The sequence below is a fragment of the Mitsuokella sp. oral taxon 131 str. W9106 genome, from assembly GCF_000469545.1.
In the GTDB taxonomy this organism is placed as follows: Bacteria; Bacillota; Negativicutes; order Selenomonadales; family Selenomonadaceae; genus AWVT01.
In genome coordinates, this window is the sequence record NZ_KI273060.1 from 1 (window position 1) to 115,034 (window position 115,034).

At 58.8% G+C, this 115,034-nt stretch carries 107 protein-coding genes and 1 riboswitch (1 of these 108 running past the window's edge); of the genes, 33 read left to right on the forward strand and 74 right to left on the reverse strand.

The features are described 5' to 3' along the window. Positions 1–37: 37 nt before the first annotated feature. Genes ychF through rpiB form a run of 4 tightly spaced genes read right to left on the reverse strand, consistent with a single transcriptional unit; the run spans position 38 to position 3,575 of the window. Positions 38–1,144 carry a redox-regulated ATPase YchF gene (ychF, locus tag HMPREF1985_RS06445; protein ID WP_040637321.1) on the reverse strand — a complete coding sequence of 369 codons (1,107 nt, stop codon included), beginning with the start codon at positions 1,142–1,144 and terminating at the stop codon, positions 38–40. A 40-nt stretch (positions 1,145–1,184) separates the two neighbouring features. Beyond that, positions 1,185–1,823: a uracil phosphoribosyltransferase gene (upp, locus tag HMPREF1985_RS06450; RefSeq protein ID WP_021771727.1), complete on the reverse strand. Its 639-nt coding sequence runs from the start codon at positions 1,821–1,823 to the stop codon at positions 1,185–1,187. 13 nt (positions 1,824–1,836) lie between these two features. Further along, positions 1,837–3,084: a serine hydroxymethyltransferase gene (gene glyA, locus HMPREF1985_RS06455; RefSeq protein ID WP_021771728.1), complete on the reverse strand. Its 1,248-nt coding sequence runs from the start codon at positions 3,082–3,084 to the stop codon at positions 1,837–1,839. Between the two features lie 14 nt (positions 3,085–3,098). Next, a complete protein-coding gene (gene rpiB / locus HMPREF1985_RS06460) occupies positions 3,099–3,575 on the reverse strand; it encodes a ribose 5-phosphate isomerase B (RefSeq protein WP_021771729.1) in 477 nt (158 codons plus the stop codon). Positions 3,576–3,774: 199 nt separating this feature from the next. Here rpiB and HMPREF1985_RS06465 point away from each other — a divergent pair, with 199 nt between their 5' ends. From HMPREF1985_RS06465 to HMPREF1985_RS06475, 3 genes are read left to right on the forward strand one after another with little or no spacing between them, the layout of a single operon-like run. Then, entirely contained in the window at positions 3,775–4,782 is a 1,008-nt protein-coding gene (locus tag HMPREF1985_RS06465) for an ABC transporter substrate-binding protein (protein ID WP_040637322.1), read from the forward strand. Positions 4,783–4,786: 4 nt separating this feature from the next. After that, positions 4,787–5,665 carry an ABC transporter permease gene (locus tag HMPREF1985_RS06470; protein WP_021771731.1) on the forward strand — a complete coding sequence of 293 codons (879 nt, stop codon included), beginning with the start codon at positions 4,787–4,789 and terminating at the stop codon, positions 5,663–5,665. Then, complete coding sequence (locus tag HMPREF1985_RS06475; protein WP_021771732.1) at positions 5,665–6,459, forward strand: ABC transporter ATP-binding protein; 795 nt, start codon at positions 5,665–5,667, stop codon at positions 6,457–6,459. The genes HMPREF1985_RS06470 and HMPREF1985_RS06475 overlap by 1 nt, the downstream gene beginning before the upstream one ends. A gap of 77 nt (positions 6,460–6,536) precedes the next feature. On the opposite strand, the gene HMPREF1985_RS06480 is transcribed toward HMPREF1985_RS06475, so the two are convergent. Together HMPREF1985_RS06480 and HMPREF1985_RS06485 are read right to left on the reverse strand one after the other, a co-directional pair. Beyond that, entirely contained in the window at positions 6,537–7,901 is a 1,365-nt protein-coding gene (locus HMPREF1985_RS06480; protein WP_021771733.1) for a sensor domain-containing diguanylate cyclase, read from the reverse strand. Beyond that, complete coding sequence (locus HMPREF1985_RS06485; protein ID WP_040637323.1) at positions 7,901–9,250, reverse strand: sensor domain-containing diguanylate cyclase; 1,350 nt, start codon at positions 9,248–9,250, stop codon at positions 7,901–7,903. Before HMPREF1985_RS06485 ends, HMPREF1985_RS06480 begins: the two co-directional genes overlap by 1 nt. 226 nt (positions 9,251–9,476) lie before the next feature. Between HMPREF1985_RS06485 and HMPREF1985_RS06490 the strand changes: the two genes are divergently transcribed. Further along, a complete protein-coding gene (locus tag HMPREF1985_RS06490; protein ID WP_040637351.1) occupies positions 9,477–10,187 on the forward strand; it encodes a phosphatase in 711 nt (236 codons plus the stop codon). A gap of 33 nt (positions 10,188–10,220) precedes the next feature. On the opposite strand, the gene HMPREF1985_RS06495 is transcribed toward HMPREF1985_RS06490, so the two are convergent. Next, positions 10,221–11,618, reverse strand: a complete 1,398-nt coding sequence (locus tag HMPREF1985_RS06495; protein WP_196805349.1) for a GGDEF domain-containing phosphodiesterase — start codon at positions 11,616–11,618, stop codon at positions 10,221–10,223. 157 nt (positions 11,619–11,775) lie between these two features. Between HMPREF1985_RS06495 and HMPREF1985_RS06500 the strand changes: the two genes are divergently transcribed. Together HMPREF1985_RS06500 and HMPREF1985_RS06505 are read left to right on the forward strand one after the other, a co-directional pair. After that, entirely contained in the window at positions 11,776–13,188 is a 1,413-nt protein-coding gene (locus tag HMPREF1985_RS06500) for an amino acid permease (protein WP_040637353.1), read from the forward strand. Positions 13,189–13,190: 2 nt separating this feature from the next. Then, positions 13,191–14,690: a class I adenylate-forming enzyme family protein gene (locus tag HMPREF1985_RS06505; protein WP_021771738.1), complete on the forward strand. Its 1,500-nt coding sequence runs from the start codon at positions 13,191–13,193 to the stop codon at positions 14,688–14,690. A gap of 53 nt (positions 14,691–14,743) precedes the next feature. Here the strand turns inward: HMPREF1985_RS06505 and dcuC are convergent, their stop codons facing one another. After that, positions 14,744–16,099 (reverse strand): C4-dicarboxylate transporter DcuC, encoded by a 1,356-nt coding sequence (dcuC, locus tag HMPREF1985_RS06510; RefSeq protein WP_021771739.1) that lies wholly within the window; start codon positions 16,097–16,099, stop codon positions 14,744–14,746. A gap of 28 nt (positions 16,100–16,127) precedes the next feature. Then, positions 16,128–17,261, reverse strand: a complete 1,134-nt coding sequence (locus HMPREF1985_RS06515) for a M20 family metallopeptidase (RefSeq protein ID WP_040637355.1) — start codon at positions 17,259–17,261, stop codon at positions 16,128–16,130. A 218-nt stretch (positions 17,262–17,479) separates the two neighbouring features. Between HMPREF1985_RS06515 and HMPREF1985_RS06520 the strand changes: the two genes are divergently transcribed. Continuing rightward, complete coding sequence (locus tag HMPREF1985_RS06520) at positions 17,480–18,388, forward strand: LysR family transcriptional regulator (RefSeq protein ID WP_021771741.1); 909 nt, start codon at positions 17,480–17,482, stop codon at positions 18,386–18,388. Between the two features lie 67 nt (positions 18,389–18,455). Here the strand turns inward: HMPREF1985_RS06520 and HMPREF1985_RS06525 are convergent, their stop codons facing one another. From HMPREF1985_RS06525 to HMPREF1985_RS06580, 12 genes are all read right to left on the reverse strand, one after another. Continuing rightward, a complete protein-coding gene (locus HMPREF1985_RS06525; RefSeq protein ID WP_021771742.1) occupies positions 18,456–19,181 on the reverse strand; it encodes a Bax inhibitor-1/YccA family protein in 726 nt (241 codons plus the stop codon). A 98-nt stretch (positions 19,182–19,279) separates the two neighbouring features. Next, the gene (locus HMPREF1985_RS06530) at positions 19,280–20,521 is read right to left on the reverse strand and encodes an ATP-binding protein (RefSeq protein WP_021771743.1); all 1,242 of its coding nucleotides are present in this window, start codon (positions 20,519–20,521) and stop codon (positions 19,280–19,282) included. A gap of 4 nt (positions 20,522–20,525) precedes the next feature. Beyond that, positions 20,526–21,827, reverse strand: coding sequence for a tRNA(Met) cytidine acetate ligase (locus tag HMPREF1985_RS06535; RefSeq protein ID WP_051349072.1), 1,302 nt, complete (start codon positions 21,825–21,827; stop codon positions 20,526–20,528). A gap of 213 nt (positions 21,828–22,040) precedes the next feature. Continuing rightward, complete coding sequence (locus HMPREF1985_RS06540; protein WP_040637325.1) at positions 22,041–24,197, reverse strand: PTS transporter subunit IIABC; 2,157 nt, start codon at positions 24,195–24,197, stop codon at positions 22,041–22,043. 234 nt (positions 24,198–24,431) lie between these two features. Continuing rightward, positions 24,432–24,791: a cupin domain-containing protein gene (locus HMPREF1985_RS06545; RefSeq protein ID WP_021771746.1), complete on the reverse strand. Its 360-nt coding sequence runs from the start codon at positions 24,789–24,791 to the stop codon at positions 24,432–24,434. A 140-nt stretch (positions 24,792–24,931) separates the two neighbouring features. Beyond that, positions 24,932–27,274, reverse strand: coding sequence for an FAD-dependent oxidoreductase (locus tag HMPREF1985_RS06550; RefSeq protein ID WP_021771748.1), 2,343 nt, complete (start codon positions 27,272–27,274; stop codon positions 24,932–24,934). A gap of 14 nt (positions 27,275–27,288) precedes the next feature. Beyond that, positions 27,289–28,920, reverse strand: coding sequence for a glutamate synthase-related protein (locus HMPREF1985_RS06555; protein ID WP_021771749.1), 1,632 nt, complete (start codon positions 28,918–28,920; stop codon positions 27,289–27,291). Next, positions 28,908–30,014 carry a hypothetical protein gene (locus HMPREF1985_RS06560; protein WP_021771750.1) on the reverse strand — a complete coding sequence of 369 codons (1,107 nt, stop codon included), beginning with the start codon at positions 30,012–30,014 and terminating at the stop codon, positions 28,908–28,910. The genes HMPREF1985_RS06555 and HMPREF1985_RS06560 overlap by 13 nt, the downstream gene beginning before the upstream one ends. Before the next feature lie 218 nt (positions 30,015–30,232). Continuing rightward, entirely contained in the window at positions 30,233–31,159 is a 927-nt protein-coding gene (locus HMPREF1985_RS06565) for a M23 family metallopeptidase (protein ID WP_051349075.1), read from the reverse strand. A gap of 141 nt (positions 31,160–31,300) precedes the next feature. After that, entirely contained in the window at positions 31,301–31,816 is a 516-nt protein-coding gene (locus HMPREF1985_RS06570; protein WP_021771752.1) for a DUF4446 family protein, read from the reverse strand. 72 nt (positions 31,817–31,888) lie between these two features. After that, a complete protein-coding gene (locus HMPREF1985_RS06575; RefSeq protein ID WP_021771753.1) occupies positions 31,889–32,836 on the reverse strand; it encodes a ParB/RepB/Spo0J family partition protein in 948 nt (315 codons plus the stop codon). Beyond that, the gene (locus HMPREF1985_RS06580; protein WP_155943532.1) at positions 32,826–33,587 is read right to left on the reverse strand and encodes a ParA family protein; all 762 of its coding nucleotides are present in this window, start codon (positions 33,585–33,587) and stop codon (positions 32,826–32,828) included. Before HMPREF1985_RS06580 ends, HMPREF1985_RS06575 begins: the two co-directional genes overlap by 11 nt. Positions 33,588–33,753: 166 nt before the next feature. On the opposite strand from HMPREF1985_RS06580, the gene HMPREF1985_RS06585 reads away from it, so the two are divergent. Next, the gene (locus HMPREF1985_RS06585) at positions 33,754–34,428 is read left to right on the forward strand and encodes a Vitamin B12 dependent methionine synthase activation domain protein (RefSeq protein ID WP_021771755.1); all 675 of its coding nucleotides are present in this window, start codon (positions 33,754–33,756) and stop codon (positions 34,426–34,428) included. A gap of 5 nt (positions 34,429–34,433) precedes the next feature. On the opposite strand, the gene HMPREF1985_RS06590 is transcribed toward HMPREF1985_RS06585, so the two are convergent. Further along, the gene (locus tag HMPREF1985_RS06590) at positions 34,434–35,363 is read right to left on the reverse strand and encodes a LysR family transcriptional regulator (protein WP_040637327.1); all 930 of its coding nucleotides are present in this window, start codon (positions 35,361–35,363) and stop codon (positions 34,434–34,436) included. 155 nt (positions 35,364–35,518) lie between these two features. On the opposite strand from HMPREF1985_RS06590, the gene HMPREF1985_RS06595 reads away from it, so the two are divergent. Together HMPREF1985_RS06595 and HMPREF1985_RS06600 are read left to right on the forward strand one after the other, a co-directional pair. After that, positions 35,519–36,634, forward strand: a complete 1,116-nt coding sequence (locus HMPREF1985_RS06595; RefSeq protein ID WP_021771757.1) for a 5-methyltetrahydropteroyltriglutamate--homocysteine S-methyltransferase — start codon at positions 35,519–35,521, stop codon at positions 36,632–36,634. A 101-nt stretch (positions 36,635–36,735) separates the two neighbouring features. Then, positions 36,736–39,126, forward strand: coding sequence for a homocysteine S-methyltransferase family protein (locus tag HMPREF1985_RS06600; protein ID WP_040637329.1), 2,391 nt, complete (start codon positions 36,736–36,738; stop codon positions 39,124–39,126). A gap of 295 nt (positions 39,127–39,421) precedes the next feature. Here HMPREF1985_RS06600 and pfkA read toward each other — a convergent pair whose 3' ends face one another. Continuing rightward, positions 39,422–40,384: a 6-phosphofructokinase gene (gene pfkA, locus HMPREF1985_RS06605; protein ID WP_040637330.1), complete on the reverse strand. Its 963-nt coding sequence runs from the start codon at positions 40,382–40,384 to the stop codon at positions 39,422–39,424. Positions 40,385–40,531: 147 nt separating this feature from the next. Next, positions 40,532–40,607, forward strand: a riboswitch (ZMP/ZTP riboswitch). Positions 40,608–40,656: 49 nt separating this feature from the next. On the opposite strand from pfkA, the gene HMPREF1985_RS06610 reads away from it, so the two are divergent. After that, a complete protein-coding gene (locus HMPREF1985_RS06610) occupies positions 40,657–41,832 on the forward strand; it encodes a phosphoribosylaminoimidazolecarboxamide formyltransferase (protein WP_196805358.1) in 1,176 nt (391 codons plus the stop codon). Positions 41,833–41,924: 92 nt separating this feature from the next. On the opposite strand, the gene HMPREF1985_RS06615 is transcribed toward HMPREF1985_RS06610, so the two are convergent. The 22 genes from HMPREF1985_RS06615 to HMPREF1985_RS06720 form a co-directional block, all read right to left on the reverse strand. Beyond that, positions 41,925–42,986, reverse strand: a complete 1,062-nt coding sequence (locus tag HMPREF1985_RS06615) for an L-threonylcarbamoyladenylate synthase (RefSeq protein WP_040637332.1) — start codon at positions 42,984–42,986, stop codon at positions 41,925–41,927. A 106-nt stretch (positions 42,987–43,092) separates the two neighbouring features. After that, the gene (locus HMPREF1985_RS06620; protein ID WP_021771763.1) at positions 43,093–43,734 is read right to left on the reverse strand and encodes a DUF421 domain-containing protein; all 642 of its coding nucleotides are present in this window, start codon (positions 43,732–43,734) and stop codon (positions 43,093–43,095) included. Then, complete coding sequence (locus HMPREF1985_RS06625) at positions 43,734–44,192, reverse strand: DUF3290 domain-containing protein (RefSeq protein ID WP_021771764.1); 459 nt, start codon at positions 44,190–44,192, stop codon at positions 43,734–43,736. The genes HMPREF1985_RS06620 and HMPREF1985_RS06625 overlap by 1 nt, the downstream gene beginning before the upstream one ends. A 134-nt stretch (positions 44,193–44,326) precedes the next feature. Beyond that, positions 44,327–44,983: a D-sedoheptulose-7-phosphate isomerase gene (locus HMPREF1985_RS06630; RefSeq protein WP_040637334.1), complete on the reverse strand. Its 657-nt coding sequence runs from the start codon at positions 44,981–44,983 to the stop codon at positions 44,327–44,329. Between the two features lie 99 nt (positions 44,984–45,082). Further along, a complete protein-coding gene (locus tag HMPREF1985_RS06635; RefSeq protein WP_021771766.1) occupies positions 45,083–45,760 on the reverse strand; it encodes a hypothetical protein in 678 nt (225 codons plus the stop codon). Positions 45,761–45,810: 50 nt separating this feature from the next. Beyond that, a complete protein-coding gene (locus HMPREF1985_RS06640) occupies positions 45,811–46,089 on the reverse strand; it encodes a hypothetical protein (protein ID WP_040637335.1) in 279 nt (92 codons plus the stop codon). A 94-nt stretch (positions 46,090–46,183) separates the two neighbouring features. After that, on the reverse strand, positions 46,184–46,366 hold the full coding sequence (locus tag HMPREF1985_RS06645) for a hypothetical protein (RefSeq protein ID WP_021771768.1): 183 nt from the start codon (positions 46,364–46,366) through the stop codon (positions 46,184–46,186). 176 nt (positions 46,367–46,542) lie between these two features. Continuing rightward, positions 46,543–47,151: a cytidylate kinase-like family protein gene (locus tag HMPREF1985_RS06650; protein WP_021771769.1), complete on the reverse strand. Its 609-nt coding sequence runs from the start codon at positions 47,149–47,151 to the stop codon at positions 46,543–46,545. 14 nt (positions 47,152–47,165) lie between these two features. After that, complete coding sequence (locus HMPREF1985_RS06655) at positions 47,166–48,164, reverse strand: tripartite tricarboxylate transporter substrate binding protein (RefSeq protein WP_051349076.1); 999 nt, start codon at positions 48,162–48,164, stop codon at positions 47,166–47,168. Between the two features lie 40 nt (positions 48,165–48,204). After that, positions 48,205–49,734: a tripartite tricarboxylate transporter permease gene (locus tag HMPREF1985_RS06660; protein WP_021771771.1), complete on the reverse strand. Its 1,530-nt coding sequence runs from the start codon at positions 49,732–49,734 to the stop codon at positions 48,205–48,207. Between the two features lie 25 nt (positions 49,735–49,759). Beyond that, the gene (locus HMPREF1985_RS06665) at positions 49,760–50,251 is read right to left on the reverse strand and encodes a tripartite tricarboxylate transporter TctB family protein (protein WP_021771772.1); all 492 of its coding nucleotides are present in this window, start codon (positions 50,249–50,251) and stop codon (positions 49,760–49,762) included. A gap of 53 nt (positions 50,252–50,304) precedes the next feature. Next, complete coding sequence (locus HMPREF1985_RS06670) at positions 50,305–51,453, reverse strand: iron-containing alcohol dehydrogenase (protein ID WP_040637336.1); 1,149 nt, start codon at positions 51,451–51,453, stop codon at positions 50,305–50,307. Between the two features lie 59 nt (positions 51,454–51,512). After that, entirely contained in the window at positions 51,513–52,661 is a 1,149-nt protein-coding gene (locus tag HMPREF1985_RS06675; RefSeq protein WP_021771774.1) for an amidohydrolase family protein, read from the reverse strand. Positions 52,662–52,887: 226 nt separating this feature from the next. Further along, positions 52,888–53,415 carry an MFS transporter gene (locus tag HMPREF1985_RS06680; protein WP_231385174.1) on the reverse strand — a complete coding sequence of 176 codons (528 nt, stop codon included), beginning with the start codon at positions 53,413–53,415 and terminating at the stop codon, positions 52,888–52,890. Positions 53,416–53,473: 58 nt separating this feature from the next. After that, on the reverse strand, positions 53,474–54,457 hold the full coding sequence (locus HMPREF1985_RS06685; RefSeq protein ID WP_021771777.1) for a hydroxyacid dehydrogenase: 984 nt from the start codon (positions 54,455–54,457) through the stop codon (positions 53,474–53,476). A 10-nt stretch (positions 54,458–54,467) separates the two neighbouring features. Further along, positions 54,468–55,343 (reverse strand): 4-hydroxy-tetrahydrodipicolinate synthase, encoded by an 876-nt coding sequence (dapA, locus tag HMPREF1985_RS06690; protein WP_021771778.1) that lies wholly within the window; start codon positions 55,341–55,343, stop codon positions 54,468–54,470. A 69-nt stretch (positions 55,344–55,412) separates the two neighbouring features. After that, on the reverse strand, positions 55,413–56,426 hold the full coding sequence (gene pdxA, locus HMPREF1985_RS06695) for a 4-hydroxythreonine-4-phosphate dehydrogenase PdxA (protein WP_021771779.1): 1,014 nt from the start codon (positions 56,424–56,426) through the stop codon (positions 55,413–55,415). Then, complete coding sequence (locus tag HMPREF1985_RS06700; RefSeq protein ID WP_021771780.1) at positions 56,423–57,736, reverse strand: four-carbon acid sugar kinase family protein; 1,314 nt, start codon at positions 57,734–57,736, stop codon at positions 56,423–56,425. The genes pdxA and HMPREF1985_RS06700 overlap by 4 nt, the downstream gene beginning before the upstream one ends. Positions 57,737–57,906: 170 nt before the next feature. Next, entirely contained in the window at positions 57,907–59,808 is a 1,902-nt protein-coding gene (locus tag HMPREF1985_RS06705) for a sigma-54-dependent Fis family transcriptional regulator (protein ID WP_021771781.1), read from the reverse strand. Positions 59,809–59,889: 81 nt separating this feature from the next. Beyond that, positions 59,890–60,765 carry a peptide chain release factor N(5)-glutamine methyltransferase gene (gene prmC / locus HMPREF1985_RS06710; RefSeq protein ID WP_021771782.1) on the reverse strand — a complete coding sequence of 292 codons (876 nt, stop codon included), beginning with the start codon at positions 60,763–60,765 and terminating at the stop codon, positions 59,890–59,892. A gap of 5 nt (positions 60,766–60,770) precedes the next feature. Next, a complete protein-coding gene (locus HMPREF1985_RS10800) occupies positions 60,771–61,388 on the reverse strand; it encodes a hypothetical protein (RefSeq protein WP_021771783.1) in 618 nt (205 codons plus the stop codon). Positions 61,389–61,462: 74 nt separating this feature from the next. After that, positions 61,463–62,389 carry a YitT family protein gene (locus tag HMPREF1985_RS06720; RefSeq protein ID WP_021771784.1) on the reverse strand — a complete coding sequence of 309 codons (927 nt, stop codon included), beginning with the start codon at positions 62,387–62,389 and terminating at the stop codon, positions 61,463–61,465. Positions 62,390–62,564: 175 nt separating this feature from the next. On the opposite strand from HMPREF1985_RS06720, the gene pfkB reads away from it, so the two are divergent. Together pfkB and HMPREF1985_RS06730 are read left to right on the forward strand one after the other, a co-directional pair. After that, on the forward strand, positions 62,565–63,473 hold the full coding sequence (pfkB, locus tag HMPREF1985_RS06725; RefSeq protein WP_040637338.1) for a 1-phosphofructokinase: 909 nt from the start codon (positions 62,565–62,567) through the stop codon (positions 63,471–63,473). Positions 63,474–63,516: 43 nt separating this feature from the next. Beyond that, positions 63,517–65,418 (forward strand): PTS fructose transporter subunit IIABC, encoded by a 1,902-nt coding sequence (locus HMPREF1985_RS06730; protein ID WP_021771787.1) that lies wholly within the window; start codon positions 63,517–63,519, stop codon positions 65,416–65,418. A 145-nt stretch (positions 65,419–65,563) separates the two neighbouring features. On the opposite strand, the gene HMPREF1985_RS06735 is transcribed toward HMPREF1985_RS06730, so the two are convergent. The 3 genes from HMPREF1985_RS06735 to budA are packed head-to-tail and all read right to left on the reverse strand — an operon-like array spanning position 65,564 to position 67,687. Further along, positions 65,564–66,205: an MT-A70 family methyltransferase gene (locus tag HMPREF1985_RS06735; protein ID WP_021771789.1), complete on the reverse strand. Its 642-nt coding sequence runs from the start codon at positions 66,203–66,205 to the stop codon at positions 65,564–65,566. Beyond that, on the reverse strand, positions 66,198–66,872 hold the full coding sequence (locus HMPREF1985_RS06740) for a BglII/BstYI family type II restriction endonuclease (RefSeq protein WP_021771790.1): 675 nt from the start codon (positions 66,870–66,872) through the stop codon (positions 66,198–66,200). Before HMPREF1985_RS06740 ends, HMPREF1985_RS06735 begins: the two co-directional genes overlap by 8 nt. A gap of 35 nt (positions 66,873–66,907) precedes the next feature. Then, positions 66,908–67,687: an acetolactate decarboxylase gene (gene budA / locus HMPREF1985_RS06745; RefSeq protein ID WP_231385175.1), complete on the reverse strand. Its 780-nt coding sequence runs from the start codon at positions 67,685–67,687 to the stop codon at positions 66,908–66,910. Between the two features lie 146 nt (positions 67,688–67,833). Between budA and HMPREF1985_RS11805 the strand changes: the two genes are divergently transcribed. Next, a complete protein-coding gene (locus HMPREF1985_RS11805) occupies positions 67,834–68,232 on the forward strand; it encodes an AzlC family ABC transporter permease (protein WP_021771792.1) in 399 nt (132 codons plus the stop codon). 32 nt (positions 68,233–68,264) lie between these two features. Here the strand turns inward: HMPREF1985_RS11805 and HMPREF1985_RS11810 are convergent, their stop codons facing one another. Next, on the reverse strand, positions 68,265–68,480 hold the full coding sequence (locus HMPREF1985_RS11810; RefSeq protein WP_369758559.1) for a hypothetical protein: 216 nt from the start codon (positions 68,478–68,480) through the stop codon (positions 68,265–68,267). Between the two features lie 98 nt (positions 68,481–68,578). On the opposite strand from HMPREF1985_RS11810, the gene HMPREF1985_RS11815 reads away from it, so the two are divergent. Continuing rightward, positions 68,579–68,779 carry a branched-chain amino acid transporter permease gene (locus HMPREF1985_RS11815; protein WP_021771794.1) on the forward strand — a complete coding sequence of 67 codons (201 nt, stop codon included), beginning with the start codon at positions 68,579–68,581 and terminating at the stop codon, positions 68,777–68,779. A gap of 231 nt (positions 68,780–69,010) precedes the next feature. Here the strand turns inward: HMPREF1985_RS11815 and HMPREF1985_RS06760 are convergent, their stop codons facing one another. After that, positions 69,011–69,544 carry a CYTH domain-containing protein gene (locus tag HMPREF1985_RS06760; RefSeq protein ID WP_051349078.1) on the reverse strand — a complete coding sequence of 178 codons (534 nt, stop codon included), beginning with the start codon at positions 69,542–69,544 and terminating at the stop codon, positions 69,011–69,013. A 176-nt stretch (positions 69,545–69,720) separates the two neighbouring features. Between HMPREF1985_RS06760 and HMPREF1985_RS06765 the strand changes: the two genes are divergently transcribed. Beyond that, complete coding sequence (locus HMPREF1985_RS06765; protein ID WP_021771797.1) at positions 69,721–71,010, forward strand: LCP family protein; 1,290 nt, start codon at positions 69,721–69,723, stop codon at positions 71,008–71,010. 95 nt (positions 71,011–71,105) lie between these two features. On the opposite strand, the gene HMPREF1985_RS06770 is transcribed toward HMPREF1985_RS06765, so the two are convergent. From HMPREF1985_RS06770 to HMPREF1985_RS10805, 3 genes are read right to left on the reverse strand one after another with little or no spacing between them, the layout of a single operon-like run. After that, on the reverse strand, positions 71,106–71,669 hold the full coding sequence (locus HMPREF1985_RS06770; RefSeq protein WP_021771798.1) for an N-acetylmuramoyl-L-alanine amidase family protein: 564 nt from the start codon (positions 71,667–71,669) through the stop codon (positions 71,106–71,108). Next, positions 71,666–71,836 (reverse strand): hypothetical protein, encoded by a 171-nt coding sequence (locus HMPREF1985_RS11440; protein WP_196805351.1) that lies wholly within the window; start codon positions 71,834–71,836, stop codon positions 71,666–71,668. Before HMPREF1985_RS11440 ends, HMPREF1985_RS06770 begins: the two co-directional genes overlap by 4 nt. Continuing rightward, a complete protein-coding gene (locus HMPREF1985_RS10805) occupies positions 71,821–72,225 on the reverse strand; it encodes a hypothetical protein (protein WP_051349073.1) in 405 nt (134 codons plus the stop codon). The genes HMPREF1985_RS11440 and HMPREF1985_RS10805 overlap by 16 nt, the downstream gene beginning before the upstream one ends. A gap of 347 nt (positions 72,226–72,572) precedes the next feature. On the opposite strand from HMPREF1985_RS10805, the gene HMPREF1985_RS06780 reads away from it, so the two are divergent. Then, positions 72,573–73,817, forward strand: a complete 1,245-nt coding sequence (locus tag HMPREF1985_RS06780) for an NAD(P)-dependent malic enzyme (RefSeq protein ID WP_021771802.1) — start codon at positions 72,573–72,575, stop codon at positions 73,815–73,817. 150 nt (positions 73,818–73,967) lie between these two features. Here the strand turns inward: HMPREF1985_RS06780 and HMPREF1985_RS06785 are convergent, their stop codons facing one another. From HMPREF1985_RS06785 to gyrA, 10 genes are all read right to left on the reverse strand, one after another. Beyond that, the gene (locus HMPREF1985_RS06785; RefSeq protein WP_021771803.1) at positions 73,968–74,615 is read right to left on the reverse strand and encodes a helix-turn-helix transcriptional regulator; all 648 of its coding nucleotides are present in this window, start codon (positions 74,613–74,615) and stop codon (positions 73,968–73,970) included. A 99-nt stretch (positions 74,616–74,714) separates the two neighbouring features. Continuing rightward, positions 74,715–76,118 carry a dihydropyrimidinase gene (gene hydA, locus HMPREF1985_RS06790; protein ID WP_021771804.1) on the reverse strand — a complete coding sequence of 468 codons (1,404 nt, stop codon included), beginning with the start codon at positions 76,116–76,118 and terminating at the stop codon, positions 74,715–74,717. Beyond that, the gene (locus tag HMPREF1985_RS06795) at positions 76,115–77,584 is read right to left on the reverse strand and encodes an NCS1 family nucleobase:cation symporter-1 (protein WP_021771805.1); all 1,470 of its coding nucleotides are present in this window, start codon (positions 77,582–77,584) and stop codon (positions 76,115–76,117) included. Before HMPREF1985_RS06795 ends, hydA begins: the two co-directional genes overlap by 4 nt. A 120-nt stretch (positions 77,585–77,704) precedes the next feature. Next, complete coding sequence (locus HMPREF1985_RS06800) at positions 77,705–79,165, reverse strand: sodium:solute symporter family protein (protein ID WP_021771806.1); 1,461 nt, start codon at positions 79,163–79,165, stop codon at positions 77,705–77,707. Between the two features lie 42 nt (positions 79,166–79,207). Continuing rightward, positions 79,208–80,173 (reverse strand): carbamate kinase, encoded by a 966-nt coding sequence (arcC, locus tag HMPREF1985_RS06805; protein WP_021771807.1) that lies wholly within the window; start codon positions 80,171–80,173, stop codon positions 79,208–79,210. Positions 80,174–80,183: 10 nt separating this feature from the next. After that, positions 80,184–81,380: a knotted carbamoyltransferase YgeW gene (gene ygeW / locus HMPREF1985_RS06810; protein ID WP_021771808.1), complete on the reverse strand. Its 1,197-nt coding sequence runs from the start codon at positions 81,378–81,380 to the stop codon at positions 80,184–80,186. A gap of 33 nt (positions 81,381–81,413) precedes the next feature. After that, positions 81,414–82,730, reverse strand: a complete 1,317-nt coding sequence (locus HMPREF1985_RS06815; RefSeq protein WP_021771809.1) for a YgeY family selenium metabolism-linked hydrolase — start codon at positions 82,728–82,730, stop codon at positions 81,414–81,416. 48 nt (positions 82,731–82,778) lie between these two features. Further along, entirely contained in the window at positions 82,779–83,984 is a 1,206-nt protein-coding gene (gene dpaL, locus HMPREF1985_RS06820) for a diaminopropionate ammonia-lyase (RefSeq protein WP_040637340.1), read from the reverse strand. 295 nt (positions 83,985–84,279) lie between these two features. Next, the gene (gene gluQRS / locus HMPREF1985_RS06825; RefSeq protein WP_021771812.1) at positions 84,280–85,224 is read right to left on the reverse strand and encodes a tRNA glutamyl-Q(34) synthetase GluQRS; all 945 of its coding nucleotides are present in this window, start codon (positions 85,222–85,224) and stop codon (positions 84,280–84,282) included. A 246-nt stretch (positions 85,225–85,470) separates the two neighbouring features. Then, positions 85,471–87,900, reverse strand: a complete 2,430-nt coding sequence (gyrA, locus tag HMPREF1985_RS06830) for a DNA gyrase subunit A (RefSeq protein WP_021771814.1) — start codon at positions 87,898–87,900, stop codon at positions 85,471–85,473. Positions 87,901–88,130: 230 nt separating this feature from the next. Here gyrA and HMPREF1985_RS06835 point away from each other — a divergent pair, with 230 nt between their 5' ends. The 3 genes from HMPREF1985_RS06835 (at position 88,131) to HMPREF1985_RS06845 (ending at position 91,741) form a co-directional block, all read left to right on the forward strand. Further along, complete coding sequence (locus HMPREF1985_RS06835) at positions 88,131–89,462, forward strand: PepSY-associated TM helix domain-containing protein (protein WP_021771816.1); 1,332 nt, start codon at positions 88,131–88,133, stop codon at positions 89,460–89,462. 42 nt (positions 89,463–89,504) lie between these two features. Then, positions 89,505–90,461 (forward strand): AEC family transporter, encoded by a 957-nt coding sequence (locus HMPREF1985_RS06840; RefSeq protein WP_155943533.1) that lies wholly within the window; start codon positions 89,505–89,507, stop codon positions 90,459–90,461. 107 nt (positions 90,462–90,568) lie between these two features. After that, a complete protein-coding gene (locus HMPREF1985_RS06845; protein ID WP_021771819.1) occupies positions 90,569–91,741 on the forward strand; it encodes an MFS transporter in 1,173 nt (390 codons plus the stop codon). Positions 91,742–91,781: 40 nt separating this feature from the next. Here HMPREF1985_RS06845 and HMPREF1985_RS06850 read toward each other — a convergent pair whose 3' ends face one another. The 11 genes from HMPREF1985_RS06850 to dnaA form a co-directional block, all read right to left on the reverse strand. After that, positions 91,782–92,687 carry a Ppx/GppA phosphatase family protein gene (locus HMPREF1985_RS06850; protein WP_021771820.1) on the reverse strand — a complete coding sequence of 302 codons (906 nt, stop codon included), beginning with the start codon at positions 92,685–92,687 and terminating at the stop codon, positions 91,782–91,784. Positions 92,688–92,696: 9 nt separating this feature from the next. Next, positions 92,697–93,692: a pyridoxal-phosphate dependent enzyme gene (locus HMPREF1985_RS06855; protein ID WP_040637343.1), complete on the reverse strand. Its 996-nt coding sequence runs from the start codon at positions 93,690–93,692 to the stop codon at positions 92,697–92,699. 398 nt (positions 93,693–94,090) lie between these two features. After that, positions 94,091–94,951 carry a zinc metalloprotease HtpX gene (gene htpX / locus HMPREF1985_RS06860; RefSeq protein WP_021771823.1) on the reverse strand — a complete coding sequence of 287 codons (861 nt, stop codon included), beginning with the start codon at positions 94,949–94,951 and terminating at the stop codon, positions 94,091–94,093. A gap of 12 nt (positions 94,952–94,963) precedes the next feature. Continuing rightward, entirely contained in the window at positions 94,964–95,659 is a 696-nt protein-coding gene (locus HMPREF1985_RS06865) for a TerC family protein (RefSeq protein WP_021771824.1), read from the reverse strand. A 234-nt stretch (positions 95,660–95,893) separates the two neighbouring features. After that, complete coding sequence (gyrB, locus tag HMPREF1985_RS06870) at positions 95,894–97,933, reverse strand: DNA topoisomerase (ATP-hydrolyzing) subunit B (RefSeq protein WP_021771826.1); 2,040 nt, start codon at positions 97,931–97,933, stop codon at positions 95,894–95,896. Between the two features lie 65 nt (positions 97,934–97,998). Then, complete coding sequence (gene remB / locus HMPREF1985_RS06875) at positions 97,999–98,295, reverse strand: extracellular matrix regulator RemB (protein WP_231385176.1); 297 nt, start codon at positions 98,293–98,295, stop codon at positions 97,999–98,001. Next, entirely contained in the window at positions 98,258–99,196 is a 939-nt protein-coding gene (locus HMPREF1985_RS06880; RefSeq protein WP_021771828.1) for a DUF721 domain-containing protein, read from the reverse strand. The genes remB and HMPREF1985_RS06880 overlap by 38 nt, the downstream gene beginning before the upstream one ends. 10 nt (positions 99,197–99,206) lie before the next feature. Further along, positions 99,207–100,313 (reverse strand): DNA replication/repair protein RecF, encoded by a 1,107-nt coding sequence (gene recF, locus HMPREF1985_RS06885; RefSeq protein WP_021771829.1) that lies wholly within the window; start codon positions 100,311–100,313, stop codon positions 99,207–99,209. Positions 100,314–100,317: 4 nt separating this feature from the next. Next, positions 100,318–100,545 (reverse strand): RNA-binding S4 domain-containing protein, encoded by a 228-nt coding sequence (locus tag HMPREF1985_RS06890; RefSeq protein WP_021771830.1) that lies wholly within the window; start codon positions 100,543–100,545, stop codon positions 100,318–100,320. Positions 100,546–100,568: 23 nt separating this feature from the next. Next, the gene (dnaN, locus tag HMPREF1985_RS06895) at positions 100,569–101,681 is read right to left on the reverse strand and encodes a DNA polymerase III subunit beta (protein ID WP_021771831.1); all 1,113 of its coding nucleotides are present in this window, start codon (positions 101,679–101,681) and stop codon (positions 100,569–100,571) included. Positions 101,682–101,981: 300 nt separating this feature from the next. Then, entirely contained in the window at positions 101,982–103,415 is a 1,434-nt protein-coding gene (dnaA, locus tag HMPREF1985_RS06900; RefSeq protein ID WP_021771832.1) for a chromosomal replication initiator protein DnaA, read from the reverse strand. Between the two features lie 353 nt (positions 103,416–103,768). Between dnaA and rpmH the strand changes: the two genes are divergently transcribed. From rpmH to HMPREF1985_RS06965, 13 genes are all read left to right on the forward strand, one after another. Next, positions 103,769–103,903, forward strand: coding sequence for a 50S ribosomal protein L34 (gene rpmH, locus HMPREF1985_RS06905; RefSeq protein ID WP_021771834.1), 135 nt, complete (start codon positions 103,769–103,771; stop codon positions 103,901–103,903). Between the two features lie 86 nt (positions 103,904–103,989). Beyond that, positions 103,990–104,334 carry a ribonuclease P protein component gene (gene rnpA, locus HMPREF1985_RS06910; protein ID WP_040637345.1) on the forward strand — a complete coding sequence of 115 codons (345 nt, stop codon included), beginning with the start codon at positions 103,990–103,992 and terminating at the stop codon, positions 104,332–104,334. Next, the gene (gene yidD, locus HMPREF1985_RS06915) at positions 104,331–104,540 is read left to right on the forward strand and encodes a membrane protein insertion efficiency factor YidD (protein ID WP_021771836.1); all 210 of its coding nucleotides are present in this window, start codon (positions 104,331–104,333) and stop codon (positions 104,538–104,540) included. Before rnpA ends, yidD begins: the two co-directional genes overlap by 4 nt. Positions 104,541–104,630: 90 nt before the next feature. Continuing rightward, entirely contained in the window at positions 104,631–105,314 is a 684-nt protein-coding gene (locus HMPREF1985_RS06920; protein WP_021771837.1) for a YidC/Oxa1 family membrane protein insertase, read from the forward strand. Further along, positions 105,314–106,225 carry an RNA-binding cell elongation regulator Jag/EloR gene (gene jag, locus HMPREF1985_RS06925; protein WP_021771838.1) on the forward strand — a complete coding sequence of 304 codons (912 nt, stop codon included), beginning with the start codon at positions 105,314–105,316 and terminating at the stop codon, positions 106,223–106,225. The genes HMPREF1985_RS06920 and jag overlap by 1 nt, the downstream gene beginning before the upstream one ends. Before the next feature lie 105 nt (positions 106,226–106,330). Next, positions 106,331–107,755: a tRNA uridine-5-carboxymethylaminomethyl(34) synthesis GTPase MnmE gene (mnmE, locus tag HMPREF1985_RS06930; RefSeq protein WP_021771839.1), complete on the forward strand. Its 1,425-nt coding sequence runs from the start codon at positions 106,331–106,333 to the stop codon at positions 107,753–107,755. A gap of 12 nt (positions 107,756–107,767) precedes the next feature. Further along, positions 107,768–109,687 carry a tRNA uridine-5-carboxymethylaminomethyl(34) synthesis enzyme MnmG gene (mnmG, locus tag HMPREF1985_RS06935; RefSeq protein WP_040637347.1) on the forward strand — a complete coding sequence of 640 codons (1,920 nt, stop codon included), beginning with the start codon at positions 107,768–107,770 and terminating at the stop codon, positions 109,685–109,687. Then, complete coding sequence (rsmG, locus tag HMPREF1985_RS06940; RefSeq protein ID WP_021771841.1) at positions 109,680–110,396, forward strand: 16S rRNA (guanine(527)-N(7))-methyltransferase RsmG; 717 nt, start codon at positions 109,680–109,682, stop codon at positions 110,394–110,396. Before mnmG ends, rsmG begins: the two co-directional genes overlap by 8 nt. A gap of 177 nt (positions 110,397–110,573) precedes the next feature. Continuing rightward, a complete protein-coding gene (locus HMPREF1985_RS06945; protein ID WP_040637349.1) occupies positions 110,574–111,386 on the forward strand; it encodes a Cof-type HAD-IIB family hydrolase in 813 nt (270 codons plus the stop codon). Beyond that, on the forward strand, positions 111,383–112,309 hold the full coding sequence (rapZ, locus tag HMPREF1985_RS06950; RefSeq protein ID WP_021771843.1) for an RNase adapter RapZ: 927 nt from the start codon (positions 111,383–111,385) through the stop codon (positions 112,307–112,309). The genes HMPREF1985_RS06945 and rapZ overlap by 4 nt, the downstream gene beginning before the upstream one ends. Continuing rightward, positions 112,310–113,641 carry a gluconeogenesis factor YvcK family protein gene (yvcK, locus tag HMPREF1985_RS06955; RefSeq protein ID WP_021771844.1) on the forward strand — a complete coding sequence of 444 codons (1,332 nt, stop codon included), beginning with the start codon at positions 112,310–112,312 and terminating at the stop codon, positions 113,639–113,641. It abuts the gene before it with no gap. Between the two features lie 15 nt (positions 113,642–113,656). Beyond that, positions 113,657–114,628: a DNA-binding protein WhiA gene (gene whiA / locus HMPREF1985_RS06960; protein ID WP_021771845.1), complete on the forward strand. Its 972-nt coding sequence runs from the start codon at positions 113,657–113,659 to the stop codon at positions 114,626–114,628. Further along, positions 114,628–115,034: the 5' portion of a polysaccharide deacetylase family protein gene (locus HMPREF1985_RS06965; protein WP_155943535.1), read on the forward strand. 391 nt of this gene lie beyond the right edge of the window; only the first 407 of its 798 coding nucleotides appear in the window; it begins with the start codon at positions 114,628–114,630; its stop codon lies beyond the right edge, outside the window. Before whiA ends, HMPREF1985_RS06965 begins: the two co-directional genes overlap by 1 nt.

The window sequence follows — 115,034 nt, forward strand, 5'->3', positions numbered from 1 at the left end:
CGCAGTGACGCAAGGCGTCGCTGCGCCCGCTCCCACATCAAACGTTAAAGCGGAAATGGACGACATCCCCGTCCTGCATGACATAGTCCTTGCCCTCGACGCGCACCTGCCCCTTTTCGCGCGCCGCCGCGACGCTGCCCGCCGCGATGAGATCCTCGTAACCGACGATCTCCGCACGGATAAAGCCGCGCTCGAAGTCGGTATGGATCTTGCCCGCCGCCTTCGGCGCCGTCGTTCCCTTTACGATCGTCCACGCGCGGCACTCGTCGGGTCCCGCCGTGAGGAACGTCTGAAGTCCGAGAAGATCGAACGCCGCATGGATGAGGCGGTCGAGCCCGCTCTGCTCCTCGCCGAGATCTTCGAGGAAGGCCTTCGCCTCCTCGGGATCGAGCTCGGCGATCTCCGACTCGACCTTCGCCGCGATCGCGACGACCTGCGCGCCCTCTTTCGCCGCGTACTCCCTGACCTTCTGCACGAAGGGATTTTCGTCGAACGCCGTCGCGACTTCGTCCTCGGCGACGTTGGCGACGTAGAGCGTCGGCTTCAGCGTCAGAAGATTCATCTCGCGGATCATCGCGCGCTCGTCATCCGTCAGAGCGACTTGCCGCGCAGGGCATCCCGCATCGAGCGATGCCTTGATGCGGCGCAGGATCCCGTCCTCGACCTTCGCTTCCTTATTGCCCGACTTTGCGATCTTCGCGAGGCGCATGATGCGCTTTTCGATGACTTCGAGATCGGCAAGGCACAGCTCCGTCTGGATGATGCCGATGTCGCGCAGGGGATCGATGCCGCCCTCGACGTGCGTGATGTCCGCGTCTTCAAAGCAGCGGACGACGTGCGCGACGGCATCGACCTGCCGGATGTGCTCCAAGAACTTGTTGCCGAGTCCCTCGCCCTTCGACGCGCCCTTGACGAGGCCCGCGATGTCGACGAAGCGGACGGACGCGGGCGTCGTCTTCTTCGATTGGTACAGCTCGTGCAGGACGCCGAGGCGCGGGTCTGGCACGGCGACGACGCCGACGTTCGGCTCAATCGTGCAGAACGGGAAATTCGCCGCCTCCGCGCCTGCCTTTGTGATCGCATTGAAAAGCGTGCTCTTGCCGACATTCGGCAGGCCGACGATGCCGACTTCTAAATTACTCAACTTGCTTACCCTCTCCCAGTGAATCCCAGTGAACCGATACTTACAGCGTCCCAAAAATGCGGTCGCCCGCATCGCCGAGGCCGGGCACGATATAGCCCCTGTCATTGAGCCTTTCGTCAATCGCGGCGACGTAGACGGGCACGTCGGGATGCTTCTGATTGATGCAGCGAATGCCCTCAGGCGCCGACACGAGGCACATGAGGATCATGCCCTTCGCCCCTTTTTCCTTGAGCATCGTGAGCGCCGCCGAGGCGCTGCCGCCCGTCGCGAGCATCGGATCGACGACGATGAGCGTACGCTCCGCGACATCGCCCGGCAGCTTGCAGTAATACTCGACGGGCTTCAGCGTCGCCGGGTCCCGGTAGAGGCCGATGTGCCCGACGCGCGCTGCCGGAATGAGGTTCAGGACGCCTTCGACCATGCCGAGCCCCGCGCGCAGGATCGGCACGAGCCCGACCTTCTTGCCCGCGAGCACCTTCGCCTTGCACTTCGCGACAGGCGTCTCGATCGCAATCTCGCGCAGCGGGAAATCACGCGTGATTTCGTACGCCATGAGCATGGCGATCTCTTCGAGCAGATCGCGGAAATCCTTCGTGCCCGTCTCCTTTTGGCGCATGAGCGTGAGCTTATGCTGGACGAGCGGATGATCGACGACGTGAACGTGCAGTTCCTCTGACATGGATGAGCCTCCTTTATTCGTAAAGCGGATACTTCCGGCAGAGCGCGGCAACGCGCTCCCTCGCCTCTTCCCTCTTCCCTGCATCATGCGGTGCATGCAGCACGAGCGCGATGATGTCGGCGACTTCCCTCATATCGGCTTCCTTGAAGCCGCGCGTCGTAAGCGCGGGCGAGCCGAGTCGGATGCCGCTCGTCACAAATGGAGAGAGCGGTTCAAACGGGATCGTGTTGCGGTTCGCCGTGATGTTGGCCGCATCGAGTGCCGTCTGCGCTTCCTTGCCCGTGATGCCCTTGCTCGTGAGGTCGACGAGCATGAGGTGCGTGTCCGTGCCGCCCGAGACGATGCGGAAGCCATCCGCCTGCAGCTCTGCTGCGAGCGCCGCCGCATTCTTTTTGATCGCGCTGGCGTATGCCTTGAACGACGGGTCGAGCGCCTCGCCGAGCGCCACGGCCTTTGCCGCGATGACGTGCATCAAGGGACCGCCCTGGACGCCAGGAAATACCGCCTTGTCGAACTGCTTGCCGAATGCCGCATCGCGGCAGAGGATCATGCCGCCGCGCGGCCCGCGCAGCGTCTTGTGTGTCGTCGTCGTCACGACGTCGGCATACGGCATGGGACTCGGATGCTCGCCTGCCGCGACGAGCCCGGCAATGTGCGCGATGTCGGCCATGAGATACGCGCCCGCTTTCTTCGCGATCTCCGAGAGGCGCGGGAAATCGAGCGTGCGCGCGTAGGCCGACGCGCCCGCCACGATGAGCTTCGGCTTCACTTCGAGCGCCTTCGCTTCAAGCGCATCGTAATCGATCTGCTCCGTCTCGCGCGCGACGCCGTAAGGCACGATCCGAAAATACTTGCCGCTCATGTTGACGGGGCTGCCGTGCGTGAGGTGGCCGCCGTCCGTGAGCTTCATGCCCATGACGGTGTCGCCGGGCTGAAGGAGCGCGAAGAACACCGCCATGTTCGCCTGCGCCCCCGAATGCGGCTGCACGTTCGCGTACGCCGCGCCGAAGAGCTTCTTCGCGCGCTCGATTGCGAGCGACTCGACGACGTCCACGCACTCGCAGCCGCCGTAGTAACGCTTGCCGGGGTACCCCTCTGCGTACTTGTTCGTCAGCACGCTGCCCTGCGCCTCCATGACCGCCTTGGAGACGATATTCTCCGACGCGATGAGCTCGAGCTTCGTGCGCTGACGCCGAAGCTCGCCGTCGACTGCTGCCGCGACCTTCGGATCGGCCTGCTTCAGCGTATCCATCCCATTCATAAAAGGCCCCTTTCTCACTCGCCCAGGATCTCCTCCTGCACGTTCGCGCGTTTTTTTTCGATGTCCATGATCTTGCCAACGCGGCGCGCGTGGCGGCCGCCCGCGAACTTCGTCTCGAGGAAGGCACGGACGATTTCCCCCGCAGGACCGAACCCGATCACGCGCCCGCCCATCGCGAGGACATTTGCATCATTGTGCGCGCGCGCTTTCTTCGCCGAGTAGACGTCATGGCAGAGCGCGCAGCGGATGCCCGCGACCTTGTTTGCCGCGATCGAGATGCCGATGCCCGTGCCGCACAGCACGATGCCGAAGTCCGACTTGCCGCGCGCGACATCCGCGCAGACCGCCTCCGCAATGTCTGGGTAGTCCACGGAATCCGCACCGAACGTGCCGACGTCCTTGACGGTCATGTTGTCGTACTCTTTCAGCACCATCTTAACCTCGTCCTTGAGCGCCACCGCGCCGTGATCGCTGCCAATCGTGATTTTCATTCTGTCCCCGCCTTTCTCAAACCTCCCTTCTATTCTAGCATAGAACCCGAAAAAAAAATACCGCTCGCATCAGATTCGCGGATGGCTGCGCCCTCCCAATTCCTGCGCCTTGCGAATCGAGGCGTAGATTTTTACGCGTCCGCATTGTATAATGGTAGCGTATTTCATCGCAAGAAATAAGGAAAAGGTGGGATTTGCTATGAACTTATCCAGACTGAAACAGGGTCTCGCCCTTGCCGTCTGCGCGCTTTCGATGACGGCGCTTGCGGCAGGGTGCGGCTCAGAGGGAGCAGGCTCGTCCTCCGAAAACGGCAAGCAGTACAAGGTCGGCATCGTCCAGCTCGTCGAGCACAACGCGCTCGATTCGGCGAACAAGGGATTCGTCGACGGGCTCAAGGAGCGCGGCTTCGAAGAGGGCAAGAACCTCACGATTGACCGCCAGAATGCACAGGCAGACCAATCGAACCTCCAAAACATCGCACAGCGCTTCGTCTCGGGAAAGATGGATCTCGTCTGCGCGATCGCGACGCCTGCGGCGCAGACGATCGCCAATGCGACGAAGGATATCCCCATCGTCGGCACGGCGATCACGGACTACGTCGGCGCGAAGCTCGCCGCCAGCAACGACAAGCCGGGCGCAAATGTGACGGGCACGAGCGACATGAACCCGATCCAAGAGCAGATCGACCTCCTCTTGAAACTAAAGCCGGACGCAAAGGTCATCGGCACGATCTACACATCGAGCGAAGTCAACTCCGAAGTGCAGGTCAAGGCGATGAAGGCGTACGCCGAGAGCAAGGGGCTGACCGTAAAGGTCGCGACGATCTCGACGGTCAATGACATCCAGCAGGCGGCGCAGAGCCTCGTCGGCTCGGTCGACGCATTCTACGAGCCGACGGACAACGTCATCGCGTCCGCCATACCGACGCTCGTCGCCATCACGGATGCGGCGAAGGTCCCCGTCATCGGCGGCGAGCCGTATCAGGTCAAATCCGGCGCGCTCGCGACCTACGGCATCGACTACTACCAGCTCGGCGTGCAGACGGGGCATATGGCAGCCGATATCCTGGCGGGCAAGAAGAAGCCTGCCGACATGCCGATCGAGACGGCGAAAACGCTCAGGATCTGCATCAACAAGAAGGATGCGGAAGCGCTCGGCATCACCATTCCCGCCGACGTCCTGAAGGACGCGGATATCGTGGAGTAAGCGCATGGATCTCGTAATCTCTACCATCTCACAAGGCTTCCTCTGGGCGCTGCTCGCGATCGGCGTCTACCTGACGTTCCGCGTGCTCGATATCGCCGACCTCACCGTCGAGGGAAGCTTTCCCCTCGGCGCGGCGACGGCGGCGACGCTGCTCACGGCGGGCTTCCATCCCATCGCCGCGATCCTCGCCGCCTGCATCGCGGGCATGATCGCGGGTGTCGTGACGGGCTTTCTCTGCACAAAGCTCAAGATCCCCGCGCTGCTCGCGGGCATCCTCACGATGATCGCCCTCTACTCCGTCAACCTGCGCATCATGGGCAAGGCGAACCTGCCGCTTTTGCAGCAGGACACGATTTTCACGATCTGGCACTTTGGCATGGACAAGATGACGGCGACGCTCGTCATCGGCGCCGTCATCGTCCTCATCGTCGCTGCGGCGAACTACTGGTTCTTCGGTACGGAAATCGGCGCTGCCGTCCGCGCGACGGGCGACAACCCGCACATGATCCGCGCGAACGGCATCAACACCGACGCAATGGTCGTGCTCGGCCTTTTGATGTCGAACGGGCTCGTCGCCATCTCGGGCGCGCTCGTCGCCGAGAGCAACGGATTCGCGGACGTCGGCATGGGCGTCGGCACGATCGTCATCGGTCTCGCCTCCGTCATCATCGGCGAGGTGCTGTTCGGCACGCGCAGTTTCTTCAACTGCCTCATTTCCGTCATTTTAGGCTCGATCGTATACCGCGCCGTCATCGCGATCGTCCTGCAAATGGGCATGCCGCCGAATGACCTCAAGCTCTTCACGGCGATCCTCGTCGCGATCGCGCTCTCGATGCCGCTCATCAAGGCGCGCTTCGCCTCCATGCGAAAGGCGGTGAGGTGATGCTCCGGATCGAGAACATCTCCAAGACATTCAACCCCGGCACGATGACCGAAAAGCGCGCGCTCGAAGGCGTGAGCCTTCACCTCGCGCCCGGCGACTTCGTCACCGTCATCGGCGGCAACGGCGCGGGCAAGAGCACGCTCATGAACTCCATCGCAGGCTCGTTTCCCGTCGATGCGGGCAGCATCTTGATCGCGGGCACGGACATCACGAAATGGCCGGAGCACAAGCGCGCGAAATTCATCGGACGCGTCTTCCAGGACCCGATGATGGGCACGGCGGCGAACATGATGATCGAGGAGAACCTCGCGATCGCCGCGCGGCGCGGCCGTACGCCGACGCTCCGCTGGAGCAGCTCCCAAAAAGAGCAGGCGCACTACCGCGAGCTGCTCGCCGGGCTCGGCCTCGGCCTTGAAGACCGCCTCGAATCGAAAGTCGGCCTGCTCTCCGGCGGTCAGCGGCAGGCGCTCACGCTCCTCATGGCGACCCTGGAGAGCCCAAAGCTCCTGCTGCTCGACGAGCACACGGCGGCGCTCGATCCGAAGACGGCGGGAAAAGTCCTCGCGCTCACGGAGAAAATCGTCACCGAAAGCCGGCTCACCACACTCATGATCACGCACAACATGCGCGATGCCCTGCGCCTCGGCAACCGCCTCATCATGATGTTCGGCGGCCGCATCCTCTTCGACGTCGGCGGCGAGGAAAAAAAGCACCTGACCGTAAAAGACCTGCTCGCCATGTTCGAAAAAGCCGCCGGAAGCGAGCTCGCAAACGACAGCCTGCTGCTTAGCTGACCAGGATACGGAAAAGGAAAGACAGAAACGAACCGCATCTCCACAGCGAGACGCGGTTCTTCCATATCTGGCATAACCTATTTGTTCGGTCTTCCTTCGCGCGCCGCCTTTTCGCGGTGGTAGCGTTCCTTCTCCGCATACATCGCCTGATCGGCGCGGTCAATGACGTCCTGCACGCGTTTTGGGTGCGCTTCCCATGCGACGCCGATGGAGATGGAGAGCGAATCGTCCTTTGCGAGGCATTTCCGCATCGCGCCGATTTTCCCAAGGAGCGCCTCCTCGCGCTCCCCGACGCTGAGCACGACGAACTCGTCGCCGCCGACACGGTAGATTTCCTTTGCCGGGAAAATGCGATGGAACAGTTCGCCCGCTTGAGCGATCATCCTGTCCCCGTACTCATGTCCGAGCGTGTCGTTCGTTTCCTTGAGATTGTTGAGGTCGAAATACGCGACACCGAGCGAGCAGTCGATGCGGCTGTTTTCGAGCCGCGTCTTTTCGCGCATGAAGGCATTGCGGTTGCCGCAGCCCGTCATCGCGTCGTAAAAGCTCATCTTTTCCAGCAGCGACGTATACGCCTGCATGAGGATGCGCGTCGAGACGTAGTACGCAATGGAGAGCAGCAGCGGCTCGATGTTCTGCATCTTTTCGAGCGGCGGATTGTCGAGCCCGATATAGCCGACAAGCTTGCTGCGCACGCGGATCGGCGCGACGATATAGCTGTGTATGCCGCGCGCGACAATCATTTCGTATTCCTCCCGCCACGAATCCCGGATGTCTTCGACATCGGGGATCAGGATGCAGCGATTTTCCTCCATGATCGGCAGCCAATGCTTGAAGCGGGACACATCAATCCCCTGCCGCTCCGGCATATAGGAAGGGACGCCCTGCATGCACCACTCGTGCGTGTTGTAGAGCAGTCCATGCCGCAGTTCAAAGACAAACGCGCGCTTCGCCCGAAGCGTCTCCCCAAGATTCTGCAGGATGAGATTGTACGCCTTTTCCAGGCTATCGCACTCCGCGAGGATATGGAGGGTATGCCCGAGCATGTCCTGTGCCTCGAGCGCGTTCTGCAGCGCGCGCTTTTCCTGCTCGATCTCGGACACGTCGATGGAGAGAACGAGATGGGCGAGCCGCCCTTCCAAACGAATGCCGCGCATCTTGATGTAAACATGGCGCTTCGTCGCGGGATTGTATCCCTGCGACTCCCTCACCTCGCCGATCGCGAGCGGCATGGTGCAGCAATTCACGCAAGGCACGTGAATGCCCGCGAGCATCTTATGGCACGTGAGGGACTCCGCAGCAAGGGATGAAACGCCCGTGCGTTCCCGCTCCGCCCGGTTCACAAACAGGATGCGCTGTGTCTTCGCATCCGTAATATGTACCATTTCGTCGAGGAGGTCGAACGCTGCGACATCCGCCAAGGAAAGTGCATTCAGATCCATCAGCGGCTCCCCTCCTGCTTCCTATGATATCGCACCTTTTCTTCGTACATCGCTTCATCGGCACGATCCACGAGCGCCTGCATATCGTGCGGAGCATCCTCCCATGCCATGCCGACGGAGACGGAAAGCGTCGCATCGTTCCGAACGGCCGCCTTGATGGCGTCGACGAGAGCGGAAACTTCCTGCTCTCCCTTATCGACGAGGAGCGCGACGAACTCGTCGCCGCCCGTGCGGTAGACCAACTCCTGCGGCATCACGCTGCACATGATCCGCGCCGCTTTTTGGATCAGCTTGTCCCCATACTCATGTCCGAGCGTGTCATTCGTCTCCTTGAGCTTGTTGAGATCAAAAAAAATGACACCGACAGTGTGGCGGCTCGCGCTTCGTTCGAGTTGGTCCTTGCGCCGCATGTAGGCGTTACGGTTGCCGCAGCCCGTCATCGCATCGTGGAAGCTCATCGTTTCGAGCAGTGCCGTATGCTCATTCATGCGGATGCGCACGGCAATGTAATACGCGACGGATGCAAGAAGCGGCTCGATGTCCTGCGCAAGATCCTGCGGCGCATTCTCGATGCCCAAAAGCCCAATGACATGACCGTGCATGCGGATCGGCGCCACGATGTAGCTGCGCGCCCCCCTGCTCGCCATGATGCGATATTCGATGCGGTCGACGCCGCGCACTTCCTCCACGTCCTCGACGCACACGCAGTGATTCCCGCGGAAACGATCCATCCACCGCGCGAAAAGCTGCGGGCTCATTCCCTGCTCCTCCTCCTTTTGCGATGCCGCGCCTTCCGCACACCACTCGGCCGTCGTGTAAAACAGCCCGCGGCGGAGAATGCAGAGATACGCCCGACTCGCGCGCAGCGTCTCGCCAAAGTTCTGCAGGATGAGTGCATAGGCCTTGCTGGGATCAGGCATCTCATTCAGGATATGCAGCGATTCGCTGATCATCTCCTGCACCATCAGGGCATTCGAAAGGCGCCCTTTTTCCCGCTCCACGCGCGAAACGTCGAACCCAATGACGAGGCGGGCAAGGCGTCCGTTCAGATCGATGACCCGGCTCTTGATGTAGACGTCACATTTCGCCATGCTGTTATAGGCACGCGCCGCCGTGAGCATGCCGGCAGAAAGCGCCTTGAACTTGCAATGCTCGCAGCGTTGGGTGCGCCCATGCATGAGCTCGTAGCAGTAGCGCTTCCCTTCCGTCTGGCCTGCCGATGCGATCCGCTGGCGCAGTGCGTCATTGAGGAAAATCACCTCGCACGTATCCACGTACGCGATGTATACCATTTCGCTTAGGAGATTGAAGATCTCCGCATCCTCCAGTGACCGCAGCGCATATTCCAACGGCATCACATCCTTTCATCCAAGCCAAAACCAACAGGGATCCATGGACTCTCAAATATACGCTCTCATTCTACTACATACAAAAAACCATTTCAATAGATCCTGTCCCAAATGCCTTTCGCAAATTGCCCGGTTAATTGCCCTTTGCCCCAACCTGCTATATAATTGCTATATAATAATTAAAAACATAGAAACACGAACCGGACAGGAGGAAGATTCCATGCAGATACCCGATTTGCTCGACGTCCACATGCACACGGTCGCGAGCGTTCACGCCTACAGCACGATCCGTGAAATGGTCATGGCGGCAAAGGGAAAAGGACTCCAGATCGTCGGCATATCCGACCATGCGCCCGCGATGCCTGGCTGCTTCTCCCCCATGTACTTCTGCAATTTCAAGGTCATCCCGCGAGACTGGGGCGGCATCGCGGTCTTTATGGGCGCCGAGCTCAACGTGATGGACTTCTGCGGCAGCACCGACCTTCCTGGGCACCTCACGCGCCGTCTTGACTACGCGATCGCGAGCCTGCACGACAACTGCATCCGTCCCGGCACGCGCGAAGAGAACACCGCCGCTCTCATCGGCGCGATGCAAAATCCACAGGTCAAGATCATCGGGCATCCCGACAACCCCGTCTTTCCCGTCGACTACGAGGCGCTCGCATGCGCGGCAAAAGAGCGCCACGTCCTCCTGGAGGTCAACAACAGCTCCTACGCGCCGAACGGCAGCCGCAAGGGATCGCGCGAAATCGTCGGCGAGATGCTCGCCGCCTGCAAGCGCCACGCGGCCAAGGTCATCCTAGACAGCGATGCGCACATCGAATTCGACGTCGGCAACCACGTCTATGCGCAGGAAATGATAAAAAAATACGAATTCCCGCAGGAACTCGTAATCAATTCGTCTCCGGACGCCTTCAAGGCGTGGATCGGCGCATGACGCGAAAGCAACCGGCGCGGGCAGCCCTTAGCCTTAGATATGCGCTGCGAGGAACGCCTCAAATTCCTCTTCCGGCATCGGCTTTCCGTAGAGGAATCCCTGCCCGAACAGGCAGCCGCTCGCGAGCAGGAGATGCTCCTGCGCCACCGTCTCGATGCCCTCGCATATCACTTTCATGCCGAGCCCATGTCCGAGCTCGATGGCCTTCTTGAGAAGCACGTGCATGCGGTCCGAGCTCTCCGCCGCGAGCAGCAGCGAGCGGTCGATCTTCATGACGTCGAGCGGCAGGAGGCTGAGCAGCGCGAAATCCGAGTAGCCCGTGCCGAAGTCATCCATGGAAATCGAATAGCCCATTTCCTTCAGCGCCTTCACGACTTCGATGGCGCATTTTTTCTGCTCTTTTCCCGAAAAATCGAACGCCGTTTCCGTGAGCTCAATCTCGATGCCGTCCGACGTGCCGAAGTACTCGATCATCTTCTGCATGTGCTCGATGTAAGCGCGCTCGCCGACGTGCATGCGGCTCTGATTGACCGAGATCGGCACGAGGGGCAGCTTTGCGAGACGGCGATTCTGCTGGAACCGATAGACCTGGCCGATGATGTAGTAATCGAGCTGGAGCTGGAAGCCCGTGCGCTCGAACGTATCGATAAACGCGCCCGGCATCAGAAAGCCGAGATCCCGGCTGTCCCAGCGCACGAGGGACTCCGCACCGATACATTTCCTCGTGCGGATATCGTACTTCGGCTGGTAGTATATCTTGAACTCCTGCCGGCGCAGACCGTCTCTCATGCAGCTCTCGATGCGATTCTCGAACGCCGCCGTATCGCGGATGCCCGTGCTGTAGAACTGCACGGGCGCACCGTGCTGCGCCGCGAGTCCCGCGTGCGTGAGCGCCTTTTCAGGCGTCGCGCTCGACAGGCCGAGCCCGTAGATGCCCGCCTGTATCGTGACGTGCACCGTCGTGCCGCCAAACTCCAAAAACTCGCAGTGGCGCAACAGATTCGTGACATTTTGTTTCAGCGTGTCCCGGTCTTCCATACGGACGAGCGCAGCGACCTGCGCCGCGCCGCTGCGCACGCAGGCCGAAATCGACCAGTCCGCACGTTCATCGAGCTCGTGCCATAGGTGCTCGAGTATCTTCTGCACCGTCTTGCGCCCGTACGTGCTCACGAGCGCGTCGTACGTCGGCAGGAAAAAGACGGCCACCGCAAACGGCTCAGACCCTTTTGCCCCTTTTTCGCTCATGAGATCGGCGATGCGCTGCTCCAGCATGGCGCGTCCCGGCAGCCCCGTATGGCGATCCTGCAGGAGCAGCTCCTTCAGCCGCTTCGTCAGGGCGCGCTCACGCCTCAGCGCACGGACGGCCCAGACGAGCGCCCCCACACTCGCACCAAAACCAATCGCAACAATCGTCTCAATTCCAATATCCATATCCTGCACGATCCTTTCGTACGGAATTGACATCTGTATATCCATTTCTTATAATCATTCATGATATATTTTTTTTCGTCATTTGTAAAGTACGGGGATTTCTTTCCCGTATCCCCCACAAGAGAGGAGCTGCTCCATGGGAAAACCACCCATCAACATGGATCTCTTCCGCACGAAGAGCATCGCCCAAATGCGCGAGGCGGCGGCCAATTCCGGCATGGCAAAGACGCTCGGCGCACTCGATCTCGTCCTCTTAGGCATCGGCTGCGTCATCGGCACGGGCATCTTCGTCCTCACGGGCGTCGCCGCCGCGAAATACGCAGGGCCCGCCGTCACGTTCTCGTTCATCCTGTCGGGCCTCGCCTGCGCGCTCGCCGGCCTCGCCTACGCAGAATTCGCCTCGATCGTGCCGGCGTCCGGCAGCGCCTACACCTATACGTACGCGTCGCTCGGCGAATTCATCGCCTTCATCGTCGGCTGGAACCTCATTCTCGAATACACCGTCACGGCAAGCGCCGTCGCCTCCGGATGGTCCGGCTACGTCACGGGGCTTCTGCTCTCAGCCGGGCTTGACGTGAGCCACGCGCTCACACACGTTCCAGCAGACGGCGGCATCATCAACCTGCCCGCGATCTTCATCACGCTCCTGCTGACCTTCTTTCTCATCCGAGGCACGCAGGAAAGTTCGAAGCTCAACCGCATCCTCGTCTTGATCAAGCTCGCCGCCGTCTTCATCTTCCTTCTCCTCGCGGGCCCGCACGTCGACACGGCGAACTGGTCGCCCTACATGCCGTTCGGCGCGCAGGGCATCGCGGCGGGTGCGGCGATCGTCTTCTTCGCCTACATCGGCTTCGACGCCGTCGCAACAAGCGCCGAGGAGTGCAAGCGCCCCTCACGCGACGTGCCCATCGGCATCATCGGCTCCCTTCTCGTCTGCACGGCGCTCTACGTCGTCGTCGCCGCCGTGCTCACAGGCGTCGTGCCCTACACGGATCTGAACAACCCGGAGCCCGTCGCCTTCGCGCTTCGCTACATCGGCTACAATCTCGGCTCGGCGCTCGTCGGCGTCGGCGCGATCGCGGGCATCACGACGGTGCTCCTCGTCCTGCTCTACGCGCAGGCGCGCATCTTCTTCGCGATGAGCCGCGACGGCATGGTGCCGGCGAACGTCTGCAAGATCCACAAGCGCTACCACACGCCTTACATCGTGACAGTCGCGGGCGCGATCTTCGTCTCCGTCATCGCCGGCTTTGCGCCGATCGGCCTCATCGCCGAGATGGCGAACATCGGCACGCTCTCCGCCTTCACCGTCGCCGCGCTCGGCGTCATGGTACTGCGCGTGACGAAGCCTGGCCTGCCGCGCGCATTCCGCTGCCCCGCCGTCTGGATCATCGCTCCGCTCGCAGTCCTGGCGTGCGTCTACCTCATGCTCCACCTGCCGATGGAAACGTGGATCCGCTTCATCGTCTGGTGCGTCTTCGGCTGCCTCGTCTACTTCGGCTACAGCTACCAGCACAGCATTCTCGGCCACCAAAAAGAAGAACCCCGCGCAAAAAGAAAGGAAGAATAAATATGTACGTACACGATCTCGTGCGCCAAGGCGCGCCCGACGCCATCGCCCTCGTCGACCACAAGCGACGCTTTGCCTACAGCGAGCTCGCGGCGGCGACGAGGAACTGCCGCAACCGTCTCTACGCGGCTGGCGTGCGGCAGGGCGACCGCGTCGCCATCTTCTCACGCAACAGCGCGGAGTTCATCTTCGCCTACTTCGGCATCGCTTCGCTCGGCGCGATCGCCGTTCCGATCAACTTCCAGCTCGCGAGCCGCGAGATCGCCTACATCATCAAAGACGCGGTCATCAAGCATTTCCTGACGTACGAGCCATTGAATCTCGTCGATCCGCTCGCTGCGCTGCGCTGCGACCTCAAGGTCGCGCAGCACGACATCAAGACAATGGGAAATCCGAAGAAAGACCTTCCCGAAGCGCCTGCACTCCCCGCCGATTTTGACGAGAACGCGCCCTGCGCCCTCATCTACACGTCGGGCACGACGGGCTCGCCGAAAGGCGCCGTGCTCTCGCACAAGAACCTCATCACGAACGCCAAGCAGATGCGCATCATGGGATGCGAGCCGAAACACCATGTCCTCGCCGTTTTGCCGATGTACCACTGCTTCGGCTGGACGTGCTCCGTGCTCTTCCCGCTCTACTGCGGCGCAGAGGTCGTCATCCTCGACAGCTTCACGCCAAAAGAGACGATCCGCGTCATCCGCGAGGAAGAAGTCAACGATCTCTATGTGGTTCCGTCCATTTGCAGCCTCCTCACGAAGCTCGCGACGCCGGAGGACATGAAGAACCTCCGCCTCGTCGTCAGCGGCGGCACGACGCTGCCGCTCAAGATCGAGCAGGATTTCATCGAGAAATTCGGCGTCGATATATGCGAAGGCTACGGCCTCTCGGAAGCCTCTCCCGTCGTCGCGATGAATCCGGCCGGAAAGGCCGTCGTCGGCTCCATCGGTCCCGTCGTCCCCGGCATCGAGTGGAAGCTCGTCGACGCCACGGGACACGAAGTGCCGAAAGGCGCGTGCGGCGAGCTCATCGTGCGCGGCGACAACGTCATGCTCGGCTACTGGAATATGCCGGAAGCGACGCAGGATACGCTGCGCGGCGGCTGGCTCCATACGGGCGACGTCGCGCGCGCGGACGAAAACGGCTACCTCTACATCATCGATCGCCTCAAGGACATGATCATCAGCATGGGCGAGAACATCTACCCGCGCGAAGTGGAGGAGCTCATCTACCAGTTCCCTGGCATCTACGAGGCCGCCGTCATCGGCGTCGAAGACAAGCTGCGCGGACAGGCGGGCGCGTGCTTCTACAGCCTGCACGAGGGCGCCTCCATCAACATCCGCGAGCTCAAGAAGTTTCTCCAGGCAAACCTCGCACTCTTCAAGATCCCGCGTGAGTTCCACGAGATGGACGCCCTGCCGCGCACGTCGACGGGCAAGATCGCGAAACGCCTGATTTGGGAGAAATTCACCGAAAAGAAAAAGGATTCTTCTTGTCCATTATAAAAAACGGCTAGACCCAGTCGCAGCGTTTAGCTGCTTTGCATGCAGATCCCTAATTAGAAAAACGTCGCCATCACGAAGGAGACAAGAAGTGCGATTGCCATAGGAATCGCAGTGCGCTTTACCAAGTCAACTGGCGATACCTCTGCCACGCCTGCTACAGCGACAACGGCCGCTGTAATCGGCGATGCACTACGGGCAATACTTGCTGCCATCTGCATAGGCGTGATCATCGCTACCGGCAGAATGCTCATCTTAACTGCTATATCCGGCACCAGTGCACCGAATGAATAAAACGGCGCATTTCCGGAACCCATGATAACAGCAGCTGCAGCAACAATAATTGTCATAACAAGCGTAATGCCAACAGCCCCTACACCTAAATTTTCTGCCCCGCCAATCAGTGCGTCAATCGCACCGATCTTCGTTAAACCATAGGCAAACGTTTCACCGGCAACGATAAGCGTGACCACCGTCGCAAACAGCTTTCCCATGCCATCAAAGACGACCTGTATGCTTCCTAGCACCATCTTCAAATTACGCGTGTGGACAATCTCAAATAGCATCGCGACAACAATACTAATCAGCATAGCCGTCACAACAGGCATCTTGATCGAGGAGATGACAAGTTTGCTGAATACCAATACGAGTGCAATCGGAATAATTGGCAGGATCGCATAATACCGTGGCGGCAATGCATTGGACTTCACTTTGCTGTCAAACCTCATTTCGACCTGCTCCGTTCCGTCGCGGCGATCAAACCAACGCTGCACAAAAAAGTGCGATACAGCAATTGCGATCATCGTAACGATGGCAATCGGTATTTGTTCACTGACGAAATAATCGGTCACGTCCAATCCGGCGGTTTTGGCAGCAAAGGCGGCTGTTCCCGAAGCGGGGCCTAGATCAAGGCATGGCGTAGTCGCAATGACGCCTGCTGCAGAAAGCCGGCTGATGCCCAAACTGATCAGAATAGGGTACATCGTCGCCATAAGCAGGACACAAAGTCCTGCTGCACTTGGAATCACGATATTGAGCATTTGCCCGATTATATAACAAACGGCCAGCAAAATATAGGGAGATTTGATAAGTGACAACGGGTGAGCTGTAATATGAACCAGTATGCGGCTCGCGCCAATATGCTCCATGTACTTCGCAAATCCGCCTACTGTCATAATCAAAAGCCCGATACCTGCTACACGCGTGCTAAATGTATCTTCTATAAATTTGAACATATCAAACCAAGCAAATCCCGTTGTCATTTTTCCATCTAAAATCGGATAACCAAACAAAATCGTGGCTGACATAAGAATCAATCCACCAATGAACAAAACCGTTTGAGCCTTGAATTTCTTTAAGATGAACCATGCCGTGACAAGCGTCACAAGCAGTGCCAATAGAATTTTAAGCATAGCTATATCCTCCTAAGCATACACATGCTTAATGCTGTACGATATGTCGAATCACCTCATGAAGCAGTTGGCAACGTGGCTCAATCGATGCGAGCTCTAAATATTCTGCCTCGCTGTGCGCGCCTCCTCCAACCGGTCCCAATGCATCGATGGTCGGAATGCCTGCGGCAGCGGAAAAACTGCCATCTGATCCACCGCCACTCGCCATCCACCCAAAGGAAACGCCAATTTCTCGACCGATTTGATCAATCGTTCGGCAAAGCTTTTTCGTTTCTGCGCTGGGAATCATCGGTGGACGTGTTATGCCGCCTTCTACCTTTGCTGTCGTTCCCTCTACACGAGGCATTTCCTGCAGTTTCCGCATAACTGCTTCAATCCTTGCCACTTCCTCATGTTCATAATACCGAACATCAACCGCCGCATGAGCCTCACCAGGAACGGCACTAATCGATGTTCCGCCCGATACAGTTCCTACATTGACAGTCGTTTCTCTCGTCAGATCCGTTGCTTCCTGCAGTGCCAATATCCATCTCGCAATCTCTTCGATAGCACTTCTGCCACTCGTGTAATCAATGCCGGCATGGGCGCTCTTCCCTTTGATCGCGATATGGTAACGGGCAATTCCTTTTCGCTGATTGACTAAATCCCCATTTGCTCGACCCGCTTCGAGAACAAGAACACATCGGCTTTTCTTGGCAAGCGATACCGAATATGCTTTTGAGTACCGCGAACTGATGCCTTCATGATCGCTGTTTAGAAACACACAAATATTTGCATTGTTAAGCAACTGCTCAGATTGCAATGCAGATAATACATACAAACCGCTTAATAAGCCTGCTTTGCAATCAATCACCCCAGGTCCCATTGCGCGGCCATCTCGCTTTGAAAACGGGCATTTCTTCGCCGTTCCAAGCGGGAACACTGTATCCATATGTGCCAAAATTAGCACATCGTATCGCTCTGCAGGATGATTGACGATATGCAGGCAGGGCCCGATCGAATCGAAAAACTTTTTCTCCGTGATCTTCCATCCCAAATCCTCGTAACGCTCACGCATAAAAGCGGCAATTTTTCCAGCCCCATCTGGCTCTGATGAAACGCTGTCAATATTTACTAAATATTCCAGTTGTCTCAGGTAGCGTTTTATATCCACGATTTCCATAAGCATTCTTTCTTCCTTTCTTCTTTTTTCTTCTTTCTTCCTTCCGATACATATCCCAATCGAATGGACTCCTGCCTTTATGCTTATTATAAAGGTTGTAAATGGTTCTGTATAATTCGTGTTTCTTCTAATGTTATTAGATATTCGAATTGACTCTGAATCTATGAAAATGCTAGGCTATAAAATAGAGTGAATTTATCGATAAAGGATGTGTGCCTATGCTATTCAAACAGTTACAGTATTTTATGTCTGTGGCAGAATGTCGCCACTTTACGAAAGCCAGTGAACGATTATTTGTATCACAATCCGCCCTTTCGCAGCAAATTACAAAGCTCGAAAATGACCTTGGCATCACTTTAATCAATCGCGATTCACACCCCATCGAGCTAACGCCTGCCGGCAGAGTCTTTGCAAAACAGGCAAGCATCATTTTAGCTGACCTGAAAACACTGGAAGAGCAAATGGAACAATGGCGCGATACCGACTCTTCCTCGCTTCGAATTGGCATTATTGCAGGCCTATCCAATCTTCCGCTTACGGAGATTCTATCGGATTTCAATACGCATCACCGCAGCGTAAAGCTTTCTCTCGTCAACCACCTTAGCAAAAAGCTATGCTATCTGCTAGACGAAGAATTGCTAGACGTTGCAATATTCGCAATGCCAGCTAACATTCAGTCGTATGACTTCGATGTTATTCCATTGCAAAAGGAGCCTTTTTTCGCAATCTTTCCGGAGAAGCATCCGCTCGCAAAAAACGAACTTTTTGATATTGCTTCGGCCAAAAACGAAAATTTTATCTTTCCGTCTCCTGAAAATGTATCCCATGATTCCATCCTATCGGATTGTAAAAAACATGGTTTTCAGCCTAAAATCATAAGCTATTGCAACCGCCCTAGACATCGAATCAATCTCGTCCAAGCTGGTTTTGGAATTTCTTTGATTTCCGCTAGCGGCTTAATGAACCATCCGACAAAAGAGGGAATCATTGTACGTCCGCTTACAGAACCATTTCATAAAACCATCGTCATCGCGCGCAAAAAAATAAGACATGCACATGGTACAGTACAAGCTTTTTGGCAATATATCGAAACGTATGCAAAAAAAAAGCCGAATCTCATAATATGATAAGATCCGGTTTTTGTATGTCATGTAAGCGGAAGTTCCATCGAAATGCGATACGGAAATCAAGCCTTCAATCGTCGCTGCCCTGAATCTGGCGCAGGAGGCTGAGGATCTCGACGTAGAGCCAGACGAGCGTCACGAGAAGCGAGAACGCGCAGTACCACTCGTACTCCTTCGGCATGCCTTCGCGGACGGCCTCGCTTATCATCTCGTAGTCGATGAAGAGCGACAGTGTCGCGACGCCGATGACGATGAGACTGATGCCGATGCCGATCGCGCCGCCGTTATGAATGGGGAGCATGACGCCGAAGAGCCCGAGGACGATCTGCGCCGCGTACAGGATGAGGATGCCAAGGAGCGCAATCATCGTGATGCGCATGAATTTCGCATTGACCGTCACGATGCCGCGCGAGTAGACGATGCCCGCCGCGATCGCAACGCCGAACGTCGCCATGACGGCGCTCACGGCGATGCCGGGGATCATCCGCTCCAGCATAAAGGAGAGGCAGGCGAGGCACATGCCCTCCAGGATCGCGTAGAGCGGTGCGAGGAATCCCGCCGTCTGCGGGCGGAACGAGACGATGCATGCGACAATGAACGCCATGATTGCCGTGACGCCGGTCGTGACGGGCGTCGCATAGCCGAAGTGCCACGTCGTGATGGCAGAGAGCGCGACGAGCACGACGAGCCCGATGCTCTTTCCGGCGACGCCGCCGTAGGACGCCGTCTCGCTGAGCGCGCTGCGCGATATGCCGTTTTCGAGTCTGGATAGCATTGGATTGTTCAAAAAAATCATCTCCTGTTTTCTTTCTGAAATAGACGGGTTGGAACAAATCTTATTATAGTGGGTCGCAGGCATTTTGTCCAATCCCGTCAAAAATGTGGTTGACTGAGTCAATATAATGTGTTCTGTCCCAAGTAATGCATGACGAACTGCTGCGCCGTCCGTCCGCTCCTGCCGCTGTGCGTCATCTCCCAGCGCACGCCCGCGATGCGAAGTTCTTCCGGCGTGAGCGCGATGCCCTCTTTGCGCAGCATGTGGTCGATGATCGAAAGGTACTCCTTTTGGTCGGGCGCGTAGTAATGGATGATGAGCCCGAAGCGGTCGCTGAGCGAAATCGTCTCGTTCATGCTGTCCTCACGGTACAGCTCATCCTGCGCACCGTCGCGGTCGCGCCAGCTCTCATGGATGAGGTGGCGTCGGTTCGACGTCGCATAGAGCAGCACATTTTCGGGGCGCGCGGCGACGCCGCCCTCGATCGCCGACTTCAGGCGCTTGTACGCGGGGTCGTGTTCCTCGAACGAAAGATCGTCGAGGAACACGATGAAGCGCTTGCCCGCATGGATTCGCAGCGCTTCCATGACCGCGGGCAGGTCGGAAAGCTGTGATTTTTTTAGCTGCACAAGACGCAGCCCCTGCCCGTAATACACCTTTGCAAGCGCCTTGACGATGGAGGACTTGCCCGTGCCGCGCGCGCCGACGAGCAGCACGTTGTTCGCCGTTCGTCCCGCGACGAATGCCTCCGTGTTTCCGAGGATCTGCTCCTTCTGATGCGCGTAGCCGATGATGTCCGCGAGATCCATTGCCGCAAACGACGGGATACCGCGCAGACGATGCGCCGCATCCTCCCACTCCAATGCCGCACAGGAGGCGATATCGCCGTAGCCGTAGCGCCGATAGTAGGCGAGAAATGCCGCTGCGGCCTCCTCCGCCGTCTGAACGCCTGCAAGCGATTCCGTGAGCGATTTCGCCGCCTCCGTCCCCATCCCATGGGTCGGCTTGTAATCGTCGAAGAACGGGATGCCGAGCCACATGTGCGCAGGCTCCGTGATGAGCGGCAGGAGCACCTCGATATCGCGGACGAAAGCAGCCCGCAGGCTCTCGCCGAGCGCTCCTTTTTTCGCCTCAATCGTTTCCGAGACGAGATTCGCTTCCTGCACAAGCCCGTGAATGACGGCGCCGCGCACGAGACTCCCTGCCATGCCGAGCCGTTCCGCCTCCCTCATGAGGGCAGCGGCGCACGCCCCGACAGCCGTCTCGTCCCCTTCCAACACGCGCTTCAGCATACGAAAAACCGGTGTATCGAGGAGGCTGCGGCAAACGGTGAGCGACGATAAGTCCTTTCCATACGTCATGGTATCATCCTTTCATGCGCCCCGCACATTCGCTGCGCACAACGAATCGCGGGGCGCGCAAAAAATCATTTTCTTCCTGACGCGCACGCGCGTCGCGCACGCAGAGTGCGCGCAATTCCGTCGCCTCTGTATCGAGCGCCAGCATTTCCTGCAAGGCGGAAAGCCTGCCGCCACGCCGCGTCTTCGTCGTAAGCGCCGCGCTCGTCTTCGTGATGAGCGGGATAGCCGACCTCCTCTTCGCGCGGTGCAGAAGCGCGCGCCCCGCCTCGCTGAAGGCGAGCACGCGCGCGTAGCGCGGTCCTATGGCATCCATCTCCGCCGCCTGCCGTGCCTGCACGCCGAGCAGGAGATGCGGGATAAGCCGTCGGATGCGGCTCGCGGGGTAACGGCTCGTCACGGTCTGGGACACGAGCCCATCGAGCGAGTCTGCTTTTCGCGCCACCTTGAGCAGGCGATTCTCAAGCCCCTCGCCCATGCCGAGCACGGCGCGCAGGCTCTTTGCGCGCGCTGGGATGAGGGACGCGAGCAGCGGGCAAAAGAGCCGCTCCTCGTCCGCGATACAGTTCGGCGTGGATTCGCGCAGCACCGTATAGACGGGCGCGGGAACGGCTGCCTGCACGGCCGCCCAGTCCGGCTGCGCGGCGCGCACGGCATGGCGTATCGCGCTGCCGCTCGCCATCGCGCCCGCGCTCCCGTCTGCGGCATTTCGGATCGCGATGGTGCCGTGGGGTGCGCCGTGCCGGGCGATGAGGATCGGCGCGAGCGGCAAAGAGAACGCGGCGCACGCGCGCAGGTACTCGACTGCGAGGATATTATTCGGTGCACGGAGCAATGCGCGCGGAATCCGTGCCGCTTCCTCAAGCGCCTCTGCGAGCGCCCGGGCGTACGCGTTTCCATCCTGCATGTGCGCGTGCAATATCGCCTGTACCTGCGGTGAAGAAACCGCCTCCGACGCCCGTTTGAGCAGGGGGAGATCGTCACATTCCGCGCCGAACGCGAACGCATCGACGATGCCGAGTGCCCCGAAAAGCCGCAGTGCGCCGCGCGCGAAATCCTGCGCGCTGCGGCAGGCGAATACGAACGGCAGTTCCAGCACGAGATCGACGCCGCCGCGCACGGCAAGCCCTGCCCGCTGCCACTTATCCAAGAGAGCCGCCTCGCCGCGCTGCGTGAAGCTGCCGCTCATGACGGCGACGATGGCCGCATGCGGGCATCGTTCGCGCACGGCGCGAATCTGCCATGCATGGCCATTGTGGAACGGATTGTACTCCGCCACGATACCGACTGCGCGTGCGCTCATTTCCATCGCGTTCCCTCCCATCCGGCGAATTGCCCGTCCTATTCCCATTATACCATGAAGCTTTCCCGCATAATCGAAATTTATTTCCGCATCAAAAGACCATATTGCACAAAAATGCGGCGCATCCCGTACGCAGGGAAGCGCCGCATTCCGGTTCAGCAAGGGACGGCTGCGCGCGGCGCGACCGCCCTTTGCCAAACGATTCCTCAGCGGGAAATCTTAGTGGTAAACGGCCACGTCATCCAGTGCATGGACGTGATAGCTCTTCTTCACCTGCACGGACTGCCCGCCGGTGAAGACCACGAGACATACATCGCTCGGTGCATGTGCGCGGATGTAATCGAGATCCACCTGCATGAGCTTGTCGCCTTTCTTGACCTTCTGCCCGTTTTGGACGAAGACCTCGAAGCCCTGCCCGCCGAGCTTGACCGTATCCACGCCGTAATGAATGAGATACTCCGTGCCGTCCGCCGCCTTCATGCCGATAGCGTGCTTCGTGTCAAAGACGAACATCACTTCCCCGTCCGTCGGCGCGACGACGGCGCCATCGGCAGGTGCGACGAAGAATCCGTCCCCCATCATCTTGCCGGCGAAGCCATCGTCTGGCGCCTCCGTGATGGGATGCACCGTGCCGTTTGCAGGCGAGGCAAACGGCTTGCCTTCCGTCGTAGGATTCGCTTCCGCCGCAGGCGCTTCCGGCTCTGCTTCTGCAAGCGGTCCGGGCGCCTTTTTCGCATCGTCCGGCTCGACCTCCGGCGCGGTCTCGAGATACTCCTCCAGATTGGACTTGATGACCGCGACCTTCGGGCCGTAGATGACCTGCACGCCCGTGCCCTTGACGATGACGCCTGCCGCGCCCGTAGCCTTTAAGAGCGTTTGGTCAACCAAGGAGGAATCCGCCACGGAGCAGCGGAGCCGCGTTGCGCAGCAATCCACCGATGTGATATTGTGTTTGCTGCCGAGCGCCTTTGCAATGCACCGGCTCACCTCGTCGCCGCCGATCGCTCCGGTGGATTCATGCTGCGCCGCCTTGCGGGCATTGACATCGGCTTTCGTGTAGAGCTTCGTCTCCTCATCGTCGTCCTCACGGCCCGGCGTCTTGAAGTCGAACTTCTGGATAAGAAAGCGGAATGCCGCATAGTAAAGGAAGAAGTAGACAATGCCGACCGGAATGAGCAGCATCCAGCTCGTCTTGTCGTTGCCCTGCAGGATGCCGAAGATAAAGAGATCGAGCAAGCCGCCCGAGAACGTCAGTCCTACCGCCACGCCCAGCATATGCGCGATCATGTAGGCCGCACCGGCTAGGATCACCTGCACGCCGAAAAGCACCGGCGCAACGAAGAGGAAGCTGAACTCAATCGGCTCGGTAATGCCGGTGAGCATGGACGTCAGCGCCGCCGACAACAAGAGACCGCCCGCGACCTTCTTCTTTTCGGGGCGCGCACAGTGATACATGGCGAGCGCCGCGCCCGGAAGGCCGAAGATCATGAAGATGAACTCGCCGGAGAAATACCGCGTCGCATCGGCACTGAAATGCGTAACGTTCGGCGAAGCGAGCTGCGCGAAGAAGATATTCTGACCGCCTTGGATCAGTTGCCCGTCCACCATCATGGAACCGCCGACACCCGTCTGCCAAAACGGCAAGTAGAACACATGGTGAAGCCCGAATGGGATCAGGGCGCGTTTAATGATACCGAAAATGAGCGTGCCGACATAGCCCGTTCCCGTCACAAGGCTGCCGAGGGCGAATATGCCCTGCTGCACCACCGGCCAAATGAAGGTCATGGCGATGCCGACAAAGAGGAAGACAACCGTTGAAACGATGGGGATGAAACGCGAACCGCCGAAGAAAGAAAGCGCGTCCGGCAATACGATCTTATGATAGCGATTGTGCAGCCACGCCACGCCGATGCCGACGATGATGCCGCCGAACACGCCCATCTGCAGGGACATGATACCGCAGCTAGAGGCGATGGTTCCTTCCAGCACGTCGGGGGATATCGAGCCGTCCGCCAGGATCTTCCCCGTGGCTTTCAGCATGGAATTACAGGAAACGTGCATGACGAAGAACGCGATCATGGCAGCAAGGCCTGCCACTTCCTTTTCCGCCTTCGCCATGCCGACGGCAACGCCCACGGCAAAAATGATCGGCAGATTGCCAAAGATCGTCCCACCTGCCGCGCTCATGACCGACAGCAAGGTGTGGAGCACCGTGCCGCTGCCCAGGATCCCTTCCAGTCCGTATGTCTCGATGGTCGTGGGATTCGTGAAGGACGCGCCGAGCCCGAGCAACAGGCCGGCGATCGGCAGCACGGCCACAGGCAGCATGAAACTGCGTCCGACGCGCTGCAAGACACTAAAAATTTCGTCTTTCAATAAAGTCACTCCCTTTTGCACTAAATCGATAATATCGCGCGGCATCCATGCCGCTCACCTTTGTCATTATACCATGTTTTCGCCTAGACGACACCGTTCCGCCGAAACCCTGTGTTTCAACTTTTGTACCAAAGAACCCGCATCAGAATCCGCATCGGCGCAAACCCAAACGGCATGAAAAGACGCCGCAGCAAAACGCTGCGGCGTCCGATAAAGTCCAAACGATTTGCGCCGTCAGAGCGCCTTGTACCCCGGCGGCACTGGCGCAACCACACTGACAAAAATGAAATCCTCCGTCCCCGTGTTCCTCAGCCCATGGCACATGCCCTTTGCCGAGATGATGAGATCCCCCTTAGCGACCGGCACCTCCTCGCCGGGCGCGGGGAAAAACACGCCCTCGCCCTGCACGCAGACCCAAAAATCGTCGCCTTCTGGGTGCTCGTGCGCCGCAACCTCCTGCCCCGGACGAATCCCCCAGACCGACCCGCTCGTCGCATCCGTCTTGTAGAACACCGTCTTTACCGCCTTGTCACCAAACTGCACCACGTCCGCAAGCTTGAAGCATCGCGTCTTGAAATCCTTCGTCACAGCCATAAAAAGCCCTCCTTTTTCATTGTATCACGCCACCATTCTATCTTATTCTTGCAGAAAAGTCTATCCATAATTTCAGACGAGGGCGTTTTTTCTGCCCGCCCTGCTGAAATCATGTATGGACAGAAGGGAACCATCGAGCGTCATACTTTTGAGCCGGTCGAGTACATGAGAATCTTCTCCGGGTTATCCTCGATGCTCCAAACGCCGCAAGGGCAGACGCCCGCGCAGATGCCGCAGCCGATGCAGCGGTCGGGATCGCTCGTATACGCCCACGAGCCATCCTCGTATTCCTCGCGCGTGATTGCCTTTTCGGGGCATGACTCAAGGCACATCTTGCAGTCGCGGCACGTGCCGCAGCTCACGCAGCGCGCATGGTCGCTCACGGGGTCGCCGATGGCGCAGTGGTGCCACTTGTCGAAGTACGCTTTCGAAAGGCGCTCCGCAGGGATCTGCGGGCGTTCGGGAAAGGGCTGCACCTCCTCGCCCATGACGTATTGATGGACGAACCAAGCCGCCTTTCTGCCGCTGCCGATCGCGTCGGTCAGGCGGCCGGGCTTTATCGTATCGCCTGCCGTGAAGACGCCTTTCGCGATGGACTGGTCTGCCTTCGGCACAACCCAGCTCTTGCGGAAGAACGCGATGCCCTCGTCCTCGGGCAAGAAGTCCATCTCAGGTTCTTCGCCGATGGAGACGATGACCTGGTCAGCAGGGATAAACGTTCCGTCCTTTGCATAGACGCCCTCGGACGTGATTTTCGCGGTGAAAAACGGCCAGACGATCTTTCCGCCGAGGCTTTCGAAGTGTGCGATCTCGTGTGCGAATGCCGCAGGCCTTTGCACGTCTACAGCAACGACGCTTTCGGCGCCCATCCCGTACGCGCCACGGCAGGTGTCCATGCCGCTGTTGCCCGCGCCGATGACGACGACGTGCCTGCCCGTGTGCGGCTTCTCGCCGCGATTGACGGCTTTGAGATAGGAAAGCCCCATCGTGAGGTGTCCTGTGCCTTCCCACGGGAAGAAGCGCGATTTCGTGCCGCCCGTCGCGACGACGACGGCATCGTTTTCCCTTCGGATCGCGGCGAACTTCTCGCCGTCGACCTTGCAGGAGGAAACGAATTGCACGCCGACGCTTTCGATGCGCCTGAGCTCCGATTCTAGGAGCTCGTGGCTCAGGCGGCCGCGCGGAATGACTTGTTCGAGCTTGCCGCCGATGTGCTCCGCATCATCGTAAACGGTGACGCCATGCCCTTTGCGCGCAAGCTGCCATGCCGCCGAAAGACCGGCTACGCCACCGCCGATGACCGCGATTTTCTTGCCCGTATGTTCCTTCGGCGGCGCAACCTTCGCAAATGCCGCGCTGTAGCCCAAGGGACCGATCTGGATCGGCTCGTCAATCGTGCCGCGCGTGCAGGCGTCCATGCAGGGGTTCGGGCAGACCGAGCCGCAGACCGAGCCGGGGAACGGCGTGTAGTCGAGTTCGAGCTGGATGGCCTCTTCCTCGCGCCCCATGCGGATGAGATCGTAGCGAAGCTGCGTCGGGATGCCCGTCGGGCAGTTCGCCTCGCACGGTGCGGCGAATTTCGCATTGTCCCAATGCGGAACGCGCAGGCGGTAAAGCCCCGTCGAAACCGTCGTGTGCACGGCGAAGTCGTCGTGTGCGACGTCGGCGAAAATGCCGCCCTTGACCCATTCGCTTACGCGGAAGGCGTGCATGTCCGAACCGTTTTTCGCCTTTGCCTTTTTCTCTTCGGGCGAAAGCGGGCGCAGCTTCTTCCACTCGCTCCACTTCGTGAGCCCTTCCATGAGTTCCTCGCGCTCGATATGTGCGAGGAAGTCCTCCATGCCAGCCGCGAGGAAGTCGATATCCGCCTGCGTGAGTTCCTCCGCAAGGATGTCCGCCGGGTGCGTGCCAATGGGACCGCGCACGTAGACGCAGCCGCCGACCATGCCGACACAGGAGCGCGCGCCGAGGACAGACTCGTACGCCGCGCTGTCATAGCCGCAGACGACGGCGCGCCCGCCGCCCATGAACTCAAAGGAGAAGGAGCCGACATTCTTGAGGATCCAAAGCTCCGGCGCCTCGTAAAGCGGGTCGTGCTTCATCAGCGAGCCCGTGCGCGTGCCGCCGCGCCCGCCGATAAATATCTTGCCGCCCGAGGAACAGTGCCCCGCCGTGTCGCCTGCATCGCCCTTTACGGTGATGATGCCGCCTGCATTCAGCCAGCCGACGTCTGCCGACGCCGACTCCTCGACGACGATCTCCGTGCCGGGAAGCGCCATCGAGCCGACGCGCTGACCGGCATTTTTGACATGAAAACGGAGCGGCTTGCCCTCCGGGTGCCAGAGCGGGCCGCCGATGTCGTGCTGGCCGGACGCCTCGATGTCGAAATCCGTTTCCCCGCTGCGCACCGCCTCCTCAATCGCGAGAAGCAGGTCTTGGGTGGACATGCGTTCATGTCCTTTCATCGTGTTGATCTTGAGCATTGGCAAGTCCCCCCTTAGCAGACGTACTGGATGCCGAGCTTGTCGGCGATGGCGCGATCGGTCGAGACGAGCGCGTCGCTTCGGCCGATCGGAAGCGACGAGTTGCCGATCGGCGCCATGAGCTTCTTGAGCTCGGCGTCAAATGCGAGCACGTAGTCGACGATCTTCTGTGCGCCGCGGTCGACATCGAGGCGCTTGACGAGACGCGGGTCCTGCGTGCAGATGCCCGTCGGGCACTTTCCCGTGTTGCACGAGTTGCAGCGTCCCTGCTCGTTGCCGATGCAGCCTAAAAGCTGGATGAGCACCTTGCCGACGAAGACGCCGTTCGCGCCGAGACACATCATCTTGAAGGCGTCTGCCGCCGCGTTGCCCGTCATGCCGATGCCGCCGCCGCCGTAGAGCGGGATCTGCCCCTGAAGCCCCTGCTTCACCGCCGCGAGGTAGCAGTCGCGGATCTTCGAGACGACGGGATGCCCCGTGTGGTCAAGCGAGACTTCGTTCGCTGCGCCCGTGCCGCCCTGGATGCCGTCGATGAAGAAGCCGCCGCAGATCTTGTACGGATCGCGCAGCAGGTTGTTGTAGACGGAAACGGACGTAGAGGACGCCGCGCACTTGATCGCGACCGGCACGCGGAAGCCGAATGCCGCATTCATCGAGAGGTGCATCTTCTGCACGCTTTCCTCGATGGAGTAAAGGCCCTGATGATTCGGCGGCGAGGCGAGCGTCGCCTTCGGCACGCCGCGGATCGCCTGCACGTGCTCGGCGACCTTGGCCTCCATCAAAAGCCCGCCGTCGCCAGGCTTCGCGCCCTGCCCGATCTTGATGAGGACGCCAGCAGGGTCCGTGACCATCTTCGGCAGCGCCTTCACGATGCGGTTCCAGCCGAAATGCCCCGATGCGATCTGGATGATGAAGTACTTCAGATAGTCCGACTCAAGGAGCCTTACCGGCATGCCGCCCTCGCCCGAGCTCATGCGCACGGGCAGGCCGCACTTCTCATTGAGATAGCCGACCGCGAGCGCGACGGCTTCCCACGCGCGCGTTGAGAGCGCGCCGATCGACATATCGGAGAAGATGAGCGGATAGATCCAGTGGACCGGCGGCGTGTGCTTCGTCTGCTTGAGCCTGCCGCCTTCGATGGAAAACGGCAGCTCCTTCGCCGCGAGTACACGGCCGAACGGCGCGCGGATATCGAACGTATGGCGCGCCGCGTCGAGCGACGGGTCGGTCATCTGCGAGATGCGCCCGACGACGATGGCGTCGAGCGTGCGCTGCGCGTTGAGGTTTGTGCGGCCGCCGCGCTTGATGGGGCCATGATCCTTCGAGAGCAGCGTCTTTCTCGTATCGGCGTTTCGCACGGGACGGATCGCGTCATTCGGGCAGACTTTCTCGCAGAATCCACAGCCACGGCAGAAATCCGTGAGACTGCGGGTTTGGCGAATGACGGGACGCGCGGCGTGCGTATGCTTCGGCACGGGCTGCGCCTCCTCGGACACCGTCAGCGACTGACGGCGCATCTCGACGTGGATTGCCTTGAAGGAGCACGTGGCGACACAGCTCCCGCACATCGTGCAGCGTTCTGGCTTGTAATCGATGATCCACGGCAAGTCGTTGATGGCAACGTCCTGCGACCTTACTGCTTCCATCTCTGTACCTCCAAGTCATTGCCGATGACGACGATCTCGCGCTCATTCGGGTAAATATCCCGCGTCTCGTCGCGCTCCGGCAGGATCGCATTGAGGCCGCAGACTTCCGACGAAATCGCGACCATGTCGTCTGTCTGGCCGACGACGACAGGGCGCAGTTTCTTCGAGTCGCAGCACGTAATCATGCTGCGGTCGGGGAGCACGCCGATGATCGTGTTCGGCCCGTTGATTTCGAGGTTTGCAAGGCTTTGGCGGATCGCCGTCAGGACGTCCTTGTCCTCGCGCTCCTCGATCTCTTCGAACGGCAGCGGCGTGATGACGTGCTTGTAGTACGTGAGCGGCCACTTGAGCTCGTGATGGATGTAGTGGAGCGTGTTCAGGAAGCACTGCGAATCGGACTCAAAGCCGATGTAGCCGCGGTGCAGCGTGCGCTGGAACTCCTTGTTCTTCGTGTAGAATGTGTTTTCGCCGTTCGCGCAGAGCGTGTATCCCTGCAGGAAGAACGGGTGCGCCGCATAGCGCACGATGTCGTAGTTCGTATTCTGGCGGCACTGCGCGACGATGCTCTTCGCCACGAGGCAGCCATTGTCATCCCAGAGATGGAAGTATGTCGCGATGTCGCGCGGGTCGCCGATCTCCTTGAGCGTCAGCACGTCCGGCCAGAAGGAGTAGACATAGCCTGCCTCTTCCTTCTCCAAGAGCGCGCGAAGCGCGAGGCGGGTATCGAGCAGGAGATTCTCCTTCTCCGCCTTTGTCATGTGTGCTGCATCCTCAGGATAGTCGTAGTTGCGGAAGATGTAGTACGGCATCGCCTTGATGTCGAGCCCTTCCTGCTTGTCCGGAACGGGAAGCCACTCCGCGAGCTGGACGAAGTTGTGCGCATCCATGTAGCGCTCGACGATCTGCGCGCCCTGCTGCGTGCAGGCCAGCGAGAGAAGCGGCTTGTCCTTGTAGTTGGAAAAGATCCCATAGAGATCCTGCATGACCATCGCGAAGCCCGAATTGTCATGCCCTTCCTGCTGCGGCAGCATCAGATGAAGCGCCTTCGACGGCTGGATGGGAACCTTGCTCTTGATTGACCCGATACGGCACATAGTGCTCTCCCCTTTGTACAATACACAGATGTTTCCTCATGTATATAAATCAGTGTAATTCCTATTATAAAAAAGCATAGATAGTCTGTCAACGCATGATAGCGATGTATACATGAATACGATAAAAACATCCCTCTATCAGAGTCTCGTATTTGGCAGGAGAACAAAAAACCGCAGCTCATGTACAAACATAAAGCTGCGGTTTCCCCTATGCGATTTTACAAGTAGCCGACGGGATTGACCGGCGTGCCATTGACGCGCACCTCATAGTGCACGTGCGGGCCTGTCGAAAAGCCCGTGCTGCCCATGTAGGCGATGATCTGCCCGCGGCGGACGTGCTCGCCTGCTGTCACGACGACCTGCATCGCATGCCCATAGCGCGTCATGATGCCATTGCCGTGGTCGATATCGACCATGTTGCCGTAGCCGCCCGCGTTCCAGCCTGCGGCTGTCACGGTTCCGTCCGCCGTCGCGCAGATCGGCGTTCCCATGTCATTCGCGATATCGATGCCGGGATGGAAGTCCGTGCCATTCCAGCGAAGGCCGTACGGCGAGCTGACCGTCCCCCTTGCCGGCCAAATGCTCGGCGTCGTGGCCGGTGCGCCGAGCGCAAGGGGCTCGACGGTGCTGAGCTCCTCGCGCTGCGCTTCCAGCTCCTGCTTCAGCGCGAGGAGCGATTCGCGCCGTCTCGCAATGCCCTTTTCGAGATTTGCGAGCGTCGCATCGACATTTTGGAAGTCCGGTGAGACGTGCGGGCCGCCCTGCCCGCCATGCGTGCCGTCTGCCTCCTGTCCATCCGCAGCGCCAGCCGGACCGTCTTCCTGCACAGAGCTGCCCGATATGCGGCGCAGTTCCGTTTCCATCTGCGTGAGCTGGTCGAGCTGATCCTGCAGTGCGTTCGCCTTTTTGGACAGTTGAAGGAGCTGTTCCTGCTGGATTCCACCCACGCGCTGAAGCTCCTCGATCTCATTCGCGCGATTCGCATTCGTGAGCGCTCCGTATACGGCATAGCCCGTCGCGCCGACGAAGAGAAGCGCACCTGCCGCAAGCGTCGCCACACCGTATTTGACCCTGCGTGCCGACAGGCAGATGCTCTTTGTCGCCCCGCCGTCGCCTGGAATCAATTTGATGGTATAACCGGCCATCTCCTTCAAGCTCAACAATCTCCTTCCACTCAAAAGACCTTGTGCCATCATTATAGCACAAGGTCTTTGTTCCTATCGTTAAATTTTTATGGAATCTGCATGGAATTGGCCTGAATGCGCTCCCATCATCACACGAGCCGATCAGTCGGCCGATGCGGATGCGATCGCCTTGTGGAGCGCCTCTTCCTCTTCCTTCGTCAGCGTGTAGCTCGAATGGCCGTTTTCGATCGGCTTGACGTAGCTGCGCGAATCCTCACGGCCGAACAGACTCGACAGGATGACGCCGTTATCGTGCGCATCGAGCAGCGCGACGGCATAGCTGAGGTCGCTGCCCATGTTCTCAAATGCGCAGAACCGGACGACGCCGACGCGCGTGATGGCCTGCTGCAGGAGTGTGTCGATGCGCTTGTTCTCATGATCGATCCGCGCATTCTCCTCTTCGACGGCTTTGACCTTCTCGATATGGCCGACGAGCATCGTTTCGAGATTGTCGCCCGTCGCCCCCGTCATGATCTTTTTGTGCTGCTTTTTCATATAGCTCAGGCTCATCCAAAGGTGAATGATAATGGCATACATGACGATAACGAGGACGCCTAGCCCGCCGATGAGATAGAGTACATTATTTAGTACAAACTTGCTGACTGTCTGAACTTCCATGATCTATAACTGCTCCTTCTGTCCTGTTGGGAGGAATGTTTCACGTGAAACAGTTCCTCCCCCACTTCCCTGTCATACCGTAAAGTTCTGTGCGAGCGACACCTTGCGCAGGGCTTCGATCTTTTCCTGATTCGTTTGATTCCTGCGCGCAAGCATCATGCCCATGATGCGCTCAAGATCCTCCGGCCCGTAGAATTCGATCTCAATGCGGCTCTTCTTCTTGCCCGATTGGATGCGTACCTGCGTGCCAAAGGCTTCCGTAAGGCGCTCCACGGCATCGCGGACGAAGACATCCATCTTTTCTTCCGGCGCAGCCGCCTTCTCCTCGCGCTCCAAATGCTTCGGATTCTGTGCGAGTTTCTTGACGAGCGCCTCGGCCTGCCGCGCGGAAAGTTCCTCGGACTGGATATACTCCGCCGCATCGCGCTGCAATTTCGGATCCTCGATCGTGATAAGCGGGCGCGCCTGCCCCATCGTGAGGCTGCCGTTGGCAACGTACGCCTGCACCTGTGCCGTGAGCTTCAACAAGCGGAGGAAGTTCGCGATATGCGAGCGGCTGCGTCCGATCTTTTTCGCCATTTCCTCCTGCGTCATGCCGAAGTCCTTCATGAGATGGTCGTAGGCACGCGCTTCCTCCATCGCGTTCAGGTTTTCACGCTGTACGTTCTCGATGAGCGCGACTTCACTGACCTGCGTATCGCTGTACTCACGCACGATCGCGGGGACGGTGGCAAGCCCTGCAAGGCGTGCCGCGCGCAGGCGGCGCTCGCCTGCGATAACCTCGTAGCCGCCCTCTGGCAGGCGCCGCACGAGCAGCGGCTGCAAGACGCCGTACTGCTTGACCGAGGTGCATAGCTCCTCCAGCGCCGCTTCGTCAAAATCCGTGCGTGGCTGATAGCGGTTCGCCCGGATTTCCGCTTCTTTGATTTCCTGCACGCCATTTCGCCCAGCACCCGCCTTCACAGGCGTAAGGCCGAACGCACCGAGTCCCTTGCCGAGCCCTCCATGCCTATTTGCCATGTGCCATCACCTCTTTCGCCAGGCGCTGGTATACCTCTGCGCCCTTGCTTCCCTTGTCGTAGTACAGGATCGGCTGCCCGTACGACGGTGCTTCCGACAGGCGCACCGTGCGCGGGATGCGCACCTTGTAGACGAGCTCGCCAAATGCCTCCTTGACCTCTGCAACGACCTGCTCCGCAAGGCGCGTGCGCGTGTCGTACATCGTCATGAGCACGCCCTCGACAGCGAGGCCGGCATTGAGGTTCGAGCGCACGAGGTCGATCGTATTCATGAGCTGCGAGACGCCTTCGAGCGCGTAAAACTCGCACTGTATCGGCATGAGCACCGTATCGGCTGCCGCAAGCGAGTTGAGCGTCAGCAGTCCGAGCGAAGGCGGGCAGTCGATGAGGATGTAGTCGTACTCGTCCTTCACCTCGGCAAGCGCCTTTTTCATGCGCGCCTCGCGCGACATCGCTGAGACGAGTTCGATCTCTGCGCCCGCGAGTTCAATATTGGCGGGCAGGATGTCGGCCTTGAACGCCGTCTTCCTGATCGCCTCGCGAATCTTCGCCGTGCCGAGCAGGACTTGGTATACCGTCATCGTGAGCGCGGATTTGTCAATGCCGAATCCGCTCGACGCATTGCCCTGCGGATCGCAGTCGACGAGCAGCACCCTTTGGCGTTTCGCTGCGAGGCATGCCGCCAAATTGACTGCCGTCGTCGTCTTGCCGACGCCGCCCTTCTGATTGGCCACCGCAATAATCCTAGCCAATTCTGTCACCCTTTCATCCGCCCTGTCCATTTTATCATTGTATGCCTGTGCCGTGGCGGGTATAATGAAATTGTTCACTCTCTTATCATAATATGAAACGCGGATTTTTTCCATTGTTTCACGTGAAACATTTTATTTTTTCTTTCTATTCCGAGGAAGTGATTCGATGCCCGTTTATCATGCACCGCTCCTAGCCATCGATCCGAAAGAGACGCGCCGCTATGCGGGGCTTATGCGCGCAAAGGATTTCGACGAGGGCCTCATCTTGGAGGCATGCCAGGACGCGCGCCTGCTCGCCGCGCCGCGCGGGATATGGCAGCTCTACGACTACGACGCAAAAACGCAGGAAGTCAAGGCCGACCCGCCGTTCCTCATCGAGGGCAAGAAGATCGGCAAGCATCTCGAAGCGTGCGACAAAGTCATCCTGCTCTCTGCGACGGTCGGCGACGACATCGAGGAGGAGGTCACGAAGCGGTTCCAAAGCGGCGAATACGCGACAAGCGTCCTCTTGGACGCCGCCGCGACGACAGCCGTCGAGCAGATCGCCGACGGCATGGAAAAGGCGATAAAGCCACAGATGGCAGCGCAGGGCTACAGCATGCGCTGGCGCTTCTCCCCCGGCTACGGCGACTGGCCACTCGACCAGCAGCCCGAACTCATCCGCACGACGCATGCAGAGGAGATCGGCGTCTCGCTCTCCGAGTCGAAGATGCTCGTGCCAAGAAAGAGCATCACCGCCATCATCGGCCTATATAAGGAGGGCGCGGCGGACGTCCCGGCGCACGAGAAAAAAGACTGCGCCGCCTGTGCCCAAAAGGACTGCCCCTCTAGAAAAGCATAGCCGCTTCATATCGAATCTGCCGCATCTTCCGCCTCAGACGGCAGACGCCGCTTCAGGCATGCAATGTAGCGGCGCGCATAATTGCTTGCCCGCACCCGTCCATGCTGCACCACGCCGACCTCCATATAGTCCGTGACACGCAGCGGGCGCGCGATGATATCCGCGCCATTCAGCTCCGCATTGATGACGCCACTCGAAATCGTGTAGCCACCCAGCCCGATAAGAAGATTGAACAGCGTCGCACGGTCGGTCACGATGAGTTCCTTGTCTGCGGGAAGCGTGCTCTGGAGCTCCTCGGCGAAATAGAATGCATTGTGGTCGCCCTGCTCGTAGGAGAGACGCGGAAAGTCACGCAAGTCGGCGAGCGTCACCTCTTCCTTGGCGGCGAGCGGATTGCGCTTGCTGATGAAAACGTGCGGCCTCGCCCGAAAGAGCGGCGTGAAGCGAAGCCCATGTGCGGCTATGGCACGCATGATGACCGTCGCATTATAGGGGCTTCGATATAGCACGCCGACCTCGCTGCGAAGCGTTCCCACATCCTCCAGAATGCGATACGTCTCCGTCTCGCGCATATGGAACTCATAGCGCGTTTCGCCCACCTCGCGCAGGAGGTCTACGAACGCCTCGATGGCAAAGGAATAGTGCTGCGCCGAAACCGAAAAGCGCGGCTTGCCATCCTGCCGCTTGCCGTAGCGTTGGTGCATCAGCCGTTCCTGCCAAAGCATCTGCCGCGCGTAGGCGAGAAATTCCTCGCCGTCTGCCGTGACGCGGATCCCCTTGTTCGTACGTGTGAAAATCCGAATGCCGAGCTCCTCCTCCAATGCATGGATGGCACTCGTGAGGGATGGCTGCGTGATAAAAAGGCGCGCCGCTGCCTCCGTGATGGAATGCGCTTCTGCCGTCTCGACGACGTAGCGCAGTTGGTTCAAAGTCAAAGGATCCCCTCCCGCTACCACTATATCATAGATTCAGACTATGGCATAGCCAAAGTTAAACGTATTTTTATCGTACGCGCATTTATGGTACAATCGTAGATAACATGTCCGAGACGCACAGACACGAACACACGGATCTACCTAGGAGGCATCCCATGGAAAAAAGAACGACACCCCCCTTCCGATACGATATCGTCGGCAGCTTCCTGCGCCCACCCAAACTGCAGAAGGCACGCGCCGATTTTGCGGCCGGCAAGGTGGATGCCACCGCCCTAAAGACCTGCGAGGACGAAGCGATCCGTGACCTCGTCGCCAAGGAGAAAGCCGTCGGCCTCCTGGCCGTCACCGACGGCGAATTCCGCCGCCGCTACTGGCACCTCGACTTCCTCGCCGCCCTCGAAGGTGTCACGGAAGTCAAGGCCAAGCACTGGTCGGTCCACTTCAAAGGGCATCAGCCGAAGGCCGCAACCATTCAGATTACGGGTCGTCTCGGCTTTGGCGACCATCCATTTCTCGAACATTTCCGCTTCATGAAGTCGATCGCCGGCGACACGCTCGTGAAATTCACGATCCCATCGCCGAGCATGCTTCACCTCATCCCATGCGTCCGTGCCGAAGGCTATGAGCCGATCGCGATGTATGCGGACGAGCGCACCCTCTTCGACGCGATTGCGCGCACGTATCGGGAAGCCGTCCGCGCGTTTTACGACGCGGGCTGCCGCTACCTCCAGTTCGACGACACGTCGTGGGGCGAGTTCTGCGATGTGGCGAAGCGCAAAGCGTATGCGGCACGCGGCATCGACCTCGACCACGTCGCGCGCGAATACGTGCGCATGCTGAACAAGGTTCTTGCGGCAAAGCCTGCAGACATGACGGTCACGATGCACATCTGCCGCGGCAACTTCCGCTCGACTTGGTTCTCCTCGGGCGGCTACGACCCGATTGCCGAAGTCCTCTTCGGCGGCTGCGCAGTCGACGGCTTTTTCCTCGAATACGATTCCGACCGTGCCGGCGGGTTCGAGCCGCTGCGCTACATCCAAGATCAGATGGTCGTCCTCGGCCTCATCACCTCAAAATCGCCAGAGCTCGAATCCAAGGACGCGATTCGCCGCCGCATTGAGGAAGCGAGCCGGTACGTTCCCCTCAAAAAGCTTGCACTGAGCCCGCAATGCGGCTTCTCTTCGACCGAAGAGGGCAACCTCCTGACCGAGGACGAGCAATGGGCAAAGCTTCGTCTCATCAAGGAAATTGCCGACGAAGTTTGGGCATGACACCAAAAACGAATGTTTCACGTGAAACAAAGGCAGCCTCTCCTGCGGATCGGCTGCTTTTGTCTTCCTCTTAATACGCCATGCAAGAAAGGACTTTCTCCATGTTTCACATTTTTGACGGCGCGTGCGGCACGATGCTGCAGGCAAACGGTCTGACGCCGGGCGGCTGCCCCGAACTCATGAATGTCGAGCGCCCCGAAGTCATGCGGATGATCCACGAGAAGTATATCGCGGCAGGCGCAAGCATCATCGAGACGAACACCTTCGGCGCGAGCCGCCTAAAACTCGACCACTACGGGCTTGAGGACCGCGTCACAGAGATCAACACCGCTGCCGTGGAAATCGCCAAAGCGGCGATCGCCGCATCGGGCAGGACCGTCAAAATCGCAGGCTCGATGGGGCCGACAGGGCGCTTCGTCACGCCGCTCGGCGATCTGGACTTCGAGAACGCCTACGAAACGTTTCACGAGCAGGCGAAAGCGCTTGCAGATGCAGGCGTCGACTACCTCATCATCGAAACGTGCATCGATATCCAGGAAATGCGCGCCGCACTGCTCGCTGCAAAGGCGGCCGCCCCCGGCGTCCCCGTCATCTGCCAGCTCACCTACAGCGACGACGGGCGCACTGTCACGGGCACCGATCCGCAGAGCGCCGCGATCATCCTGTCGGCGATGGGCGCCTCCATCATCGGCGTCAACTGTTCGCTCGGACCGGAGCAGCTCGTGCCGATTGTCAAGACACTTGCGGAAAATACCGACCTCCCCATCAGCGTGCAGCCGAATGCAGGCATGCCGACGCTCGTGGACGGCGTGACCCGCTTCCCCATGGGGGCAGAAGAATTCGGCTCGTGGGCGCCGAAGCTCGTAGCGGCGGGCGCGACGTACCTCGGCGGCTGCTGCGGCACGACTCCCGACCACATCCGCGCGCTTGCCGCCGCGCTCCATGGCGTAAAAGAACCCGTCCGCGCACCGCGCGAAAAGCGCCTCTGGCTCGCGAGCCGCAGCCGCTCCGTCTGCATCGACAAAGACCTCCCGACCGTGCTCATCGGCGAGCGCATCAACCCGACGGGGCGCAAGACGCTCGCCGCTGAGATCAAGGAAGGATCGCTTCTCTCCGTCAAGAAAGAAGCCGTCAATCAGGTCAAGGCAGGGGCGAGCCTATTGGATGTCAACATGGGCGTCGCGGGCATCGCCCAAGCACCGGCGATGAAGCAGGCGGTCACGGAGATCGCCCAGCTCACCGACGCGCCGCTCTCTATCGATACGAGCGATCCCGCCGCGCTTGAGGCAGGGCTTCGCGCCTACCCCGGCCGTGCGCTCATCAACTCCGTCACGGGCGAGGACGACCGCATAAGGGACTTCCTGCCGCTCGCCAAGAAGTACGGTGCGGCGATCCTCTGCCTGCCCGTCACCGAAGAGGACGGCGTGCCGAAGACGGCAAAAGGCCGTCTCGCTGCCATGCACTACATCATCGGCAAGGCGAAGGAAGCGGGGCTCACAGACGGCGACTTCCTGCTCGACGCGCTCGTCATGACCGTGTCTGCCGACAAGAACGCCTGCCGCGAGGTGCTGAATACCCTTCAGGGATACCGCGCGGACTTCGGCTATCCATCTACCATGGGACTCTCGAACATCTCGTTCGGCCTGCCGAACCGCCCGCTCATCAACAGCACATTCTTCTCCATGTGCCTCGCGGCGGGACTCGATGCGCCCATCATGAATCCCTACGACGACAAGATGCAGCGTGCGCTCAAGGCAAGCGCCGCGCTCCTCGGGCACGATCCGAACGGCATCGCCTTCAGCCAGGACGAAGCGAACCTCGCCGTGCCGAAAAAGGCGGCCGTCATGAAGACGACCGACCTCCCCATTTTGGACGCCATCAAGCAGGCCGTCATCGAAGGGGAAAAGGATGCTATCGTTCCATTCGTCGAGCAGGCGCTCAAGGAAGGCAAGACGGGAAACGAAATCACAGAATACGGCCTCACCGCCGCCATGACAGAGATCGGCGAGGACTTCGGCTCGGGACGCATGTTCCTGCCGCAGGTGCTGCTCTCCGCCGAAACGATGCGCGCCGCCTTCGATAAGCTCAAGGAACGCATCCCCGCGAGCGCGACAGCCGACAAAGGCACGGTCGTCATCGCGACCGTCAAGGGCGACGTCCACGACCTCGGCAAGAACATCACGGGCGCACTCCTCGCGAACTCCGGCTTCAAGCTCATCGACCTCGGCAAGGATGTCGACTCCGATACCGTCGTCGCCGCCGCCATCGAGCACAAGGCGGACATCGTCGGGCTCGCCGCCCTCATGACGACGACCATGCCGCAGATCGACCGAACCATCGAAAAGCTGAAGGCAGCAAACTGCGCCGCCAAGGTCATGGTCGGCGGCGCCGCCGTCACACGGGACTACGCTGCAAGCTGCGGCGCCGACTGCTATGCCGCCGACGGCGTCAAGGCCGTCAAACTCGCGAAAGAAATCGTCGGCGCAAGATAAAACCGCATGCACACCTGCAAGAACGGGCTTTTAGCCTAAACGTTGCGAAAGAATGATCGCTTCCAAGCAAACCCGTGACATTTGGCAGCCCCAGAAGAGGCACGCCTTTGCCAAAGGCGTGCCTCTTTTGGGTCTGCGCTGGATGCCTGCATGCTTGCATTTACAGCCTTTTGCCTATATGTTTCCCGTGAAACACGTAAGCCCGCTCACCATCTTTCGTCGGATTGCCGCAGATCACCGGGCAAAAACCGAAAAGAAAGGAACGGGCTTGCCTATTTCGCGCTAAGCTTCTGTATCAGAACAAGACCTTGGAAAGGTGCAGATAGTCGGGGTCGAGCTTCTTCTTATTGTTGACCGAGTCATGGAGGTCGATGGACACGACATGCCCCTTGCTGAAGCCGAAGACGATATTCGACAGCCCCGAAATGAGGGCGAGCGCCGCCTGCTCGCCGAGCTGGCTCGCGCGTACGCGATCGATGACCGTAGGCGATCCCCCACGCTGGATATGGCCGAGCACGGAAATGCGCGTCTCAAGCTGCGTGCGCTCCGCGATGAAGTCGCCGACTTCCTTCGCGCTGCCCGCTCCCTCTGCGACGACGACGAGGATGTAGCGCTTGCCCTTCTCATACGCCTTCTTCATATCCTCGCAAATCGCTTCGAGATCGTACGGCGCCTCCGGCACGAGAATGTACTCCGCGCCGCCCGAAATGCCGGAAATGAGCGCCAGCCAGCCGCTGTTCCTGCCCATGACCTCAAGGACGATGACACGGCGATGTGCCGATGCCGTATCGCGCAGCTTGTTGATCGCATCGATGATCGTATTCGCCGCCGTGTCACAGCCGATCGTGTAGTCCGAGCCCCAGACGTCGTTGTCGATCGTGCCGGGAAGCCCGACGATGGGAATGCCCGTCTCCTTCGAGAGGAGCGACGCACCGCGCAGGGAGCCGTCACCGCCGATGACACAGAGTCCCTCGATATCGCGGTCAATGAGGTGCTTGTAGCCGAGCTGACGCCCCTCGGGTGTCTTCCAACGCGCACAGCGAGCCGTACCGAGGAACGTACCGCCACGCTGAATAATATCGCCGACATCCTTCGACTCCATCTTGACCATATTCTCTTCCAGCAGGCCGTGATAGCCGTCGTGGATGCCCCAGACCGTCACGCCCTCATATAAAGCAGTACGCACGACGGCACGCGCTGCCGCGTTCATTCCGGGGCTGTCGCCGCCGCTCGTCATGACTGCAATGCTTTTCAACATGGATATATCCCCCTTGCCTTGACTCGGATCTTTACCTGCAGCTTCCTGTTGTTCCACAAAGGAATCGTCTCCCTAATCATACCATAAAACAGGGAAAGAAAACAGGTTTTTATTTGACAAGATGGAACGGAAATGATAGATTGAGACCGTAAGCTGTGCGACTGACGGAAGTGGAGCACCACGGGGAGCACAGGGAAGAGAGCCGACCGTCTGGGCATCGTCTGGATTTTGTCGGCTTTTTGTCGTCGTTTTCTGCGCAAGAAAAGGAGCACATCATGAAGGAACTCGAACTCAAGTACGGCTGCAATCCCAACCAAAAACCCGCACGCGTATTGATGGAGCATGGCGGCCTCCCCTTTACGGTGCGGAACGGCAAGCCCGGCTACATCAACCTCTTAGATGCGCTCAACGGCTGGCAGCTCGTGCGCGAGCTCAAGGCAGCAACAGGGCTTCCTGCGGCAGCATCGTTCAAGCACGTCAGTCCGGCAGGCGCAGCCGTCGCCGTGCCGCTCGATGAGACGCTCAAGAAAGTCTACTTCGTCGAGAGTATCGAGCTGTCGCCCGTCGCGACGGCATACACGCGCGCGCGCGGCGCTGACCGCATGAGCTCCTACGGCGACTTCGTCTCGCTCTCCGATGCGTGCGACGCCCAAACGGCATCGTTCCTCGCACGCGAGGTCTCCGACGGCATCATCGCGCCCTCCTACTCCGCCGAAGCGCTCGACATTCTCAAGAAGAAGCGCAAGGGAACGTACCTCGTGCTCCAGATGGACGAGGCATACGCGCCGGGCACGCTGGAGCGCAGGCAGGTCTTCGGCGTCACATTCGAGCAGCAGCGCAACACGATCGCCATCACGAGAGATTGTCTCGCTGACCGCCCGACGAAGAACAAGGATATTCCCGAAGCCGCAAAGCGCGACCTCCTCATCGCACTCATCACGCTGAAGTACACGCAAAGCAACTCCGTATGTTACGCGAAGGACGGGCAGGCGATCGGCATCGGCGCAGGGCAGCAGAGCCGCGTCCACTGCACGCGCCTTGCGGGGCAGAAGGCGGACAACTGGCATTTGCGCCACGCGCCGCAGGTGCTCGCGCTCCCATTCAGAGATGACGTGCGCCGTCCCGACCGCGACAACGCCATCGACGTCTACATCGGCGAAGAGTGGGAAGACCTGCTCGAAACGGACGACTGGAAGCGCGTCTTCACCGAAAAGCCACCTGTCTTTACGCGCGCGGAAAAGAAGGCTTGGATCGCAAAAGCGCACGGCGTCGCGCTCGGATCGGATGCCTTCTTCCCTTTCGGCGACAACATCGAGCGTGCCCATAAGAGCGGCGTCAGCTTCATCGCGCAGTCTGGCGGCTCGATCCGCGATGATAACGTCATCGCGGCCTGCGACAAGTACGGAATCGCCATGGCAATGACGCATATCCGCCTCTTCCATCATTGACATGCATTTTGTTCCACGTGAAACAAGAAGCCCGCTGCAAATAGCAGCGGGCTTTTCCGATTCACTCGCAAGAACCCAGCTTGCGCGATAATCTAGGCAAGCTCCCGTACGCGCCCACCGCTCGCTTTTCTGAGACGGTTCATGATGGCGAGCCCGAGCCCGCCCTCCGCGACGCCCTCGGCGAGCAGCACGTCCGCATCGGTCGCATCAAAGGCGATAAGCCCCTCGTAGATATGCGAGGCTATCGCGGAGAGATCGCCCTGCGCCCCGTAATCCCGCACGCGGCTCTCAGGCAAGAGCCCAGCGACACCGCTGCACGTCTCATGGCTGGCGAGCACCCCCGGCTTCCTGCCCTCTTTCAGCAGGCGGCGCACTTCGCGTCGAAACGCTGCCGCCATTTTGGCCGGTGCGCCGCAGTAGAGCGTCATGTCCGCCTTTGGCGCGTAGTGGCGGTACTTCATGCCCGGCGCACGCGGCACGGTCTTTGCCCCAACGAGCGCAGGGTCTAGATTGCAGCCGCCGAGGACTTCCGTCAGCATTTCGCGCGTGATCGCGCCGGGACGCAGGATCGTCGCGACGGCGCCCGTGCAGTCGACGATTGTCGATTCGATGCCAACGCGGCACGTGCCGCCGTCGAGGATGAGCGGGATGCGCCCCTCCATGTCGCGCAGGACGGAGGATGCCGTCGTGGGGCTCGGCCTGCCCGAGCGATTCGCCGACGGCGCGGCAATCGGCACGCCTGCCGCGCGGATGAGCGCACGTGCGACAGGATGCTCGGGGGCACGGATGCCGACGGTGTCAAGACCACCCGTGATGCGATCCGGCACGAGGGGCTTCCGCGGAAGGATGAGCGTCAAAGGGCCCGGCATGAACGCCGCCATGAGTTTCTCCGCCATCGGCGGAATCCCCGCCGCAGCCTCTTCCACCATCGCGCGCCCCGCGACGTGCAAAATGAGCGGGTTGTCGGATGGCCGCCCCTTCGCCTCGTAGATGCGCGCACACGCCACTCTATCGAATCCGTTTGCGCCGAGCCCGTAGACCGTCTCCGTCGGAAAGGCGACGAGCCGGCCTGCGCGGATCAGTGCTCCCGCGCGGCGAACCGCCGCGCAGTTCTCCGAATCCGATGCCAGTACACGCAGGACCTCTGTTTCCAATTCGACTTTCCTCCTCTTGTGCCGCGCGGGCATTCCGATCAAAATAAAACCGCCACCACTGGGGTAGGCGGTTGTCCCGCGCAGCCAGACAAGCCGCTGGTTCCCATCATTTCGGGTACGGATAGACCTCGAGCCGATCATGCACCCACTCCGCCATGAACAGCTCGCTCACGTCATAGCCGTAGTCGCGGACGGTTTCCCGCAGCCACTCCTCGCTCCGATCCATGATTTCGAGGATGCCCGTATCGATGCGGCCGTCGACGATGAGCGGGTAGCGCACAGTCTGCGTGCCGTAGGGAATGACGGTGAGCTGGCCGTTCTGCTCCAAGATGGCGCGGCGCACCTGCCGAATCTCGCTGACGTTGTTCATGCGAAGCTTGAGGTGCAGGTCGTTCGCGCCGATCCCGTGGCGCAGGCATTCCTCGATGAGAATGTCTCCCTTTTCAATCAGGACGACGGGCGAGCCGTCGATATTGCGCTTGATGAAGGCGTAATGCGTCGTGCCGAAGCGCACGATGAGCACGAGAATCGTCCAAATCAAGAGGACGAGCGTGAACTTGATGAGGCCGATGGCATCATTGTAGACGACGCCGCCGATGATCGCGCCGAGCACGTAGTTCTGCACCTGGTCAAAGGCAGAGCTCGGTGCGAGATTGCCCTTGCCCATGATATTGATCTGCACGATGAGCGTCAGGATGCCGACGGCAAACTTCACAGCGATCAGGGCGTACCCCGTAAGAACCAGCATCAGCGTGCCTCTTTCTTGTCCACGACCTTCACGTCATCCGGCAGGAACTTGACGGGCAGGAGCTGGTACGCAGCAAAGTCCTTGTCAAACTGCACCTCGTACATCGTGTCCCTGTACTTCATGAGCATCCCCGGCCGAAGCCGTCTGGCGTTCACGAGCACGGAATCGGGGTCGAACCCTTCCTTTTCGCTGACCTTCTGCACGAAGCCGACCATGTGCGAGGAGGCATCGAGCGAATCGATGGCCTGCGTGTAGTCGTCGAGCTTGCTGCCGATCAGAAAGAGCACGCAGAGGAACAGGATGATGCCAAGCTCGCGATACTTCGTGTCAAACCGATGCCGGCTGAACTGCCATGCGAGGACGAGCATGGCAAACAGGAGGACGGCCGTCGCCCCCCACTGCAGCAGCGAATTTCCATGCGCCTGCTCCTCTAGGGCAGCGAGCGTGTAAAACTCCATAAGAACCTCCCTTGTGGGTCACCCTTTTCAACGAAAAGAAAACCGTCCTCCTAACGGCAGACGGTTTTTCCCTTACAGAAAAATCCCTTGCGTGCATTATACTACGACGTACGAACGGTTGGCAAGCCATGCCCTCATGCCCCGAAAAACTCGTTTTCTGCCGCAATGCACAACATGTGGTAGACGGGCAGATGGTACTCCTGGATGCGGTACGTCTCATCCGAGGGGACGCGGATCGCGATATCGGCAAGATTCCGCTCGGCAATCCTGCCGCCCGTCCTGCCCGTGAGCGCGATGACCTTCATGCTGCGGACGTGCGCCATCTGAATCGCGTAGAGGACATTCTTCGAGTTGCCCGACGTCGAGATCGCGAGCAGCACGTCCCCTGGCTCTCCCATGCCGAGGATCTGCTGGGCGAATGACAGGTCCGGCGCCTGGTCGTTCGCAAACGCCGTATTCAGCGCGACCTGGTTCACGAGCGAGAGCGCGGGAAGCGTTCCCTGCAAATTTTCGAGGAAGTAGTCCGCTTCCTCCGGGCAAACCGCACGGATCTTTTCCGCAATCCTTCCGTCGAGCCTGCGCGGGAGAAGGAATCCCTTCATGAGCTCGCCGACGATGTGCTCCGAGTCGGATGCACTGCCGCCGTTTCCGCAGACGATGAGCTTATGCCCGGCGCGGTAGCTTTCACATAACGCGATGACCGCTTCGCGCAAATCTTTCTCGCAGGCAGCGAGCGGCGCATAGTGCGCGATGAGCGCAGGAACAGCGGCGAGTGTGGATTCCTTTACCATGGGCACGCTTCTTTCTATGGGATTCATTGTCAAGGGATTCGTTTCCATGGCGCGCCTAGACGACGTGGATGCCGCACGTGCATTTGGCACGCGATGCAATCAGCGATTGCGGTAGCGGTCTGCCGTCTGGCGCGCATTGTAGCCCGCGTCCGCCGGCGGCTGGATATCCTGGACCTTCTGGCGCGGCGTCACGTCAATCGTCTCGCGCGGTGCAGGCGCAGAGAAGTTCTGACGATACGGCGAAGGCTCCTCCTCCCGACGGCCGCGGAACTTATTCCAAAGCCAGCGGATGACGAAGATCGCGGCGACGAGCAGGACGACATTCATGAGCAAGCCCATGATATCCCCCATCATGCCGCCCATCATGCCCCCCATGCCAAAGAGGTGCGAGAGCATCGAGCCGAGGAACATGCCGCCCGCGAAAAGACCGATGCCGCGCATGATGCTGCCGAGACGGCTGGAACTCTGGTTCGCCTGCGCGCCTGCCGCATTCGATCGGGTTGCCGCATTCGGCGCAGGCGCATTCTTGTCGAGACTCTTGGCGTCCTTCGACGGCGCGTACCCTGAGCCGTTGCCCGATACGGACTTGCCCGCATTCCCCGTGCTCGCTTTCGGTGCGACAGGCGCCACCCTCGGCGCAGCCTTTGGTGCAAATTTCGCGCCGCCCTTTGCGGCATACGCCGTCGAAGTGAGATCCACGGACGCAGGCAGGACGGGCGAAGCCGTGAGCACCATGGCGCCTGCCAGTGCCGCGGCAAGTATTTTCTTTCGATTCATGGGATAAGATTCTCCTTTTCTGTTGGATCTGTTTATGTTGGATTTGCTGCTCATTCTTCCCTGTATGATTTGATATCATCGGGGAATGCGTAGATCTCCCCGACCGTGTCGAGCTCGCCCGAAAGGTAGCGGTCGATGTCGTCGACGTCGATATAGAGCTTGCAGTCGACATCGAGATAGCCCTGCTCGCGCGCGTTCGAGAGATCGCGGATCGCGATGAGCTTCTCGCGCAGCTTCAGAAGCTCGGAGCGCGTCGCGTGCACATCGAGCTTGATTTGCGGCACGCCGTACTCCTTGAGCACTTCATCCATCGTCATGCGCTGTGACATAATATGTTCCTTTCTACATTTTGACCTTTTGATGTTTATAGTATACGGATCGAGCATGAAGATTGTCTGAAAGGCACCGGATTTGCCGTATATTTCATCGTGCTTGTGGCTTCTCCCGCGCCTTCATGCGGTCGAGCACGCGCTGAAGCTGTTTCTTCTGCCGCAGGTGCGACTCGTATTCCATGTCGCCCGAATCCACCTGCATTCGCTTTTCAAGCAGGTCAATGCTCGTCTGAACACGGCGCATCGCATCCCTACGCCGCATATCGTCCTGCATGCAGGCACCTCCATTCATACGATTTAGATTCATTATAGCGGAAACGATGGACAAGCACAAGGAATGCCGCCTGCATGGGCACGTCTATCCGACCATTCCGATGCAAGCTGCCGCGACGGAACGAACAAAAAAGAACCAAGGCATTTCCCACTGCCTTGATTCTTTCTTTGCCGTCCTTATGCCTGCACCGATTCGATGTAGTGCACGATGAGGCCAGCCGCCTGTTCGAGCGAACAGGTTCCTGTATTGATGGAAAGATTGTAGTATTTGGGGTCGCCCCACTTGCGGTTCGTGTAGTGGCTGTAGTAGCCGCCGCGCTTCAAATCCTCCGCATTGAGATCGCTCAGCGTACGACCCTCGTACGTTTCTTTTCCGCGTTTCGCACGAAACGCATCGTCAGCGCAGATATAGAAGGAATACGTATCGGGACGGTCGCGCAGCACGTAGTCGGCACAGCGTCCGAGAAGGATGCACGGCGCGTCCTCTGCGAGGCGGCGAATGACCTCGCTCTCCGTCTCAAACATCTTATCGTTGAGCGAATGCGGGCTTTCCTTCACGCCGAACAGGTAGAACGGCGTAAAGGAAAGCGGCAGCGGCGGGACTTCCTCCTCAAACTTCTTCAGTTTCTCAAAACCCATGTCGCCGACACCAAGCTTTTCTGCCGCCTGGCTCACAATCTGGCGGTCGTAGAGACGCCAGCCGAGCTTCTTTGCAAGGATCTGGCTGAGCTCGCGCCCGCCCGAACCGTATTCGCGGCTTATGGCAATGACGGTGCTTTCTTTCATGGAAAGGCCTCCTCTTATTTCAAGTACTGCTCAAACTTCATAAAGTGGTCGAGCTGTTTCTGAAGCTCTGCCTTCGACTCTTCCACGCTTAAGACCCACGGCGCCTGGAAGTTCATCTTCTCGACTTCTGCCTTGTATTCGGCGTTTTCCTTGACGATCTTCGTGATGGCTTTGTTGAGCTTTTCGACGATGGCAGGATCCGTCCCCTTCGGCGCAAGCACGACATAATATGTGTCAACGGAAAGTTCCGGGTACGTCTCATCGACGGCAGGCGTATTCGGAAGCATTTCCGAGCGTGCTGAGAGGAGTGTTCCGAGTGACTTCAACTGTCCGCTCTCAATGTATTCCTTCGCGCCGCTATATGGGATGGAGGTCGCATCGACATGACCGCCGAGCAGCGCCGTCAGCCGATTTGAAGCATCGCCCGTATCGACGACGTTGAACTTCGCTCCGATGGACTTATCCATGATGACCGAAGCAATGTAGACTCCGCCGCCCATCGAAACACCGTACTTGATGATATTCGGATTCTGCTTCGACGCCTCGACGAGATCCGCGATGGAATTGTACGGCGAATCGGCGCGTACGACGACGTTCTCGCCTGCCGACTTGCCGTATACGGCAATCGGCTCGAACGACTCATAACTGAAATCGGAAAGCCCCGTCGCCTTGTTGCCGATGAGCGCCGCCGAATTCGTTGCGATAATCGTATAGCCGTCCTTGTCGCCGTCTTTGTATTGCTCAAGTGCGATCGACCCATTTGCGCCCGTCACATTGTTCGGCACAACGCTCTGCCCGAGTTCCTTTTCGAGCAAGCGGGCGAGAAGCCTTGCATTGTAATCCGTATCGCCGCCTGCTCCGTGCGTGACGATGAGATTGATCGGCTTGTTGGGATAATTGCCCACATCCCCGCCCGCGCGCTCGCTGCCGCCTCCGCAGCCCGCTGCTGCCAGGAGGCACGCGCCGATCACAATGGTCCCGAACATTCTTTTTGCCTTTGCTGTCCATTTCATATCAATCGCCTCTTTCTTTCCATTCCTATGATTCCTTTTCCTATGCATTCCCTTTTGATTCCTGCTCCGCCGCCGCGAGCTTTTTCGCCTCGCGGCGGTTCATGACGAAAGAGAATATGAGCGCCGCCACGGCGATCGCCGTAAGCACGGCTGCAATGGGGTGATCGAGCAGCCCTTCGCCCGTCCCCGTGAGCTGCATGACACGGCGGAAGTTCATCTCAAAGATAGGTCCCAGGATGACGCCCATGATCACGGGGACGGACGGGATGTGCGTCTTGACCATGGCATAGCCCAGGACGCCGAATGCCATGATGCTGTAGACATCGAAGATACGGTTGCTGTTTCCGAACGCGCCAATCGCGCAGAGCACCATGATAATCGGCAGGAGGAAGTATTTTGGCACGGTCAGCACGCGAATGAAGACGCGTATGCCGAAAAGCTCGATGAAGAGCATGGCAATCGCCGAAAGGAAGAGCGCCGTGAAGAGCCCGTAGATGACGGCTCCGCTCTTCTCAAAGATGAGCGGTCCGGGCGCGATGTTGTGCACCATGAGACCGCCGAGCAGGATTGCCGTGACCGCATCGCCGGGGATACCGAGCGTCAAGAGCGGGATCATCGCGCCGCCGATCCCCGCATTGTTCGCCGTCTCGGATGCGACGACGCCGTCGATGATGCCCGTTCCGTACTTCTCCGGTGTCTTGGACTGGTTCTTCGCCGCCGTGTATGAGAGCATGCCCGAAATCGCACCGCCGATCCCCGGCAGGATGCCGATGATACAGCCGATGACAGACGAGCGCAGCGCGTTGAACTTCTGTCCGAAGAACTCGTGCAGCGTGAAGCCAAAACCTTTGATATGGACGTTCGTCTCGATGCGCATATCCCGTTTCTCGCGCACTTCTTCCGCCGCTTTCGCGATCTCCGTGATGGCAAACAGCCCAATGAGGATTGTGAGAAGCGCAAAGCCGCTCGTGAGCTCACTCATGCCGAACGTGAATCGCTTCATCGAATCGACAGGGGAAAGTCCGACTGTCGCAATCATGAGTCCGAGGAATGCCCCCATGAGCCCTTTGACGAGGTCGCGCCCCGCAAGGCTGATGACGAGCGCGAGAGCACAGGCCGCAACGGCGCAATACTCAAACGCGCCGAACTGGATCGCGACGCTCGCAAGCGCCGGCGAGATTGTCACGAGCATGAGAAGCCCGAAAATTGTGCCGACAAAAGAAAAGACAACGCCGACGCCGAGCGCCTTTCCGGCCTCGCCCTTTGCCGCGAGCGGCGCTCCGTCAAATGTCGTTGCGATCGAGGACGGCGTGCCGGGGATATTCAGCAGGATCGCGGCGACGAGACCGCCGGATATGCCGCCGACATAGAGTGCGATCAAGGTCGAGAGCCCCTGCACGGGCGTCATCGTATAGGTGACGGGCAGGAACATGATGAGCGCGAGTGTCGCCGTGAGTCCCGGCACAGCGCCGAAGATGATGCCGATGAAGACGCCGAGCACGATAAAGCCGAGTGTCAGCGGATCGGTCACGACGGACAACGCGCCTTGAAGCATAATCGAAGGATCCATTTTCTCACCTCATTTCCTACTTCTCCTACTTCAAAATGCCGGGCGGCAGCATGACCATCAGGTATTTCGTAAAGACGAAGTACAGGCTGATGGAAAAAAATACGGCAAGCCCCGCTGCAATGCCAAGCACGCGCCGCGAGTGCTTCTCCAGCGGCGTCAGCACCCAAATCTGCAAGAGGATGTAGGCAATGCTCGTCAAAATAAAGCCGACGGGTCGCATGAGTGCGGCGTAAAGGATCAGCAGGACGAAGGTGCAGACGACCTCGCGCCGATGCCGAATCGCCTCCAAGATCTCCCGCAAGCCCTTCGTCTCCTTCTCTTTGCGCATCGCGAGGAGCGCGCGGACGATGAGGACGAGAGAGAGTGCGAGCAGGCATCCGCCCCAAATCTTCGGCACGGTCTGCGCGTTGACACCTGCCGTCGCTGCCCCGCCGAAAACCTTGACCGTCGTCGCCTGAACGAGGTAAAACCCGGAAAACACCGCACCGGCAATGCCGGTCATCAAATCGCTTTTCATCGTTATCCGCTCCGTTTCCTATGGGCATTCGCTTTCTTTTGGCTCTCCATCTCTCACATGACTTTCGCGTAAATGGAACGGATATCGTCGAGCGAAAGCTTCTTGCAGTTGTTAACGAGCAGGCGCTGCTGCTGGCTGCCCGCATCGACGAGGAAGTCGATGTCGCCTGCCGCAACGCCGAACTCCTTGAGGCTCGTCGGAATCTTCGTATCGCGGACGATGGAGGCAATCTCCTCGATGATATGGTCCGCCTTTTCCCCCTGCGCCCTTTCCGCAAGCTCCGGATAGACGATATCCGAGAGCATCGCGAGGCGATCCGTGCAGGCATCCTCGTTGAACGCCATGACGTGTGCGAAGAGAATCGCATTCGATACGCCGTGCGCGATATGGTACTTGCCGCCGAGCGGGTACGAGAGCGCATGGACGGCCGTCGTTCCAGAGCCCGTGATGGCAACGCCGCCGTAGAATGCGCCGAGCATCATGTTCATCTTCGCTTCGAGATCGCCGGCATCCGCCCAAGCCCGGCGGATGTTGTGGAAGATTTTCTTTGCACCCTCGCCCGCGTAGGCATCGCTCAATGCCGTCGCCTTGTTCGAGGTGAAGCACTCGACGCAGTGCGCAAGCGCGTCGATGCCCGTCGCCGCGATGATCTTCGGCGGCAATTTCGCAATCATCTGCACATCGAGAATAACGTAATCGGGAATCATGCAGTCGTTTACGATGCCCTGCTTCGATTCCTTTTCGGGAATGGCGACGATCGCGTTGCAGGTCGCTTCAGACCCCGTTCCGCATGTCGTCGGGAGCATGACCGTCTTCGTCTGCTTCTTCGCGATAGCGCTGTCCGCGAGGAGATCCCTAAGCGTGTAGGGCGCGCCGACGATGAGGCTCGCGAGCTTCGCTGCGTCCATGACGCTGCCGCCGCCCACGCCGACGATGAGCTCCGGCTTTTCCCGGACTTCGCCAAGGACGCGCTCGATATCGGCGACGGCCGGCTCTGCCGTGAGATCGTCCACGACCGTGACCGAAGCCGCCTCCCCGCAGAGCGCTTCGACGCCCTTTGTGAGCCCCGCGCCGCGAATCCCCCTGTCCGTGAAAATCAAAACGTTTTTCACGTTTTCCTTTGCGAGAATCTCCGCGAGCTTCTCGCTGCTCCCCTGTCCTGCAAACAGCACGGACGGGATGGTGATTTGACCGTTCTTCATTCGAATCGCTCCTAACATAACATAAAAAATAAAATGATTTGTGTTTTTGGTATATTTGCTCAAAATGGAAAAGATAAACTTTTCCATCGAACAATACCATTGATAATCGTAACTTGCGGCAAAATCATCTGCGTGCCATCGAAGGATTCTCCCATGCGATTTTGCAAATGGAATGGATGTTTTTCAACGCGAAAAATAGTCAAGTTTGCCCGTGCCTGTTCTTTCCACGTTCCAATCCCATCTGACAGGCGATGGATAGCAGCAGGATTCACGGTGCAAGCAGCAATTACGTCTAGAAGTGAGACCCCTAGATTCAACCATTTCGACAGAACAACAGGCAGCCCCCAGCACATATTATGAAACAGTCCATTTTTTGTCATATCCGTTGAAATGATGTCCGGCAAGAACCCGCCTTTAATAGCAGGTCGAATGACATGATAACAATGATTGATTCGCGCATCTGCCGAGTCGAAATAAACCCCGCGTTCTCTCGCCTCGAAAACGGCGCGTTTTACCTGTCCATCGTCATCTATTATCGTACTTCCTTTGCCTTGGTAGATATGACATAATAAATCCCCAGGACGCATTTTCTCCACAATCTCCTCCATAGGACAAGGTGGATTTGTAACGTGAACTGTAATGGAACAGCCGAGCTCATCTGCGAGAGCAAGTGCTTTATCAAGTACGTTATCCGAAAATCCTGCTACGACCTCTGCCCCATATCGAAGCTTCAATCCTCGCGCATGTTCTGCATCCTCCATAAAGATTGTACGCAATGCCTCCACGTCATACGCGGCAGGATCAACATTTTCAGGATAAAATTCGGTAATCTGCCCAGATCGTGATACATTAACGGAATAGAAAATAGGGATTATACTGCGATCCACGATTTCTCGCTTGAAACTAGCCCAGTTTCCGGTACCAGAACTACCACCATCTATGGCGGCTGTAACGCCCATCGGAATCAGTGCCAGATCCGCTGCAAAGCCAGGCTCTGTTCCATCCTTGAACACGTGGACATGAGAATCGATCCAACCAGGACTGATATAGCACCCCGTTGCGTCAATTCGTTCTCTCGCTTCAATTGGTTCATCTGTCGAAACACGAATAAGTTTTCCCTTAGAAATACCAAGTGTCCTTTGTTCAATTGTTTTCGCTTCTGGATCGATGATACGTCCATTCTCAATCACGAGATCAAGCTGCGCCATAATTCAATTTCTCCTTCCGAAACGATCTCAATCTTCCACCCCAATCTTTTTTGTGAAGTTAATGAGCAATGAGAACAGCCCAATGCCAACGCCAAAACAAGCAAAGAGCACAAGTGCAAGGAAGTATGAACCAGTCGATCCTACGATTGCACCGATAACGAGTGGAATAATAGCACCGCCAACATTGCCGACGCAGTTCATGCAACCACCGACCGTGCCGATGCTTTCACGTTGTGCGAGTGCAGCAGGGACAGTCCAATACAAACAGCCCGACCACTTTTGGAAGAACAAGATTGCCAAGTGACGAGCCTACATCGACGAGCGCACTGCCGCGTGAACGCTCTGTGACGGGCAACCAAATAGATTGAAGCTTCGCTCCCGCAGGATAAATAGGCGCTTCTGAAACACCAAGCAAAACGCGAATGAACATAAACGCCTTGCTACTGCTAATAAGCCCTGTAATGACTTGAAACACGCCCCAACAAAGACCTCCAATAAGGAGAATCTTACCGGGTTTGAAGCGATCACAAAGCCAACCGCAAGGAATCTGCATGATAGCGTATCCCCAGAAAAACGCCGATAAAATCGCGCCAACTATCTCAGGAGAGAATTGAAGTTCCTCTTTGATTTGCGGCATACAGACGGAAATTACCGCACGGTCAATGTAATTGATTGTGCATATGATCGCTAGCATGAAAAAAATTCTCCATCGTGCGTTTGATCGTTTGGTCATTTCTAAAGACGGTTGTTCCACTGCTTGTCACTCCTTTATTTAATTTTCTTAATGAACTATCGATATAAGACAACCTTCTTTATTTTTCCCATCTGCCATGCCGATAGGCGTCCGGATTGCAGACCTTGTCCCATTTCTCCCCGCGGATGACGGCGAGGACCCCTTCCGCTGCAAGGGTCGCGACGCCCGATGCCGCCTCCTTCGTCTGTCCTGCCATATGCGGCGTGACGATGAGGTTGTCGCAGGAAAAGAGCGGATCGTCCGTCCGGATCGGCTCCTGCACGACGACGTCAGTCGCAGCAGCTTGGATCCAGCCTTCATGAAGTGCGCGTACGAGCGCCGCTTCATCGATGATACCGCCGCGCGCGCAGTTGACGAGGATCGCCGTCTTCTTCATGAGCTGAAGCTCACGCGCGCCGATCATGCCGCGCGTCGCGTCCGTAAGCGGCGTATGGACGGAGACGGCATCGGCTTCCTTCAGGATGTCCTCCATCTCGGCACGGTATCCGTAGCCCCAGTCCGCAACGGTCTCCGCCTTGAGGAAGGGGTCGTAGACGAGGACTTTCATGCCGACGCCCGTCGCCAGCTCGGCGAGGATCTTGCCAATATGCCCGCAGCCGATGAGACCGAGTGTCTTGCCGTACAGCTCGTACGCCTTGTACTCGCTTCGTATGCCGAAATTCCCCTTGCGCATTTCATGGTCGCATACGAGCATGTTCTTCGCGCAGGCGAAAATCATCGCCATCGCGTGTTCGGCAACGGAGCGCGTATTCGCGCCCGGTGCGATGACGACAGGGATGCCGAGCTCCGTCGCGGCCGCGACGTCCACGTCGTCGACGCCGACGCCGGGGCGGCCGATCGCCTTTAGGTTTTTGCACTGCAGCATCGTCCCCTTGTCAATCGAGCCGATGCGGATGATGACGCCGTCCGCATCCTTAAGCGCGGGGAGCATGTCCTCCGGCTTTCCTGAGCCGATGATGGCGACGTCTGCGCCTGCCGTTTCGAGGACGGCCATGCCGGCATCGTGCAGGCGATGGGAAATTACGATTTTGGGTGCTGCCATTTCTTCCTCCTCAGTACTGCCTGAACACTTCCGTCAGCGCGTCTTTTATCGCAGGATTCGTGCAGTTCGACGGACGGCGCGCAGGACCGACTTTCCAGCCGCGCATGTTGACGGCGAGCTTGACGACGGAGTTCGGATTGCCCATCTGCATGACGTTGCGGAAGGGGCGGATCTTCTTCTGCGCTTCATTTGCCTTTTCGATATTTCCCTCTTTCCAGTATTGGTAGATGCTGACCATGAGCTCGGGGAAGACGTTGGAGCAGCCCGAGATCGCGCCCGTGCCGCCCGCCATGAGCGTCCAGAGGATGAGGGAGTCGCTGCCTGCGAGGACGTTGATGCCGGCCTTCGTATTCTCGATGTACTTGAGCGTGTTGTCGAAGCTGCCGCTCGAGTCCTTGATCCCGATGATATTTTCATGGGATTCCATGAGCTTCCTGACCGTCGTAAAGGCGATATTGTTGCCTGTGCGCGCGGGGATGTTGTAGAGGAGCATCGGGAGCTTCGTCGACGCGGCGACAGCGGAAAAATGCTCCAATAGATCGTCCTGCGTAACGGCGACGAAGTACGGGGAGATGACGGAGAGGCAATCGACGCCGAGCGCTTCCACGCGCTTGGTGAATTCCACCGTCTCCTTGGTCGTGATGCAGCCCGTGCCCGCATAGACCGGGACGCGCCCGCCTACCGCCTCGACCGCCGTCTTGATGACGGCAAGCTTCTCCTCCGAATCGAATGCGTAGAACTCGCCATTCGTTCCCATCGGAAAAATGCCGTCTACCCCCGCCTCGATGAGATGTTGGATAAATTCCCGGTACATCCCTGCATCGAAGGTTTCCTCTTCCGTCAGTGCCGTGACGACAGGGGTAATCAATCCTTTTGCTTCAAACATCTTGCACGCTCCTTTTTTTCTCTCTATTGAATCATATTGGTATGGCGAACTGCTTGAAGAATATATCTTTTAATCCTTCAGGTCAGCAGCAAAGCGAACCTTTGCCATCTGTGCGCCGAGCTTCAGCGCCTCGACCATGCTGTCAGGGCTTGCCTTTCCCGTGCCGGCAACGGCGAATGCCGTGCCGTGGTCAACCGAGGTACGGATGATCGGCAGTCCGACCGTGACGTTCACGCCGCAGTCGAAGCCGAGCACCTTGATGGGAATATGCCCTTGATCGTGGTACATGACAACGACGATATCAAATGCATCGAGGTTTGCCGCACGGTGAAACACGCTGTCGGGCGGAATCGGGCCCTGCACGTTCCAGCCCTTCTCCTGCACTTCGCGCACGGCGGGTGCGATTTCCCGCTCGTCCTCGTCGCCGAAGAGCCCGCCCTCGCCGCAGTGCGGATTGAGTCCTGCGACGGCAATGCGTGGTTTTTGGATGCCCATGAGCGTGAGCGTCTCTTGTGCAAGGCCGATGACCTTTGCGACGCGCTCCTTTTTGACTGCATCCGGCACATCGCGAAAGGCAATGTGCGTCGTCACATGGATAACGCGCAGCTTTGGGCTCGTCAGCATCATCGAGAAATCCTTCGTCCCCGTCAGATGGGCGAGGATTTCCGTGTGACCGGGAAAGTGAACGCCGCCCAGATTGAGCGCCTCCTTATTGAGCGGCGCCGTGACGACGGCGTGCACCGCATGAGCCATCGCATGCCTGCAGGCGCTTTCGATGTACGCGTACGCCGCGCGCCCTGCCCTGCCGTCTACCTTTGCAAACGGAAGGTCTTGCGGCAGATTGTGCAGGTCGATGACGTCGATCATGCCGCTGTCCCCGCCGCCCTCTGCCGGCGCATCCACGGCGCGGCATTTCAGCGGCACGCCTGTGATGGAGACGGCCCGCTCCATCATGCCGAGATCGCCGAACACGACAGGGCGTGCGAGCCCGTACATCTCCTTCTTTGCGAGCGCCTTTGCGATGATCTCAGGGCCGATGCCTGCCGCATCGCCCATCGTGATCCCGAGAATTGGTTTTTTCATGCTGTCGTTTCCTTCCTTTCGCCCTTTTCGCCCACATGCGTTCCACGGATTGCGGCAAGCGCATGGACGAATGCGCGGGGGCTTCCGAACGCGCCCGCTTTCGTCACGATGCAGAGCGGCTCCCGTGCGCCCTCGATGCGTCCGAGCGGAACGCCCGGCTCGACTTCCCGGAGCACTTCGATCTGCTGCACGCCCATGGCGCGGCAGATATGCACCGCCGTATCGCCGCCCGTCGCGACGATTCCGGCTACGTCCGCGAAATCGAGCCGCTTTGCGATCGCTGCGATGTGCGCTGCGACGCGCTCGCTGACCGCCCGCCCCGATAGGCCATGCGTGCGGCCGATGCGCACCGCCTCCGCCACGTCCGCATCGCTTTCGGCAGAGGCGAGAAGCACATCCTCGCCTGCTGCAACCAGCGATTCGATTGCCTTCGCATCCGCCGCTGCCGCACCTTCGTCTTCCAAAATGTGCCGAGCCGAAAGGCGCAGCGTCCGCACGCCGCACATTTCGTTCAGCGTGCGGATCTGCCGCTGCGTCGTATGGCTGACGCTCCCCGCAAAGACGAGCACCGAACCATCCCGAACCGGCATGGGCTTCGGCTCGCTTCCCTTCCATCCATAAAAGGAGGCAAGCGAGCCCGCAAGCCCTGCCGAGCCAACCCAGAGGATATTGCCCTTGCCGCGGAGCGCTGCGAGCAGCCGCGCGAAGTCCGCATCCTCGGCGATGTCGGACACAATCCATCGACGCCCTTCTGCGAGTGCCTCCGCCATTCGTCTTCTCGCTTCTTCTTCGCCCGCACGGAGCGTTTGGAGCGGAAGCACCGTGACGGACTTGCCCGGCGCTTGCTGCGCAAGCATGGCAGGAAGGTCGGACTCATGGACAGGCGTCTTCGGCGCATGGCCGATTTCCGTCCGCTCGATGGGGACGCCGTGCAGCAGGTGTACCCCGTCCACTGTCGTGCGCCCCTGTGCGGGATAGGCAGGCGCAATCACGACGAGCGAAGGGGCAAGCGCATCGTCGGCCGCCGCGACCTCTGCCCCCCAGTTGCCGCGCAGCGTCGAATCGATCTTCTTGTAGATGCAGGACGGCTTGCTTTCGCGCAGGGAACGGCATATCGCGTGCATCCGCCGATACGCCTCCCCGCACGCGAGTTCCCGGCTGTCCGTATCGACGACGACGACCTCCCCGTCTCCAGGGAACCCATCCTCTATGCCGAGCTGGACGAACGCGTGCATGCCTTGCCTCGCAAACTGCAACGCTGTGTCATTCGCCCCGGTCAAATCATCTGCAATCACGGCTAAGCGCAACATGCCATCACCTTTCTTCCCGTTCTCTCACTCCTATACTCACGCAAGAATCGTGCCAACTTGAAAGATGCGATTCTTGCGTATTTTCTGCACACAAAAAAAGCAGGCTTGTTGCAAGAAGAAACATATTGTATCTTTCTGCAACAAGCCTGCAACAGCTTTTTCGTCATACGTTATGGATTGTCTCGATTTTCCTTTCTCTTGATTTTCCGCCAAAGCGTCGTGCGGTGAATGCCTAGGCGCTTTGCCGCGCGGCTGCAGCTGCCGCCTTCCTCCGCAAGGATGCGCCGCACGGTTTCCTCCTCCACATCGCGGAGCTCGCCATGCAGCGCGCCATCTCCTTCCCGCGGGGAGCCCGGCACGTTTCCCCGGTTCTCTTCCCCATCGTCCGCCCATGCGGCAAGGACGGCATCGCGCGTGATTTCCGCCCCGTCCGAGAGGAGCATGAGCCGCTCCATCACATTGGCGAGCTGGCGGATATTGCCCGGCCATGCATGCGCGGCAAGCGCGCTTTCCGCATCTTCCGCGATTCCCGCAATCGCGGGATTGAGCTTTTTCATCTTGACGATCATGGCGCGCGCGAGCAGCGGGATGTCTGCCCGCCGCTCGGCAAGCGTCGGCATGTGGATGCGCAGGATGTTGAGCCGATAGTAGAGATCGGCGCGGAATGTCCCTTCCTCCACCATGCGGGCGAGGTCCTGGTTCGTCGCCGCCACGATGCGCACGTCGACGGGGATGACGCTCTCGCCGCCGAGCTTCATGACCTCGTGCTCCTGCAAGACGCGCAGGAGACGCGACTGGAGCGAGGTCGGCACCTCGCCGATCTCGTCGAGAAAAATCGTCCCGCCGTGCGCGAGCTCGAAGAGGCCTTGCCTGCCGCCGCGCCGTGCCCCCGTGAATGCGCCGTCCACATAGCCGAACAGCTCGCTTTCCAAGAGATTTTCGGGCAGCGCCGCGCAGTTGACCGCGACAAACGGGCCGCTCCTGCGGCTGCTCCGATTGTGGATGCCCTGTACGAGCATTTCCTTGCCCGTACCCGACGCGCCCGTTATGAGAATCGTCGAATCGGTCAGCGCATACCGCATCGCCTTTCTCTTCATCGCCTCGCAGGGCGCAGACGAGCCGATGATATCTTCCATGTGGTACTTCGCCGTCAGTCCCTTCGCCGCAAGCTTTTGGCGGATGCGCTGCTCGGTCCGCTGCACCTCCGATATGCGCTGCACGCGGTAAATCGTCATGCCGTCAGGCAGATCCGACGTTTTCACGAGCGCCTTTGTCCCGTAAAGATCAAGGAAGTCTTCCTCAGAAGGCTTGGCGAGAAGCGCAGGGCAGATGCGTGCGAGCGGCTTTCCGATCACTTCGCAGCGCACGCGGCGCACAAGGCGCTCCGCCTCCGGGTTGAAAATCGTAATGCGCCCCTCGTGATCCGTCGCGATGATCGCGTCCTGGGACTGATGGACGACCGCGCACAGCATTTCCGACTTGGCTTCGTCCTGCTGCACGACGCGCGCGATGAGGAGTGCCTCCGTGAGCGCCTGAAAAATCGCCTGCCGACCCGAATCGATTGTCTTCGCCGCAAGTCCCTGCGCACGCGCGACGCGCACCGAAACGGCATCGCCGATGAGGAGATCGACGCCGTCCTCCATCGCATGCGCGATCTTCTCTTTGGCCTCCGCCTCGCCCTTGATCTTGATTTCGACGAGCTTCATGCGCAGGAGCGCGCCGAGATCATCGCAGCCATAGACCATATTCTCAAAGCCCGACACGCCCACCTTTTTCGCCTTGCTCCCCGCGCCGGAGGCGAGCACGGCGCGCATGATATCGACGAGCGAGACCTGGATGCGCACGACGGGAACATGCGTCGTCTCCTCGATGAGGCCTGCCGTGCCGCCACGGCTCACGATGACCTTGATGCTGTCCTGCATCTCCCGCTGCACGATATCCTTTGCCGCCGCGAGGTCGGCGACGACGACGCGGAACAGACCGCGCCGCTTCCCCATGCGCTCGTCGAGTACCCGGCGCACCTCGTCCGCGAGCGCAGGAAATGGCGCGATGACCAAAATCCTTGCCTGCAAAGCGCACCTCCTCCTTTAAAATGCCGCACCCCAAATATGCATTCGCCAGCGCGCACGACAGTGCCAGAAAAGCAGGCGCCGCTACCCCCGCCATCCCACGACGACGCGTTCTATGCCGGCGTAGTCACGCAAAATTTCCGTCCGCCCAATGCGGGGATTCGCCTTCATGAGTGCGACGACCGCTTTTGCCTGATGAATGCCGACCTCCAGCGCCATGAATCCGCCCGCTTCGAGCATGGCAGGCGCGTCTTTTGTGAGCCGGCGGTAAAAGTCGAGCCCGTCCGCGCCGCCCGAAAGAGCCGCATGCGGCTCGAACCGCTGCACCTCGGGCGCAAGCGATGCGATATCGGCGTCTGGAATGTAGGGCGGATTCGATAGGATCGCGTCGAACGTCTTTCCTGCGAGCGGCGCGAGGAGGTCGCCCGTATGGAACGTGATCCGATCCGTGAGCGCGAGCGCGGCAGCGTTTCGCTGCGCGACCTCGCATGCCGCGCTCGATATGTCCACCGTCTCCGCCGTGCTCTTTGCGAGGTAGTGGAGCACGGCGAGCGCAACGGCGCCCGTGCCCGTGCCGATGTCGGCGAAGTGCGCAGGCGCTCCCTTTTCCTCCTGCCGCGCCTTTAGGCGGTCGATCGCCGCCTGCACGAGGATTTCCGTATCGGGACGCGGCACGAGCGTCGCCTCTGTGACCGAGAGCCGAAGCCCCATGAACTCCTTCTCGCCGAGGATGAGCGCGACGGGGATATGCGCTGCCCGCTTTCGGACGAGCGCGCGAAAAGCGGCGAGCTCGCGCATCTCCAGCGGCTCGTCGAAGTGGACGTAGAGGTAAATGCGCTCCTTCTTGAGCAGATGGACGAGCAGCACCTCCGCGTCAAGGCGCGGGTTTTCGATGCCCTTCGCCGAAAAAAATTGCTCGGTCCATTTCAGCAGACGCCCAATCGTCCAAACCTCAGCCAATGTGCCTACCTATCCTTTTCCTGAATCGCGCTATGCCCTTGCCCTTTTCGCGCCCATAGGAGTGCGTGAAGGCCCGTGCGGCGAAGGGCGGTGTCCATGCATTCGATCGCCATATTGCCGACCTCGCCGCGTGGTGTGGCCTCGTCGTCGTAGGTGTCGGACGCGCCTTTATCGATGACGCGGTCACCTCGGCGGTCATAGACGATGACGCGCACGGCGGCGTAGCTATGGAGGATCCTGCCGCGCATGAAGTCCCAACTGCTGCGCGTGTAGCTCTCGTAACCCGTCAAGAGGGGAAGCACGACGAGGCCGGCGTCCATGCGGCGCGCGATCTCCCGCACGATTTCCTTGGGATCGCGGCTCTGGCTCTCGGCAAGTGCCAAAGCCACGGCGTCTTTCGGCAGGAAGTCGGCATAGTGCATCGTCTCGTTGAGCGGAAGGTGGGGCGCACGGCTCACCTTCTCCTCCATACCGCGTACGACGCTTTCAGAAGGCGCGTGATACGTGCCGATCTGGAGCGGGACGCGTGCGACGCGAAGCGGCGTGCGCTCTGCCGCCGACGCCGCAGCCGGCAGCAGCAGCACGAACAGCACGCATAGAACCATGCCAAGGCGTTTTCTCATGGCACTTCCCTCCTCTTTCCATTTCCATTTCCCATGGCGGACGCTTGGCTCGAAGCGGCGACAGACAGCCTCCCTCAGTGGATCGCCTTCTTCTTGAACCTGCCGCCGACGATGTCGTGGACGGCATTGATCGTGACGAAGGCGCTCTCGTCCTTTTCGAGGACGATTTCCTTGAGCTTGTCGACTTCCAGGCGCGTGACGACGCAGTATAGGACTTCCTTCGGCTCGCCCGTGTAGCCGCCTGCGCCGTGCAGCAGCGTGACGCCGCGCCCCAGGCGGTCGTTCAGCGCATCGGTCACTTCGTCATGCTCGCTCGTGACGATCATGACGGCATAGCTCTCGTCGAGTCCCTTGATGACGACGTCGATCATCTTGGCAATGATGAAGTACGCGACGAGCGAGTACATCGCCTTGTCCCAGCCGAAGAGCAGTCCCGCGCTCGACAGGATGAACAGGTTGATGAACATGACGACTTCGCCGACGGAAAACATCGACTTGCGGTCCATGATGATCGCGACGATTTCCGTTCCGTCGAGCGAGCCGCCCGCGCGCATGATGAGCCCCACGCCGAGACCGTCGATGATGCCGCCGAAAACCGCCGCGAGGAACGGATCGGCCGTGACGGGCGGAACCGGCTCGAATACCGTTGTCCAAAAGGAAAGAATGCAGATCGCGATGACCGTTGCGATCGCGAAGTTCCTGCCGATCTGCTTGTAGCCGAGATATAAAAACGGGATGTTGAGAACGATGAGGAATACGCCGACCTTCCAACCCGTGACCGCGCTCATCATGATGGAAATGCCGACGACGCCGCCGTCGATGACGTTGTTCGGAATGAGGAAAAGTTCGAGTCCGACTGCCGCGATGACTGCTCCGATGAGAATGGTCACGTACCTTTTGATGTAAAACGAAGCGGGACGTTTCTGCGTGCCCTTCCGCGCCGGCGGCTTTGGCTGCTCGGATGCAGCAAGCGACGGATGGACGGGCTGTGTTTCGGTCATGTGGTCTGCTCCTTTTCGAATCTATATCTTGTATTTGTATTATAGAATATTATAGAAGAAATTCCATCATTTCGCCATGAAAATTGGCTGAAATATTTGCTTTGGCACATCGCGATGCCTTGCAATCCTCTCCCGCTATGATAGAATAATTCTTAGAATGGAGGGATTGCAAAACATGATTTATACGGTGACATTCAACCCTGCACTCGACTACATCGTGCGCCTCGACGCATTCACGGCAGGTGCGATCAACCGCGTGAACTACGAGCAGGTATTAGGCGGCGGCAAGGGGATAAACGTATCCATCGTGCTCGGAAACATGGGCATCAAAAGCACGGCGCTCGGCTTCCTCGCAGGCTTTACGGGCGAGGAAATCAAGCGTCAGCTCGAAGGCTTCGGCGTCGCACATGACTTCGTCCACCTCGAAAGCGGTTTCTCGCGCATCAACGTCAAGATCAAGGCAAACCGGGAAACGGAAATCAACGGGCAAGGTCCGGATATCCCTGCCGCGAAGCGGGACGAGCTTTTCAAGAAGCTCGACCGCCTGAAGGAGAACGACACGCTCGTGCTCGCAGGCTCGATCCCAAAGACCCTGCCCGACGACATCTACGAGCGCATCATGGAACGCGTCGACGGACGTGGCATCCGCATCGTCGTCGACGCGGAGAAAAAGCTCCTCCTAAACGTCCTCACGTACCATCCGTTCCTCATCAAGCCGAACAACCACGAGCTCGGCGATATGTTCGGCGTCGTCCTGAAGTCGGACGAAGAACTCCTCGCCCACGCGAAGAAGCTTCAGAAAAAGGGCGCGCGCAACGTGCTCATCTCGATGGCGGGAGATGGCGCCCTCTTCCTCGGCGAAGACGGCACGACGTACAAGAGCCCTGCGCCGAAAGGCAGGCTCGTAAACTCCGTCGGCGCCGGCGACTCAATGGTCGCAGGTTTTCTGACGGGCTTTGAGGAGAGCGGCGGCGACTATCGCCGCGCTTTCTTCCAAGGCGTTGCGACGGGCAGCGCTTCGGCGTTCAGCGAGGATCTCGCGACGCGTCCCGAAGTCGAAGCACTCTTGAAGACGATTCTATGACCCTGATTTCAATTCTCAGTTTCCAGTAGAAAAGGAGTGTATCATGCGCATTACCGATTTGCTGAAGAGGGAAAGCATCGCGCTCGGCACGAAACCGGCCGACAAGGCGGCCGCGATCCGCGAGCTCGCCGACCTCATGGACAAGGGCGGCAACCTCTCCGATAAGGAGCAGTACACGAAGGACGTATTCACGCGCGAAGCATCGGGCACGACGGGTCTCGGCGACGGCATCGCGACGCCGCACGCAAAGAGCGCGGGCGTCAAGTCGGCAGGTCTCGCCGCAATGACCGTGCCGGACGGCATGGATTTCGAGTCGATGGACGGCAAGCCCGCCCGTCTTTTCTTCATGATCGCCGCGCCGGACTCGGCGAATGACGAGCACCTCACGATCCTATCGAGTCTCGCGACGATGATCATGGATCCCGACTTCAAGGAAGCGCTCATCGCCGCCAAGACGAAAGACGAGTTCCTGCATCTCATCGACCGCAAGGAGGACGGCAAATTCGAGGCGCCGAAGGCAGAGGACAAAGGAAAAGAAGAGGCGGCGCCCGTCTCCGACCATATCCAAGTCCTCGCCGTCACCGCCTGCCCAACGGGCATTGCGCATACGTTTATGGCAGCGGAAAGCCTTGAGCAGCACGCAAAAAAGCGCGGCATCTCCATCAAGGTCGAGACAAACGGATCGGGCGGCGCCAAAAACGTGCTGACGCCGGACGAAATCGCCGCAGCGGACGGCATCATCGTCGCGGCGGACAAGAACGTCGCGATGGCGCGCTTTGCAGGCAAGAGGGTCGTCATCACGAAGGTCGCCGACGGCATCAACAAGGCGGATGCGCTTCTCGACCGCGCCCTCTCAGGGAGCGCCCCCGTCTATGAAGGGGCGGGCGGCACGGAGGAGGAGTCGGCGGCAAACACCGCAGGCGACAGCCTCGGCCGTCAGATCTACAAGCATCTCATGAACGGCGTCAGCCACATGCTCCCGTTCGTCGTCGGCGGCGGCATCCTGATCGCACTCGCCTTCCTGCTCGATGACTACAGCATCGACCCCGCGAACTTCGGCTCGAATACACCGGTCGCAAAGTTCTTCAAGGATATTGGCGGCGCGTCGTTCGGCTTCATGCTGCCCGTACTCGCGGGATTTATCGCGATGTCGATCGCCGACCGCCCGGGCCTTGCCGTCGGCTTCGTCGGCGGCGCGCTCGCCGGCACGACAGGCTCCGGCTTTCTCGGCGCACTCATCGCAGGCTTCGTCGCGGGCTACCTCGTCAATGCGCTCAAGAAGGCGGCGCGCGTCCTCCCAGACTCGCTCGAGGGCATGAAGCCCATGCTCATCTACCCCGTCCTCGGCATCCTCCTCATGGGCGCGATCAGCCTCTTCCTCATCGCGCCGCCCGTTTCGGCGATCAACTCCTGGATGATCGAGACACTGAAGAACATGGATCCCTCCGCGCGCATTCTCATGGGCATGATCGTCGGCGGCATGATGGCCGTCGACATGGGCGGCCCGGTAAACAAGGCGGCTTACGTCACGGGCACGGGACTTCTCGCGTCGGGCGAGTATCACGTCATGGCGGCTGTCATGGCAGGCGGCATGGTCCCGCCGCTCGCCATCGCGCTCTGCACGACGTTCTTCAAGAACCGCTTCACGGAAAACGAGCACAAGGCGGGCATCACGAACTACGTCATGGGACTCGCCTTCATCACCGAAGGCGCGATTCCGTTCGCCGCGGGCGATCCCGTCCGTGTCATCCCGTCGATGATTGTTGGCTCTGCCATCGCAGGCGCATTGACGATGTTCTTCGACTGCACGCTGCGCGCGCCGCACGGCGGCATCTTCGTCGTGCCGACCATCGGCAACCCACTCATGTACCTCGTGAGCATATTCGTCGGCGCCGTCGTCGGCTGCGCGATCCTCTCCGTGCTCAAAAAGCCGCTGAAAGACTGACGCGAATTGTCGTAGCCATGCAAAGCGCCCCTCTCGCCTGGTTGGCAGCGGCGGGAGGGGCGCTTTCATATTATGCAAGGCGTCATTTCGCACGGCACGTGCCCATAGCCTTTGACGCAGACGCAAAGCTTTTGCATCCCGGAAATCATGACAAGGCTCGCGTATGATTGGCATACGTTTCCCAAGTCGGTTCATATGCAGCATCTGCCTGATTTCCCCACATATCCCAGCCGTTTCGCACGCCTCGTGCAAACAGTTCAATGCGAGGCGCCATGCTGCACGCTTCCAAGATCGGAATGATTTCATCCGGCTTTCGGCTATGTTCGCGCTTCATCGAACGAATGATATTGACCTGCGAGCGCGCAGGGGCAAGCGTTCGGTTTGGTGAACTGTTCTTTCGAATCCCGAATAAAACCAATTCGGTGACATTCCGAAAGTAAAACCCTACTCCGCGTCCATCCGGTCCGCCGTCTTTCCGAATCTTTTCCCAAACAATATTGCCCTTGTAGTCAAAGCCCCACGCATCCATGACAGCTAGCCCATCTGGCAGCAAAGCATTGGGAACCCACAGGTAGAGGTGCGCTTTTTCTCCCGCAATCTGAGCAATGGGCAGTGCTTTGATTTCACTTAATTTCATCGTTTCATACCGCGTCAGCCGCTTATGCTCAGGTGCCATCTTTCCCGTGCGGTTCTGAAACCGCCATGGCGGATCCGCATAAATGGTATTGTATTTTTTCCCATTCGTAAACACACGCAGATTTTGTATGGTCTGATTTAGGTCAGGCATCGTCTTGCACACATTCCTTTCGTATTCCAACAGCTAAAATTGGACATCCGCCATTTCTTCGAGAATTCAACCGATAAAGCAGCTTTCCCATCCACGTCGTGCTTGCCCCGTATTTTTTGATCAAGAGCATACCTTTATCATCCGTTGTCGTCCGAAAAATATCATTTAGGTCTTCGGCACGCGTTACAATGACTCCAACATCGATCAAGCCACAATCAAAGTACGTTCTCATCGCCAGCAGATCCCGATCAAAAGTTTGATCTTTGCTATTCCATTCTAAATCAAAAGCCACTCGATTCTTTAGGAAATCGATATTATGTCCATCAATATAGCCTTGAATCGTATCGATTTCATAAGGCTGATCAGAAAAACGTCCGCGTCTTTGTGCAGACTGTCTCGGATACTTTTTCACGATCAAGTCGCCGCTGATGCGAATTTCTCTCCATCCATACGGATATAAAAGATCATCAAATTTTTGGGGAATTGGCGATCCATTTCCTCCTGCTTTTTTTAGATCTGCCATAGTAAGCGTCAATCCACATAAACAAGACTGAATCTCCTGCCACTCCACAGAAAACGCATCATGAAGTATTTCTAGCGCATGACCATAATTATATACCTCATACCGCTCAAGCAGTCCGTTTCGAAAATACGGCTGAAACTGCATGGCAGGCCCTCCTGTCGTAAACCATTGGAACAGCGCTACTCGCCCTGCTCGATCTGCCGGATATCGTCCTTCGATGCGTTTTCGAGCCGCGCGTCCTGAAACGCATCGTTATGCGGCAAGTCCATGATGAAGCGATCGCTCTTTTGCATGCGGACGATGCCGTGCTCCATGCAGAGTCCAAACACGTGGCCGCCGTGCTGTCTCACCGCGTCAATGAAGTGGAAGTGCCATCCAGGCGTATTGACGCCATCCAAGTACGGCGGGAAGTAGAAGCAGACGAGCGAGCCAGCGACCTCCTCGAACGCAAAGCGGCGCTCATCCGTCTTCAACACCTCGGCAAACGGCAGGAACGGCTCCTGCTGGCTTAGTTCCGTCCGCGCCGCGACACGGCGAAAGTAGCCGTCGATGCGCACGAGGTACATGTTGTTGACACCGAGCAGCTCGACGCGTTCGTCGAGGACATCGCGCAGGACGTCGAGGCTCGGCACGCGGCCGAGCTTGATCCGATAAGCGCGGTCCGTGAGGTACGCGACGCTCGCAAACGGCGTCGTGTCGTGTGGCTTTGCCTCCACGGCGCGTCCGTCGCCTAGGATGCGGTACGCGTGCCCGTCGATGACGACGAGCTCGCCGGCGACGGCGTGGAATGTGCCGAGCCCCGTATCGCCGTGCTCCAGCACGTGCTCAATCGCCGCGCTTCCGTAAAAATTGCCCATGACAAGTGCCTGCAACGTCGAAACCTGGTAGACGGGGTCACGCTCCCTGTGCACGCGCGCTGCCCGCTCTTCCCAGCTCATTTCCTCCTCGTATCGCTCCATATCCAAATGGCTCCCTTTCTTCCTAGATCCATTCGTACCGATTTCTTTCTCCATTATAGCACGTATAGCACGCGAAATAGCACGCGAAAGACTTTTTATGATACCATTCTTCTGTCGCAGAAATCCGTTCAAAAGGAGGTTTCTCCATGTCTCAGACGACTGCTGCGGCGCGCGACGCACTCCTCGCCGCCTTCCCCTACACGATCCCGATCTTTGCTGGCTTTTCCTTTCTCGGCATGGCGTACGGCATCTACATGGGAGCAGAGGGATTTTCCCCCATCTATCCGATGCTCATGAGCCTGCTGATCTTCGCGGGCTCGGTCGAGTTTTTGACCGTGCCGCTGCTGCTCGCGCCGTTTTCGCCGCTGCACGCATTCGCGCTCGCCTTCATCGTCAACGCGCGCCATCTCTTCTACGCCATTTCCATGCTCGATCGGTACCGCGGGCACGGCGCGAAGACCCCATACCTCATCTACGGCATGTGCGACGAGAGTTTTTCGATCAACTACACGGCAAAAGTGCCAGAGGGCGTCAACCGCGGCTAGTTCTTCTTCTGGGTCACGCTGCTCAATCACCTCTACTGGTTCGGCGGCGCGACAGTCGGCGCCCTCTTCGGCTCGCTGCTCTCGTTTGATACGAAGGGGCTCGGATTCGTGCTGACGGCGATGTTTGTCACGATATTCACAGAGAACTGGCTCGTCTCGGACGACCACCGAAGCGCACTCATCGGTCTCGCGCTTTCCTTCCTCGCACTTCGCATCTTTGGGGCAGAGTCGTTCCTCATTCCCGCCATGGCTGCCATCCTCGCTGCTTTCACCCTGTTTCGGAAGCGGCTGGATACGCCAGCCGCGAGACAGGAAGACGCCGCCCTATATCCGCTACCTCGGACGCATGCTTCCCGCATCCGTCTTTTCGCTCCTCGTCGTCTACTGCCTGCGCCACGTCGATATTGCCTCAGGCTCGCACGGGCTCCCCGAATGGATCGCCGTTGCGGCAACGATCCTCCTCCATCGCGTGCGGCGCCAGATGCTGCTCTCAATTGGCGGCGGAACGCTTCTCTATATGCTTCTCGTGCAAACTCTTTTCTCTTAAGGTCTCGTAAGGAACCGCGGATCCCATGCAGTGCACCGTACAGATTTTCGCTTTATCCACATAATAATCCACAGATGTGGATAACGATTGGGGAAATCGGACGATGCGGTATCTTCTTTCCTGTTTTTTTGCCGAATCTCGATTTTGTGTATACTGTGGGAAAGAAATATTCCCATTTCTGTGGATCATGTGGATAAAAAAGTGGATAACCCCATGCGCTAGTCGAACATTTCATCTTTTTTCCACATCTTGTGCCTTTCTTTCAAAAGCGAACCCATGCGATTGTGGATAACGCGGCTGCGATTGGCTCCATGTCCGATAAGGAACGCGTGCGAGCTGTGAATTGTAGTACCGCGCATCCCCCGAAACCTCCTCTCCTGCCCACGGTGGCAAAGGGAAATCCACATTCTCGTCAGACAGCTCGATCTCCGCGACGCAAAGCCCTTCATTCTCGCCAGCGAACACGTCGATCTCCCACCGAAATCCTTCGATCCGCTCGATGTAGCGCCGCTTCTCGATGATCGGAGGCGCACAGAGTGCGAGCATCGCCTCCGCATCCGCAAGCGGCACCTCGTACTCGAACTCCGCACGGCGGATCCCTTCATTTTTCCCCTTTACGGTCAGGTACCCCTTCTTTCCCTTCACGCGCACGCGCACCGTCCGCATCGGCTCACGCGACAGATAGCCCTGCGCGATGCGCACGCCTGCGCCTTTCGGCTTCCAATTTTCCCGGACGAGAAATTTGCGCTCGATCTCCACTGCCATGTCGATATCCTCCTTGTCTTTTTTCCCTACCATACCATGCGGCAAAAGCACGCGCAACGTTCTCCTGCCGATTTTCAGAAATGCGCGGTAGAGTGGTATAGTTTCAGGGATAATATGTGCTCTGTTTCTCTTTTTGAGACGGGCGTTCACGACTTTATATTCGATGAAAAGAAGGTATGAACTTGCAGAACCAACCGATCCCGCCGCGCCCGAAAAAAAAGAAACGGCGTATATGGCCGTGGGTGCTCGCCGTCCTCGCATTTCTCATCGCGGCGGCCGCGGGTGCTCTCTTTGCATCCTCAGGGCTCCTCGACAAGCCGAAAGATGACGTCGTCGAGGATGGGCTTCTCACGGCGCGCGACAAGACGACGATCATGATCATGGGCGTCGACGAACGCGACGACGACGTCGGGCGCAGCGATACGCTCATGGTCGCCACGATCGACCCGAAGAAAAATCAGGCGGCGCTGCTCTCCATCCCGCGCGATACGCGCGTCAAGATCAAGGGCAATGGCTGGGACAAGATCAATGCCGCATACGCCTACGGCGGCGAGAAACTCACGCAGCGCACCGTCGAGGACTTCCTCGGCGTCAACATGGATCACTACATCATCATCAATCCGAAGTCGTTCCAAAAGATCATCGACGCAATCGGCGGCATCGACATCGACGTCGAGAAGCGCATGTACTACGAAGACCCATGGGATGACGACGGAGGGCTCCTCATCGACCTGAAGCCCGGCATGCAGCACATGGACGGCAAGACAGCCGTCACTTACGTGCGCTTCCGCGATGAGGAAGGCGACATCGGGCGCATACGCCGCCAGCAGAAGTTCATGAAAGCGTGCATGGACAAGCTCGTTTCCCCGTCCATCATCCTGAAGCTGCCGACCGTCATCAGCGAGATCATGGACTCCGTCAAGACCGATCTCAACGTCCGCCAGCTCCTTGAGTTCGCAGGATCGCTCAAGGAATCGCAGAAGAACGGGCTCAAGACCGAGATGGTTCCGGGGCGCCCGCTCTACATCGACGGCATCAGCTATTGGATCCCGGATCTCAAGGAACTCCGCACGGCGCTCGCCGATACGCTTGGCATCACGCTGAGTGCGTCCGACCGTTCGCGCATGGACCAGCAGGAATCCGAGTACAAGAAGTCCATCCCGGCGAATGCAAAGGAAGTGCCCGCAAGCGACACCTCGATCGGCAAGGCACATACGACGAGCCACTTGAAGCAGGACAGAAATGCAAAAGGCCGCGACAGGGACGCAAAGGACACGAATACGAAAAAAGGGGGAAAGGACAGCAAGGATGCGAAAGGCTCCAATTCCTCCTCCGACGCACCTGAGAAAACGCGTGATATGCGCCATGAGAATGACGCTTCGAACGCCTCCGATGATACATCCGGCACACCGGCAAGCACGGGTCCTGTTCCGACGCGCGACAGCGCAGGTGGAAAATCGCGGTAAAACAAACGAGCAGCCTTCCCCTTCGGGAGGCTGCTTTTTTCTTACAATAACAGAATAGGATGCCGGAACAAATGCTGCCCACTTGCTCCTTTCCATCATCCTTTCGTTTTCTTGCCTTGCATCTGCTCATAGTCCGTCACGCCGCGCGCGATGGCACGGGCGAAGTCGTCCTGCCTGCTGCTCAGCAGCTCCGCATCCTCCTCGTTGCTGATAAAGGCAAGCTCGACGAGGACGGCGGGCATGTCCGTATGGCTCAGCACGTAGAGCCCGTTCACGCCGGGCGTCCGCACCTTTAGCCCGCGGTTTGCCGTGCCGAGTGCGTCGGTGATCTGTGCGAGGATGCAGCCACCGAGCTTTTCACCCTCCGCCGATCCGGGGTAGATGCAGACTTCTGTCCCCTGCGCGGCGGGGCTTGCGGCGTTGCAATGGATGCTGACAAACACGTCCGCGCCGCTCTCGTTCGCCGCGTCTGTGATGGCGGCAAGGCTGTCGTCCTGCAAGTTGCCGACGACCGTGACGCCTGCCTCCTTTAGATAGCCTTCTGCAAGGTCTGCGACGGCCTTTGCCACGTCGCACTCCCGCAGCCCCGTTTCGGCGTTCACCGCGCCGGGGTCGGGGTTCCCGTCCGGCGCATGGCCGGGGTTCAGGAATACGTTCATTTCGATCCTTCCTTTCTTGTCTCTGCGAGCTTCCCGCGCCCGATGTAGCCGATCAGCCCGGACGCGATGCTCATGCTAAGTTCGTTCGTGCCGTTGTGGATCGCAAGCAGGAGGGCAATGACCAGCCCGATGCTCACGATGGTCTCGGCGTTCAGCACGCCTTGCAATCCGCTCGCCTTCCTTCCTTTTCAAACGGCAGGTCGAGCACCTCTTTCAGTGCGTGCGTCGCCGTGCCGTTCCCGCCGAGGTCGTGATAGGCCTCGTACATCTTGCTGATGTTGTCCTTCTGCGCCGCATTGGCGCAGCCCTGCACGTGGAAGTGGATCGCGGACTGCACGATGCGGTCCCTTAGCACCGCGAGCACGCCCTTTCGGAGCGCGTCGTACTCACGCGCCTGCCTTGCCAGCGCATCCTGCCGCTCGCGTTCCCGCTCCCGTGCTTCTTCCATGCGCCGCTTGTCCTGCTCCTGCAAGCGGTAGAGCAGGTAGGCGCATATCGTCGATGTGCTCACAGATACAAGCGTCAGCAGGATCTGCGTCATGACGTCCAAGTCCATCCCTTGCTCGCTCCCTTTCGTGTTTCGCACAGCCATTTTCCGTCTTGTCCCAATGCCTGCCGTGCGTCATGTGTGCCATGCTTTTCCTTTTCTTTTATGCCTTTCTATCTTTATACGTTGCGGCATGCCTCTTTCCGCAAGGCGCCAGAATGCAATTCGTTCCTTCTTGCGTCGTCCAATCCCCCAAAGCAAAAACGCTTTAAGTCGAACGTTCGGGAGCCGTACAGCCTACACGCACCGTGCGTCCATCATAAATTTATACTTGTCTTTTTGGAATAACATACTATAATAAAAACCATGACATTACGAAAGCATTTTGCCTTTAGTCAGCGAAAGGAAGATCTCAGATGAGCACGGTAAACGAAAAAGCACTCGAACTCCACAAGAGCCATCACGGCAAGATTGCCATGATGAGCACGGTTCCCCTCGAAAAGGGCGAAGACCTCACGCTCGCCTATACGCCGGGCGTCGCGGCACCCTGCCTTGCGATCAAAGACGACTACGACAAGATCTATGAATACACTTCGAAGGGCAATACCGTCGCCGTCGTGACGAACGGCTCCGCCGTCCTCGGCCTCGGCAACATCGGCGCAGGCGCAGGGCTGCCCGTCATGGAAGGCAAGTCGATCCTCTTCAAGGGATTTGCAGGCGTCGACTCTGTCCCCATCTGCCTCGACACGCAGTCGGTCGATGAGATCGTCCGCGCCGTCGAGCTCATGGCGCCGACATTCGGCGGCATCAACCTCGAAGACATCAAGGCACCGCAGTGCTTCGACATCGAAACCAGACTGAAACAGTCGCTCGACATCCCCGTATTCCACGACGACCAGCACGGCACGGCCATCGTCGTCGTCTCCGCGCTCATCAACGCATTCAAGATCACGGGCAAGACCTTTGCGGGCTCGAAGTTCGTCATCAATGGCGCGGGTGCGGCAGGGCAGGCAATCACGCGCCTCATCTGCAGCATGGGCGGGCACAGCATCATCCTCTGCGACTCGAAGGGCGCCATTTACGCAGGCCGCCCCAATGGCATGAACCCCTACAAGGACGACATCGCGAAGGTCACGAATCCATCCCATGAAAAAGGCCATCTCGCCGACGTCATCAAAGGCGCGGACGTCTTCATCGGCGTCTCCGCCGCAGGCTGCGTATCAAAGGACATGGTGCGCGCGATGGCAAAGGATCCGATTGTCATGGCCATGGCGAACCCCGTCCCGGAGATCCTGCCAGACGAGGCGAAGGCGGCCGGCGCGCGCGTCGTCTGCACGGGACGATCCGACTTCCCGAACCAAGTCAACAACCTCCTCGCATTCCCCGGCATCTTCCGCGGCGCGCTCGACGTCCGCGCGAAGGAAATCAACGAGGCGATGAAGATCGCGGCGGCAAAAGCGATCGCAGCGCTTATCCGCGATGCAGAGCGTGACGAAGAGCACGTCATCGCAAGCCCGTTCGACCCGCGCGTCGCACCCGACGTCGCCGCCGCCGTCGCGAAGGCTGCACGCGATACGGGTGTCGCCCGCGTCAAGAACGTCACGCCGGAAGAAGTCGCCGAACACACGCGCAAGTTAATCGAAGAAATCCACAAAGCATGATCGTATCCAACCAAAAGACCGCACATGGATGAACCCTCCCTGTGTGGTCTTTTTCTTTCTCTGCCTTCTCCAGTATGGTGGACGCCATGGAGCACCGCGTGAATGATTGCGCTGCCGTCATGGTGTTTTTGGATGCAATTAGGATGCCACTCATGACCTGGACGACTCGTCCGAGGTTCCCCCAATGTAGCTGTAAAGCGTGTACTTCGAGATCCCAAAAAATTGGGAGATCTTGTCCCCGGACTTTGTGATAAGCAGGGCACCGCGCTCATTTAGGAAGTGAATGGCACGAATTTTATCTTCGCGTGTCATCAGCGGAACGGGCTTGCCGACGAGACGTACGGAATCTTCGAGCAAGTCGTCGAGGAGCTCCGTGACGTTTTGCGGTATGCTTCGATCCTCGCTCTTCTGAGACATGACGGAGATGAGAGGCGCAAGCGCACTGCTGGCGAGAGAAAGCTCTGTGATGTCGAAGTTCAGGCAGAAGAGCGCGATGATCGTTTCGTTTTCATCACGCAGGTAGATGGTCGTCGATTTGAGAATGCGGCCGTTCTTGCCCTTCGTGAGGTAACTGCCCTCTGTGTGCATCTTTCCGGGCTGTCCGCTGAGGGCGTCGAGCACGGCCATCGACGGTCCATCGCCGACCTTGCGTCCAGAGACGTGACCGTTCTCGATGGCAACAATGGAGTGATCCACATCGGAAAGATCGTGTATGACAACCTCACAGTTCGGCCCGAATTGCTGGGCGATACCGCAGGCGATTCGTTTCAGGCAGGCGAGGAGTGGCCCGTTCATCATGCTGTCAAACCTCCTTCTTCATTCCAAAAAGAAAGGGAAGCCGCCTCCCTATAAAATGGAAGCAGCTTCCCTTATCATAGCATCTTTCCCAAAAGGAAATCAAGATCGGAATCGGACAATCTCCTCGTACGGAACCGTGCGCTTGCGTTGGAGGAACTGCCCATATCCGCGCGCTCCGCAGAATGTGCCCTCCCGTGCGATGACCTCGCCGCGCAGCATGGTGAGGGCGATTGACGCGCGTACGGACATGCCCTCGTACGGACTCCACCCACAGGCACTGTGAAGAGCACGCGCAGTGAGCGTATGCTCCCGCTGTGGGTCGATCAGGACGATATCCGCATCGCTTCCCGGAAGGAGCGTCCCTTTCCTAGGATAAAGACCGAAGATCTTTGCCGCATTCGTGCTGGTCACGCGGACGAAATCGGGAAGGGAGATGCGTCCTGCGAGCACTCCATCGCTGAAGAGAAGCGGCATACGCTCCTCAACGCCAGGCGTGCCACCCGGACAGTCGCGGAAGTCCTTGGCATGGGCACGCTTTTCATCGGGCATAAAGGGGCAGTGGTCGGTCGCGACGACTTGGATATCGCCGCTATGCAGCCCCTGCCAAAGTGCCGCGCAATCCCCCGCCTTGCGGAGCGGCGGCGCCATGATGTACTGGATGGCGTCATCGGCATTTCCTCGTAATTTGTCCTCCGTGAGTGTGAGGTACTGGGTGCAAGTCTCAGCGTAGGCGTTGCGTTGTCCCTCCTGCCGCGCAAGGCGAAGCTGATCGAGGCTCTCATGTGCCGACAGATGGACGATGTAGGCAGGTGCATCGCCTGCCGCCCGTGCGACAGAGAGCAGCATATTGACGCTCATCGCCTCGGCAATGTTGGGGCGTGTCCGCGCATGTTCGATGGGAGCCCGTTCGCCTGAGCCGAGTTCCTTGCGAAGCGTGTTCGTGATGACGTCATTCTCACAATGGACGGCGAGGAGTCCTGCGCGCTCTCGCATCACGCGCAGGACAGGCATGAGCCACGCCTCCGTCAGGGGGAAGCCGTAGGTCGTGTACGCCTTGAAGCTGGGGAATCCCGCGTCGATCAATCCTCCGAGCTCGTCGAGGATGTCCATGTCCACATGCTGCAGCACGCCGTGGAAGCTGTAGTCAATCGGGCAATCCTTCGCGAGATCCCAATAGGCATCGATAGGTTGGCGGAGCGTGCAGCCGGGCGGACCGAACGCGATGTGGTCGATGATGGTCGTCGTGCCGCCGCAGGCCGCCGCGATGCCGCCCGTGAGGAAGGTATCGCATGCCCTGTGATGGGGGGATTGCTGGAGATCCATGTGGGTGTGCGGGTCAATGCCGCCCGGCACGACAACCATGCCGCAGGCATCGATGGAAAAATCGTCCCCGACATCCAGCTTTTCGGCGATTTCCGTGATAACGCCATTCTCAACGGCAAGGTCGAGATGCATGGGATCACTCGGCAGACAGACGAGCCCGCCTTTGATGACTGTCCTCATTTGGAAGCCCCCCTCAGCTTTGCCATGAGCGCATAGGTCAGACCTGCTCCAAGCGTGCCGAAGACATAGGCATTGTTGAAGAGAGACGCAAGCGCAGGGACGAAACGCCCCATGAAGATGAGCGCGGTGAAGATGGCTACGATGAGAAGCGCCCGTACATTCCAGCCCCGTGTGTAGAAATATTTCCCTTGCCCCTCGATGTAGGCGTCCACGATGTGGATCTCCGTATGGTACTCCACAAGGTAGGCTGCGATGTAGATGCCGGAGATCGGACCGATCAGAGCGCCGAGAAACTGCGTCACGTCAAAGATCAGATGGTAGGCGCTGGAAAGAGAGTTCCATGGCTGCGCAAAGAGCGCGAGAAATGCAACGAGGATCGCCACCTGACGATAGCTGAGGCGCCCCTTGAGGTAGGATGCCACGATGTTTACAGGCGGGATCAAGTTGCCCGCGACGTTCGTCGTCAGTATGGCCATGATGATGAAGACAGAGAAAATAAGGCGGATCGCCATGCTGTCGAAATTGCCGATGAGCACGGCAGGCTCCCAAATCTCCTTGCCGAATGCGAGCCATGCACCGGCTGTGCCGCAGATGCCGACGAAGGCGATATAGCCCGTCATGAGCGGCGCGCTGATGATCTGGCCGAGGATCTGTGCCCGTTGGTTGACGCAGCTGCGCGTGAAGTCCGGCATGGAGAGCGCAATGCCGCCGTCAAACGCGATCATTGCGGAGAGCGCCGGCCAAAAGAGCGTCCAGAAGTCTATGCCTTCCTGCGGTTGGAGAACCTGCGCGCTGAGGAGCGCGTCAAGGCTCCATCCTGCGGTGCTGAACCCCCAAATGATGACGATGAGACTCATCAGGATCAGCGCAGGTGCGGAAACGCCTTCGAGGATCTTGACCGCCTTGTTGCCATAGGCCGCGATGTAGACATTGATCGCCCAAAAGATCAAAAAGGAGATGAAGAAGCCCGTGAATCCGAGCTCCTCCCAGCCCGGAAAGATCGTCTGGATGATGATGTTCACCGCCTGTCCGCCGATCCAAGCCTGCACACCAAACCAGAAGACGCCAAGGATGCCGCGGATCAGTGCAGGGATGAAAAGCCCTTTCTCCCCGAAGATGATCTTGCCCAACATGGCGTAGTTCATGCCGTACTTCACACCGTAGTGCCCGATGATCATCGCGACTGCCATGACCAACGTGTGCCCGATGACAATCGTGATGAGCGCTTGGTACCATGTCATGCCTGCGACCAATAGCCCACTCGCGACCTGGTAAACCGCGATCGACACCATGATGCCGATCCACAGGTTCGCCATGTCCTTTGTGTGCCAGTCGCGTTTCTCGCGCGGTATGGGCCGAGTCGCCGGACTATAGAAATTCTTGTGATTCCCAATGGCCTTTACGCCCGCCTCGGTCAGACTGACCATGCCATCCTTCTCCACTTGATACGCTGACTGCTTCTGCATCGTTATCCCTCCTAACAAGGGGAGTGGGAAGCCCCTATACAGTATGGAGGCGGCGACTTCCCCTCCATTTTTTCGATAAAAGAATTTTTCCTGCTGAAGACCAAAGTTTTACCTTACGTTTCACGATTCGTGCGTGTCCGGCGTAAGCTCGGTCGTATACTCTTTGGGCGGTATGAGCTTCGAGAAGGCAAGGAACGCGATGAGCGCTGCAAGCAGACCGGGCAGGATAGGCTGCCCAACATGGAGCCCGAAGATCGTGCCGTGCGAGATGTGTTCGATGTAGACGACGACGAAGGTGCCGACGACGAGCGAGGCGAGTGTCCCGGCCTCAGATGCGCCCTTCCAGTAAAGTCCGATGACATAGGGGAAGAACGAGCCAGCAGCACGCAGCGTGAACGAAAACATGAGGATCGTGATGATACTCGACGTGTTGAAGAGGGCAATGAGAAGGGAGAGAAGCCCGGAGAGTACCATAACGATGCGTGCAACGCGCATAACCGTGATATCACTTGCGTTCCTATTGATGTACTCACGGTAAATATCGTTGGCAAAGATGGAGCCCGCTCCCAAAAGATCCGAGCTCGCGCTGCTCATCGTCGCCGAGATGACTCCGGCAAAGAGCACACCGCAGATGAGTGGCGGCATGGCATGAACAGCGAGAACAGGCAGTGCATAACGTGAGCCGACATCCGCGAACTGGGCAGGGTCGAATATGCCCATGTGAATGAGCGCAAGGACGGTGACACCGAGGATGGCGGGGATGAACCCGTAGACAAAATTGATGATGGCCGCGAGGATGGAACCCTGTTGTGCGGCCTTGCCGTCACGTGCCGCATAGTAGCGCGAGACGGCTTCCTGTCCAACGGTAAAGGTCGCAATATACATGATGGTCAACGCGAGGACATCCAAAACGCTGTAGCCGGAGAAAAGGCTGAGCGACTCTGCCGGCACATGCGCTTTGATATTGGTCCAGCCGCCCGCCAGATCAAATGCATAGGGAATGGCGACAGCCATACCGAAGACAATGAAGAAGACCTGAACAAAATCCGTCAATGTGACACTCCAAAGGCCGCCCATGACTGAATAAATTGTAACGATGCAGCAAATTGCGATAACCGCTGCGTCGAAACTGATGCCAAGCATCGTCGAAAGAATGACGGAAGAGGCGATCATTTGCCCGGCGGTCAGACCGACGAGTGGCAGGAATATGATGATGGCCGTGATGAACCCGGGAATCTTGCCGTAGCGACGGCGAAAATATTCGGGTACCGTCTTGACCATCGTGGCGCGGAAGCGTGGCGCGATGAAGGTGAGGATGACGAAAGCGAAGCCCATTGCAATGACGTACCAAGCCGAACTAAGCCCGTGGTTGCCCATGCCCTGTTGGACGACGCCCAGTGAACTGCCGCCGCCGATCTCCGTCGCGGCGAGAGTGCCGGCCATCAGGATAGGACCGAGCCTGCGCCCCGCAACCATGAAATCGCTGTTGCTTTCGATGCGGTTCTTTGCGTACCAGCCAATGAAGAGCATGATGGCCATGTAACCTAGAACGACCGCAATGACAATCCAGGATACTTGCATGGGGATCCCTCCTAACGATAGGAAATGATGACCAATCCGTGTTCATGCGTGGATCTTTGTGCCGGTCTTGCCGAGCACGCTGTCTCTGGCTTTTTCGAGCAGTGTGATGAGGGCTGTGCGCCCCGGTGCGGACTCGGCAAAGCGGATGGACGCCTCGACCTTCGGCAGCATGGAGCCGGGGGCAAACTGCCCCTCGGCGATATAGCGGCGCGCCTCCTTTGGCGTCAGCTCATCCAGCCACTTCTCGTCCGGTTTCCGATAGTGGATCGCAACTTTCTCGACCGCCGTAAGGATAATCAGGTAGTCGGCTTCCAAATTTTCCGCAATGAGCTCACTGCCGAAATCCTTGTCAATGACGGCGCTCGCGCCCTTCAAGTGATTGCCGTTTCGCATGACGGGGATGCCGCCACCGCCGCAGGCAACGACGATCTGTCCCGCTTCGACAAGGGCGCGAATGGCACCGATCTCGATGATCTCGCGCGGCATTGGGGATGCGACGACGCGGCGGTAGCCGCGCCCCGCGTCTTCCTTCATGATATAGCCGTAATGTGTTTCGGCGAATGCGGCCTGCTCTTTCGTCATGAAATGCCCGATCGGCTTCGTCGGATCATCGAATGCTGGATCGTCCGCATCGACGCGTGACTGCGTGATGATGGTCGCGACGGAGATGTTCGTGATACCGCGATTCAAAAGCTCCTCGCGCAGGGCGTTCTGCAGATCATAGCCGATGTACGCCTGACTCATGGCAACGCAGACTGAGAGCGGCGTGTTCGGCTGCGCAGGATTTTCGCGCGAGAGCGCCGCCATGGCATTGTTGATCATGCCGACCTGCGGGCCGTTGCCGTGCGTAACGACGACCTCGCAGCCCTCTTCAATGAGATCCACGATCGCCTTCGACGTGATCTTGACGGCCTGTATCTGCTCCGGCAGGCTTTTGCCAAGCGCATTGCCGCCGAGTGCAAGGACAACGCGCCGTTTCTTCTTCCCGCTTTTTTCTTGCTGCTCCATGCTACTGCCCTCAGTAGATCTTGCGAGGCAGGGCACGGGACTTCATCGCGCGGAGCGCCGCCGCGGGATCTTTTGCCTTCGCGAGCAGGATCATGGCGGCGATGACATAAGGCTTGTAACTCGCTTCCTTATAGAGAGGATCGCGATAGCGGTCGAATACGGACGCCTCGACTTCGCCCTGTGTGCAGCTGACTTCATTGATGTCAGCCGGCAGGCAGTGCAGATAAAGTGCCTTCCCCCCCTCCGTACGCCGCATTCTCTCCTCGGTGCAGCACCAATCCTTGTGCTGTGCATTCTGTGCAAGGAGTTCCTTTTCAAGCGCAATGATACCCGCCTCGTCGCCGTCCGCATAGAGCTTCGTGCGCGTTTCCATCGCGGCGAATGGCGCCCAGCTCTTCGGGTAGACGATGGCGGCATCCGCAAAAGCGTCGTCCATATCGTGCGTCACACGGAACGAACCGCCGCCTTTCTGCACGTTTTCCTTCGCCACATGCAGCACATCGGGCATGACTTCATAGCCATCCGGATGTGCGAGCACGACATCCATGCCGAGCCGCGTGAACAGCCCGATTACGCCCTGCGGCACCGAGAGCGGCTTGCCGTAGGAGGGCGAGTAGGCCCACGTCATGGCAATCTTCTTGCCGCGCAGCTGCTCCATGCCGCCGAATGTGTGGATGATGTGCGCTGCGTCCGCCATGGCCTGCGTCGGGTGGTCGATGTCACACTGCAGGTTCACAATGGTCGGACGCTGTTCGAGAATGCCGTCATTGTGCCCTTGCTCAATCGCTTGTGCGACTTCGAGCTGATAGGTATGCCCCTTGCCGATGTACATATCGTCGCGGATGCCGATCACGTCTGCCATGAACGAGACCATGTTCGCCGTCTCACGCACCGTTTCGCCGTGTGCAATCTGGCTCTTCTTCTCGTCGAGATCCTGCACGGAAAGCCCGAGGAAGTTGCACGCCGAGGCAAAGGAGAAGCGCGTGCGGGTGGAATTGTCGCGGAAGATGGAGATCCCAAGACCGCTGCCGAAGAGCCGCGCTGAGATGTTTTCCTCGCGCAGGGCGCGGAGTGCGTCCGCTGCCGCCCAGACAGCCTTCAGTTCATCATCCGTCTTGTCCCACGTCAGCAGGAAATCCTGCCCGAACATAGCCTGTGTCCTGAGCCCTTCCAACTGCCGGAGGCTCGTCTCAAAATCTGCTTTCATGATGAATGCTCCTTTCCAATCCGATGTCCGCAATCAATCCGCAACGTAGATGCTCGGCAGCGTCGCGTAAACGGCGGCGCAGGTGACGAGATCCTGCTTCCAATTCCGCTCGTTTGGTGCATGTGCCTGCGCCTCTGCTCCCGGTCCGAATCCGATGACGGGAATGCCGTTGCGCCCCATGATGGTGACGCCGTTCGTCGAGAACGTCCACTTGTCGATGAGAGGCCGCCCCTCGCGTGAGGCGATGGTCTCAGGGGAACCGATGCGTTTCTCGCCAAAGAGATTTTGGTATGCCGTTTCGATGGATCGCGTGACCTTATGATCCTTCGGTATGACCCAGGTCGGGAAATAGCACTCGATGGGGTACGTGAGCCCCGTATAGCTTGGGCGTGCATATTCGTACATGCTGACCTTGATGTCCTTGCCGTACTTCTTGACATGTGGCAGGGCGCGTATCTCCTCGAGGCATCCCTCCCATGTCTCGCCTGCCGTCATCCGGCGGTCGAGCGAGACTGCACAGGAATCCGCGACCGCACAGCGGCTTGGCGATGTGAAGAAGATCTCCGAGCAGGTAATTGTGCCGCGTCCGAGAAAATTTGCCTCCTCATATTCGGGGTTGTGCTCTTTGTGCAGCATTTTGGAGAGCCCTTGGATTTCTGGGTCGTCGGCGGGATTTTCGTTCAGTGCGCGGATGTCCCGGAGGATGTCGGCCATCTTGTAGATGGCATTGTCGCCGCGCTCGGGTGCACTGCCGTGGCAGGAGACGCCCTGTGCCTCGACGCGGATCTCCATACGGCCCCGCTGACCGCGGTAGATGCCGCCGTCCGTCGGCTCCGTCGACACGACAAAGGCGGGGCGTACCTTATCCTCTTGGATGATGTACTGCCAGCAGAGGCCGTCACAGTCCTCCTCCTGCACCGTCCCCGTGACGAGCACGGTATACTTGTCCGAGAGCAGTCCGAGATCCTTCATGATGCGCGCGCCGTAGACCGCCGAGACGACCCCGCCCAGCTGATCGGACGTACCCCGCCCGCCGATCTCCGTCGCCGATTCGAAGCCATCGTAGGGATCGAACTCCCAGTTCGCGCGATTGCCGATGCCGACGGTGTCGATGTGCCCGTCGAAGGCGATCTGTGTCGTGCCGTGCCCCATGTAGCCGAGCACGTTCCCCATCGGATCGATCTCCACCTTGTCGAAGTCAAGCGCGCGCATCTCCTGCGCGATCCGGTCGGCGTGCGCCTTCTCCCCGCTGCTCTCACCGGGAGAACGCACGATGTCCCGCAGAAACTTCGTCATCTGCGCCTCGTACCCCTGTGCCGCTTCCTTGATGCGTTCATAGTTCAAAGCCATGTTATCCTACGCCCTTTCAAAAATGATAAAGCTCTAAAGCCGCATGCATTAAAACTGTCCCTTCCAAACGATTTCGCGGTAACGCGCGGGATCGGTATCGCCCTCCGTTGAGAAGACGAGCACACGCGAATCTCTGTCAAGACCGAGCAATGCGCGCGGCTCCTCGCAGATGTCATCCGTCATCAGAGCCATGAGTGCGGCGAATGAGGCCGCGCCTGATTCACCCGAGGTGATGGGGGGATCTCCCTTGATCGGTGCGGCGAGCATCCGCATCCCGTCTGCCGCCACATCGTCGGAGATGGCAACGAAGAGTTTCACATGGTTCTTTAGGATGTCCCATGAGATGGTGTTTGGCTCGCCGCAGGCAAGACCTGCCATGATGGTCTCCATGGCACCGCCAACCGTGCGTATTTTCCCGTCTCCTGCGAGCGCACCCTCGTAGAGGCAATCCGCCGCCTTTGCCTCTACGACAACGAACGTCGGCGGATTGTCACTCCAAAGATTCGCGTAGAAGCCGATCACTGCGCCTGCAAGCGAGCCGACACCGGCCTGTACAAAGACATGCGTCGGCCGCCCGGCACCCTGCGCCTTGAGCTGCTCTGCGGCCTCCAGCGCCATTGTTCCGTACCCCTGCATGATCCAGCCGGGGATGTCCTCGTAGCCGTCCCAAGACGTGTCCTGCACAATGACGCCACGCGGCGTCGCAGCAGCCTCCTTTGCGGCCTGCCGAACGCAGTCATCGTAATTGAGATCCAGAATATCGACCTTTGCCCCGAGCTTTTGGATGTTCTCGAGGCGCGTCTGCGTCGTCCCCTTCGGCATGTGGACAACGGCGTTTTGTCCGAGCTCCCGCGCCGCCCATGCGACGCCTCGGCCGTGGTTGCCGTCCGTCGCCGTGAAGAACGTCGCTGTGCCGAACGCCTCGCGCAGCTTCTTTGAGGTGAGCACATGGTAAGGCAGATCCGCGATATCCCGGCCCGTTTCCTGCGCGATGTACTGCGCCATTGCATAGGACCCGCCGAGCACCTTGAATGCGTTGAGTCCGAAGCGATAGGACTCATCCTTGACGAAGACATCGCTGAGCCCGAGATACGCCGCCATCTTTGGGAGCCTCGTCAGAGGTGTTGGCCCATACTGAGGGAAACTTTCGTGGAACGTCCGTGCGTGCCGCACCTCATCGAGGGAGAGCAGCGACAGAAACGCATCCTCGGTCTTGGGCATCCGATTCCGTGCCCATACAAAACGCCCGTCCATATCGATATCCTCCTATACCTAAAAATATTTTTGCTAACCAAATAAATAATTTGTTTTTAGTATAGCGCGAAAATAATTATTTTTCAAGAGAAATAAGATGAATTCTTTTGAATCACGTTGCAATCGAGGGATAGGAGGAAAGCATAGGAAGCGCTGCCCTTGGAAGAAAGGAAAAATGCATTCCCTATCGAATGCATTCGTACCAATACCCCCGAAAGCCAGACGCAAAGCGTTTTGGCTTTCGGGGGTATTGGTATGGCAAAATATAGTTTTGACTTAACTCTAGAACATTTCCTTAAAGATGGGACAAAATGGATGAAATCGAAATATCGGTCGGCCGAAGCCCATACCAGTCACAAGAGCGGACGAGCTCTTCCAGGCTTCGCCCACCCCGCTCTGGAATCAGCCCGCCCGCAACCGCAAGCGCGGAAAGTATCGCTTCAGGCTTTTTTCCCGCCGCGCGCAGTTCGCGCACGGTCAGCCCTTTTTGGCGCTTGGAAAGGCGGTTTCCATCGGCATCGACGAGCATGGGGATGTGTGCATACGCGGGCGGCGTGCCGCCGAGCGTCTGGATCAGCCAAATCTGCGCAGGCGTCTGCGCGAGGAGGTCGCGGCCGCGCACGACGTGCGTGATGCCCATCTCCATATCGTCGACGGAAACGGCGAGCGGATAGGCGTACAGCCCATCGGCGCGGCGCACGCGAAAGTCGCCGACCGCGCGGGCGAGATCGACTTCCTGCGTGCCGCAGACCATATCGGCAAAGGCGATTTTTTCCGCTGGCACGTGAACGCGCCATGATGGCGTGCGCACCGCGCTTGCCGCCGCCCGCTCCTTCTCGTGCATCCGATAGCAATGCCCGTCGTAGACTGCCGTCTCGCCTGCGTGCGGCGCGCCGACGCCCATGAGCCGCGCGCGCGTGCAAAAGCAGGGGTATAGGAGTCCTTTCCCTGCGAGCCGCTCGACCGCATCTTGGTAGTGCGCGTAGCGCTCCTGCTGCGTATACGGCGCATAGGCGCCGCCAACCTCCGGTCCCTCGTCCCATGTGAGGCCGAGCCACCTGAGATCGCGGCAAATCGCACGCTTGTACTCCGCATGGCTTCGCGCCTCATCGATGTCCTCGATGCGCAGCACGAGCTGCCCTCCCATTTGACGCACCAAGAGCCAAGCGAGAAAAGCCGTCCAGACATTGCCGAGGTGCATGTACCCCGTCGGGCTCGGCGCAAAACGCCCGCGCATCATACGCCCTCCGTGCGAAATGCCGTACGGTCCTCGTAGGCGTAGCTGACGTCAACGCCCTTCATATAGATGCCCTCCTCCATTTGGTCCGTGCGTGCCCCCGTTTCGCAATGCGTTCTTCCTCCCGCGCAAGCGCCACGGCATCTGCAAGGTTGGGTTTGTCCTCCAGCATGGGTTCGCTCCGTTTTGATTCCCGATGAAAAAAGACTGCCTTCCCTTGCGGCAGGCAGCCTGTTCCATTTCTTCCCATTACTCGCTCTTCTGATCCATGACCGCCATCGACGCGACGGTATCGCCTTTTGCCGTCGTCATGAGCTTGACGCCCTGCGTGTTGCGGCTGATGCGCGAGATGTCGCCGATATTCGTACGGATGACGATGCCCTCCGTCGTGATGAGCATGAGTTCCTGATCCGGCCGTACGACACGCAGGCCGACTACGTCGCCGGTCTTATCCGTGACCTTGAGGTTGATGATGCCCTTGCCGCCGCGCGTCTGCGTGCGGTACTCATCCCGCTGCGTGCGCTTGCCGTAGCCTTCTGCCGTGACGGTCAGCACATCGGCATTCGGCATGAGCGTGTCCATCGCGATGACTTCGTCGCCGTCGCTCAGACGGATGCCTCTCACGCCGCGTCCCTGACGGCCGATCGCGCGCACGTCGTCCTCGGGGAAGAGGATCGCCATGCCCCACTTCGTGCCCAGGATGACATCGTGATTGCCGTTCGTGAAGCGAACGCCGATGAGTTCGTCGTCGTCATCGAGATGGATGGCGTTGAGCCCGCCCTTGTGGAGGTTCTTGAACTCGATGAGGCTCGTCTTCTTCACGACGCCCTTCTTCGTCGCCATGAAGAGGTAGTTATCGGGCTGGAAGCCTTTGACCTGAATGATGGCCGTGATGCTCTCATCCGCTTGAAGCGGGAGGAGGTTGATGATCGCCGTCCCCTTCGCCGCACGGCTCGCCTCGGCGATCTCATACGCCTTGAGGTGGTAGACGCGTCCGCGATTCGTGAAGAATAGGATCGTGTGGTGTGTCGTCGTGATGAGCATGTTTTCGACGAAGTCGGTTTCCTTCGTGCCCATGCCCTTGACGCCCTTGCCGCCACGGTTCTGCCTGCGGTACGTATCGAGCGGGATGCGCTTGATGTAGTTATTGTGCGTCATCGTGACGACGACGTCTTCCTCGGCGATGAGGTCTTCGACGTCGATCTCCGACGTATCGACCGTCAGACGCGTGCGGCGCGCATCGCCATATTTTTCCTTGACCGCGGCCAGCTCTTCCTTGATGATGCCGAGAATGCGCGACTCGTCGGCGAGGATTGCCTTGTACTCCTCGATTGCCGTTAGAACCTCTTGGTACTCCTTCTCAATCTTCTCGCGCTCGAGACCCGTGAGGCGCTGGAGACGGAGGTCGAGAATGGCCTGTGCCTGCTTCTCGGAAAGCTTGAATCCCGCCATGAGCGCTTCGCGCGCGATATCTGCCGTGCGGCTCTCGCGGATCGTCGTGATGACGGCGTCGAGATGGTCGAGCGCAATGGTGAGGCCTTCCAAGATATGCGCGCGCGCCTCGGCTTTTGCGAGCTCGTAGCGCGTGCGCCGCGTGATGACATCTTCCTGATGGCGGATGTAGTAGTGAAGGACCTGCTTCAGGTTGAGCACCTGCGGCTTGCCGTCGACGAGCGCGAGCATGATGACGCCGAAGCTGTCCTGGAGCTGCGTGTGCTTGTACAGCTGGTTCAAAATGACGCTTGCATTTGCGTCGCGCCGCAGGTCGATGACGATGCGCATGCCGCCGCGGTCGGACTCGTCGTTGAGCGCCGTGATGCCCTCGATCTGCTTGTCGCGTACGAGATCGGCGATCTTCTCGACGAGACGCGCCTTGTTGACCTGATACGGAAGCTCCGTGACGATGATGCGCGGCTTTCCGTTTGAAAGCGTCTCGATATGGGCGTTCGCGCGCATCTTGATGACGCCGCGCCCCGTCGTATACGCCTGCCGGATGCCCTCGCTGCCGAGGATAAGGCCTGCCGTCGGGAAGTCCGGTCCCTTGATGATGCCCATGAGATCCTCGACCGTCGCTGCGGGATTGTCGATGAGCATGAGCGTCCCGTCGATGACCTCGCACATATTGTGCGGCGGGATGTTCGTCGCCATGCCGACGGCGATGCCCGCCGTGCCGTTGACGAGGAGCTGCGGGAACTTCGCCGGGAGCACCGTCGGCTCCTTCAGGGACTCATCGTAGTTTGGCGCGAATTCGACCGTGTCCTTGTCGATATCCTGGAGCATGAGCTCCGCGACTTTCGACATGCGGACCTCGGTGTAGCGCATTGCAGCGGCGGGGTCGCCGTCGACCGAGCCAAAGTTGCCGTGCCCGTCCGCGAGCATGTAGCGCATGGAGAAGTCCTGCGCCATGCGGACGATGGCGTCGTAGACGGAGCTGTCGCCGTGCGGGTGGTATTTTCCCAAGACTTCGCCGACGATACGCGCCGACTTCTTATAGGGCTTCGTCGAGCCCATTCCCGCTTCCTGCATCGCGTAAAGGATGCGTCGATGTACGGGCTTTAGTCCGTCGCGCACATCGGGAAGCGCACGCGCAACAATGACGCTCATCGCATAGTCAATATACGAATTGCGCATCTCGTGCTCGAGATTGACCGGCACGACTTTTCCCTGACCAAAATCCACAATCTCACCTCAAAATATTCGATACCGATTGATGCAATGCCCTATTATACCACGTTGTAATCGGAAAAGTCCATACGGATAGAGCATTATAAAACAAATGTTCGTAATAATTTCCAACAAAATGATTGAACCCATCGATTGGGATTTTCATTTTGTGCTATAATATCTATGCGATTCATGATCGATAAACGACTTGACGACATCATCACAGACTGCTAAGGAGGCACACTATGGCCGTAATTTACAAGGTACATCGTTATGTCAGTCTCATCTGTGCGCTCTTTTTCCTTTTGCTCGTCCTGACGGGGCTTTTGCTTCTCTTCCGCCATGAAATCAACGCATGGAATACCACGAACCTCCCGGCACGCAGCGGGCCGATGGAAATGGATGCCATATGGAGCGCACTCCCTGCGGGGATGGATGCCGTCGCTGCGTCAGCGCCAGGCAAACGGATCCGAGCCGTGACACCAGATCCGTCCGACGGCACGCTCTACTTCCGCGTGGAAAATCTTTCGGGCGGGAAAAAGGAACGCGCCCACATGCGCATGGGCGGCGAGCAGATCCTGTACGACGTGCGAAGCAAAACGACATTCAACCGAACGAAGCGAACGTATCGGATTCCCATGCTTCAGACGCTCCTGCACGAAGCGCACCTCCTGCACGTGCAGATGAAGATGGGCAGTGCTGGGCGCGACTTTCTCGCCGCGATGTGCGTGCTCACCCTCGTTTCCATCCTCACCGGGCTTTGGCTCTATGCCCCGATGATGAAAACACTGCCCTTCGGCAGGCGGCGAAGCAATTCCACGCGTCTTTTAGTCTCCGACTGGCATAAGATTGTTTCCGTGATCACATGCGCATGGGCATTCCTGCTGACACTGAGCGGCATCCTCATCGTCTGCTACGCGATGGGAAACGCCCAGTATCATCGCGATGCGCCCCGTGTTGCCGCCAGTGCACTTGCGAAGCAGGCCGCTATCGCGGAGGGAGCGCACGCCCAATGCACGCCGGCGGAATCCCTTTCCATCATCCGCGGGAACTTTCCAGGAAAGACGGTGATCTCGATGGAGCTTCCCAAGGACGAATCTGCCCCCTACGTATTTTACCTGGCCGATCCCCCTGCCAAGGCGACGAACTTCATGCTAGGCGAAATGGCTTTCCTGCCCCAAACGAAAAACGCTGTTCCCGTGTTCGTCCCAGCGCCTTTCTGGATGCACTTCGCGCCCTTTTTCCTGAACCTGCATATCCATAGCCATGACCTCTTCGCCGAAAAGCTCGTCTGGGCGCTGCTGATTTTGGGAACAGCCGCCATGACGGCGACGGGCGCATGGCTATACGCCACGCGCTGGCGCCGCTGGCAGAACCAAGTTCGCCCGCAGCGTGCCCTTGCAGCTCGCGCTGCGGCAAGAAAGACCTCGCCTTGGCGCGAGATCATCTGGTTCACGGCATGGACGTTTCTCATGCTCGTGCCGCCCCTATACGGCGGCGCCGGCGACATGGCGGGGCTTGCCGCAAGCCTCATCCTGCTCTTTTCCGCCGCCTATTGCATCCGAAACGAATCGTGATATCAGCAAGCGGCTTGACACAGGAAGCGAGGAAACATTCTTTTGTCTGATTCTGAAATGCGCATTCTTTACGTACTCACCGACCTCATCGCACCGCTCGTCGCCGGCTATTTCATCCATCAGCGCAAATGGATTTCCGATGCGATGATGAACCGCGTCATCCGCTTCAATATCATCGTCATTTACACGCTGTTGTCGCTGCTGAGCTTTTGGGTGCTCAAGATCGACTGGGAACTCGCGCTCGTGCCGCTTTTCGGCTTTTTCCTCATTCTCTTTCCCGGCGCAGTCGGACAGATCTTCTTTGCGCGTCATTATCCGAATCCCCTCGACCGCGGCGCATACCTCGTGAGCGCCATGCTCGCAAACATCGGCACGCTCGGCGGCGTCTGCGCCTTCATCCTATACAGCGAGCAGGGGTTCGCGTACTCGCAGATCATCGGGACGTGCCAGAACGTCGCGCTCGTGCTGCTCATCTTCCCGCTCTCGCAGTATTTTTATTTGAAAGCCACCGGCAGCACGCGGAAAAGCTCGCCCCTTCGCGATTTCTGCAACCTTTTTTTCAGTTGGAATCAGATCTGCCTCTTGGGCATGGCAGCAGGCATCTATCTCAACCTGCACGGCATCGAACGCCCGGATTTTCTCACGCCTGCGTTCGTTTGGCTCGTCCACGTCAGCGCGTGGTTTGCGATGCTTCCCGTCGGCTACCTCATCGATTTCCGTCACGCGCGCCCCTACATTCTCGCGACGAAGAGCCTCTACTTCATCCGCTTCGTCGTCACGCCTGCCGCGACGTGCCTGCTCGCCTATTTCGCCTTTGACAGTGCCACCATCCAAAATTCCATGCTGATCTTCGCCTCGTGTCCGACCGCCATCAACGCGGTCATCGCCGCACGTCTCTACAAGCTCAACATCGACCTTCCCGTCGCGTCCTTCCTCGCGACGACGGCGCTCTACCTCGTTCTCTTCTTCCCGGTTTTGTTCTTCGTCCTGCACACTTAAAAATAGGGTATCCCCTTTCTCCTGATTGGTCTTGCAATCGCGTCATTTTCCTCTATAATAAGGACGAATAAGAGCAAAATACGATTTTCAACGAAAGGAGAGTTCCCTTGAAAATCCCCCTTCGCCATTATCTCTCGCTGCTGGGCATCACGACGGCGGCATTTGTGTTCAATACGTCGGAGTTCATGCCGATCGCACTGCTCACGGACATTGCGGGATCGTTTTCCATGACGACAGCCGAGACGGGCGGCATGATCACGATTTATGCCTGGGTCGTCGCGGTGCTCTCGCTCCCGCTCATGCTGCTGACCTGCCGCATGGAGCTGAAGCGGCTCATGCTGCTCGTCGTCGCCGTGTTCAGCGTCGGGCAGCTTCTCTCCGGGATTGCCACGAGCTACCCCATGCTGCTTGCGGCGCGCATCGTGGTCGCCTGCGCGCACGCCATCTTCTGGTCGATTGCCGCCCCGCTCGCCGCGCAGCTCGTGACGCACGAGCACCGGCCGATGGCGCTCGGCATGATCGTCACGGGCAGCTCGGTCGCCATGATTTTCGGGCTGCCGATCGGACGCATGATCGGACTGTACGCCGGCTGGCGCATGACGTTCCTCATCATTGCGGGCATAGCCCTTGCCGCCCTCCTCTATCTCGCCTATATGCTTCCGCAGCGCAAACAGGATAAGCCTTTTTCCGCCCATGACCTGCCGCAGCTTTTGCGGAATCCTGCCCTTTCCTGCATCTACGTCATGACGGCGCTCTTCGCGACGGCGTATTTCACCGCGTACAGCTACATCGAGCCATTCCTGCACGAGATTGCTTCGTTCTCGCCGACCCTGATCACGGTCGCGCTCATGGCAATCGGCGCGTGCGGCATCCTCGCGAGCCTCCTGTTCACACATGGCTACGGCAGGCATCGCTTTTTGCTCCTGCGTTTTGTCCTTCCCTGCGTCTTTGCGGCGCTTCTTCTCTTTCAGGCTGCTTCGATTTCCATGTTCACGATGCTCCTGCTCTGCATGTTTGTCGGCATGGTCGCGACACTCTACAACATTCTGTTCCAAGCGGAGCTCCTCGGACTCGTCATGGGCCCAGGATCTACCGTTGCCATGTCCATCTACTCCGGCATTTTCAACATCGGCATCGGCAGCGGCACGTGGATCGGCTCGCTCGCCGCAGGCCATGGGCACCTCGCCCATATCGGCTACATCGGCGCGGCGATTGCCGCCATCACCGTCTTTTTCTGCTGGCACATCTACCTGCCGACCATTCAGGGAAAGCGGTATTAGACGCCATCCGAAAAAGCTCCCGCACGCAGGCGGGAGCTTTTCATTTCAAAATTTCCGCATAGATGTATCCTTCGCGCACGCCGGAATCGCTGTAAGTAATTTCCTTTGCATGGAACCATCCTGCCAGCACGTCGGCAATGACGAGCCCTGGCATGACGGTGTGCATGCGCTCCGGCACGTTTTTCATGAGGAGGACGGTCATGTCCATCGTGAGAACGCCCGCAAAGGAGAAATAGCGGATCATCTCTTCGATCGTTTCGACGGCCAGGTGCGTGCTCGCCGCCTCCTGATGGAACATCGCGCTGCAGAGCGCGGACGCTCCCTTGAACGTGCCGCCGATGCCGACGAGAGACGTCTCACGGATCGAAACGAACGCCTCCTCCGACCGAATGATCCGCTCCACCTCTTCCCGCATGACAGCGATCTCTTTTGCCGTCGGCAGGAGTGCCTTTACATGATTCGCATAGAGCGCAAGCGAGCCGATCGGCAGGCTGGTCTTCGTCAAGATCGCACGGTTCTTGAATGCGACAAGCTCCGTGCTCGCACCGCCGATGTCGATGATGACTCCCGAATCCTCTTTCAATCCATGCACGGCGCCGATGAAATCGTACTCCGCCTCTTCGTCGCCCGTGATGATGCGGATGGATAGGCCCGTGCGCCGCTCGATCTCGCCGACGGCTTCCGCGCTGTTCCTGGCATTCCGAAGCGCCGCCGTCGTAAAGGCGACGACGTTCTCGATGCCGAACGGCAGCAGGAAAGCGCGAAACCCATTGACGATTTCGACGGTGCGGTCGATGCCGCTCTGCTGCATGATGCCGTCCTTGAGATGGGCGGCGAGCCCGACGGCGTGCTTTTTTTTCATGAGCATTTCGGCGCGGCCGCCCTCTATGCGGTAAATGGCCATGCGTACGGTGTTCGAACCAATGTCAATCAAAGCGTAGAGCATCGTATGTCCTCACCGTTTGAGCCCGCTTCCCGTCATGGGGAGAACGACGCGATAGTTGTCGGGCTTCCCATCGGCAAATATCCTGCGCGCGCCGGCAAGCGCGGCGGCAGACGTCATCTCGACGTAGACGCCACGCCGCCCAAGCTCCTTTTTTGCCGTCAGGATATCCTTGTCCTCGACGGTGATGACATCGCCGCCCGACGATTTGAGCGCGCGGACCATATCATCGAGCCGCTTCGGCGCTTCAATGCGGATCGCCTCGGCAATCGTCGTCTTTCGCGGGCCTGCCGGAAGACCGTAAAATGCCTCGTAGAGCGGCGCACATTTCGAGGACTGCACGGCAATGAGGCGCGGCAGGCGGCCGATTTCCATAAAGCCGAGGAAGAGTCCGATAAGCATGGTGCCGTTTCCAACGGGCATGATGACGTAGTCGGGGATATGCCCATCAAGCTGATGGCACATCTCGTGCGCCATGGACTTGATGCCTTCGAAAAAAAGCGGATTGTAGACGTGCGACGCATAGTAGGCATCGCCGAGATTCGCCTTGACAGCAGCGCATACATGCATGCGTCCATTCATGACCTTGACGATTTTCGCACCATACGCTTCGATCTGCGCAACGACTTCAGACGAGGCATCGTCCGGCACGTAGACCGTGCAGTCCATCCCCGCTGCTGCCGCATACGCCGCGACAGACGCGCCTGCGTTGCCCGACGAGTCAAGCGCGATCTTTTGGATGCCGAGATGCGCGAGCTCATTGATGAGCGTATAGGCTCCACGATCCTTGAACGACCCCGTCGGCTGCAGGTTTTCCAGTTTCAGCAGGAGATCGAGCCCATCGATCCGGATCGGAAGAAGCGGTGTCTCGCGCTCGCCCAGCGTGATCTCCTTTGCGATTTCATCCGCAGCGTCCTTATGAAGATGAAACATGCCACCACATTTGCAGCGATAGGAATGGCTGTTGAGCGGATATTGCTTCTTGCATGTTTCACAATAAAAATACATGGGAAATCCTCCTTTGGCAACATGATTTACGAAAAAAAATTCCATTCGTGAAATAAAAGGATCGATTCCATACGGAACAAAACGATACCGTTCTTCTTTATTTGTATTTATTCGTCGAAAAGAGGCTTTTTTCCTGTTTCAATAACACAGGAACTTCAATCAAAATGCGAACTGAATACGAAATCCGTATATCCTTTTGATCTACAAGCATGCTGGGACGTGCTTGAAAATCGATGCGTTTTACAGTATGATGAAACCCATCAGGCAATGAACCCATACGTTTATCCATCGAATCGCCAAAAGATGCATAAGGAACGGACAAGCAGATTCCAGCACGAATAGCCGCCTGAAAACAGGCGGCTATTCGGATTCGATCCTCCGTGCCTCTCTCTATGCATTCAGCGAACGTGCATAAGGCTCGCCTGCTCGCGAAGGCGTGCGATGCGTTTTTCCGTCTCAGGATGCGTGCTGAAAAGATTCGCGATCGTCTGCCCCGCACCAGAGAACGGATTGATGATGTACATGTGCGCTGTCGCAGGCCTTGCCTCCGGCATCGGCGCGGCATTCCTTGCGTAGTACTCGATCTTTTCCAGCGCGTCCGCGAGGTAGTTGGGATTGCCGCAGATCGTGCCGCCGTCCTTGTCCGCCTCGTACTCGCGCGAGCGCGAGATCGCCATCTGGATGAGCATCGCCGCAATCGGTGCGAGGATGACCATGAGAAGCCCCGCAATCGGATTGCTGCCCTCTCCATTCTCATCGCGGTTTCCGCCGAAGAATGCGAAGAACTGCGCCGCGTAGGTGATGACGCTTGCCATCATCGCCGCGATCGTCGATGTCAGGATGTCGCGGTTCTTGACATGGGAAAGCTCATGCGCGAGCACGCCCGACAGCTCGTTGTAGTCGAGCACGCGCATGATGCCCGTCGTGACGGCGACGGCGGCATTCGACGGATTGCGTCCTGTTGCAAACGCATTCGGCACGTCCTCGTCGATGATGCAGACTTTCGGCATGGGGAGGTTCGCGCGCACCGCGAGATTCTCGACGAGCTGATAGAGCTGCGGCGCCTCCTCGCGCGTGATCTCACGCGCGCCCGACGTCCGGAGCACGATCGAGTCGCTGAACCAATAGGTGAAGAAATTCATGCCGAGCGATAGGACGAGCATCGCCATGAGCCCCGTCCTGCCGCCGAGCATCGCACCGAAGAACATCATGATTGCCGCAAGCAGCACCATGAGCATGAGTGTCTTTAGATTGTTCATGAAAAACCCTCCTTAAGATTTTTTATGATGATGGATAACGTATCCTACGCCGAGCACGAGCAAGACGAACAATACCTTCAGATGGATCGCGTACGCCGCGATATGCGCGCCGATTCCTTTGTCCGCAGCCATGAGAGACGCTGCCGTCCAGCCGAGGATCGCGGCGCCGCCATAGATCAGCGCGGGCATTTTCAAGATGAGCATGAGGAAAAACTGCGCACCGAAAAGCACGATGGGAACCGAGATGAGCAGCCCGCATACGATAAGGCTCCACTTGCCGTCTGGAACGGTGTTCGCGACACCCGCAAGCGAGAGGATATTGTCGATGCTCATGATGAAGTCCGCAATGAGAATCGTGCGGACCGCCGCACCGAGCGATGTCGGCGCATGCTTTCCCCTCTCCCCAGCGTGGTCCCTGTGATCGGTGACGAGCTTGACTGCGATGCATAGAAGCGCCAAGCCACCGATGAACTCGATGTACGGCAGGGACAGGACGCCCGTCGCAAAGAGCGTGCAGGCGATGCGTATGCCGACCGCACCGAGCCCGCCGATGAGAATCGCCTTCTTGCGGCTCCCGTGTGGCAGATTCTTGCACGCGAGCGCAATCAGGATCGCGTTGTCTCCTGAAAGCAGGAGGTCGAGAATCACGATTCCAGTAAACGCAGCAAACCATTCGGGCGAAAACATGCCAGCCAAAAAAGGATCCATTTTCACTCTCCTAACCAATGAACTTGCATTCGAAATTCCCGACGGGTACAGAAAAAGCCCTGCTCAATTCGCACGCAAAAGGAACGAATCGAGCAGGGTCTTGCTTGCTCAGCGCCGACCAAACCGGGACGATGCCGTATTGACGGGAATTGGTCGTTCAGCTACTCCCCCTGTCGGAAGTCTTGCTATAGAGACAGGATACCATGGAAATGGATATTTGGCAAGTTTTTTTCATCAGATATCGAGATTGCGGACGAGTTTCGCGTTTTCCTCAATGAACTGGCGGCGCGGCTCGACCTTGTCGCCCATTAAAATGGTAAAGAGCTCGTCAGCTTCTTCGGCGTCTTCCATATCGACGCGAAGCATCGTGCGCCCTTCTGGATCCATCGTCGTCTCCCAAAGCTGCTCAGGGTTCATCTCGCCAAGCCCTTTGTAGCGCTGGACGGTGATGCTGTCGCGGCCGACTTCTTCGAGCTTCTTCGCGAGCTCATCGTCGCTGTAGGTGTACCAGTGCTTCTTTCCCTTGCGGATCTGATAGAGCGGCGGCTGCGCGATGAATACGTGGCCGTGCTCGATGAGCGGCTTCATATAGCGGTAGAGGAACGTGAGGAGAAGCGTGCGGATATGCGCGCCGTCTACATCGGCATCGGTCATGATGATGATCTTGCCGTAACGGCGTTTTGCGAGGTCGAAATCGTCGCTGATGCCCGTGCCGAACGCCGTGATCATCGTGCGGATCTCGGCATTGGCGAAGATCCTGTCGAGACGCGCCTTTTCGACGTTCAGGATCTTGCCGCGCAGCGGGAGGATCGCCTGAAAGCGGCGGTCGCGTCCCTGCTTTGCCGATCCGCCTGCGCTGTCGCCCTCGACAAGGTAGATCTCGGCCTGCTCGGGATCCTTGATGGAGCAGTCGGCGAGCTTTCCGGGAAGGCTCGACACCTCCAGCGCGTTCTTGCGGCGCGTGAGCTCGCGCGCCTTGCGCGCCGCCTCTCTCGCGCGCTGTGCCATGATCGCCTTTTCGATGATGCGCTTCGTGATGACGGGGTTTTCCTCGAAGTACTCGGATAGCCCCTCCGTCACGATGGAGTCGACGATGCCGCGCACTTCGGAGTTTCCGAGCTTCGTCTTCGTCTGCCCTTCGAACTGCGGCTCGCGGATCTTGAGGCTGATGACGCAAGTGAGCCCCTCGCGCACATCGTCTCCAGAGAGATTTCCGTCCTTTTCCTTCAGGATGCCCTGCCTGCGCGCAAAATCGTTTGCCGCGCGCGTGAGTGCGAGCTTGAAGCCCGCTAGGTGCGTGCCGCCTTCCTCGGTATGGATGTTGTTGACGAAGGCGTAAATGTTCTCCTGATAGCTGTCATTGTACTGCAGGGCGATCTCGACGACGGTATCGCCTTTGACGCCGTTGAAGTAAATCGGCTTGGGATTGAGTTTTTCTTTCTTGCGGTTGAGGTGCTCGACGAACGAGCTGATGCCGCCCTCGAAGTGAAACGTCTCGCTCTTGCCGCCCTCCCGCGCGTCTGAGAGCATGATCGTGATGCCGTGGTTGAGGAACGCGAGCTCGCGCAGGCGGTGGCGAAGCGTGTCATAGCTGTACTTCGTGACGGTGAAAATCGAAGGATCGGGCACGAAGTGGACACGCGTGCCCGTCGCCTCCGAGTCGCCGACGATGGTCAGCGGCTTCTTCGTCATGCCGCGCGCAAAAGAGATTTCATAGATCTTGCCGTCGCGCCGCACTTCGACGTCCATGGAGGTCGAAAGCGCATTGACGACGGAGACGCCAACGCCGTGCAGGCCGCCCGACACCTTGTAGCCGTCGCCACCGAACTTTCCGCCTGCGTGCAGGACAGTGAGCACGACCTCGACGGCAGGCTTGCCGCTCTCGTGCATATCGACGGGAATGCCGCGCCCGTTATCGACGACGGTAATGCTGTCGTCCGCTTCGATCGTGACTTCGATATGGTCGCAGTATCCCGCGAGCGCCTCGTCGATGCTGTTGTCGACGACCTCGTAGACGAGGTGGTGCAGGCCGCGCTCGGACGTGCTGCCGATATACATGCCGGGACGCTTGCGTACGGCTTCGAGCCCTTCGAGAATCTGAATCTGCTCCGCGCCGTAGTCCGCCTCGACAGCCGTGACCTCCGCCGCAGACTCGTCACGGTTGATCTCGACGCCCGCGAGGTCAAGGTCGGCGTCCGTGAGGTCTTCCTGCGGCTCTTTTTGCACGTCCTGTTCGGTAAGGTCAATGGACTTCTTCTCGTTGTCGTTTGCCATAAATCTCCTTGCTCCCATTCTGTTCCGTCTTGCCATCCATGAAGTGCGCAAAAGGCGCATCCTTTCTATCCCTTGTCCCACGCAAGCCGCGTGCGGTTCGCAAGCGTCGTCGCGGAGAGAATCGAAAGATATGCAAGATCTGCTGTCAGGACGAGCGATTTCGGCTCATCCTCCCCGCCCGTCACATCGACGATCTTCTTTTTTTCCTTGAGCCGGCCGAAATAATCGATTCCGTCTCCCGCGGCAAAAAGCGTGTAGTCGTGTATGGCGATGACGTCCTTCGTGCGGACGGAAACGCCGCTTCCCAAATGGAGAAACATCGTATCACCCGTTTCGCTTCCTGCCGAGCGGAATGATCGCATATCGCTTCGGCGCCTTGTAATCTTTCGGCCGGTGAAGGTCGAAGCGCAGCCTGTACAGCGTGCGCCGCACGGCATCCTCGGTCAGCTCGTCGGGCGGCAGGCACGCATAGAGCATGACGAGCGTCTTTGCTGAAAGGCTCGTATCGTCTTCGAGCTTGACTTCTGCCGCGAGCTGCTGGACGAGAAGCGCACGCGCCTCATTGACGAGCTTTGGCGTGCATTCCGGCACGAATGCCCGCACGTCTTTGCAGCGCGCCCACGGCATGTCGCGCAGGACACTGCGGACGGCGGCGCGAATCGCTGCCCGTTTCTTCCTGCGGCACGCAAAGCAAAGGCATTCTTCGGACTCGATGCGCGCGCCGCAGGAAGGACAGTCATGCCACCCGTCCTCCTGCCGCAATGCCTCCATCTGTTTGTGCTTCCTGTAGAGGCACCGGACCGCCGCCTGCAAATCTTCATCTTCCACGACGCGGCAGGAGCTGCGCACCGCTTCCATCGTCTCCGCGGAAAGGCTGATGTGGGCGCGGGCGCGTCCGATGTCGCGTTCTTTCGCTTCGCGCGCGGAGCATTCAGCTCGTTCTTCCTGCGCCTGAAACGACCGCGAAAACTGAATCTCTTTGACCATCTCGCCGCCCGCAAAGCGATTGACCTCGCCGATGACCTGCGGCATCATCATGCGCATCTCGTTTGCCCAAACGGAGTCTGGCGTGTAGAGGCGCAAGACCCGATTGCGGATGGACAGCGGCCGCACGTGGCGCGCGACCGCCTCGCCGACGATTTCCTGCCAATGCCACATGACCCAGTGCGCATAGTATTCCGTTTCCTGTTTTCTGCCGAGCGCGTGGATTGCTTTTGGGAGGATGGATTTTGCCATCTCCAGTCCCGGCGTGCGTTTTGCCATAAGCTCCCCTTTACGGCTCCCTTATCCTGCCGTCATGGACTTCGTAATAGGTGCCGATGCGCTCCTTGGGAAAATAAGCCGCATCGGTCGCCGTGATGATCGTCTGGATGCGCTCGCGGCGCAGAAATGCGAGCAGTGCATGGCGGCGCTGCTCGTCAAGCTCGCTCATGACGTCGTCGAGGAGGAGCACGGGGTACTCGCCCGTCTCGGAGCGCAGGAAGTCGAGCTCGGCGAGCTTCAGCGCGAGCACGCCTGTGCGCTGCTGTCCCTGCGAGCCGAATGTGCGCAGGTTGACGCCGTTGACGGACAGCACGAGATCGTCATGATGCGGGCCGACGCCCGTCGCGCCGCGCTGCACGTCGGCTTCGCGCATGGACTTGAGCATTTTATTATACCACGCAGCAAGCCCATTTGTCACGTGATCTTCCTCCATGCCTTTCACTTCGTAGTGGACGGCGAGGCTTTCCGCCTGCCCGGTCATACGCCGCTGCATGAGCTTGGCAAGCATATTGAGCTTCTTGACCGCCTCGCGCCGCTTCGTGACGATCACCTCCGCGCTTGCGGCGAGCTGCGCATCCCAAAAGGAGAGCATGTCCGCCTTCTCGCGGCGCTCGCGGATGCGCTTCAGGAGCACGTTGCGCTGCACGACGATCTTGCCGTACCGCACGAGCTCGCGATAGTAAGAGGGACTTGCCTGCGAAAGCTCGCCGTCCAAAAAACGCCGGCGGCCGGCCGGCGCTCCTTTGATGAGAAAGAGATCCTCAGGGGAAAACAGGACGGCATGGAACGTGCCGATGAGCTCCTTCGTGCGGATCGCCTGCCCGTTCAGCAGGATGCGCCGTCTCGTTTCACGCGATAGCTGCACCGCAATCTGATTTTCGGCATCGAGGCGTGTAAAAGCGAGCCGAAACGCGCCTGCTGGCGCGTCCCATCGGATGAGATCGGCATCGCGCTGCGTGCGGTGCGAGTGGCCTAGAGAGGCATAGAAAGCCGCCTCGATGATATTCGTCTTTCCCTGCGCATTCGCGCCGAGCAGGACATTGATTTCGGGAGAGAGCGCAAGATCCAGTTCCTGATAGTTCCGATAATTTCTGAGTTGAAGCGATCGAACGAACATAGCATCAGTCTTTCCTGCAGGCGACCTTCCACGCGCCAAGGCCTTCGATCTCGATGATGTCGCCATCGGAAAGCTTCCTTCTGCGCGCCGTCTCAGCCTCGCCGTTGTGCCTGATGCGCCCCGCTTCGATGAGTGGCTTTACCGCGCCGCCGGACGGCAGGATGCCTGCCCATTTCAGGAAGTGATCGAGCTGGATCGTTTCGGTTTCAATGGCAATCGTTTCGATTTTCATGTTTCATGCGCCTTTCTCCTCATTCAATGCTGCGTCCGAACGGGTGTCACGATGTAGATGAAGGACTCGTCCTCCGCTTCGCGCACGGCAATCGGTGTCAGCGGCTGGCCGAGATCGATGCGGCACGATTTCGTCTCGATCGTCTTGAGCACATCGATGATGTACTGCGCATTGAATGCGATCGTGATATCTGGGCCTTCGATCTCGGCGACGATCGTCTCCTCTGCCTTGCCGATGTCGGGATTATGGGACGTGATGTGCAGCAAGTTGTTTGCAAATTCGAGCTTGATGACATTGTATTCGCCTGCGCGCGAGATGAGCGAAACGCGGTCTACCGCACCGGAAAATGCGGCGGTATCAAGCCGGACGTGCGTATCGAACGAAGCCGGAATCACGCGGTTGTAGTCGGGGAACTGCCCTTCGATGAGACGCGAGGTCATGAAGAAATGGTCGAACTGGAAGCTGATGCGGTTGTAGGAGCACGTGACCGTGACATCGGTCGGAAGCTCCGACGTCATGTTGTGCAGGAGTTCCGAAAGCGTACGCGAAGGCACGATGATCTTGATCTTGCCGATGCGCTGCTCGAACATCTCGTATTTGACAGCGAGGCGATGCGTGTTCGTCGCCGCCATCGTGAGCTTCGTCTCCTGAATATCGAGGGAACAGCCGGTGAACACGGGGCGTCCTTCGTCGGTCGCGCAGGCGAATACGGTCTTCTTGATGAGCGAGCGGAGCACGTTGTCCTTGACTGTGAATTTCAGATCGCCGTCGAGTTCTTTGACCGTCGGGAATTCTGCGGGGTTCATCGAAACGAGCGTGAAGTTGGATTGGTTCGACTGGATGTGCAGGATGCTCTCCTCCCGATTGAAGGAGAGCTTGACGTTATCTCCGGGCAGCCTGCGGATTACTTCGCCGAAGTAACGTCCCGAAATGGCGATTTCGCCTGCTTCTTCGACATCCGCGACGATTCGGACGATGATGCCGATTTCGTAATTGGTTGCCTGAAGTTCTAAGAGACCTTCGCTCGCCTTTAGGTAAATCCCGGAGAGAATGGGCGTCTGCGGCTTGACGGCAACGGCTTTCGAGACGATCTGAAGGGCAGATGCGAGCTCGCTCTTGAGGCATTGGATTTTCATGGCATGATCCTTTCTTATTGGACAGGGTTTTTATGATGAGACGATAAATAAAATAGAAATAGCCGTTGTAGTAGTAGGGGCTGGGGATAAGTGGATAAGTGGCAGAAGGTGCCTCTTGGATTGCATGCCGCATGTGGATAAGCGGTTCGCAGTACGAGGGAAGGTTATCCACACGATCCACAGGGAAGAGTTTCTGCGATGTTTATCCACAACGTATCGACAGGAATTCCAGTTGGCCGTCCACAATCTTATCGACATGGATTTGCGCCGATCCCTGCGAATGGCAGTATCGTCCGCTCCTCAGATTTTCTGTATCCCTTCGATGAGGTCGGCGATGATCTTGCCGATCTTTGCGTCGGTTTCCTTTTCCGATGCGATTTTGTCATACGCGTGGATCACGGTCGTATGGTCCCTGCCACCGAAGAATTTTCCGATCTGCGGCAGGGACGTATCCGTGAGCTCGCGGCAGAGGTACATCGCGATCTGACGCGGGAGCGCGATCTCGCGTGTGCGCTTTTTTGATTGCAGCGCATCGATGCGTATCTTGAAATACTGTGCGACGACTTCCTGGATGACGTCCAACGTGATTTCCTTTGCTGCGCGATTCGGAAAGACGTCTTTGAGAGCCTCGGAAACGACTTCCGTCGTGATTTCCTGCCGCGTCAGCGAAGCGTAGGCGACGACGCGCGTGAGTGCGCCTTCGAGCTCGCGGATGTTGGTATCGATGCGGCTCGCGATGAAGACCATGACGTCGTTCGGCACGTCGACGCCATCGAGGATGGCCTTGTTCTTGAGGATGGCGATGCGCGTTTCGAGATCCGGCGCCTGGATGTCGGTGATGAGGCCGCCCTCGAAGCGGGAGCGCAGGCGGTCTTCGAGCTTCTGCACCTCGCGCGGCGGACGGTCGGACGAAATGATGATCTGTTTGTCGGCGACGTGGAGCGCGTTGAACGTGTTGAAGAACTCTTCCTGCGTACTGACCTTCCCGGAAATGAACTGGATATCGTCGACCATGAGCACGTCGATCGTGCGGTATTTCTGGCGGAACATTTCCGGGCGTCCTTCTTGGATGGCGCGGATGATCTCATTGGTGAACTGTTCGCTCGAAACGTAGAGCACGCGCATGTCGGGGTGCGTTTCAAGCACGGCATTGCCGATGGCGTGCATGAGGTGCGTCTTGCCGAGCCCGACGCCGCCGTACATAAAAAAAGGGTTGTACGCCTTGCCTGGATCTTTCGCGACGGCCATAGCGGCAGCATGGGCGAATCGGTTGGAGCCGCCTGTCACGAATGTATCGAAGGTGTACTTTGGGTTGAGCGAGGAACGGTCTCCCGGTGCGACGAGGTGCATTTCCTTCGTGCCTGCGCTTCTCCCAGAAGGCGTGTCGGCGAAGAGACTGCCCTGCCCTGGATCGGCTTTTTTCGCGCGCGTCGTCTGCGCGGGGGGCTGTGGCTTAGCACCTGCGGTTTCGTCCGGATCCGCTTCCTGCGTGCTGCGAATCTCAAAGCCAGTGAAGCCCTTAAGTGTCTTTTTGGCAGCGGCTTCCAAAATCAGACGGTACTTCGTGAGCACCCAGTCGCGCCCCATGTCGCTGGGGATCGTGAGGACGAGCGTTCCGCTTTCAAAGGAGAGCGGCTTTATCGGCTGGACCCACATGAGGGCAGAACCCGATAGTTCCCTTTTGATTTCCGTATAAATCTGTTCCCAGGCAGCTTGAAGCTGTGTCTGCTCCATAGAACATGTTCCTTTCCTTCCAACCCAGAAAGCGAAAACTGGATTTCATAAGTGAATAAAATTATCCACAAAACTATACACACGTGTGGATAACATGAAAAAAGCCGAAGGCAGGGCGTCGCACGACGGCAAAAAAACGATTCCGCAGAGAATTGATTCTAGTGTATCAAAATCGGGACGAGTTATCAACAGATTTCACATTAAGAAGGTGTAAAAAAGGGCGAGTTGTCCACAGATTCTTTGGGGAAAACGCGGAAAATCGCATGGAAATGCCTTGACATGGAAAGGACGAATACGCTATAATTTTGCAAGATTCGTGGATAGCGAAGACGACGACAAGGAGGTGGGATCGAATGAAGCAGACGTATCAACCGAACAATCACTGGAGAAAGAAGACGCACGGTTTCCGTGCACGCATGAAGACGAAGGGCGGCCGCCTTGTGCTGCGGAGAAGGCGCCAGCGCGGCAGAAAGAGGCTTTCGGCATAAGACGAGCAAGGTCACTTCGGTGGCCTTTTCCTGTTTTTATGCGAAGGTGGCCGTTGATTTTGCGATGGATCAGAAGGGTGTAGCGGGTGCTTAGATTACCGAAAGTACGCATCATCAAAAAGCGGCCGGATTTTCAGCATGTCTATCATGCGGGACGATCTATGGCGTGCCGCTACTTCGTCCTATACGTCATGGAAACGGAGGAGCATGCGGGAAAAGTCGGCTTTGCCGCAGGTAAGAAGCTCGGCTGCGCCGTCGTCCGCAACCGCGTCAAGCGGCTTCTTCGCGAGTGCTATCGCCTCCATCAGGAGGAGCTTCGGGAAGGCGTTGCGATTCTGCTCGTCGGCCGCAAGGCGATGACGACTGCGAAGCGCGATGTGGTCGAACGCGCCTATTTGGCGCTCGGCAGGAAGATGGGCATCTTCTCATGAAGACGATCTTCTTGGCGGCCATTCGCTTTTACCGCGCCTTTCTCTCGCCGATGTTTCCGCCGTCATGCCGCTACGTGCCGACGTGTTCGGCGTACGCGCTGGAGGCAATCACGCGCTACGGCGCACGGCGCGGCGGCTGGCTCGCGCTCAAGCGAATCTGCCGCTGCCATCCGTTTCACAAGGGAGGCTATGACCCCGTGCCGTGAAACGTTCCCGTATTCTCGAGGAAACGTGGATTTGATTTTGAACGCTATTTTTGCACGATGAACCCTATCAGTAGTTAAGGACGTGAGACTTTGCAGTTTTTCAGTTCCCTCCTCTCGCCGATTGAGGATATCCTGCACTTCGTTTTGCAGGCGCTCTACACAATCACAAGCGCAGTCGGGCTCGACAGCTACGGCGCGGCGATCGTCCTCTTGACGATTCTCATCAAGATGATCCTCTACCCGCTGACCGTCAAGCAGGTCAGATCGATGAAGGCGATGCAGGAGCTGTCGCCGAAGATGAAAAAGATACAGGAGAAGTACAAGGACAACCCGAAGGTGCTTCAGCAGAAGATCGGCGCGCTCTACAAGGAGTCGGGGGTAAACCCGCTCGCGGGCTGCCTGCCGCTCCTCGTGCAGATGCCGATCCTCATGGGCATGTACTACGCGCTCTACAACTTTACCTACCCGTCGCCTGAGGCAGCGCAGTTCCTTTGGCTGCCGACGATGTCCGAGCCGGATCCGCTCTACATCCTGCCGGTCCTATCCGCACTGACGACATTCCTGCAGCAGAAGCAGACGACGACCGAGATGAACGGTCAGATGAAGATCATGATGACGGTCATGCCGCTCTTCATCGGCTACATCTCGCTTTCGTTTCCGTCCGGCCTCGTCCTGTATTGGGTCACGATGAACCTCGTGCAGATCGGGCAGCAGTGGTGGATGTACCGCAGGGATGACAAAATAGAGGACAAGAAGGAAAAGGAGAAAGCTTGATGGGCAAGGCAGTAGAACGAGAAGCAGCAACCGTTGAGGAAGCGATTCGGGCTGCTTTATCGGAGCTTGGATGCGCGCGGGAAGATGCCGAAATCGACGTCCTTCAGCAGGCAACCGGCGGCTTCTTTGGCTTTTTTTCAAAGCCTGCCCGCGTCCGCGTCACGGAAAAGGAGAAGGCGAGTGTGCCCGCCCCTGCGGCCGCGCCGCAAGAGGTTCCAGTTCCCGCCGATGCAGGTAAGATGGCTCCTGCTTCCGGCTCCTCCCGCGTGCTGGCGGATCCGGAGCGCGATGTGCACGCGGAAAACACGGGCAGCAGAGACTTCCGTGCGCGCATGGAACGCATGGAAATGGAAGAGGGCGAAGGCCATACGAGCTACGAAGCGCGCCTTCTTGCGACGAATGAGCGGGCAGTCAACGGGCCGCTCGCCGACAAGGCAGAGCGCTTCCTGCACGAAATCTTTGAAGCGATGCAGATGGACGTTGCCGTCACGCGCAGTGCTTCATCGGACGGGGTTATCTTCAACCTCTCAGGCGACAATCTCGGCATTCTCATCGGCAAGCATGGGCAGACGCTCGATTCCCTGCAGTACCTTGCGAATCTCGTGGCGAACCGCACGCACGAAGGCGAGCACCTGCACCTCATCCTCGATATCGAGGACTACCGTGCGCGCCGTGAGACGACGCTCATGCGGCTCGCGGGACACCTCGCGGACAAAGCGTGCAGCATCGGACAGGAAATCCACCTTGAGCCGATGACGCGTCACGAGCGCAAGATCATCCACATGGCGCTGCAAGGCAACCGCCGCGTGACGTCCTACAGCGCAGGCGTCGAGCCGCGCCGCTACGTCGTCATCGTGCCGAAGCGGCACCGTCGCCGTGAAGACAGCGACTATGAGCGCGGCGCGTATTGATCGTTGGCAAGAAGCAGCAAAGAAAGCGGTGAAAGGGCTTTCTCCTTTTGGGAGCGAGCCTTTTTCTGTATCGATGTATCCATGATGTAGCAATAGGAGGATGGCATGAAGAGCGATACGATCAGCGCGATTGCGACGCCAAGGGGAGAGGGCGGCATCGGCATCGTGCGCATCAGCGGCAGCCATGCGCTCTCTGTGGCGGATGCGGTATTTCGCGCGCGCAGCCAGAAGGCGCTCGCGGAAGCCGCGAGCCACTGCGCCGTCTACGGCTGCGTTGTCGAGCGTGACGGGACGCCGGTTGACGAGGGACTGGCGCTCGTCATGCGTGCGCCGCATTCCTACACCTGCGAGGATGTCGTCGAGCTTCAGTGCCACGGCGGGCAGAGCGTCATGCGCCGCGTGCTCGCGCGCACGTGGGAGGCGGGCGCACGAGCCGCAGAGCGCGGCGAGTTCACGAAACGCGCCTTTTTGAACGGCAGGATCGACCTCGCGCAGGCGGAAGCCGTCATGGCGGTTGTCGAGGCGCGGAGCGACCGCGCCCTCAAGATGGCGCAGGGTCATCTTGCTGGTCATTTTTCAGACCGCATCCGTGCCATGCGCCATCAAATTCTCAGCATGGTCGCCCATATCGAGGCGGCGATCGACTTTCCGGAGAACGAAGTCGACGACGTGCTGGACGTCGACCTCACGCGTGACATCACGCGGCTTGCAGAGGAAATACGCGGGATTCTGTCGACGGCGAACGCGGGGCGCATCCTGCGCGACGGGCTTTTGACGGCTATTGTCGGCAGGCCGAACGTCGGTAAGTCGAGCCTCCTGAATGCGCTTCTTCGCGAAGAGCGCGCGATCGTCACCGATATTCCCGGCACGACGCGCGATGCCATTGAGGAGTACGCCGATGTCGGCGGCGTGCCGCTGCGCATCATCGACACGGCGGGGATCCGCGCGACGGAGGACACCGTCGAGCGGATCGGCGTCGAGCGGGCGCGGGACTACGCCGCGCGCGCTGCGCTCGTGCTCGCGCTGTTTGATCGGTCGCGCCCGCTCGGCGAAGAGGACGAGGCGATTCTCTCCTTGCTCAAGAAAAAGCAGGCGATTCTCCTGCTTACGAAGGCCGATCTCCCGCCCAAGACGACGCGTGAGGATCTGCTTGCGCGCGTGAAAGCGATGGGCGTCGTCTCGGCATCCGGCTCCATGCCGCAGGTCATCGAAATCGCGGCGCAGGCAAAGGGCGGTGTGGATAGGATCGGCTTTGACGTGCTCACGGACGCCGTTTGCCGTATCGCCTACCAAGATGCTGCGGAAGGGGACGAGGCGGATTTCGTCGCAGACGCGCGTCAGGCAGATGCCCTGCGCCGTGCCGAAGAGCACTTGCGCGCCGCGATTCTTACGATGGAACAGGAAATGGGACTCGATTTCGTCTCCATTGACCTGCGCTCAGCGGTGGAAGCCCTCGGCGAGCTCACAGGCGAGACCGTCGGCGATGCGATTTTGGACGAGATTTTCAGCAAGTTCTGCATTGGCAAATAAAGAAGGATGGACATGCAAGATTTTTCATTCGTTGCGGGCGATTACGACGTCATCGTGATCGGCGCAGGCCACGCGGGCGTCGAGGCATCGCTTGCCGCCGCGCGTCTCGGCTGCCGCACGCTTATGGCGACGCTCTCGATGGACAACATTGCGCTCATGCCCTGCAATCCGTCCGTCGGCGGCCCCGGAAAGGGGCATCTCGTGCGCGAGCTTGACGCGCTCGGCGGCGAGATGGGCGTCAATGCCGACAAGACGTGCATCCAGTTCCGCCTGCTCAACACGGGAAAGGGACCTGCCGTCCACGCACTTCGCGCACAGGCGGACAAAAAGCGCTATCAGCTCCAGATGAAAGAGACGTGTGAAAACACGGAATATCTCGACGTCAAGCAGCTCCTCATCACGGAGCTGCTGCTCACGGAGGATCGAGACGCCGTGCGCGGCGTGCGGGCGGAGACGGGCGAGATCTACCTTGCACCGGTTGTCGTCATGGCGACGGGCACGTATCTCAAGGGGCGCATCATCATCGGCGAGACGCAGTATGCGGGCGGTCCATCTGGACAGCGGGCCGCGTTCTCCTTTTCGGATTCGCTCGCGCGCGCAGGGGTCGCCCTTATGCGCTTTAAGACGGGCACGCCGGCCCGTGTCGACGCGCGCACGCTCGATTTCGAGGAGATGGAGATCCAACGGGGACACGAGGACGCGCCGAACTTCTCGTTTTTGACCGAGGAGCGCACGCGTGAGCAGGTGCCGTGCTATCTCACCTATACGAACGAGGAGACGCATCGGATCCTGCGCGAAAACATGGGGCGCGCGCCCATGGCAAACGGCATCATCGAGGGCATCGGACCGCGCTACTGTCCTTCCATCGAGACGAAAATCCTGCGCTTTCCGGGAAAAGACCGCCATCAGCTCTTCTTGGAGCCGGAGGGGCTCCATACGAATGAAATCTATGTGCAGGGCATGTCGACGAGCATGCCGATGGACGTGCAGATCGCCTTTCTCCATACGATACCCGGGCTTCGCCACGCGCGCGTCATGCGCGCGGGCTACGCCATCGAGTACGACTGCATCGATCCGCTGCAGCTCAAGGCATCGCTCGAATTCAAGGCGATCCGTGGATTTTTTTCGGCGGGACAGGCAAACGGCACGTCGGGCTATGAGGAAGCGGCGGCGCAGGGACTCATCGCTGGCATCAACGCGGCGATGCGCATAAAAGGCGAGAAACCGCTTGTGCTCAAGCGGTCCGAAGCCTATATCGGCGTGCTCATCGACGATCTCGTCACGAAGGGAACGAACGAGCCGTACCGCATCATGACGAGCCGCGCCGAGTACCGCCTGCTGCTCCGACAGGACAATGCCGACCTTCGGCTCACGCCGCACGGGCGGCGCATCGGGCTCGTAACGAATGCGCGCTGGGCAAAATTCGAGCAGAAGCGTGCGGCGATCAAGGGCGCGATGCAGGAACTGAAAGAGCGTCTCATCCGTCCGAGCCAGGAAACGAATGATCGGTTGGAGGCGGCAGGGCTGCTTCCCATCAAGACCGCGATGCCCGTTGGCGATCTCCTGCGCCGCCAAGGCGTGACGTACGCGCATCTCGCACAGGTATTTTCCCTTGCGCCGCTCGAAAAAGACGTCTGCGAAGAAGTCGAGACCATGGTACGGTACGAGGGCTATATCCAAAAGCAGCTCGACCAAGTCGCGCACGTCGAAAGACTGGAGGCGAAGCTCCTGCCCGAGTCGATCGACTATGCAGACGTGCCGAGCCTGCGCGATGAGGCGCGCGAAAAGCTCGCCGCCATCCGTCCGCATTCTGTCGGGCAGGCATCGCGCATCAGCGGCGTCTCGCCAGCCGACGTCTCCGTCCTGCTCGTCTACCTCGAACAGCGTCGGAGGATGCGTCAGGGAGAAAGGGGAGGGGAAACGCGTGTTTAAGGAAATCCTCGCGCGTGCCGCGAAAGACTATGGCACGCCGCTGAGCGACGTGCAGCTCGCGCAGTTCACGCGCTACTACGAGCTGCTCGTCGAGTGGAACGAGCACGTCAACCTCACGGCGATCACCGATCCCGAGGGCGTCGCGGTAAAGCATGTCATCGACTCGATTTCGGCATGCGCCGCCGCGCCCTTTTCGGATGGCACGACGGTCCTCGACATCGGCACGGGCGCGGGATTTCCGGGACTGCCGCTCAAGCTATTCGCGCCCGCGATCCGCTTGACGCTCATGGATTCGCTCAACAAACGCATCCGATTCCTGCAGGCCGTCACGGATGCGCTTCATCTCGACGGCGTGACCTGCGTCCACGCACGCGCCGAGGAAGCCGCGCGCGACCAAGCGTATCGCGAGCAGTTCGACATCGTCTGCGCACGCGCTGTCGCACGCCTTCCCGTCCTCGCCGAGTATGCGATGCCGTTCGTCCGCCTTGGCGGGCGCTTCCTCGCACTGAAGGGAAAGGCATTTGCCGAAGAGGCAGCGGAGGCGAAACATGCGGTCAAAGTGCTCGGCGGCAGGGGAATCGGCATCCGTGAAGTGCATCTGCCAGGGCTTTCCGACAAGCGCGCCGTCCTTTGCATCGAAAAAGCCATGCCGACGCCGAAGCCGTATCCGCGCAAGGCGGGAACGCCCGCAAAATCGCCCATTCTTTGAAGAAAGCCCAATATCCGCGTCGATATTCTGTCCGCAGCCATTGACGGGAATTTTCGCAAAGGGAGCAGCCCATCCGTGTGGGAGGGCTGCTTTTTGCTGTAGTTTCCCGTATGGCCTCTCTTGCATTTCTCGCTAAATATGAGACAATAGAGGGGATAAGGCAGGTGAGGAAGCCGCGTGGTTAAATTATTGGTAACGGATCTTGATGGCACGTTATTGCCTTCGGGACGAACCGTTTCGTTGGGGAATATCAAGGCGGCGCAGGCTGCGACTGCCGCAGGGGTCGTGGTGACGCTTGCGACGGGGCGTATGTTCCGAGCGGCATTGCCGATTGCCGAGCAGCTCGGCGTCGATGCTCCGATCATTGCATACAATGGTGCGCTCATCAAACGCATGTCCGGGGAGGTGCTTTTCTCAAAGTTCTTGCCGCCTGATTTGATCCGAGAGGTCGTGACGTTCGGTCAGGAACGCGGATGGCATTTGCAGTCGTACTGTGCGGATCGCGTGCTTTTTGCCCAGTACGACGCATACGCAAGGGCGTATGAGCAGAATCAGGAGATCCAGGGAGAGATCGTCGGATGGGATGGGCTTCGTTCGTGCACGGAGGAGGTCTGCAAACTGCTCTCCATCACGTCTGGCGGAGAGGAAACCGATGCGCGCGTTGCGGCGCTCAACGCGCATTTCGGGGAGCGTATCGAGGCGATGCGCTCCAATGCGAACTATGCGGAGATCGTAAGCCCGGGCGTTTCCAAGGCGTCAGCGCTCGTGCGGCTCACCGGGATCCTCGGCATTCCGCTCGCGGAGACGATGGCGATCGGCGATGCGGACAACGATCTGCCGATGCTTCGTGCGGCAGGCAGGAGCATTGCGATGGGGAACGCCGTGCCGGAGGTCAAGGCAGCATGCGACTACGAGACGGCAAAGTGCAGCGAAAACGGGTTTGCAAAGGCAGTTTACGACTACGTACTTGAAGGAGGAATGCGCCAATGAATTCAGAGACAGGGGAGCAGGCAGACGCTGCCGAGCCCTTTCGCCTTGTCATTGTGACCGGCATGTCGGGCGGCGGCAAGACACAGGCGAGCCGCTATCTTGAGGATCTCGGCTACTTTTGTGTCGACAATCTGCCGCCCATATTCATTCCGAAATTCGTTGAGCTCTGCAAGCATGCGGGCGGGCATGTCGGCAAGGTCGTGCTCGTCGTCGACGTGCGCAGCCGCGAGTTCTTTGACGTGTTCGTGCACACGCTTGAGGTGCTTGACCGCGACGACGTGCCGTATGAGATGCTCTTCATGGATGCGTCGGACGAGACGATCATAAGGCGTTACAAGGAGACGCGCCGCCGCCATCCGATGGCACCATCGGCGCGCATTTCGGCAGGCGTCGCAAAGGAGCGCGAGCGGCTTGCGCTCGTGCGCGCAAAGGCGACGTACGTCATCGACACGTCCGATCTCGCGAAGGCGACGCTGCGCGACAAGATCCACCGCCTCTTCGGGCTGGGCGGCGGCGATCAGATGAATATCAACGTGCTTTCGTTCGGCTTTAAGTTCGGCATGCCGCTCGACGCCGACCTCGTGCTCGACGTGCGCTTCTTGCCGAACCCATTCTATGTGGAGGAGATGCGCCACAAGAGCGGCGCGGTGCCGGAGGTCGCGGCGTACATCGCAAAGTGGCCCGTGACGCAGGAGTTCCTCTCGCGCCTCGACAACATGATGGATTTTCTCGTGCCGCAGTACGTCAAGGAGGGAAAGAGCCAGCTCGTCATTGCCGTCGGCTGCACGGGCGGACTGCACCGCAGCGTCTTTACCGCAAAACATATTTACGATCGCCTTGCCGGGCAGGGATATCCTGTACGCATCGAGCACCGCGACCTCATGAAGAACGACGTGCATGAGCACGTGCGGGAGGAATGCTGAATGCATCTTTTGAAATGGCTGTATCCCGGCATGAAATTCAAGCGGTGGATGCTGCTTTTTTCGATCGGCGTCATGCTGCTGAGCCTTGGCGTTGCGCTCATATTCAACTACAAGGTCATCGATTTCATTGAAGAAGAGCTGTTCCGCTTCATCTACCTTTGGCAGGGCAGCTACAACTACACGTTTACGACGCTCGCAGGCGTCGCCGTCTTTGCGTTCGGCATCGTGCTCATGCTCATCGCGACGCGCTATATCATCCGTTCGGTCATCATGGTGCTGCTGCCGGAGGGAAGCGGACGCCTCGTCGATCTCATCTACGAGAAGCGCCGTCTCGGCAAGGGACCGTCGATCGTCGTGGTCGGCGGCGGGCATGGGCTCTCCGTCCTTTTGCGCGGCATCAAGAGGGCGACGAGCAACGTCAGCGCCGTCGTGACAGTCGCCGATGACGGCGGCTCGTCTGGGCGCCTGCGCGAGGACTTCGGCATGATCCCGCCGGGCGACCTGCGCAACTGCCTCGTCGCGCTCGCCGACACCGAGCCGCTCATGGAAAAACTCTTTCAGTATCGGTTCAAGGGCGAGAGCGAGCTTGCGGGCCATTCGTTCGGCAACCTCTTCATCGCTGCGATGGCAGAGGTCACGGGCGACGTGGAGCGAGCGCTTCGCGAGTCGTCCAAAGTCCTCGCGGTCAGGGGGGAGGTGCTTCCCGCTTCGAAGGAGTACGTGCGCCTCGATGCGATCATGGCGGACGGTACGGTCGTCGAGGGCGAGTCGCACATCCCCGAGGTCAAAAAGCGGATTCGCCGCGTGCGCCTTTTTCCCCCGCATGTAAAGCCCGTTCAGGCGGCGCTCGACGCGCTCGAAAATGCGGATGCCATTGTGCTCGGCCCGGGCAGCCTCTACACGAGCATCATGCCGAACCTTCTCGTCGACGGCGTTGCGGACGCGATCCGGCGGAGCAAGGCACTCAAGATCTATATCTGCAATGTCATGACGCAGCCCGGCGAAACGGACGGCTACACGGCGTCCATGCACGCAAAGGCGATCATCGACCACGGTGGAAAGGGGATCATCGACTTCATGCTCGTCAATAGCGCGCCGATCTCAAAGGAGATGAAGGCGTATTATGCGAAGGAAGGAGCTGCGCCCGTCGTCGTCGACGAGACGGCGATCAATGCGCTCGGCATCGGCTTCGTCAAGGCGGACATCATCAACCAAAAGGAAGTCATTCGCCACGATCCGGACAAGCTTTGCAAGAATGTCATGAAGATGGTCGACGGCCTGCGTCCGAGCGGGAACGGCAAATACTTCATGCGCGGCCGGCATGGGATTTGATCGCGGGAGGACGCTATGCCATCGTTTGCGACGGAAGTAAAGAATGAGGCGGCGCGCCTTTCGTACGAATCGCCCTGCTGCCGCACGGCGGAACTTGCGGCGCTCCTTCGCATGGGCGCGACGATTGCGCTCGGTGCGCGCCATACCTTCGGGCTGAACTTCAAGACGGAAAATGCCGCCGTTGCGCGCAAGGCGCTGCAACTCCTGAAGAGCGAGGGCGGCGGCGTCAAGACCGAGGTCACGGTCAGCCGAAACCGACGGCTCAAAAAGAACAACCGGTACACCGTTTCGGTTCCGCCTGCGCCCAACGTCTCCGCACTTTTGGAGACGCTCGGCTTTTTGCAGGAAGAGCGGCTCAACATGGATTCAGACGCCAGGCTCCTCCGGAAGTCGTGCTGCCGTGCGGCGTACCTGCGCGGCGCATTTCTCGGCGGCGGAAGCGTGAGCCGACCCGATGCGCAGAGCCACCTCGAACTCGTGACGGGAAGCTACGGCCTTGGCAAATTGCTTCATAATCTATTGCGGCGCATGGAATTTCCTGTCGGCTTTACCGATCGGAAAGAGAGCTACGTCGTCTACCTCAAGGAGGGGGATGCGATCCTCGACTTCCTCGCGATGATGGGCGCGGAAAAGGCGGTCTCCGCAATGGAGGTCGCACGCAACATCAAGGAAGTGCGCGAACAGGTCAATCGCCTTGTCAACTGTGAGACGGCGAACCTCCAAAAGGCGGTCGATGCCGCGGGCAGGCAGCTTGCAGATATCCAGCACCTCGCGGCGGCAGGCGTGCTCGACGGGCTTCCGGAAGCCTTGCGCGAAGTCGCAGACGCGCGGCTTGCACAGCCGGCGGCGAGCCTTGCGGAACTCGCAGACGCGATCCATCTGACGAAGTCCGGGCTCAGCCACCGCATGCGGAAGCTGTGCGCCATGGCGGCAAAACTGCGAGGGAAGCAAATGGGGAAATCTTTTGCCCGAAAGGAGTATCGATGATGAAAATCGTGAAACGCGTAATGGCAGGCATCGCGCTGCTGCTTGCCATGCTGGCACTCGCTGCCGTGCTCGCGCCGACGCCGAAGGGCGTCCTCGTCCTCGAGTATCATGAGGTTGCGGACAGCGTGCCGAGCGACGAGTGGGCATACAATGTGCCGCCGGAGGATTTTCGCGAACAGCTTGCCTATCTGCGTGCAGAGGGCTACGAGACGATCTCCATGCTCGACTACGCAAAGGCAAAAAAAGGGAAGCTCATGCTCCCCCAAAAGCCCGTCGTTCTCACCTTCGACGACGGTTATGAAAACAACTATACGACGCTCCTGCCGATTCTTGAGGAATACGGCATGAAAGGCACCGTCTACATGATCACGAACCGCATCGGACGCGAGGGGTACCTCACGTGGAA

What these genes read in the sequence shown, in the direction of transcription:
- HMPREF1985_RS06465 (WP_040637322.1), top strand. Translation starts at nt 3,775, where the DNA reads ATGAACTTATCCAGACTGAAACAGGGTCTCGCCCTTGCCGTCTGCGCG.
- HMPREF1985_RS06505 (WP_021771738.1), top strand. Translation starts at nt 13,191, where the DNA reads ATGTACGTACACGATCTCGTGCGCCAAGGCGCGCCCGACGCCATCGCC.
- HMPREF1985_RS06630 (WP_040637334.1), bottom strand. Translation starts at nt 44,983, where the DNA reads ATGGTAAAGGAATCCACACTCGCCGCTGTTCCTGCGCTCATCGCGCAC.
- HMPREF1985_RS06515 (WP_040637355.1), bottom strand. Translation starts at nt 17,261, where the DNA reads ATGGAAATCGTGGATATAAAACGCTACCTGAGACAACTGGAATATTTA.
- HMPREF1985_RS06640 (WP_040637335.1), bottom strand. Translation starts at nt 46,089, where the DNA reads ATGTCACAGCGCATGACGATGGATGAAGTGCTCAAGGAGTACGGCGTG.
- HMPREF1985_RS06780 (WP_021771802.1), top strand. Translation starts at nt 72,573, where the DNA reads ATGAGCACGGTAAACGAAAAAGCACTCGAACTCCACAAGAGCCATCAC.
- HMPREF1985_RS11815 (WP_021771794.1), top strand. Translation starts at nt 68,579, where the DNA reads ATGCTTCCCGCATCCGTCTTTTCGCTCCTCGTCGTCTACTGCCTGCGC.
- HMPREF1985_RS06850 (WP_021771820.1), bottom strand. Translation starts at nt 92,687, where the DNA reads ATGCTCTACGCTTTGATTGACATTGGTTCGAACACCGTACGCATGGCC.
- HMPREF1985_RS06675 (WP_021771774.1), bottom strand. Translation starts at nt 52,661, where the DNA reads ATGGCGCAGCTTGATCTCGTGATTGAGAATGGACGTATCATCGATCCA.
- HMPREF1985_RS06670 (WP_040637336.1), bottom strand. Translation starts at nt 51,453, where the DNA reads ATGAAGAACGGTCAAATCACCATCCCGTCCGTGCTGTTTGCAGGACAG.
- HMPREF1985_RS06665 (WP_021771772.1), bottom strand. Translation starts at nt 50,251, where the DNA reads ATGAAAAGCGATTTGATGACCGGCATTGCCGGTGCGGTGTTTTCCGGG.
- HMPREF1985_RS06800 (WP_021771806.1), bottom strand. Translation starts at nt 79,165, where the DNA reads ATGCAAGTATCCTGGATTGTCATTGCGGTCGTTCTAGGTTACATGGCC.
- mnmG (WP_040637347.1), top strand. Translation starts at nt 107,768, where the DNA reads ATGCAAGATTTTTCATTCGTTGCGGGCGATTACGACGTCATCGTGATC.
- HMPREF1985_RS06770 (WP_021771798.1), bottom strand. Translation starts at nt 71,669, where the DNA reads ATGAACGTATTCCTGAACCCCGGCCATGCGCCGGACGGGAACCCCGAC.
- HMPREF1985_RS06500 (WP_040637353.1), top strand. Translation starts at nt 11,776, where the DNA reads ATGGATCTCTTCCGCACGAAGAGCATCGCCCAAATGCGCGAGGCGGCG.
- HMPREF1985_RS06560 (WP_021771750.1), bottom strand. Translation starts at nt 30,014, where the DNA reads ATGTGCCGTATCGGGTCAATCAAGAGCAAGGTTCCCATCCAGCCGTCG.
- whiA (WP_021771845.1), top strand. Translation starts at nt 113,657, where the DNA reads ATGCCATCGTTTGCGACGGAAGTAAAGAATGAGGCGGCGCGCCTTTCG.
- HMPREF1985_RS06480 (WP_021771733.1), bottom strand. Translation starts at nt 7,901, where the DNA reads ATGGATCTGAATGCACTTTCCTTGGCGGATGTCGCAGCGTTCGACCTC.
- upp (WP_021771727.1), bottom strand. Translation starts at nt 1,823, where the DNA reads ATGTCAGAGGAACTGCACGTTCACGTCGTCGATCATCCGCTCGTCCAG.
- dnaA (WP_021771832.1), bottom strand. Translation starts at nt 103,415, where the DNA reads ATGGAGCAGACACAGCTTCAAGCTGCCTGGGAACAGATTTATACGGAA.
- HMPREF1985_RS06795 (WP_021771805.1), bottom strand. Translation starts at nt 77,584, where the DNA reads ATGCAGAAGCAGTCAGCGTATCAAGTGGAGAAGGATGGCATGGTCAGT.
- HMPREF1985_RS06470 (WP_021771731.1), top strand. Translation starts at nt 4,787, where the DNA reads ATGGATCTCGTAATCTCTACCATCTCACAAGGCTTCCTCTGGGCGCTG.
- HMPREF1985_RS06880 (WP_021771828.1), bottom strand. Translation starts at nt 99,196, where the DNA reads ATGGCAAAACGCACGCCGGGACTGGAGATGGCAAAATCCATCCTCCCA.
- mnmE (WP_021771839.1), top strand. Translation starts at nt 106,331, where the DNA reads ATGAAGAGCGATACGATCAGCGCGATTGCGACGCCAAGGGGAGAGGGC.
- HMPREF1985_RS06530 (WP_021771743.1), bottom strand. Translation starts at nt 20,521, where the DNA reads ATGACGTATGGAAAGGACTTATCGTCGCTCACCGTTTGCCGCAGCCTC.
- HMPREF1985_RS06730 (WP_021771787.1), top strand. Translation starts at nt 63,517, where the DNA reads ATGCGCATTACCGATTTGCTGAAGAGGGAAAGCATCGCGCTCGGCACG.
- gluQRS (WP_021771812.1), bottom strand. Translation starts at nt 85,224, where the DNA reads ATGATGCGCGGGCGTTTTGCGCCGAGCCCGACGGGGTACATGCACCTC.
- HMPREF1985_RS06625 (WP_021771764.1), bottom strand. Translation starts at nt 44,192, where the DNA reads ATGGAGTTTTACACGCTCGCTGCCCTAGAGGAGCAGGCGCATGGAAAT.
- HMPREF1985_RS11810 (WP_369758559.1), bottom strand. Translation starts at nt 68,480, where the DNA reads ATGGCGGGAATGAGGAACGACTCTGCCCCAAAGATGCGAAGTGCGAGG.
- dpaL (WP_040637340.1), bottom strand. Translation starts at nt 83,984, where the DNA reads ATGGACGGGCGTTTTGTATGGGCACGGAATCGGATGCCCAAGACCGAG.
- HMPREF1985_RS06890 (WP_021771830.1), bottom strand. Translation starts at nt 100,545, where the DNA reads ATGAAAATCGAAACGATTGCCATTGAAACCGAAACGATCCAGCTCGAT.
- HMPREF1985_RS06520 (WP_021771741.1), top strand. Translation starts at nt 17,480, where the DNA reads ATGCTATTCAAACAGTTACAGTATTTTATGTCTGTGGCAGAATGTCGC.
- HMPREF1985_RS06535 (WP_051349072.1), bottom strand. Translation starts at nt 21,827, where the DNA reads ATGGAAATGAGCGCACGCGCAGTCGGTATCGTGGCGGAGTACAATCCG.
- HMPREF1985_RS06495 (WP_196805349.1), bottom strand. Translation starts at nt 11,618, where the DNA reads ATGGATATTGGAATTGAGACGATTGTTGCGATTGGTTTTGGTGCGAGT.
- HMPREF1985_RS06475 (WP_021771732.1), top strand. Translation starts at nt 5,665, where the DNA reads ATGCTCCGGATCGAGAACATCTCCAAGACATTCAACCCCGGCACGATG.
- HMPREF1985_RS10805 (WP_051349073.1), bottom strand. Translation starts at nt 72,225, where the DNA reads ATGGACTTGGACGTCATGACGCAGATCCTGCTGACGCTTGTATCTGTG.
- arcC (WP_021771807.1), bottom strand. Translation starts at nt 80,173, where the DNA reads ATGGAGCAGCAAGAAAAAAGCGGGAAGAAGAAACGGCGCGTTGTCCTT.
- rpmH (WP_021771834.1), top strand. Translation starts at nt 103,769, where the DNA reads ATGAAGCAGACGTATCAACCGAACAATCACTGGAGAAAGAAGACGCAC.
- HMPREF1985_RS06575 (WP_021771753.1), bottom strand. Translation starts at nt 32,836, where the DNA reads ATGGCAAATAGGCATGGAGGGCTCGGCAAGGGACTCGGTGCGTTCGGC.
- HMPREF1985_RS06720 (WP_021771784.1), bottom strand. Translation starts at nt 62,389, where the DNA reads ATGACCGAAACACAGCCCGTCCATCCGTCGCTTGCTGCATCCGAGCAG.
- HMPREF1985_RS06545 (WP_021771746.1), bottom strand. Translation starts at nt 24,791, where the DNA reads ATGGCTGTGACGAAGGATTTCAAGACGCGATGCTTCAAGCTTGCGGAC.
- dcuC (WP_021771739.1), bottom strand. Translation starts at nt 16,099, where the DNA reads ATGCTTAAAATTCTATTGGCACTGCTTGTGACGCTTGTCACGGCATGG.
- HMPREF1985_RS06700 (WP_021771780.1), bottom strand. Translation starts at nt 57,736, where the DNA reads ATGTTGCGCTTAGCCGTGATTGCAGATGATTTGACCGGGGCGAATGAC.
- HMPREF1985_RS06595 (WP_021771757.1), top strand. Translation starts at nt 35,519, where the DNA reads ATGGAAAAAAGAACGACACCCCCCTTCCGATACGATATCGTCGGCAGC.
- HMPREF1985_RS06760 (WP_051349078.1), bottom strand. Translation starts at nt 69,544, where the DNA reads ATGGCAGTGGAGATCGAGCGCAAATTTCTCGTCCGGGAAAATTGGAAG.
- HMPREF1985_RS06585 (WP_021771755.1), top strand. Translation starts at nt 33,754, where the DNA reads ATGCCCGTTTATCATGCACCGCTCCTAGCCATCGATCCGAAAGAGACG.
- pfkA (WP_040637330.1), bottom strand. Translation starts at nt 40,384, where the DNA reads ATGTTGAAAAGCATTGCAGTCATGACGAGCGGCGGCGACAGCCCCGGA.
- HMPREF1985_RS06600 (WP_040637329.1), top strand. Translation starts at nt 36,736, where the DNA reads ATGTTTCACATTTTTGACGGCGCGTGCGGCACGATGCTGCAGGCAAAC.
- HMPREF1985_RS06655 (WP_051349076.1), bottom strand. Translation starts at nt 48,164, where the DNA reads ATGAAATGGACAGCAAAGGCAAAAAGAATGTTCGGGACCATTGTGATC.
- remB (WP_231385176.1), bottom strand. Translation starts at nt 98,295, where the DNA reads ATGCGATCATTCCGCTCGGCAGGAAGCGAAACGGGTGATACGATGTTT.
- HMPREF1985_RS10800 (WP_021771783.1), bottom strand. Translation starts at nt 61,388, where the DNA reads ATGAGAAAACGCCTTGGCATGGTTCTATGCGTGCTGTTCGTGCTGCTG.
- HMPREF1985_RS06550 (WP_021771748.1), bottom strand. Translation starts at nt 27,274, where the DNA reads ATGCTCAAGATCAACACGATGAAAGGACATGAACGCATGTCCACCCAA.
- yvcK (WP_021771844.1), top strand. Translation starts at nt 112,310, where the DNA reads ATGCATCTTTTGAAATGGCTGTATCCCGGCATGAAATTCAAGCGGTGG.
- HMPREF1985_RS06555 (WP_021771749.1), bottom strand. Translation starts at nt 28,920, where the DNA reads ATGGAAGCAGTAAGGTCGCAGGACGTTGCCATCAACGACTTGCCGTGG.
- pfkB (WP_040637338.1), top strand. Translation starts at nt 62,565, where the DNA reads ATGATTTATACGGTGACATTCAACCCTGCACTCGACTACATCGTGCGC.
- HMPREF1985_RS06650 (WP_021771769.1), bottom strand. Translation starts at nt 47,151, where the DNA reads ATGAAAGAAAGCACCGTCATTGCCATAAGCCGCGAATACGGTTCGGGC.
- HMPREF1985_RS06645 (WP_021771768.1), bottom strand. Translation starts at nt 46,366, where the DNA reads ATGCAGGACGATATGCGGCGTAGGGATGCGATGCGCCGTGTTCAGACG.
- budA (WP_231385175.1), bottom strand. Translation starts at nt 67,687, where the DNA reads ATGGAGCGATACGAGGAGGAAATGAGCTGGGAAGAGCGGGCAGCGCGC.
- HMPREF1985_RS06835 (WP_021771816.1), top strand. Translation starts at nt 88,131, where the DNA reads ATGGCCGTAATTTACAAGGTACATCGTTATGTCAGTCTCATCTGTGCG.
- htpX (WP_021771823.1), bottom strand. Translation starts at nt 94,951, where the DNA reads ATGAACAATCTAAAGACACTCATGCTCATGGTGCTGCTTGCGGCAATC.
- HMPREF1985_RS06740 (WP_021771790.1), bottom strand. Translation starts at nt 66,872, where the DNA reads ATGCAGTTTCAGCCGTATTTTCGAAACGGACTGCTTGAGCGGTATGAG.
- HMPREF1985_RS06525 (WP_021771742.1), bottom strand. Translation starts at nt 19,181, where the DNA reads ATGATTTTTTTGAACAATCCAATGCTATCCAGACTCGAAAACGGCATA.
- HMPREF1985_RS06865 (WP_021771824.1), bottom strand. Translation starts at nt 95,659, where the DNA reads ATGGATCCTTTTTTGGCTGGCATGTTTTCGCCCGAATGGTTTGCTGCG.
- rapZ (WP_021771843.1), top strand. Translation starts at nt 111,383, where the DNA reads ATGAATTCAGAGACAGGGGAGCAGGCAGACGCTGCCGAGCCCTTTCGC.
- rpiB (WP_021771729.1), bottom strand. Translation starts at nt 3,575, where the DNA reads ATGAAAATCACGATTGGCAGCGATCACGGCGCGGTGGCGCTCAAGGAC.
- HMPREF1985_RS06815 (WP_021771809.1), bottom strand. Translation starts at nt 82,730, where the DNA reads ATGGCTTTGAACTATGAACGCATCAAGGAAGCGGCACAGGGGTACGAG.
- HMPREF1985_RS11805 (WP_021771792.1), top strand. Translation starts at nt 67,834, where the DNA reads ATGTCTCAGACGACTGCTGCGGCGCGCGACGCACTCCTCGCCGCCTTC.
- dnaN (WP_021771831.1), bottom strand. Translation starts at nt 101,681, where the DNA reads ATGAAAATCCAATGCCTCAAGAGCGAGCTCGCATCTGCCCTTCAGATC.
- HMPREF1985_RS06570 (WP_021771752.1), bottom strand. Translation starts at nt 31,816, where the DNA reads ATGGAAGTTCAGACAGTCAGCAAGTTTGTACTAAATAATGTACTCTAT.
- yidD (WP_021771836.1), top strand. Translation starts at nt 104,331, where the DNA reads ATGAAGACGATCTTCTTGGCGGCCATTCGCTTTTACCGCGCCTTTCTC.
- pdxA (WP_021771779.1), bottom strand. Translation starts at nt 56,426, where the DNA reads ATGAAAAAACCAATTCTCGGGATCACGATGGGCGATGCGGCAGGCATC.
- glyA (WP_021771728.1), bottom strand. Translation starts at nt 3,084, where the DNA reads ATGAATGGGATGGATACGCTGAAGCAGGCCGATCCGAAGGTCGCGGCA.
- HMPREF1985_RS06735 (WP_021771789.1), bottom strand. Translation starts at nt 66,205, where the DNA reads ATGCCTGACCTAAATCAGACCATACAAAATCTGCGTGTGTTTACGAAT.
- recF (WP_021771829.1), bottom strand. Translation starts at nt 100,313, where the DNA reads ATGTTCGTTCGATCGCTTCAACTCAGAAATTATCGGAACTATCAGGAA.
- HMPREF1985_RS06565 (WP_051349075.1), bottom strand. Translation starts at nt 31,159, where the DNA reads ATGGCCGGTTATACCATCAAATTGATTCCAGGCGACGGCGGGGCGACA.
- jag (WP_021771838.1), top strand. Translation starts at nt 105,314, where the DNA reads ATGGGCAAGGCAGTAGAACGAGAAGCAGCAACCGTTGAGGAAGCGATT.
- hydA (WP_021771804.1), bottom strand. Translation starts at nt 76,118, where the DNA reads ATGAGGACAGTCATCAAAGGCGGGCTCGTCTGTCTGCCGAGTGATCCC.
- dapA (WP_021771778.1), bottom strand. Translation starts at nt 55,343, where the DNA reads ATGTTTGAAGCAAAAGGATTGATTACCCCTGTCGTCACGGCACTGACG.
- HMPREF1985_RS06765 (WP_021771797.1), top strand. Translation starts at nt 69,721, where the DNA reads ATGAACTTGCAGAACCAACCGATCCCGCCGCGCCCGAAAAAAAAGAAA.
- ygeW (WP_021771808.1), bottom strand. Translation starts at nt 81,380, where the DNA reads ATGAAAGCAGATTTTGAGACGAGCCTCCGGCAGTTGGAAGGGCTCAGG.
- HMPREF1985_RS06855 (WP_040637343.1), bottom strand. Translation starts at nt 93,692, where the DNA reads ATGTATTTTTATTGTGAAACATGCAAGAAGCAATATCCGCTCAACAGC.
- HMPREF1985_RS06620 (WP_021771763.1), bottom strand. Translation starts at nt 43,734, where the DNA reads ATGCTGGTTCTTACGGGGTACGCCCTGATCGCTGTGAAGTTTGCCGTC.
- HMPREF1985_RS06660 (WP_021771771.1), bottom strand. Translation starts at nt 49,734, where the DNA reads ATGGATCCTTCGATTATGCTTCAAGGCGCGTTGTCCGTCGTGACCGAT.
- HMPREF1985_RS06635 (WP_021771766.1), bottom strand. Translation starts at nt 45,760, where the DNA reads ATGAATCGAAAGAAAATACTTGCCGCGGCACTGGCAGGCGCCATGGTG.
- HMPREF1985_RS06685 (WP_021771777.1), bottom strand. Translation starts at nt 54,457, where the DNA reads ATGGCAGCACCCAAAATCGTAATTTCCCATCGCCTGCACGATGCCGGC.
- HMPREF1985_RS06785 (WP_021771803.1), bottom strand. Translation starts at nt 74,615, where the DNA reads ATGATGAACGGGCCACTCCTCGCCTGCCTGAAACGAATCGCCTGCGGT.
- gyrB (WP_021771826.1), bottom strand. Translation starts at nt 97,933, where the DNA reads ATGGCAAACGACAACGAGAAGAAGTCCATTGACCTTACCGAACAGGAC.